The 86061-nt window shown below is 72.4% G+C and carries 75 protein-coding genes and 1 pseudogene; 52 read left to right on the top strand and 24 right to left on the bottom strand.

Features of this window, described 5'->3' with window-relative positions; genetic code table 11:
* The 5 genes and pseudogenes from R7226_RS07705 to thrB all read left to right on the top strand — a co-directional run.
* Positions 1 to 453 (top strand): annotated as a pseudogene (locus tag R7226_RS07705) (hypothetical protein); the annotation flags it as partial.
* Between the two features lie 79 nt (positions 454 to 532).
* Positions 533 to 1804 carry a diaminopimelate decarboxylase gene (gene lysA / locus R7226_RS07700; RefSeq protein ID WP_318596480.1) on the top strand — a complete coding sequence of 424 codons (1272 nt, stop codon included), beginning with the start codon at positions 533 to 535 and terminating at the stop codon, positions 1802 to 1804.
* Positions 1794 to 3029, top strand: a complete 1236-nt coding sequence (locus R7226_RS07695) for a homoserine dehydrogenase (protein WP_318596478.1) — start codon at positions 1794 to 1796, stop codon at positions 3027 to 3029. The genes lysA and R7226_RS07695 overlap by 11 nt, the downstream gene beginning before the upstream one ends.
* Positions 3026 to 4039 carry a threonine synthase gene (thrC, locus tag R7226_RS07690; protein WP_318596476.1) on the top strand — a complete coding sequence of 338 codons (1014 nt, stop codon included), beginning with the start codon at positions 3026 to 3028 and terminating at the stop codon, positions 4037 to 4039. The genes R7226_RS07695 and thrC overlap by 4 nt, the downstream gene beginning before the upstream one ends.
* A 16-nt stretch (positions 4040 to 4055) precedes the next feature.
* Positions 4056 to 4910 (top strand): homoserine kinase, encoded by an 855-nt coding sequence (thrB, locus tag R7226_RS07685; RefSeq protein ID WP_318596474.1) that lies wholly within the window; start codon positions 4056 to 4058, stop codon positions 4908 to 4910.
* Positions 4911 to 4918: 8 nt separating this feature from the next.
* Here the strand turns inward: thrB and R7226_RS07680 are convergent, their stop codons facing one another.
* From R7226_RS07680 to R7226_RS07670, 3 genes are all read right to left on the bottom strand, one after another.
* The gene (locus R7226_RS07680) at positions 4919 to 5869 is read right to left on the bottom strand and encodes a L,D-transpeptidase family protein (RefSeq protein WP_318596472.1); all 951 of its coding nucleotides are present in this window, start codon (positions 5867 to 5869) and stop codon (positions 4919 to 4921) included.
* 70 nt (positions 5870 to 5939) lie between these two features.
* Positions 5940 to 6746, bottom strand: coding sequence for a ParA family protein (locus R7226_RS07675; RefSeq protein ID WP_318596470.1), 807 nt, complete (start codon positions 6744 to 6746; stop codon positions 5940 to 5942).
* A gap of 34 nt (positions 6747 to 6780) precedes the next feature.
* Positions 6781 to 7362: an FHA domain-containing protein gene (locus tag R7226_RS07670; protein WP_318596468.1), complete on the bottom strand. Its 582-nt coding sequence runs from the start codon at positions 7360 to 7362 to the stop codon at positions 6781 to 6783.
* A 245-nt stretch (positions 7363 to 7607) separates the two neighbouring features.
* Between R7226_RS07670 and R7226_RS07665 the strand changes: the two genes are divergently transcribed.
* Genes R7226_RS07665 through R7226_RS07655 form a run of 3 tightly spaced genes read left to right on the top strand, consistent with a single transcriptional unit; the run spans position 7608 to position 9064 of the window.
* The gene (locus R7226_RS07665) at positions 7608 to 7916 is read left to right on the top strand and encodes a hypothetical protein (RefSeq protein WP_318596466.1); all 309 of its coding nucleotides are present in this window, start codon (positions 7608 to 7610) and stop codon (positions 7914 to 7916) included.
* A gap of 57 nt (positions 7917 to 7973) precedes the next feature.
* The gene (locus R7226_RS07660) at positions 7974 to 8456 is read left to right on the top strand and encodes an SRPBCC family protein (protein ID WP_318596464.1); all 483 of its coding nucleotides are present in this window, start codon (positions 7974 to 7976) and stop codon (positions 8454 to 8456) included.
* A 23-nt stretch (positions 8457 to 8479) separates the two neighbouring features.
* Positions 8480 to 9064, top strand: coding sequence for a hypothetical protein (locus R7226_RS07655; RefSeq protein WP_318596463.1), 585 nt, complete (start codon positions 8480 to 8482; stop codon positions 9062 to 9064).
* Positions 9065 to 9215: 151 nt separating this feature from the next.
* On the opposite strand, the gene R7226_RS07650 is transcribed toward R7226_RS07655, so the two are convergent.
* Positions 9216 to 10976, bottom strand: coding sequence for a penicillin-binding transpeptidase domain-containing protein (locus R7226_RS07650; protein WP_318596461.1), 1761 nt, complete (start codon positions 10974 to 10976; stop codon positions 9216 to 9218).
* A gap of 107 nt (positions 10977 to 11083) precedes the next feature.
* Here R7226_RS07650 and R7226_RS07645 point away from each other — a divergent pair, with 107 nt between their 5' ends.
* The 5 genes from R7226_RS07645 to R7226_RS07625 all read left to right on the top strand — a co-directional run bounded on the left by R7226_RS07645 (position 11084) and on the right by R7226_RS07625 (position 21396).
* Positions 11084 to 12235: a MarP family serine protease gene (locus R7226_RS07645; protein WP_318596460.1), complete on the top strand. Its 1152-nt coding sequence runs from the start codon at positions 11084 to 11086 to the stop codon at positions 12233 to 12235.
* Between the two features lie 48 nt (positions 12236 to 12283).
* Positions 12284 to 14548, top strand: coding sequence for a type IA DNA topoisomerase (locus R7226_RS07640; RefSeq protein ID WP_318596458.1), 2265 nt, complete (start codon positions 12284 to 12286; stop codon positions 14546 to 14548).
* Positions 14549 to 14683: 135 nt separating this feature from the next.
* Positions 14684 to 17641, top strand: coding sequence for a PD-(D/E)XK nuclease family protein (locus R7226_RS07635; RefSeq protein ID WP_318596457.1), 2958 nt, complete (start codon positions 14684 to 14686; stop codon positions 17639 to 17641).
* Complete coding sequence (locus R7226_RS07630; RefSeq protein ID WP_318596455.1) at positions 17638 to 21162, top strand: UvrD-helicase domain-containing protein; 3525 nt, start codon at positions 17638 to 17640, stop codon at positions 21160 to 21162. Before R7226_RS07635 ends, R7226_RS07630 begins: the two co-directional genes overlap by 4 nt.
* A gap of 39 nt (positions 21163 to 21201) precedes the next feature.
* Entirely contained in the window at positions 21202 to 21396 is a 195-nt protein-coding gene (locus R7226_RS07625) for a hypothetical protein (RefSeq protein ID WP_318596454.1), read from the top strand.
* 18 nt (positions 21397 to 21414) lie between these two features.
* Here the strand turns inward: R7226_RS07625 and R7226_RS07620 are convergent, their stop codons facing one another.
* On the bottom strand, positions 21415 to 21840 hold the full coding sequence (locus R7226_RS07620; protein WP_318596453.1) for an acyl-CoA thioesterase: 426 nt from the start codon (positions 21838 to 21840) through the stop codon (positions 21415 to 21417).
* A gap of 95 nt (positions 21841 to 21935) precedes the next feature.
* On the opposite strand from R7226_RS07620, the gene R7226_RS07615 reads away from it, so the two are divergent.
* From R7226_RS07615 to R7226_RS07575, 9 genes are all read left to right on the top strand, one after another.
* On the top strand, positions 21936 to 22685 hold the full coding sequence (locus R7226_RS07615; protein ID WP_318596452.1) for a HipA family kinase: 750 nt from the start codon (positions 21936 to 21938) through the stop codon (positions 22683 to 22685).
* Positions 22669 to 23139, top strand: a complete 471-nt coding sequence (locus R7226_RS07610) for a DUF3037 domain-containing protein (protein ID WP_318596451.1) — start codon at positions 22669 to 22671, stop codon at positions 23137 to 23139. Before R7226_RS07615 ends, R7226_RS07610 begins: the two co-directional genes overlap by 17 nt.
* A 153-nt stretch (positions 23140 to 23292) precedes the next feature.
* On the top strand, positions 23293 to 24132 hold the full coding sequence (locus tag R7226_RS07605) for a hypothetical protein (RefSeq protein ID WP_318596450.1): 840 nt from the start codon (positions 23293 to 23295) through the stop codon (positions 24130 to 24132).
* A 1-nt stretch (position 24133) separates the two neighbouring features.
* Entirely contained in the window at positions 24134 to 25192 is a 1059-nt protein-coding gene (locus R7226_RS07600) for a polyprenyl synthetase family protein (RefSeq protein WP_318596449.1), read from the top strand.
* A 17-nt stretch (positions 25193 to 25209) separates the two neighbouring features.
* Positions 25210 to 26646, top strand: a complete 1437-nt coding sequence (locus R7226_RS07595; RefSeq protein WP_318596448.1) for a hypothetical protein — start codon at positions 25210 to 25212, stop codon at positions 26644 to 26646.
* Positions 26647 to 26656: 10 nt separating this feature from the next.
* Positions 26657 to 30472 (top strand): hypothetical protein, encoded by a 3816-nt coding sequence (locus tag R7226_RS07590; RefSeq protein WP_318596447.1) that lies wholly within the window; start codon positions 26657 to 26659, stop codon positions 30470 to 30472.
* Positions 30469 to 31791, top strand: a complete 1323-nt coding sequence (locus R7226_RS07585; protein ID WP_318596446.1) for a hypothetical protein — start codon at positions 30469 to 30471, stop codon at positions 31789 to 31791. The genes R7226_RS07590 and R7226_RS07585 overlap by 4 nt, the downstream gene beginning before the upstream one ends.
* A 3-nt stretch (positions 31792 to 31794) precedes the next feature.
* Complete coding sequence (locus R7226_RS07580; RefSeq protein ID WP_318596445.1) at positions 31795 to 32889, top strand: ComEC/Rec2 family competence protein; 1095 nt, start codon at positions 31795 to 31797, stop codon at positions 32887 to 32889.
* Positions 32890 to 32900: 11 nt separating this feature from the next.
* Positions 32901 to 33188, top strand: coding sequence for a GlsB/YeaQ/YmgE family stress response membrane protein (locus tag R7226_RS07575; protein ID WP_318596444.1), 288 nt, complete (start codon positions 32901 to 32903; stop codon positions 33186 to 33188).
* Here R7226_RS07575 and R7226_RS07570 read toward each other — a convergent pair.
* On the bottom strand, positions 33185 to 34318 hold the full coding sequence (locus tag R7226_RS07570; protein WP_318596443.1) for a MerR family transcriptional regulator: 1134 nt from the start codon (positions 34316 to 34318) through the stop codon (positions 33185 to 33187). The genes R7226_RS07575 and R7226_RS07570 overlap by 4 nt on opposite strands.
* 121 nt (positions 34319 to 34439) lie before the next feature.
* Between R7226_RS07570 and R7226_RS07565 the strand changes: the two genes are divergently transcribed.
* From R7226_RS07565 to R7226_RS07510, 12 genes are all read left to right on the top strand, one after another.
* Positions 34440 to 35216, top strand: a complete 777-nt coding sequence (locus R7226_RS07565; protein ID WP_318596442.1) for a SigB/SigF/SigG family RNA polymerase sigma factor — start codon at positions 34440 to 34442, stop codon at positions 35214 to 35216.
* 70 nt (positions 35217 to 35286) lie between these two features.
* Positions 35287 to 36177, top strand: a complete 891-nt coding sequence (gene ku / locus R7226_RS07560; protein ID WP_318596441.1) for a non-homologous end joining protein Ku — start codon at positions 35287 to 35289, stop codon at positions 36175 to 36177.
* A 124-nt stretch (positions 36178 to 36301) separates the two neighbouring features.
* The gene (locus tag R7226_RS07555) at positions 36302 to 37078 is read left to right on the top strand and encodes a phosphodiester glycosidase family protein (protein ID WP_318596440.1); all 777 of its coding nucleotides are present in this window, start codon (positions 36302 to 36304) and stop codon (positions 37076 to 37078) included.
* 200 nt (positions 37079 to 37278) lie between these two features.
* Complete coding sequence (locus R7226_RS07550; RefSeq protein ID WP_318596439.1) at positions 37279 to 38643, top strand: glycosyltransferase family 4 protein; 1365 nt, start codon at positions 37279 to 37281, stop codon at positions 38641 to 38643.
* Positions 38644 to 38750: 107 nt separating this feature from the next.
* Positions 38751 to 43280 (top strand): glutamate synthase large subunit, encoded by a 4530-nt coding sequence (gene gltB / locus R7226_RS07545; RefSeq protein ID WP_318596438.1) that lies wholly within the window; start codon positions 38751 to 38753, stop codon positions 43278 to 43280.
* Positions 43281 to 43294: 14 nt separating this feature from the next.
* Complete coding sequence (locus R7226_RS07540) at positions 43295 to 44866, top strand: glutamate synthase subunit beta (protein ID WP_318596437.1); 1572 nt, start codon at positions 43295 to 43297, stop codon at positions 44864 to 44866.
* 161 nt (positions 44867 to 45027) lie between these two features.
* Positions 45028 to 46035, top strand: coding sequence for a lysylphosphatidylglycerol synthase transmembrane domain-containing protein (locus tag R7226_RS07535; protein WP_318596436.1), 1008 nt, complete (start codon positions 45028 to 45030; stop codon positions 46033 to 46035).
* A gap of 65 nt (positions 46036 to 46100) precedes the next feature.
* On the top strand, positions 46101 to 47498 hold the full coding sequence (locus R7226_RS07530) for a flavin-containing monooxygenase (protein WP_318596435.1): 1398 nt from the start codon (positions 46101 to 46103) through the stop codon (positions 47496 to 47498).
* Positions 47495 to 48106, top strand: a complete 612-nt coding sequence (locus R7226_RS07525; protein WP_318596434.1) for a TetR/AcrR family transcriptional regulator — start codon at positions 47495 to 47497, stop codon at positions 48104 to 48106. The genes R7226_RS07530 and R7226_RS07525 overlap by 4 nt, the downstream gene beginning before the upstream one ends.
* A gap of 114 nt (positions 48107 to 48220) precedes the next feature.
* On the top strand, positions 48221 to 49228 hold the full coding sequence (locus tag R7226_RS07520; protein WP_318596433.1) for an alpha-glutamyl/putrescinyl thymine pyrophosphorylase clade 3 protein: 1008 nt from the start codon (positions 48221 to 48223) through the stop codon (positions 49226 to 49228).
* A 308-nt stretch (positions 49229 to 49536) separates the two neighbouring features.
* On the top strand, positions 49537 to 51069 hold the full coding sequence (locus R7226_RS07515; protein WP_318596432.1) for a sigma-70 family RNA polymerase sigma factor: 1533 nt from the start codon (positions 49537 to 49539) through the stop codon (positions 51067 to 51069).
* Positions 51070 to 51755: 686 nt separating this feature from the next.
* On the top strand, positions 51756 to 53225 hold the full coding sequence (locus tag R7226_RS07510) for an Ig-like domain-containing protein (protein WP_318596431.1): 1470 nt from the start codon (positions 51756 to 51758) through the stop codon (positions 53223 to 53225).
* 46 nt (positions 53226 to 53271) lie between these two features.
* Here the strand turns inward: R7226_RS07510 and R7226_RS07505 are convergent, their stop codons facing one another.
* Both R7226_RS07505 and R7226_RS07500 read right to left on the bottom strand, forming a co-directional pair.
* Positions 53272 to 53637: a hypothetical protein gene (locus R7226_RS07505; protein WP_318596430.1), complete on the bottom strand. Its 366-nt coding sequence runs from the start codon at positions 53635 to 53637 to the stop codon at positions 53272 to 53274.
* Between the two features lie 224 nt (positions 53638 to 53861).
* Positions 53862 to 54128, bottom strand: coding sequence for a helix-turn-helix domain-containing protein (locus tag R7226_RS07500; RefSeq protein ID WP_318596429.1), 267 nt, complete (start codon positions 54126 to 54128; stop codon positions 53862 to 53864).
* Between the two features lie 250 nt (positions 54129 to 54378).
* Here R7226_RS07500 and R7226_RS07495 point away from each other — a divergent pair, with 250 nt between their 5' ends.
* The gene (locus tag R7226_RS07495) at positions 54379 to 54741 is read left to right on the top strand and encodes a hypothetical protein (protein ID WP_318596428.1); all 363 of its coding nucleotides are present in this window, start codon (positions 54379 to 54381) and stop codon (positions 54739 to 54741) included.
* Between the two features lie 54 nt (positions 54742 to 54795).
* On the opposite strand, the gene R7226_RS07490 is transcribed toward R7226_RS07495, so the two are convergent.
* The 4 genes from R7226_RS07490 to R7226_RS07475 all read right to left on the bottom strand — a co-directional run bounded on the left by R7226_RS07490 (position 54796) and on the right by R7226_RS07475 (position 57389).
* Positions 54796 to 55476 (bottom strand): HAD family hydrolase, encoded by a 681-nt coding sequence (locus R7226_RS07490; protein WP_318596427.1) that lies wholly within the window; start codon positions 55474 to 55476, stop codon positions 54796 to 54798.
* Positions 55473 to 56354, bottom strand: a complete 882-nt coding sequence (locus R7226_RS07485; protein ID WP_318596426.1) for a DUF7065 domain-containing protein — start codon at positions 56352 to 56354, stop codon at positions 55473 to 55475. The genes R7226_RS07490 and R7226_RS07485 overlap by 4 nt, the downstream gene beginning before the upstream one ends.
* Positions 56351 to 56830, bottom strand: a complete 480-nt coding sequence (locus tag R7226_RS07480; protein WP_318596425.1) for an FxsA family protein — start codon at positions 56828 to 56830, stop codon at positions 56351 to 56353. The genes R7226_RS07485 and R7226_RS07480 overlap by 4 nt, the downstream gene beginning before the upstream one ends.
* Before the next feature lie 115 nt (positions 56831 to 56945).
* Positions 56946 to 57389: an STAS domain-containing protein gene (locus tag R7226_RS07475; RefSeq protein ID WP_318596424.1), complete on the bottom strand. Its 444-nt coding sequence runs from the start codon at positions 57387 to 57389 to the stop codon at positions 56946 to 56948.
* A gap of 75 nt (positions 57390 to 57464) precedes the next feature.
* On the opposite strand from R7226_RS07475, the gene R7226_RS07470 reads away from it, so the two are divergent.
* A complete protein-coding gene (locus R7226_RS07470; RefSeq protein WP_318596423.1) occupies positions 57465 to 57764 on the top strand; it encodes a metal-sulfur cluster assembly factor in 300 nt (99 codons plus the stop codon).
* Positions 57739 to 59430: a S8 family peptidase gene (locus R7226_RS07465; RefSeq protein WP_318596422.1), complete on the top strand. Its 1692-nt coding sequence runs from the start codon at positions 57739 to 57741 to the stop codon at positions 59428 to 59430. Before R7226_RS07470 ends, R7226_RS07465 begins: the two co-directional genes overlap by 26 nt.
* Before the next feature lie 48 nt (positions 59431 to 59478).
* On the opposite strand, the gene R7226_RS07460 is transcribed toward R7226_RS07465, so the two are convergent.
* The gene (locus tag R7226_RS07460; protein ID WP_318596421.1) at positions 59479 to 61242 is read right to left on the bottom strand and encodes a WS/DGAT/MGAT family O-acyltransferase; all 1764 of its coding nucleotides are present in this window, start codon (positions 61240 to 61242) and stop codon (positions 59479 to 59481) included.
* A gap of 145 nt (positions 61243 to 61387) precedes the next feature.
* Between R7226_RS07460 and R7226_RS07455 the strand changes: the two genes are divergently transcribed.
* Entirely contained in the window at positions 61388 to 62311 is a 924-nt protein-coding gene (locus R7226_RS07455) for a M28 family metallopeptidase (protein ID WP_318596420.1), read from the top strand.
* Here the strand turns inward: R7226_RS07455 and lepB are convergent.
* Entirely contained in the window at positions 62278 to 62925 is a 648-nt protein-coding gene (lepB, locus tag R7226_RS07450; RefSeq protein WP_318596419.1) for a signal peptidase I, read from the bottom strand. The genes R7226_RS07455 and lepB overlap by 34 nt on opposite strands.
* A 49-nt stretch (positions 62926 to 62974) precedes the next feature.
* Here lepB and R7226_RS07445 point away from each other — a divergent pair, with 49 nt between their 5' ends.
* Together R7226_RS07445 and R7226_RS07440 are read left to right on the top strand one after the other, a co-directional pair.
* Positions 62975 to 63934, top strand: a complete 960-nt coding sequence (locus R7226_RS07445) for a 4-hydroxy-3-methylbut-2-enyl diphosphate reductase (RefSeq protein ID WP_318596417.1) — start codon at positions 62975 to 62977, stop codon at positions 63932 to 63934.
* 10 nt (positions 63935 to 63944) lie between these two features.
* On the top strand, positions 63945 to 65084 hold the full coding sequence (locus tag R7226_RS07440; protein ID WP_318596484.1) for a metallophosphoesterase: 1140 nt from the start codon (positions 63945 to 63947) through the stop codon (positions 65082 to 65084).
* Between the two features lie 15 nt (positions 65085 to 65099).
* On the opposite strand, the gene R7226_RS07435 is transcribed toward R7226_RS07440, so the two are convergent.
* On the bottom strand, positions 65100 to 65867 hold the full coding sequence (locus tag R7226_RS07435; protein WP_318596416.1) for a redoxin domain-containing protein: 768 nt from the start codon (positions 65865 to 65867) through the stop codon (positions 65100 to 65102).
* Positions 65868 to 65935: 68 nt separating this feature from the next.
* Between R7226_RS07435 and R7226_RS07430 the strand changes: the two genes are divergently transcribed.
* The 3 genes from R7226_RS07430 (at position 65936) to R7226_RS07420 (ending at position 68421) form a co-directional block, all read left to right on the top strand.
* Positions 65936 to 67357, top strand: coding sequence for a fenitrothion hydrolase (locus R7226_RS07430; protein WP_318596415.1), 1422 nt, complete (start codon positions 65936 to 65938; stop codon positions 67355 to 67357).
* Positions 67354 to 67509, top strand: a complete 156-nt coding sequence (locus tag R7226_RS07425) for a hypothetical protein (RefSeq protein WP_318596414.1) — start codon at positions 67354 to 67356, stop codon at positions 67507 to 67509. The genes R7226_RS07430 and R7226_RS07425 overlap by 4 nt, the downstream gene beginning before the upstream one ends.
* Before the next feature lie 132 nt (positions 67510 to 67641).
* Positions 67642 to 68421, top strand: a complete 780-nt coding sequence (locus R7226_RS07420) for a hypothetical protein (protein ID WP_318596413.1) — start codon at positions 67642 to 67644, stop codon at positions 68419 to 68421.
* Between the two features lie 85 nt (positions 68422 to 68506).
* Here R7226_RS07420 and R7226_RS07415 read toward each other — a convergent pair whose 3' ends face one another.
* The gene (locus R7226_RS07415) at positions 68507 to 69124 is read right to left on the bottom strand and encodes an SCO family protein (protein ID WP_318596412.1); all 618 of its coding nucleotides are present in this window, start codon (positions 69122 to 69124) and stop codon (positions 68507 to 68509) included.
* A 121-nt stretch (positions 69125 to 69245) separates the two neighbouring features.
* On the opposite strand from R7226_RS07415, the gene moeB reads away from it, so the two are divergent.
* The 8 genes from moeB (at position 69246) to R7226_RS07375 (ending at position 73971) form a co-directional block, all read left to right on the top strand.
* The gene (gene moeB, locus R7226_RS07410; protein WP_318596411.1) at positions 69246 to 70427 is read left to right on the top strand and encodes a molybdopterin-synthase adenylyltransferase MoeB; all 1182 of its coding nucleotides are present in this window, start codon (positions 69246 to 69248) and stop codon (positions 70425 to 70427) included.
* A gap of 13 nt (positions 70428 to 70440) precedes the next feature.
* Positions 70441 to 70716: a ubiquitin-like small modifier protein 1 gene (locus R7226_RS07405; RefSeq protein WP_318596410.1), complete on the top strand. Its 276-nt coding sequence runs from the start codon at positions 70441 to 70443 to the stop codon at positions 70714 to 70716.
* Positions 70717 to 70792: 76 nt separating this feature from the next.
* Positions 70793 to 71764 carry a PLP-dependent cysteine synthase family protein gene (locus tag R7226_RS07400; protein WP_318596409.1) on the top strand — a complete coding sequence of 324 codons (972 nt, stop codon included), beginning with the start codon at positions 70793 to 70795 and terminating at the stop codon, positions 71762 to 71764.
* Positions 71758 to 72363: a ferritin-like domain-containing protein gene (locus tag R7226_RS07395; protein WP_318596408.1), complete on the top strand. Its 606-nt coding sequence runs from the start codon at positions 71758 to 71760 to the stop codon at positions 72361 to 72363. Before R7226_RS07400 ends, R7226_RS07395 begins: the two co-directional genes overlap by 7 nt.
* A complete protein-coding gene (locus tag R7226_RS07390; protein WP_318596407.1) occupies positions 72360 to 72854 on the top strand; it encodes a ferritin-like domain-containing protein in 495 nt (164 codons plus the stop codon). The genes R7226_RS07395 and R7226_RS07390 overlap by 4 nt, the downstream gene beginning before the upstream one ends.
* 120 nt (positions 72855 to 72974) lie before the next feature.
* Positions 72975 to 73184, top strand: coding sequence for a twin-arginine translocase TatA/TatE family subunit (locus R7226_RS07385; protein ID WP_318596406.1), 210 nt, complete (start codon positions 72975 to 72977; stop codon positions 73182 to 73184).
* A 21-nt stretch (positions 73185 to 73205) separates the two neighbouring features.
* The gene (locus R7226_RS07380) at positions 73206 to 73598 is read left to right on the top strand and encodes a M67 family metallopeptidase (RefSeq protein WP_318596405.1); all 393 of its coding nucleotides are present in this window, start codon (positions 73206 to 73208) and stop codon (positions 73596 to 73598) included.
* Between the two features lie 4 nt (positions 73599 to 73602).
* The gene (locus R7226_RS07375; protein ID WP_318596404.1) at positions 73603 to 73971 is read left to right on the top strand and encodes a hypothetical protein; all 369 of its coding nucleotides are present in this window, start codon (positions 73603 to 73605) and stop codon (positions 73969 to 73971) included.
* Between the two features lie 17 nt (positions 73972 to 73988).
* On the opposite strand, the gene R7226_RS07370 is transcribed toward R7226_RS07375, so the two are convergent.
* The 8 genes from R7226_RS07370 to R7226_RS07335 form a co-directional block, all read right to left on the bottom strand.
* Positions 73989 to 74771, bottom strand: coding sequence for a hypothetical protein (locus R7226_RS07370; protein ID WP_318596403.1), 783 nt, complete (start codon positions 74769 to 74771; stop codon positions 73989 to 73991).
* Between the two features lie 15 nt (positions 74772 to 74786).
* Positions 74787 to 77423, bottom strand: coding sequence for a penicillin acylase family protein (locus R7226_RS07365; RefSeq protein ID WP_318596402.1), 2637 nt, complete (start codon positions 77421 to 77423; stop codon positions 74787 to 74789).
* The gene (locus R7226_RS07360; RefSeq protein WP_318596401.1) at positions 77424 to 78389 is read right to left on the bottom strand and encodes a DUF1152 domain-containing protein; all 966 of its coding nucleotides are present in this window, start codon (positions 78387 to 78389) and stop codon (positions 77424 to 77426) included. It lies immediately after the preceding gene.
* A gap of 9 nt (positions 78390 to 78398) precedes the next feature.
* Positions 78399 to 79028, bottom strand: coding sequence for a DUF1802 family protein (locus R7226_RS07355; RefSeq protein WP_318596482.1), 630 nt, complete (start codon positions 79026 to 79028; stop codon positions 78399 to 78401).
* 228 nt (positions 79029 to 79256) lie between these two features.
* Positions 79257 to 80765: a hydantoinase B/oxoprolinase family protein gene (locus R7226_RS07350; RefSeq protein ID WP_318596400.1), complete on the bottom strand. Its 1509-nt coding sequence runs from the start codon at positions 80763 to 80765 to the stop codon at positions 79257 to 79259.
* Positions 80762 to 82768, bottom strand: a complete 2007-nt coding sequence (locus R7226_RS07345) for a hydantoinase/oxoprolinase family protein (protein ID WP_318596399.1) — start codon at positions 82766 to 82768, stop codon at positions 80762 to 80764. The genes R7226_RS07350 and R7226_RS07345 overlap by 4 nt, the downstream gene beginning before the upstream one ends.
* Before the next feature lie 59 nt (positions 82769 to 82827).
* Positions 82828 to 83289, bottom strand: a complete 462-nt coding sequence (locus R7226_RS07340; protein ID WP_318596398.1) for a hypothetical protein — start codon at positions 83287 to 83289, stop codon at positions 82828 to 82830.
* 192 nt (positions 83290 to 83481) lie between these two features.
* A complete protein-coding gene (locus R7226_RS07335; RefSeq protein ID WP_318596397.1) occupies positions 83482 to 84936 on the bottom strand; it encodes an L-aspartate oxidase in 1455 nt (484 codons plus the stop codon).
* A gap of 25 nt (positions 84937 to 84961) precedes the next feature.
* On the opposite strand from R7226_RS07335, the gene R7226_RS07330 reads away from it, so the two are divergent.
* On the top strand, positions 84962 to 85996 hold the full coding sequence (locus R7226_RS07330; RefSeq protein WP_318596396.1) for a histone deacetylase family protein: 1035 nt from the start codon (positions 84962 to 84964) through the stop codon (positions 85994 to 85996).
* Positions 85997 to 86061 lie beyond the last annotated feature (65 nt).

The raw sequence follows: 86061 nt of genomic DNA, 5'->3' as shown, positions 1-86061 counted from the left end.
GCGGGCGGCGACGGCGGTGCGGGCGGCAACGGCGGGCCTGCCGGCGGCACGGCCAGCGACGGCGGCGGCAGCGGCGGATCCGGCGGCGGAAGCGGTGGTGGCACCGGCGGCAGCAACGGCGGATCCGGCGGCAACGGCGCGCCGGGCGCGCCCGGCGCCGACGGCGGCACGACCGCGCCGACCGGCAACCTCGGCGACACCGTCAGCAGCACGACCGGAGCGCTCGACCAGACCGTCACGCAGACCGGCGCGGCGCTCGACGAGACCGTGCAGGGCGTGACCGATCCCGTCGGCGAGGTCGTCAACCAGGTCGCGCCCGGCGTCGGCGACACCGTCGCGCAGACCGGCGGCGCCGTCGGCGGCCTCGTGAGAGGCACGACCGGCGTCGTCGGCGGGGTGCTGAGAGGGACCGGCGACGTCGTCGGCGGCCTGCTCGGCGGCGCGAGAAGATAGCCCCGCGGGCGACCGCGACGACCGCACCTGCGGACCGCGGCGCGAGCGGATGGCGCGAGCCGGCATAATCACGCCGGCCATGGCCGCGACTCAACAGCTCTCCAACGTGCTTCCGCTCGGCAGCAGCATCAACGACCTCGGACATCTCGAGATCGGCGGCTGCGACGCCGTCGAGCTGGCGCGCGAGTTCGGCACGCCGGCCTACTTCGTCGCCGAGGACGACATCCGCACGCGCGCCCGCGCCTTCGTCGAGGCGCTGAGAGCCCGGCACGACGACTTCGACGTCCTCTTCGCCTCCAAGGCGTTCCCGTGCACCGCCGTCTACCGGCTGCTGGCCGAGGAGGGGCTCGTCTGCGACGTCGCCTCGGGCGGCGAGCTGCACCTGGCGCTGCGCGGCGGCTTCGACGCCAGCCGCATCTACCTGCACGGCAACGCGAAGTCGCTGGCGGAGCTGGAGCAGGCGATCGACGCCGGCGTCGGCCACGTCGTGCTCGACTCGTTCATGGACATCGATCGGCTGGAGCGGGTCGCCGCCGACCGCGGCGTCCACCAGGCGGTGCTGATCCGCGTCACGCCCGGCGTCGCCGGCAGAACGCACGCGAAGATCTCGACCGGCCAGGCCGATTCGAAGTTCGGCTTCGGGCTCGACGACGCGAGGCTCGCGATCGAGCGGCTGCGCAGATCGAACAGCCTCAACCTCGTCGGCCTGCACATGCACATCGGCTCGCAGCTGCTGTCGCTGGAGGCATACCGCCCGGCGGTCGAGGCGCTCGCGACGCTCGGGGACTTCCCGACGTACAACTTCGGCGGCGGCCTCGGCGTCGCCTACACCGCCGGCCAGCAGCCGCCGGCGATCGAGGACTACATCGACACGAAGATCAGCGCGCTGCACGAGATCCTCGGCCGCGACAAGCGAATCCTGATCGAGCCGGGCCGCTCGCTGGTCGCCAACTCGACGGTCACGATCTACACCGTCGAGACGATCAAGCGCAACGTCTCGACGTGGGTCGGGGTCGACGGCGGCATGTCCGACAACCTCCGCCCGATGCTCTACGGCTCCGTCTACGAGGCGTTCTTCGCCGACCGCGCCGCGCTCGCCGGCACGGGCGAGAGAGCGCACGTCGCCGGCAAGCACTGCGAGTCGGGCGACGTGATCGTGCGCGACGTGCCGCTGCACGAGCCGAAGGCCGGCGACCTGCTCGTCACGCCCGCGACCGGCGCCTACGGCCACGCGATGGCGAACAACTACAACGGGATCCCCCGACCGCCCGTGATCTTCTGCAAGGACGGCGACGCGCGCGTCGTCGTCCGGCGCGAGACCTACGACGATCTGGCAGCCCGTGACGTCTGAGCCGACGCCGTTCCGCATCGGGCTGCTCGGCTACGGCACCGTCGGTGCCGCCTTCGCCGAGCTGCTGCCGCAGCGCGCCGCGCAGATCGCGCACGTGACCGGGCTCAAGCCGGAGATCGGCGGCGTGCTGACGCGCTCCAGAGGCGACTTCGAGCAGATCCTCGCCGACAGCGACCTGATCGCCGAGCTGATCGGCGGGATCGAGCCGGCGCGCGACTACGTGATCCGCGCGATGCGCGCCGGCAAGCACGTCGTCACCGCCAACAAGCAGCTGCTCGCCCAGCACGGCGAGGAGCTGTGGGCGATCGCCCGCGAGGAGGGCGTGCAGCTGCGCTTCGAGGCGGCCGTCGCCGGCGTCGTGCCGGTCATCCGCGTGCTGCAGGAGTCGCTCGCTGCCGCGCACGTCGAGCGGATCCACGGGATCGTCAACGGCACCTCCAACTTCATCCTCAGCGAGATGGCGCGCACCGGCGCGCCGTACGCCGACGTGCTCGCCGAGGCGCAGCGGCTCGGCTATGCCGAGGCCGACCCCGCCGAGGACGTCAACGGCAAGGACGCCGCCGCCAAGATGGCGATCCTCGCGCGCCTCGCCTTCGACACGCCGGTCCACCTCGATCAGGTCGTCTACGAGGGGATCGAGCGGATCGGCCCCGACGACCTCGAGTACGCGAGGGACCTCGGCCTCGGCCTGAAGCTGATCGGCACGGCCGAGCGCGTCAACGGCGGCATCTCGGTGCGCGTCCACCCGGCCTTCCTCTACGCGCGCCACCCGCTCGCCTCGATCGACGGCCCCTTCAACGCCGTCACGGTCGAGTCCGAGGCGATCACCGAGATCACGATGTCCGGCCCCGGCGCGGGCGGTCCGCAGACGGCCAGCGCCGTGCTCGGCGATGTCGTCAGCGCGATGATCCCGCCGGCCTCGACGCCGGAGACGAGCGCGAGGCTCGAGATCGTCTCCGACGTCGTCTCGTCGTTCTACCTGCACCTCGAGGTCGTCGACGAGCCGGGCGTGCTGTCGCGCATCACCGGCGTCCTCGGCGAGCACGGGATCTCCGTCAAGTCGGTCGTGCAGAAGGGGCTGGGCGACAACGCGCGGCTGGTGATGGTCGTCCACCCGATCCTGGAGTCGCGCTTCTTCGCGGCCATCGAGCAGATCGCGACGCTGGAGACGCTGCGGACCGATCCGCGCGCGATCCGCGTCATCGAGGAGGAGTTCTCAGCATGAGCGTCGGTCTGATCGAGCGCTACCGCGACCGCCTGCCGTTCGCCGCCGACGATCCCGTCGTCACGCTCGGTGAGGGCTCGACGCCGCTGATCCACGCTCCGACGCTCTCCGACCGCGTCGGGGCCGAGGTCTGGATCAAGTTCGAGGGGCTCAACCCGACCGGCTCGTTCAAGGACCGCGGGATGACGTGCGCCGTCTCGGCCGCCGTGCGCGAGGGGGCGGAGGCCGTCATCTGCGCCTCGACCGGCAACACCTCCGCCAGCGCCGCCGCCTACGCCGCGCGCGCCGGTCTGCGCTGCGTCGTGATCGTGCCCGAGGGCCGGATCGCGACCGGCAAGCTGGCGCAGGCGCTGATGCACGGCGCGCGCGTGATCGCGCTCAACGGCAACTTCGACGAGGCGCTCAAGCTCGTGCGCGAGGTCGTCGACCGTCATCCGATCGCGCTCGTCAACTCGGTCAACAGATACCGCCTCGAAGGGCAGAAGACGGCCGCCTTCGAGATCTTCGAGCAGCTCGGCGCGATCGACGCCCTCTGCATCCCCGTCGGCAACGCCGGCAACATCACCGCGTACTGGAAGGGCTTCAACGAAGTCGACCAGAAGCCGGCGATGTTCGGCTTCCAGGCCGCCGGCGCGGCGCCGCTGGTCGAAGGGGCGCCGGTCGCCAACCCGCAGACGGTCGCGACCGCGATCCGGATCGGCAACCCGGCCCGCTGGGAGGAGGCGATGAACGCGATGACCTCCTCGCACGGCGCCGTCAGAGCTGTGACCGACGCGCAGATCCTCGACGCGTACCGCTTCCTCGCGTCGAGAGAGGGCGTCTTCGTCGAGCCGGCCTCGGCCGCCTCGGTCGCCGGGCTGATGGTCCACGGCGCCGGCGGCGCCGAGCGCGTCGTCTGCGTCTGCACCGGCCACGGCCTGAAGGATCCCGACACCGCGCTCGACCAGGTCGGCGGCGTGCTGCCGTGCGAGCCGACGCTGACGGCGGTCGAAAGCGCCGTCCTCGGCTAGCGCGGGGAGCAGCGCGATGGATCGCCGCCGCGTCGTCCGCGTCCCCGCCTCCTCGGCCAACCTCGGGCCGGGCTTCGACGTGCTGGCGGCCGCGCTGTCGCTGCGGCTGGAGGTCGAGGTGGTCGAGACCGGCCGCTTCGCGATCGAGACCGACCTCGACATCGCCAGAGACCGCCGCAACCTCTGCGTGCGCGCCTTCGAGCGGCTGCACCCGTCGACCGACTTCACCTTCCGCATCAGATCGGAGATACCGCTCTCCGGCGGGCTCGGCTCCAGCGCCGCGGCGATCGTCGCCGGCCTGACGGCGGCCGACCACCTCTTCGAGCTCGACGCCGACGTCTTCAAACTCGCCTGCGAGGTCGAGGGTCATCCCGACAACGTCGCCGCCGCGCTCTACGGCGGCGTCGTCATCTGCGCCGACGGCGAGGTCACGCGAATCGACCCGCCGACCGGCCTGGAGGGGCTGCTGGTCGTGCCGCACGAGGCCGTCCGCACGGCCGCCGCGCGCGCCGCGCTGCCGGCGGAGGTGCCGATGGGCGACGCCGTCCACAACGTCGCGCACGTCGCGCTGTTGACGCTCGGGCTGGCGCGCGGCGACTGGGAGCTGGTCGGCCGCGGCCTCGACGACCGTCTCCACCAGCCCCACCGCGCCCACCTCTACCCGAAGTCGGCCGAGCTGGTCCGCGACGCGCGCTCGCTCGGCGCGCTGGGGGCGACGATCTCCGGCGCCGGCCCGACGGTGCTCGTCTGGAGCCACTACGAGCAGACCGCCGCGGTCGCCGAGGCGCTGCGCGCCCGCGCCGCCGGCTGGGCGAGAGTGTTTCGCGTCCCGTTTGAGACGCAGGGCGCGGACGTCGTCGCGCTCGGCTGAGCGCCCGCTCAGGCGCGGATCGTGACGATGGTCCCCAAGGGGACCGTGTTGACCGCTCTGCGGATCGCCTCGGTCGGGGCGCGCAGGCAGCCGAGGCTGGCGCGCGTGCCGATCGTCTCCGGCAGGTTGGTCGCGTGGATCGCGATCCGGTCACCGCCGCCCCAGCCCTGCGGCGTCGCGGTCTGATGGCCGCTGAGCGCGAGGATGCAGCAGCCGTAGGGCGATGAGGAGGACTGCGTCAGCAGCTTGTCCGTGACGGCGAAGCGACCGGTCGGCGTCGGCGTGCCCTCGCTGCCGATCGCGACCGGGAAGCGCTGCACGACGCGGCCGTTGCGGCGCACGACGACCTCGCGGCGGCTCAGCGAGGCGTCGATCCGGTAGCCGCTGCGGTGCGATTCGAGCGTCGCGCGCGCGGAGATCCAGCCGATGCGGCCGTTCGGCAGCTGCGGCGTCAGCACGCCGAGCCAGCCGTCGCGCTGGCGCACGATCGCCAGCACCGTCGGCGAGTCGAACTCGGTTCTCGGCCGCAGCCGCCCGATCACGCGGCCGCCGGGGGCGTCGCGCAGGGCCGTCGATCGCTTCAGGTGGACGGTCTGCTGCGGGGCGGCCGCGGCGGCGGCTGTGCGGGATGGTGGCGACGCCTCGGCGGCCGGTTGCGCGCCGCCGGGCGCGGCGGCCGCGGCGGGCTCGTTGCCGCCCGCCGGGGGCTCGACGGCGGTCGCGGGCGCATCCGTCTCCGCCTCCGCGTCAGCGGCCCCTGCCGCGCCTGATGGCGCGGCCTGCTGCGCCGGCGCCGTGCTGGGGGTGCCGGTCGTCGGCAGTTGGACGGTGACGGTCTGCTGCTGGAGCGCCTCGGCGACGGGGTCGTCGCCGCCGCAGGCGGCGAGCACGGCCGCGAGCGACAGCGCGGTGGCCACGCTGATCGCGCGGACGACGATGGGGCGGGGGAGCGGCGACATCGGCTCCCTCAAGAGTACGGTGCGACGGTGGCGCGCCGGCGCGCTCGGCGCGTGGCCGGTGCCGCCGGCGCTACGCCGCCGGGCCGTGGCCGTTGGAGGCGGCCTCGATCAGCGGCTTCAGTCTGCGGCGGGCGCCTCTGAGGCCGAGCCGTCTCAGCAGCTCGTCGCTGACGTGCAGGTAGTCGAGTCCGAGGTCCGGCCGATAGTCGACGATCGACAGTGCCCGCTCGGCCGACTCCGCGTACGCGATCGAGGAGCGGATCGTCTGCTCCAGCAGCTTCTCGCCGAAGTGCTCTCTGAGCGAGTCGTACGCCTCGCGCGAGTGGCGCGTGCGCATGTCGGCGATGTTGAGCACGACGCCGAGCCACTCCAGCTCGGGGTTGAGGTTGTCGCGCGCCAGCTCGATCACCTCGAGCGCCTGCTCGACGCCCTGCATCGCGAAGTACTGCGCCTCGGCCGACAGCAGTGCCCAGTCGGCGGCGACGAGCGCGTTGACGGTCAGCAGGCCGAGCGCCGGCGGGCAGTCGATCAGGATCACGTCGTAGTCGGACTTGACGTCTCTGAGCGCGCGTCTGAGCGTCAGCTCGCGGCCCATCTTGCCGCCGAGCGTCAGCTCGGCCTCGGCGAGGCCGAGGTTGGCGGGCAGGACGTCGTCGTGGATCGCGTCCGCGGCGGCGGCGCGGCCGCCGAGCACGTCGCCGACGGTCGGCTCGGCGGTCGGGTCGACGTCGAGGTAGTCGGACAGGTTGCCCTGTGGATCGAGGTCGACCGCGAGCGTGGCGAGGCCGACGCGACGGAAGACGTCCGTCAGCGTGCGCACCGTCGTCGTCTTGCCGGTGCCGCCCTTCTGGGAGAGGACCGCAATCGTGACCGCCATCGAGCCGCGCACTATACGCGCGCGGCTCTCAGGTTCAAGCCGGTTGCGGCTGCTGGACCGCGGAGAACTCGCGCGTCCCGCTGACGGCCGGGACGTCGACGAAGTACAGGTGGTGTCTGCCGACGACCAGCTCGTCGCCGTCGCGCAGCGTGTGCCACTCGACCCGCTCGCCGTTGACGAAGACGCCGTTGAGGCTGCGGTCGTCGAGCACGCGGACGCCGTCGGCGCGGCGTACGACGAGCGCGTGGCGTCGCGAGACGGTTGGATCGTCGAAGCGCACGTCCGCGGCGAGGCTGCGGCCGATCCGCGTCCACTCGCGGGTCAGCTCGTGCACGACCGCCTCGCCGTCCTCCTCGTACGCGAGGTACTGGCCGGCCTCGTCGAGGCGGGTGCGGACACCGTCGAGCCAGGCGGTGGCCGTGCGCTCCATGTGCTCGGGGACGGTGTCGGCCGATGGGTTCTGGGATGTGAAGAGCGACGCGCGCACGTACTGCGCTCCGCCGCAGCTGGGGCAGGGGGGAAGGGAGTCGGCAGCGGCGAGCGAGACCACGTAGTCGCACTCGACGCAGCGGAACGTGCCGGTGCCAGCGAGGGTTCCCGACGTGTGAGCCTGCATGTCCTTCGACCTCCATTGCGGTGGCCCGGCGCGGGGGCGCCGAGTCGAACGCGCAAGTAACAGGTGTTACGAGCGAAGTATGGTTGCAGCCATCCCGCAGTGGGGGACGCTGCGTCTTTTCTCCTACCCGGCCAACGGGCAGCGAAACTCTAGCCCCGATGCAGAGTTCCGGTGCGTCAGCATGGCGACCTTGCACGATTCGTGTCAGAAAAGGACGCAGCGGGCGCGAAGCCGAAAACAGGGACATGCTTCGTTCGCTCCAGTCACCTGACCTCGAGCGTCAACTGCTGCGGCGCAGCGTGATGGCGCTCTCCGCCGGCCGCGACACCTGCGACGGCTGCCATCGCACACCGCTGCTCGGCGAGCGCGTCCACCGCTACGAGGGTGGCCGCACGCTCTGCGAGCTGTGCAAGCGGGAGCGGCGCGAGCAGCCGGTCGACTCGCGCGTCGTCCACGGCGGCGAGCACGGCACGACGGTGCGCATCACCGATCAGCGCCCCGAGCGCGAGCGCAACCGCCGCTCCCGCCGTCGCACCGCCGACCGCGCGGCATAGCCGGGGTGTCCACGAGCGGGCGTTCGCGCCCGGTCGTCCTTTAGACTTCGCCGCGCTATGGAGCCCGTCACAGCCACCGTCTTCATCGCCCGTCCGCGCGAGGAGATCATCGCGTACCTGAGCGACGTGGCCAACCACCCGGAGTTCAAGGACCACTTCCTCGTGGACTGGCACCTGACGCGCGAGGACAGCGAAGGCGTCGGCGCCGGCGCTCGCTTCCGCGTGAAGATGCCGTTCAACCGCTTCGGCTGGGGCGACTACACGCTCGTCGAGATCTCGGAGTTCCGCGTCGTCGAGCGCGGGCGCAGCGGGAAGTTCAACCGCAACCGCACGATGGGCACCTGGGTGCTCGCCGACGCGCCGGGCGACACGACCCGCGTCGAGTACACCTACGAGGCCGAGTCGAACATGCCGAGCGACCGCCTGCGCGAGAGTCGCGGCTGGTGGAAGCGCAAGACGGCGAAGTCGCTGCGGCGGCTCGCGTCGATCCTGGAAGAGAACCGCGACCGCGGCGGCCGAGTGACGGTCGCCGGCCGCTAGACGGATAGACTCCGCCACCGCTCATGACGAACAGACTTCTTCGAACCCCACCGCTCGTCGGCGCGCTGCTCGTGTCGCTGACGTTCGCGGCCTGCGGCTACAACCAGACGGAACCGGTCACCCACGGGGAGAACGAGTCCGTCAACGTCCAGGCCGGCAACCTCGTCTACCAGGTCCAGATCAGCCGCGCGCTCAACCCCGACGCCGTCGACGACCGCCAGTACCTCGAGGGCGTCGACCCGGCCGAGGCGTCGCTGTCCGCCGAGGACCAGTGGTTCGGCGTCTGGGTTCGCGCCCAGAACACGACCGACACGCCGCACGAGTCGACCGAGGACATCAAGGTCCTCGACGCCTCGGGCAACGAGTACGAGCCGATCGAGCTCGACGAGAGCAACCCCTTCAAGTACTCGGCGCGCGTGATCGAGGAGGCGGGCGGCAACGGCCAGCCGCTCCTCCCCGACCCGGACAGCGCCTCCGGCTCCGGCCCGATCCAGGGCTCGCTCGTGCTCTTCAAGGTGCCGCACACGATCTACCAGGACTCGCCGGTCGAGCTGGAGATCACGCCCACCGAGGGCGGCGAGGCATCCACGGTCCAGCTGGATATGTAAGAACTGCCGCACACGCGGCAGAAGTCTTCCGAACGCCCCGGGCCTCGCGCCGGGGCGTTCGTCGTTGTGGGGACGTTCCGGCCGGGAGGCCGGGAGGCCGGGAGGCGGGGAGGAGCGAGAGGCGGGGAGGAGCGAGAAGCGGGGAGGCCCGCTATCTCGTCCGCTGCAGCGAGGAGACCATCACCTCGCGCGCGGCCGGAGCGGCGACGTCGCCGCCGGCGCCGGCCTCGGTGAACAGCACCCCGACGGCCACGCGCGGTCTGTCAGACGGCGCGTAGGCGACGAACCAGGCGTCGGTGTCGGGGATGTCGTCGGTCAGGTGGTCGGGCACGTCTTCGCCGTCCTCCGGCGCGACGGTGCTGCGCAGCTCCGCCGTGCCGGTCTTGCCGGCGACCGTGACGCCGTCGATCTGGGCGGCGGTGCCGGTTCCCTCGCTGACGACGGCGTCCATCATCTTCGCGACCTCGCGCGCCACTCTCGGCGAGGTGACGCGCACGAAGCGCGGTCTGGCGCCCAGCTCCAGCGTCGGCACCGGCCGCCTGCCGTCGTTGGCGATCGTCGCCGCCACCAGCGTCATCTGCAACGCCGTCGCCTGCACGAGGCCCTGACCGATCGCGGTCGAGCCGACGTTGAGGTCGTCGCCCATCTCGGCCGCCGGCGGCACCGTCGAGACGGCCGCGCCGGGGACCCCGAGGTCCTCGTTGAAGCCGAACCGCTCGGAGACGTCGAGCAGCTTCTGCGGGCCCAGTCTCGCGCCGAGCGGGGCGAAGACCGAGTTGCAGGAGTGGGCGAAGGAGGCGACCAGCGTGCCGCCGCAGTACTCGCCGTTGGCGTTTTGGATCGGAACGCCTGAGAGCAGCGCCTCGCTGACGACCGGGTACTCGCTCGTCGGCTTCGCGATCCCCTCCTCCAGGGCGCCGACGAGCGTCACGATCTTGAAGGTCGAGCCGGGCGGCTGCAGGCCGGAGAAGGCGACGCCGGAGAGCGCGAGCACCTCGCCGGTCGCCGGGTCCATCGCGGCGATCCCGCCGTAGCGGCCGCCGAGCATCGAGATCGCCGAGCGCTCGATCTCCGGGTCGATCGTCGTCTTCACCTCGCCGCCCGGGCGCGGCTCCGATCTCGCCAGCACGCGTGAGCCGCCGAGCAGCCGGCCGCCCGGCACGCCGGCGAGCTGCTGCTGGAAGATCCGCTCCAGCCCGGAGGCGCCGATCTGGGCGTTGTCGGGGTAGCCGAGCGCGCGGTAGAGCGACCGCTCCGCCTCCGGGATCGCCTCCATCTGGCCGACGATCTGGCCGGCGACGTCGGGGATGTCGCTGGTGCGGTCGGCGCCCTTGGCGAGCACGGCGCCGTCGCGTGCCAGCAGCGTGCCGCGCTCCGGCAGCTCGGTCTCACGCGTCAGCTGCTCGCCTCGCTGCAGGTCCGGGAAGACGAGCGACGGCTGCCAGGCGACCCGCGCCTCGTCGCCCTCCTTGCTGACCGGCACGTCGAGGATCCCGTGGACGGTCCCGAAGACGCGCGTGCGGACCGACAGCGCGATCGGGACGACGCCGCCCTCCTGCGATCTGGCGGTGCCGGCGGTCAGCGAGCGGGTCGTCGCGATCGCCGCCGCCTCGCGGTAGGCGGCCTCGAACTCGGCCTGGGGGACGGCCGCTCTCGATCTCTCGTCGAGCAGCGCGTACATCGCTCTGTAGTCGCCTCTGACCCACAGCGCGGCGAACTTCTGCACGGTGTCGCGCTCGGCGCGACCGGGGTCGCGGCCGGCGATCAGGCCGATCGCGAGGGCGATGATCGCGACGATCGCGACCGTCGGCAGGAGTCGGCGCAGCAGGCGGCGCCGCCGCTCGACATCTGCGGCGTTGTATCGCGACGGTCGATGTTGCCGCGCGCCCCCATACCGGCTGCCTGCCTCCACGTGCAGGCGGAGGGTAGATCATCGGAGCGAAAACCGGAAACCCGGGTGTTGCGGTGTGACGCGGCGGAGGCCGGCCGAGCGGCCGCACCCGTCATGCTGTGGCGCTCGTGACCACGATCGACTGGGTCATCGTCGGGCTCGTCGCCCTCTTCGCGTTCTTCGGCTGGATGCGCGGCTTCATCGTCGGCGCGCTGTCGCTCGCCGGCTTCGGGCTCGGCGCGGTGCTGGGCGCCCGCGTCGGCCCGCTGCTGCTGCCCGACGGCTCGCATTCGCCGTACGCGGCGCTGTTCGCGCTGGCTGGTGCGCTGCTCGTCGGCGGACTGCTGTCGAGCGGGCTGGAGACGCTCGGGATGAAGCTGCGGCGGGTCCTGCGGGTGCCCGGTCTCGGCGTGCTCGACGGCGCCCTCGGGGCCCTGCTGACGGCCGCGGTGGCGCTCGGGCTGGTGTGGATCGCCGGCGCCGTCGTGCTGCAGACGCCGGGGATCCGCGACCTGCGCGCCGAGGTGCAGCGCTCGGCGGTGCTGAGACGGCTCAACGAGGCGCTGCCGCCGTCGGGGCCGATCCTCAACGCGCTCGCCCGCTTCGACCCGCTGCCGACGCTGCAGGGGCCGGGCGCCGACGTCGAGCCGCCATCGCGCGAGGTGCTGGACCGGCCCGGGGTGCGCGCGGCTGCGCCGAGCGTCGTGCGGATCCTCGGCAGCGCCTGCGGTCTCGGTGTCGAGGGATCCGGCTGGGCGGCCGGCGACGGGCTCGTCGTCACGAACGCCCACGTCGTCGCCGGCCAGGAGGACACGATCGTGCAGGAGGGCGGCGACGAGCCGTCGCTCGACGCCTCCGTCGTCCACTTCGACGCCCGCAACGACGTCGCGGTGCTGCGCGTGCCGTCGCTCGACGCGCCGGGGCTGGCGCTCGCCGACACGCCCCGCAGCGGCACCGCCGGGGCGATCCTCGGCTACCCGCTGAACGGGCCGTTCGACGTGCGCGCGGCGCGGATCGGGAGAACGCGCACGGTGCTCTCCGACGACGCCTACGGCAACGGCCCGCTACAGCGCTCGATGACGACGTTGCGCGGGACGGTCCGCAGCGGCAACTCCGGCGGCCCGGTCGTCGACGCCGGCGGACGCGTGCTGACGACCGTCTTCGCGGCGACGACGAGCGGCGAGCCCGGCGGCTACGGCGTGCCGAATGCGATCGTCGCCGACGCGCTCGCGCAGGCGCGCCGCGGCGCCACGGTCTCCAGCGGCCCCTGCGCGCGCTGATCCGACGCTGAGCGCGGGCCGCTGCCGAGGGCGCTACGCTCCCGGCCCATGTCGAAGACGCTCGTCATCGCCGAGAAGCCCTCCGTCGGCAGAGACCTCTCCAGAGTCCTGCCCGGCCCGTTCAGAAGAGGCGAGGGCTACCTCGAAGGCCCCGACCACATCCTCACGTGGGCGGTCGGCCACCTCGTCCAGCTCGCCGAGCCCGACGAGTACGACGACAAGTTCAAGAGATGGCGGATGGCCGATCTGCCGATCGTGCCGGAGAAGTTCAGACTGGTCGTGCGCGACGAGCGCTCCAGAAGACAGATGAACGTCGTCAAGCGCCAGCTCGGCCGCGACGACGTCGAACTGGTCATCAACGCCTGCGACGCCGGCCGCGAGGGCGAGCTGATCTTCGCCTACCTGTACGAGAAGGCCGGCTCGAGACTGCCCGTGCAGCGCCTGTGGCTCTCCTCGATGACGCAGACGGCGATCAGAAACGCCTTCGGTCAGCTGCGCGACGGCAGCGAGATGCGCTCGCTCGAGGACGCGGCGCGCTCGCGCTCGGAAGCCGACTGGATCGTCGGCATGAACTCGACGCGCGCGGCGACGATCCGCCTGCGCTCCTCCTTCGATGGCGCCGTCTCGCTCGGCCGTGTGCAGACGCCGACGCTGGCGATCCTCGCTCGCCGCGAGGAGGAGATCCGCGCCTTCAGACCGGAGCCGTACTGGACCGTCGACGCGACCTTCGCGGCCGACGGGGAGCGCGTCTACGACGGCCGCTTCCACGTCGCCGCCGGCAGCGGCGACGGCAGAGGGCCGCGGATCGGCTCGGCCGAGTTCGCGGCCGCCGTCGTCGAGGCATGCCGTGGCACCGACGGTGTCATCTCCAAGCTGGAGAAGAGAAAGCGCAGAGAGCGCGTCCCGCTGCTGTTCGACCTGACCTCGCTCCAGCGCGAGGCCAACTCGCGCTTCGGCTTCTCCGCCAGACGGACGCTCGGCGCCGCCCAGCGGCTCTACGAGGAGCACAAGGCGCTCACCTATCCGCGTACCGCCTCGCGCTACCTGCCGACCGACATGGTCCCGGAGATCAAGCCGATCGCAGAGATCGTCGGCCAGCGCAGCGAGTACGCCGCCGGGGCCAGATACGTGCTCGGGCTCGACGTGCTGCCGCTGGCGCGCGTCGTCAACGACGCCAGAGTCACCGACCACCACGCGATCATCCCGACGAGAGCGCCCCACCCGGTCGACAGAATGGGCGACGACGACCGCCGCATCTACGACCTCGTCGCACGTCGCTTCCTCGCCGTCTTCCACCCTGACGCCGAGTTCGAGAACACCTCCGTCGAGACCGAGGTCGCCGGCCACGTCTTCCGCACACGCGGCAAGGTGATGCTCGTGCCCGGCTGGCGCGGCGTGTACGGCGAGTCGGCCGACGCCGAGCCGAGAGAGGGCGAGGAGGACGAGGGCCGCGAGCAGCAGCTGCCGAAGCTCGAGCAGGGTGAGGACGTGGCGACGCGCGAGATCCGCTCCGAGCAGAAGGAGACGAGACCGCCGCGGCGCTACTCCGAGGGCTCGCTGCTGGCCGCGATGGAGACCGCCGGCAGACTCGTCGACGACGAGGAGCTGCGCGAGGCGATGAAGGACTCCGGCATCGGCACGCCGGCGACCCGCGCCGCGATCATCGAGCGCCTGCTGCAGGTCGGCTACATCGAGCGCGACGGCCGCGCCCTGGTCGTGACCGAGAAGGGCCTCAACGTCATCAGACTGCTCGACGGCCACCCGCTGACCTCGCCGTCGCTGACCGGCGACTGGGAGCACCGGCTCGCGAAGATCGAGCAGGGGACCGACTCGCGCAGAGCGTTCATGGGCGACATCGTCAAGTTCGCCGAGGGGACGATCGAGGAGCTCGACGCGAAGCTCAGAGACGTGCGGATCCCGCGCGCCAACCTCGGTCCCTGTCCCGTCTGCGGCCACGACATCATGGAGAACCGCAAGGGCTACTCCTGCTGGGCGCGCGAGGATCCCGGCTGCGGCTTCGTGATCTGGAAGGCGAAGGCCGGCAAGACGCTCCCCGGCGCGATCGCGAGAGAGCTGATCCGCACCGGCAGAACCGAGAAGCCCGTCACCGGCTTCAGAAGCCGCGCCGGCAGATCGTTCCGCTCGCGCCTGGCGTTGATGCAGACGCCCGAGGGCAGATGGCGCGTCGAGTTCGATGAGCCGTGGGCGCGCGAGGGCGCCAGACCGCCGGAGGCCGAGGGAGCCGGCGAAGAGGGCGCGACGACCAGAGCCGTCGCGAGAGAGCCCGCCGAAGACAAGGCCGCCGTCGCCTAGGCGCATCACGTCGTCGGGTGCGCCCGCGACGATGTCGTGCTCCGCACTGCGAGTTCCACGGCGTCACGCTGAAGGAGCGAGGCGCTGGCGGGAACTCGCGGTGATGTCGGGCGCGCCCGGCACGATGTCTTTTGAATGCCTCTCAAGCTGATCACAGGGCCGGCGAACGCCGCGAAGGCGGGCGCCGCGCTCGGCGCCTTCCGCGGGCGGCTGCGGCGCGACCCATGGCTGGTCGTGCCGAACGCCGCCGACGTCGCCTACTTCGAGGCCGAGCTGGCCGAGGGGATCGCGGTGCGCCGCGGCGGCCACGTCGTCACCTTCCCCGCGCTCGTGCGCGAGCTGGCGCGCCGCGCCGGCTACGCCGCGCGCGTGGTCACGCCGCTGCAGCGCGAGCGGCTCGTCGCCGACGCGATCGCGCAGGCGCCGCTGGAGGCGCTGGCGCCGATCGCCGGCACGCGCGGCTTCCTGCACGCCGCCGGCGCCTTCACCGCCGAGATGGAGCGCTCGCTGCTGACACCGCAGCGGCTGACCGCCGCCGTGCGGGCGCTGCCGGAGGCGCCCGCGACGCTGCACGAGGTCGCGGCGATCTACGACCGCTTCGCGCGAGGGCTGGAGCGGCTGCAGCGGGTCGACGGCGACCTCTTCGCCTGGCGCGCGCTCGACGCGCTGCGCGCGCGGCCGTCGGCATGGGGGGAGACGCCGGTCGTCTTCTACGGCTTCGATGACTTCACGCGGATCGAGCTGGACGCGATCGAGACGCTCGGCAAGGTCGTCGGCGCCGACGTGCTCGTCTCGCTGACCTTCGAGCCCGGCCGCAACGCCTTCGCCAGCCGCGCCAGATTCGCAGAGGAGCTGGCGCAGATCGCCGACGAGGTCGAGCGGATGCCGCCGCTGGACGACTGGTACGACGACGCCTCGCGTGGCCCGCTGCACGCGCTCGAACGGGGCCTCTTCGAGCCGGCCGCCTTCACCGCCGAGCCCGGCGACGCCGCCGCGCTGCTGGTCGCCGGCGGCGAGCGCGCCGAGGCCGAGCTGGTCGCCGCCGAGGTGCTGAGACTGCTCGGCGCCGGCGTGCCCGGCGACGAGATCGCGGTCGTGCTGCGGACGCCGGCGCGCACCGCCTCGCTGCTGGAGCAGGTCTTCGGCGCCTACGGGATCCCGCATGCGCTCGACTGGAGAGTGCCGCTGTCGCACACCGCGCTTGGCCGTGGCCTGCTGGCGCTGGCGCGCTGCGCGCTGCTGCCGGATGAGGCGCGCCCCGCCGATCTGCTCGCCTACCTGCGCACGCCCGGCCGGCTCAACCGGCTGGAGCTGGCCGACCGCCTGGAGCTGACCGTCCGCCGCCACGCGATCGTGCGGCTCGACGGCGCGCGCGCGGCATGGGAGGAGGCGCCCGGCGGCTGGCCGCTGCGCGAGCTCGACCGCCTGCGCGGCGCGGCCGCCGACGGCCCGGCAGCGCTGCTGGGCGCGCTCGCGCGTGAGGCGCGGGCGCTGTTCGTCGCGCCGCACAGGGGCGCGGCGCACGTGCTCGACCCCTCCGAGGAGGCCGACGCGCGCGCGCTCGCGGCGCTGCTGAGAGCGCTGGAGGAGCTGGGCGAGCTGGCCGCCGCCGAGCCGCGCCGTGCCGCCGAGCTGCTCGGTCCCGAGCCGCTGCTGGCGGCGCTGGGGGAGCTGGAGGTGTCGCTCGGCGAGCCGCCGCGGGCGGGGGCGGTGCTCGTCTCCGATCCGCTCGGGATCCGCGCCCGCCGCTTCGACACCGTGATCGTCTGCGGCCTGCAGGAGGGCGAGTTCCCGCGCCCGGCGCATCCGGAGCCGTTCCTCTCCGACGACGTGCGCCGGGAGCTGAACACCGTCGCGGGGCTGCGGCTGGCGCCGCGTGAGGACGCGCTCGCCGACGAGCGCTACCTCTTCTACGCGACCGTCTCGCGGCCGCGGCGACGGCTGCTGCTGAGCACGCGCGACGCCGACGAGGACGGCAACCCGGCGCTGCCGTCGTTCTTCGTCGACGACGTGCGCGCGGTGCTGCCGGGGCTGCCGGAGCGCCACCGGCCGCTGTCGGCCGTCACCTGGCCGCTGGCGCAGGCGCCGACCGAGGCCGAGCGGCTGCGGGCCGAGGCGCTCGCGGCGCCGCGCGTCGAGCCGCGCCCGATCGCGTCGCTGAGCGCGGCCGCGACCGCGCGACTGCGCCAGCGCGAGGTGCTCTCAGCCGGGGCGCTGGAGAAGTACGCCCGCTGCCCGGTGCGCTGGTTCGTCGAGAGCGAGCTGCAGCCGGCGCGCTTCGAGCCCGATCCGGAGGCGATGACGCGCGGCAGCTGCATCCACGCCGTGCTGGAGCGGTCGCTGGCGCAGCTCGACTGGCCGTTGCCGCTGGACCGCTTCGACGAGGTCGAGGCGGTCGTGCGCGCGGCGGTCGCGATCGAGTCGCCGAGATGGGTGCTGGGCCGCGGCGCGGCGGCGCAGGCGGCCGCTGCGCACGAGATCGTCGCCGACGTGCTGCGGCTGCTGCGCCACGAGGCGGAGGCCGGCGGCGCCTTCAAGCCGGCCGAGCTGGAGCTGCAGTTCGGGATGGGCGCAGAGGACGGCCTGCCGGCGCTGGAGCTGCGGGCGGCGGCGGACGGGCCCGCGGCGCCCGGCGCCCCGGAGGCCGAGCCGCTGCGCCTGCGCGGCGTGATCGACCGCGTCGACCTTGACCTCGCCGGCCGTGCGCTCGTGCGCGACTACAAGAGCGGCCGGCCCGGCAGAGGCTGGGCGGTCGCCAACTGGAGAGCGGAGGACCAGCTTCAGGTCGCGCTCTACATGGTCGTCGTGCGCGAGCTGCTCAGACGCGAGCCGGCCGGCGGCGTCTACCAGCCGCTGCGCGGTGAGGAGCTGCGCCCGCGCGGCCTCGTGCGCGCCGACGTCAACGCCGGCAGCGGCCTCTACAGAACCGACCGCCGCAGCGAGGAGGAGCTGGAGGAGGAGCTGGCGGCCGCCGCCGAGCGCGCCTGCCAGCTCGCCGCGCGGCTGCGCGCCGGTCTCCTCGAGCCCTCGCCGGACACCTGCGGCCGCGACGGCTGCGCCTACCCCGGCATCTGCCGAGTCGTCGATCAATGAGCGCGTCGGTTCCGTTCACCACAGAGCAGCAGGCGGCGATCGACCATCGCGGCGGGCTGCTGCTGACCGCCAACGCTGGCTCCGGCAAGACCTCGGTGATGGCGGAGCGGTTCGTGCGCGCCGTCCGTGAGGACGAGGTCGACGTCGCGCGGATCCTCGCGATCACCTTCACCGAGAAGGCGGCCGCCGAGCTGAAGGCGCGCGTGCGCGGCCGCTTCGAGGCGCTCGGCGATCCCGAGCGCGCCCGTCAGACCGAGGGCGCCTGGGTCTCGACGATCCACGGCTTCTGCGCGCGCCTGCTGCGCACCCACCCGCTCGCCGCCGGGATCGACCCGCGCTTCGCCGTGCTCGACGAGAACGCCTCCAGAGCGCTCGCGGCCGGCGCCTTCGACGCCGCGCTCGACCGCCTCGCTGACGACCACGGCGACGCCGCGCTCGACCTGATCGCCGCCTACCGCCCCGGCGATCTGCGCGAGGCGATCATGTCGCTCTACGGCGAGCTGCGCAGCCGCGGCGAGGAGCGCCCGGCGCTGCCCGAGCCGCGGCCGGCACCGCTGGAGCCGGCGCGCGCGTCGCTTGCGATCGCGCGCATGCAAGCCGACGGCGAGGTCGCGCTCGCCAGAGACGGCAGAACGGTCGACCGCGCACGGCTGGCGCTGGCCGAGTGCGGGCTGCTGCTGGAGCGGCTCGCGGCGGCCGGGGCGCAGGCGCCGCCGCCGATGCCGAACGAGGTGCTGAGGCTGGCGCTGCCGAGAAACGGCAGAGCGCTCGCCGGCCCCGGCTGCGAGGGCTACCGCGACGCGCTCGGCAGCTACGCCGATGCCTGCGCCGACGCGCACGGGCTCGCCGTGCACGCGCTGCTCGACGCGCTGCTGCGCGACTTCGGCGCGCGCTACGAGGCCGCCAAGCAGGCTGCCTCCGGGGTCGACTTCGAGGACCTGGAGCTGCGCGCCAACCGGCTGCTGCGCGAGCACGACGACATGCGCGCCCGCTACGTCGAACGGTTCGTGCACGTGATGGTCGACGAGTTCCAGGACACCAACCCGCTGCAGCTGGAGCTGCTGGAGCGGATCGCCGGCGAGCGGCTCTTCACCGTCGGCGACGAGCTGCAGTCGATCTACGGCTTCCGCCATGCCGACGTCGAGCTGTTCCGGCGCCGTCGCCGCGCCCTGTCCGAGCACGGCGGCACCGCGACGCTGGCGACCAACTTCCGCAGCCACGCGCAGATCCTCGAGACGCTCAACGTCGCCTTCGCGCCGCGCTTCGGCGAGAGCTTCACGCCGCTGGTGCCGGGGCGGACGGAGAAGGAAGATGCGCTGCCGGTCGCCGGGCCGCGCGTCGAGCTGCTGGTCGTCGACCCGAGAGCCGACTGGGCCGGCGCCGGCCTGCTTCCGGAGGGGATGGCGGCGCCGGCGCCGTTGTGGCGGATCGCGGAGGCGCGCGCGCTCGCCGCGCGCGTGCGGACGCTGCTCGACGGCGGCCGCCGCCCCGGCGAGATCGTGCTGCTGCTGCGCGCGACCGGCGACCTCGCCGTCTACGAGCGCGCGCTGACAGACCTCGGCGTGCCGACCTACGTGATCGGCGGTCGCGGCTACTGGGCGCAGCAGCAGGTGCGCGATCTCGTCGCCTATCTCGGCGTGCTCGCCAACCCGCGCGACGGCGTCGCGCTGCAGACGCTGCTCGCCTCGCCGCTGGTCGGGCTCTCCAGCGACGGGCTCGTGCAGGTCGTCGCGACCGCCCGCGCGCTGCGCCGCGACGACGAGGTCGACCCATGGTGGGTCGTCGCCTCCTCCGAGCAGCTGCTGGAGGCGCTGGAGCCGGCCGACCGCTCGCGGATCGAGGCGCTGCGCGCGTGGCTGCCGGCCGAGCGCGCCGCCGCGCCGCGCCACTCGCTGGAGACGCTGCTCGACCGCGTGCTGGAGCGGACGCAGTACGACCTCGAGCTGCTGCGGCTGCCGGGCGGCGAGCGGCGGCTGGCGAACGTGCGCAAGCTGATGCGCCTGGCGCGCGAGCACGAGGCCGACCACGGTCGCGACCTGCGCGGCTTCGTCGACCTCGTGATGCAGCTCGGCGGCGGGCTCGACGGCTCGCGCGAGCAGGACCGCGAGAGCGAGGCGCCGGTCGAGGGCGAGGCGCTCGACGCCGTGCGGCTGATGACGATCCACCGCGCGAAAGGGCTGGAGTTCCCGGTCGTCTGCGTCGCCGACCTCGGGCGCGGGTCGCCGTGGGCCAACGACGTCGTGCGCGTCGGCAGAGACGGCCGCGTCGGCCTGAAGCTGCGCGCGCTCGACGGCGGCAGAGCGCAGCCGGCCTTCGCCTACAGGGCGATCGGGGAGGCGCGGGCGCGGGCGGAGGCCGACGAGGAGGCGCGGCTCTTCTACGTCGCGATGACGCGCGCGCGGGAGCAGCTGATCCTCTCCGGCGCAATCGCGACCGAGCCGTGGCCGGCGTGGAGAGAGGGCTGCCCGCCGCTGACCTGGATCGGCCCGGCGTTCGTGGCGGAGATCGCGAGACTGGCGTTGCCTGAGGCGGAGCCGAGCGGCGTCGTCGAGGTCGGCCCCGGCCTCGACGTCGGCTACGCGATCGTGCGCCCCGCGACCCTCCCGCCCGCGCCCGTCACCGCCGACGCTGGAGCCGATGACCGCGGATCCGAGCATCCCACTGGTGCAGAGATCCGCACTCATGCCGGGGCTGACGCCGCCGACGCCGCCGCTTCGCGCGCCGCTCCGGTCCAGACGCTCTCCTACACGGCGCTGGAGCAGCACGCCAGGTGCGGCTACCGCTTCTACCTCGAACGGGTGCTGAGACTGCCGCCGCTCGAGACGTCGCAGGGGCAGCGCGGCGGCGGCCACCTGCTCGGCACGACGCGCGGCACGATCGTCCACCAGCTGCTGGAGCAGATAGACCTCGTGCGCGCGCAGCCGCCCGACGCCGAAGCGGTCCGGCGCGCCGCCGTCCGCGCCGGCGTCGACCCGAGCGCGCGGGAGCTGGACGAGCTGCGGGCGCTGGTCGTCAGATTCCTCGCCAGCCCGCTGCGCGAGCGGCTGGCGAGAGCGGAGGGGCTGCGTCGCGAGCAGCCGTTCGCGTTCGCCTTCGGCGGCCTGCCGCTCGTCGGCGTCTTCGACGTGATCGCGCGCGAGGGGATACGGACGCTGATCGTCGACTGGAAGTCCGACCGCCTCGGCGGCGCCGACCCGAGCGAGCTGGTCGCGCGCTCCTACGGTCTCCAGCGGGCCGTCTACGCGCTCGCGGCGCTGCGCGACGGCGCCAGCGAGGTCGAGCTGGTCCACTGCTTCCTCGAACGGCCCGACGTGCCGGTCGCGGCGATCTTCCGGCCGCAGGACGCGCCGGCGCTGGAGGGTGAGCTGCGGGCTCGCGCCGACGCCGTGCTGCGCCGCGAGTTCGAGGTCGCGGCCGAGCCGGGGCCGCGTCTCTGCGACGGCTGCCCCGGCCGCGGCACGCTCTGCTCGTGGCCGTTGGAGATGACGCAGGGCGCCGCGCGCGAGGGCCAGCTGTTCTGAGGATCCGAGCCGGCGGTCGCGGCTCGCTACGCTGAAGCGATGCTCCGTCGAGATCAGCCCAACGGCGACAGAACCGAGCTCAGCGAGATGCTGCGCAGACTCAGCAGAACGGGCGGCTCGGTCACCGTGTCGCTCGGCGGCGAGACGATCGCGCGCGTCGATCCGAGACCGGTCAAGCCGAGCGGCGCCGAGCCGGCCGTGCAGCCGCCGCCACCCGGCGACGACGGCGCCTGAGCCACGGCGTCCGGCCGCTCAGCTCGTCGTCGCCGCCGCGCGCTCGGCGAGCGCGGCCAGCGAGCGCTTCTCCTCCTCGCCCAGCGGTCGCGAGCCGCGCGCCTCGCGGTCCCAGCCGACCAGCACCGAGACGCCCTCGGCGGCCAGCTCGCCGTCGGGGCGCAGCACGCGCTGAGCGAGCCGCACGCTGGAGCGGCCGAACGACTCGACGGAGGTCTCGACGATCACCTCGCGGGTCGGCGCGGGCACCTCGCGGCGGTAGTCCAGCTCGACGTGCGCGAGCACATAGCGGTTGGAGTCGGCGGCGAGGGTGGTCAGCAGCGCGATCCGGCCCTGCTCCATCAGCTCGTGGTAGACGGCCTGGTTGAGGTGGCCGAGCACGTCGAAGTCGTTGAGGCGCAGCTGCAGCGTGAGCCGCACGACGCCGTCGTTTCCGTCACTCATGCGGCGGACCCTAGATGACCCACGCGCACGAGGGCAGCGGTCGGCGCGGCGACGCGCACGGAGGCAGCGGTCGGCGCGCGATAGGGTGCGCGGCCGTGCGCACCGTCGACGCCACCCGCTACGTCACCCCGCTGCGCGAGGGCGGCTCGCTGCCGGCGCTGGTCGAGGCCGACGACGACGGGCACTACGTCGTCAAGCTGCGCGGCGCCGGACAGGGGGCCAAGGCGCTCGTCGCGGAGCTGATCGTCGGCGAGCTGGCGCGCGCGCTCGAGCTGCCGATCCCGGAGCTGGTCCTCGTCGAACTGGACCCGCACCTGCCCGACGCGGAGCCCGACCCGGAGATCCAGGAGCTGCTGCAGGCGAGCGCCGGCCTCAACGTCGGGCTCGACTTCCTGCCGCGGGCACTGCCGTACAACCCGGCGCTCGAGGGCTTCCCGGTCGACCCCGAGCTGGCGGCGGCGATCGTCTGGCTCGACGCGTACACCGAGAACGTCGACCGCACCCCGCGCAACCCCAACCTGATGACCTGGCACGGCAGGCTGTGGCTGATCGACCACGGCGCGGCGCTCTACAAGCAGCACGCGGGACTCGACCCGGCCAGAGCGGACGGCTCGTTCGCGGCGATCCGCGACCACGTGCTGCTGCCGGCGGCCGGCTCGATCGCGGCGGCCGACGCGCGGCTGGCGCCGCTCGTCACGCCCGAGCTGCTGCAGCGGCTCGTCGACGGCGTGCCGCGCGCCTGGTTCGGCGACGCCGATCCGGCCGCTCACGTCGAGTACCTGGCCGCGCGGCTGGACGCGCCGCGCGCGTTCGCGCAGGAGGCGGAGCGTGCCCGCACCGCCTGAGCACGAGCCGCGCGAGCCGGCGCCCGCCGTGCCCGGCGACGCCGCGCCCCCCGCCACCCCCGCGCGCGAGGTCTTCCAGTACGCGATCCTGCGCGTCGTGCCGTCGCTGCAGCGCGGCGAGGCGCTCAACGTCGGCGTCGTCGTGCACAGCCGCCGCCACCGCTTCCTGGGCGCGCGCACGCGCGTCGACCGCGCCCGCCTGCGGGCACTCGACCCCGGCCTCGACGTCGACGCGCTGGAGCGTCACCTGCGCGCCGTCGAGCGGATCGCGGCCGGCGACCCGGAGGCCGGCGCGGTGGCGCGGATGGACCGCTCCGACCGCTTCGGCTGGCTGACCGCGCCATCCTCCGCGCTGGTGCAGCCGTCGCCGGTCCACACCGGTCTCTGCGACGACGGACAGCAGACGCTCGACCGGCTCTTCGACGAGCTGGTCGCCCCACCGTCAGAACTCTGACAGCCCACTTCGCCTATGCACCTGCGTCAGGCAGGATGCGCGCCGGAAAGGCGAGCAAAGCGCTCTGAAAAAGCGCAGTGACGGCTGGCTGATCAGCATCACGCGTAGCTTTGCCGCCGACAGGGGACGGGGCCAACGGGGAGGCGGCAAGGGATGCAGGAGACGTTCGTCGGAGCGATGCTCGGCGACCCGCTCGGACCGATCACGCGCACGATTCTGCGCGCGCTGTGGGATCGGCTCTTTCGCGACGAGGCCAGCAACCCGATCTATCTGCCGCGCGTGATCCTCGACGGCTACGAGCCGTGGGGACTGCCGTCGTACGACCCTGCGCGACCGGACGGCGTCAGCGACCGCATACCGGTCGACGGCGTGCCGCAGGACGTGCGCGACTCGGCCTGCAAGGGCGACTTCCCGATCAGACCGATCGCGACCGGCAACCCGACGCTTCAGCTGCTCAACGTCCAGTTCGAGAACCTCCACGTGATGCGGCCGGTGTCGCTCACCTTCTCCGAGAGCGAGCCGGAGTTCCGCGCGATCGTGCTCGTCGGCGAGAAGGCGAGAGAGAAGCAGTTCAGACTCAGCCAGGGCGACAAGGAGAGACCGAACTTCCGCTTTCAGATCGGCTGCTGCGAGCCGCGCCAGGGCGGCTCGCGCGACTGCGGTGACCAGAAGTGGGAGGCCGACGCCGAGGGCGGCTTCGTCGCGACCGCCTACGACGCGCAGATCACGCTCAACGTGCGCGTCAACGCCGAGCGCGGCAGACCGCTGACGATAAGCGTCATCTCGCTGCTGGTCGCGGCCGACCCGGCCACGATCAGAGTCCCGCTCGACATCCCGTCGCTGCCGCTGTGGGCGCAGCAGTCGGCGCAGATCGCGATCAACAGAGGCGTCGCCAGCGGCTCGATCGTCGGCGCGCTGCAGACCTTCCTCAACCAACCCGACGTGAAGGAGAACATCGAGCGACTCGTCAACAAGGCGTTGGCGAACCTCTGAGATGGAGGAGCATCCGTACCTCGCCGCGCGGGCGCTCGTGGCGCCCGACCTGGCGGCCGTCGAGCGCGAGCTGGAGCTGCTGCTCGCCAGCCAGCGCGACTACCTGACCGAGGCCGAGCTGGGCTTCTACCGCGGCGGCAAGCGGTTGCGCCCGCTGCTGCTCGTGCTGTCGGCGCACGTCGCGGCGCGCGAACCGCTGGCAGAGCTGCCGGAGCGGGCGATCGCCGCGGCGGTCTCGATCGAGCTGTCGCACGTCGGCTCGCTGATCCACGACGACATCGTCGACCGCGCGCCGCTGCGCCGCGGCCTGCCGACGATCGCCGCCTCGCGCGGCTACGAGCTGGCGCTGGTGCTCGGCGACCTGCAGTGGATCCAGGCAACGCGCAAGATGTCGGCGCACGTGCGCGGCGAGGCCGACCTCGCGCTGATGCGCGACTTCCTCGCGACCGGCGAGCAGACCTGCCGCGGTCAGCTCGACGAGATGCTCGCGCCGCGCCCGGTCGGCGACGACGGCGGCGGCGAGGCCGAGCGGCTGATCGAGCGCTACTACCGCACGATCGACCGCAAGACCGGCCGCCTGATCTCGTTCGCCTGCGAGGGCGGCGGCCGGCTCGTCGACGGCGGCCCGGCGGTCGTCGGCGGGCTGCGGCGGTTCGGCGCCTGGCTCGGCCGCGCCTTCCAGATCGTCGACGACGTGATGGACGTCATGCGGCCGCTGGAGGTCGCCGGCAAGGAGCCGCTGACCGACCTGCGCCAGGGGCGGTTGTCGCTGCCGCTGCTGTACGAGCTGCGCGAGCTGCCGTCCGAGCACTTCCTCCACGCCGTCGTGCGCGGCGAGGAGCTGAGCGACGAGCGGCTGGAGGAGGGCGTGCGGCTGCTGCGTCGCGGCGACGGCTGGATGCGCGCGATCGGGGACGCGCGCGCGATCGTCGTGCGGGCGCGCAGCGAGCTGGCGCTGCTGCCGCCGGGCGAGCATCGCGAGCGGCTCGACGCACTCGCTGCGCACATCGTCGACCAGGGCTTTCGCGACACCTACGAGACCGCGGCCTGCGCCGCCTGAGAACCAAAGGGGACCGGATGGCATCGAGCGCCGGAGCAGGGGAGAACACCGACTGCGATCTCGTCGGGATGCTGTGGGATCTGCTCAGCAGACCGGGGAGCGAGTACTACCTCGGCTCGATCATCAGAAACGGCCTGAGAGTGCCGTCGCTGGGGATCGACATCGCGCCGTTCCCGAGAATCGACGTCGGCGACATCCCCGAGCAGACGATGTTCCAGTGGGCGCTGGAGTACATGGGGATCTCGATGTCGAGAACGGTCCTCGGCGGGATCGACACCTACCAGAGCGGCACGATGCAGTGCACGCCCGTCTCGCGCGACCAGACCGATGTGCGGCTCGGCCTCACCTTCGGTCTCGTCGACTTCACCGGCGCCTACGACGTCGGCCTCTCCGGCGTCTCCGGCTGCGCGATCAAGACGGCCGAGACGATACTCGGCGGCGGCAGCGTCGCCGCCGGGCCGGGCGAGGACGAGCGGCTGGCGCTGGCGAGCTGGTACGGCGACGTCGCGCTGAACGAGTCCGACAACGGGCAGGTGCTCGACGGCGCCTACTGGCTGCACCAGGACACGCTGCAGGAGATCACGATGGCGGACACGCCCGCCGCGAGACAGTACCGCGAGTCGCTCGCCAAGCAGCGCGAATCGGCCGACGCCGTCACCGCCGCGACGAAGTGGTACAGAGACGAGAGAGACGGCAAGAACCCGCCCGGCCCGCCGCCCGAGATCGGCGACGACGAGCAGTACGCCGGCGGCTTCGCGACGTACATAGACCTGCTGTGGGCGGTCGACCACGCGCGCAGAGCGGCCGGCGCGCCGCTGGAGCCCGGCAACGACCACGCCGAGCTGATGAACGCGATGACGCAGTTCAACGGCCAGGTGCTGAAGTTCCAGGACGACCATCCCAGAGAGGTCCCCGCCGGGACGGTGATGCGGGCGGTCGCCGACGGCGAGCCGCTGGCGCAAGCCGAGCTGGAGCGGCTCGGCGTCAAGGGGATCCCGCAGTTCGGCGAGGACTCCAACGCGGTCACCCACCACGTGCCGACGTGGCCGGTCGACCGCGAGCGGGCGCGGCAGGCGCACCTCGCGCGCGCCGCCGATCGCGCCGGCGCGCCGAACGCCTGGTTCCACGTCAGAGGGACGTTCAAGGACGAGGCGCAGGTGCTGACGCTGACGGCCGCCGCCGCCTTCACGGCGAGAGGCGAGGGCCTCTACGCGAACGTCACCGAGGTCGGCATCAGAATGGCCAACCTGCACATAACGCTCGGCAACAAGGACGGCTGGAACTCGCAGCCGGGCCTGTACGAGAGAGCCGCCTCCTGGATCGCCAACACGCAGGCGTTCCAGGACCTGCTCAAGAGCAAGCTGGAGGCGGCGCTCGACTCGCCGCAGAACCGCCAGAAGCTGACCGACGCGCTCAACGCCGGGCTGCGCAAGCTCGGCCTCCAGCCGGTCTAGGGCGGACACGATGCCCTTCAACGACCTGCAGGCGCTGCGCGACGCGCTGCGCGGCTTCGTCGTCGCCGGCGAGCACGGCAGACGGCTGCGCCTGCCGCCCGACGGCCTCGGCTGGGAGCCGCTGGCGGTCTTCATCCGCGAGCGGCTGCCGTTGATCGGCGGCGACCTCGTGCTCGACCCCGTCAGCGAACCGGAGATCGTCGGCGACGCCGTCGTGCTGAGCGGTCAGTTCGACAGCTGGCTGGGGCAGCCGGGCGCGCTCGTCGCGTGCGCCTTCGACCTCGCCGACGGCGGCCAGCCGAGCCTGCTCGTGCGGCTGGACCCGACCGATCCGAGACAGCCGTTCCCGATCAGAGACTGGAACCTCGGCAACGCCTTCCCGACGTGGGCGCTGCTGGAGTCGCCGCTGACGGAGCTGCGCTTCGGCAGACCCGGCTTCCTCGCCAGCTCGATCGCCCGCACCTCCGCGCCGTCGCGCCCGGCGTTGCAGCGGGGGCTGTCGTTCGCCGCCGAGACGCTGCGGCTCGACGGCGCGCTGGCGCCGCTGGAGGCGATACCGCAGCTGCGCCCGAGCGGACTGGAAGGGGCGATCGACGGCACGATCGAGGCCCCGCACACGCTGATCGCCTCGGAGCCGATCAGAGCGATCCCGTTCGGCTACCTCGACCTGCCGGTGCGCTTCGGCGCGGTCTCCACCGACCCCGACAGAGGGCAGACGATCGACGACCCGCCGCCGGCGGTCGCGACCTGGCTGCAGCTCTCCTCCGAGCTGCACGTCGGCGGCCCCGCGGTGCCGTCGATCCCGCTGCTGCTGCGCTTCGAGCGGCTCGGCGCGCTGCTGCGGCTGGTCGCCGATCTGCGCGCGATCAGCACCTACGGCCTCGACCAGTTCGCGACCGTGCTGCACGACGCGCCGATCGGCTCCTACCTCTCCGGCGTGATCGACCTGCCGCGGCTGATAGAGCTGCGCGACCTGTCGGTCTCGATAGCGACCAGACCGGTCGGGATCGCCGCCGTCGGGCTCTCGCTCGGCACCGCCAGACGGCTCGTCGTCGTCGAGGGATGGGTCGAGCTGCCCGACGTGCAGGTCGACTTCATGGTCGACGATCCGGCCGGCAGCGCCGACATCACCGCGATCCTCAGCGGCCAGTTCGACTTCCTCGACGGCATCGCCGTGACCGTCCGCGGGGTCTACCCGCAGCTGCTGTTCAGCGGCAGCGTCGACACCGATCCGCCGATCCCGTTCGAGCGGATCGTGCGCAGATTCCTGCCGACGCTGGGCTCCTTCCCCGACATCTCGCTCAGCCGCCTGACGGCGCTCGCCGACCTCACCGCGAGACGGTACGCCTTCGAGCTGGGCGTGCGCAGCGGCTGGCAGATCCCGATCGGGATCGCCAGCTTCCAGCTGGAGGAGGCGACGCTGTCGCTCGGCTACGAGGTCGGCGCCTCGCAGGCGTTCAGCGGCGAGCTGACCGCGGACGCGGTGCTGCTCGGCAGAGACGGCAGAGAGGTCGCGCGCTTCGGTGCCGGCTGGGTGATGCCGAGCACCAGCTTCCTGCTGGAGGGCGAGTTCCCGGAGATCTCGCTGACGGGGCTCGCCGAGACGCTGACCGGCGGCTCGATACCGGCGAGCGGGCTGCCGCAGATCTTCCTGCGTGACTCGCGCGTGCGCTTCGAGATGCAGTCGGAGGCGACGCGCCAGCTGCGCCTGACCGGCACCACCACGTACGAGTTCTCGCTCGGCACGACGATCGACGCGGAGAAGATCGGCCAGGCCGACCTCGCGCTCGCGGTGCGGCGCGGCAGTGGCGAGCGCGACGGCGTCGTCGTCGGGCTGGTCGTGCGGCCTGACTGGACGCCCGACGCGATCTGGAGCGGCCTCTCCGACGTCTTCGACGTGCTGACGGTGCGCGACGCCGGCCTGATCCTCTCCTCGATCAGAGACGACGACTTCTCGCTGCCGAACCTCAGAGGGTCGTGGGTGCCCGACAGAGTGCGGCCGGGCGTCACCTTCTTCGCCGCGCTGCTGCTCGACGGCGACGCGTTGTCGATCCTCAGAGGCCTCTTCTCCTCTGAGATCGAGTTCGACCTGCTCGCCTACATCGACACGAGCGACCTGAAGCGGTCGGAGATCGCCGCGCGGCTGCCGGCCGACGACGGCAAGGGCGCGATCAGCTTCACCGGCCTGGAGCTGGCGATCAAGCCGGGCGCCGGCGAGTTCAGCCTCGCGGCCGGCGCGATCTTCACGGTCGCGGGCGAGCGCGTGACGCTCGAAGGCAGCGGCGTGCTGCGGATCGGGACGACGCCGTCGGCCTCGTTCGCGATCGGGGTCGCCAACTGGAGAGAGCCGTTCGGGATCAAGGGCCTGACGCTGGAGACGTTCGGGCTGTCGTTCTCGGTCTCGACCGGGACGGTCGCGATCGGGCTGCTCGGCAGCTTCCTGATCGGCAGCGATCCGCGCGACCGCTTCCGCTTCGCGATCGGCGGCAGCATCGTCAACTTCGAGGCGCCGGGCGGCTTCGTCTTCAAGCTCGAATCGGCCTCGGGGCGGGCGCTGAAGGTCATAGACCTCGTGCGCGACTTCACCTCGGTCGACCTCAGAGACGTGCCGCTGCTGAACGGGCTCGCCTTCACGAGACTGGACCTGTTCGTCGTCGCCGACCCGGGCGGCTGGGACGCGCCCGACCACCACCGCTACGAGCAGGGGATCGGCGTCGACGCCGACCTGACGCTCTACGACGAGTGGCGGCTGAGACTGAAGCTGGAGGCGAACAAGGTCCGCGGTCTGCTCGCCGACGGCTCGATCAGCAACGCGATAGTGATCGGCGACCTGCTGGTGATCTCCGACTTCACGGGCAGAACCGGCCCGTCGGTGCACATCGACACCTCCGGCCTGAAGCCGGCGGCGCTGACGAACACGCAGCGGATCGAGGAGCGTCGCCGCCGCCTGACGCAGCCGCTGCCGGAGGGGATCAGACCGGCCGTGCTCGGCATCAACCCGTACACGGTCATCACCAACGGCGAGCAGTCGACGGCCTACTTCGCCTTCTCGGGCGCGATCAGACTGCTGGGGATCAAGGAGGAGAGCTTCGCCGGCTCGGTCACCGACGGCGGCTTCGAGGTCAACTTCCACACCAAGCTCGCGCACCTCTACGGCGCCGACTTCAGCGCCAGCCTGTCCCGCAGCGACGGCTTCGCCGGTCATGCCGAGGGGCGCTTCGACTTCAGCCTCGACTTCCCCGATGGCGTCTCGATTCGCGGCATCCGGATACTCCCGCCGGTCGTCGTGAGAGGGCCGCGCGCCTTCCTCTCGATCGACCTCGCGCTGTCGCTCGGCGCCGCCTCGGCCGGCTTCGCGCTGTCGTTCGACTGGGGCCCGGTCCACATCGCCGTCGACTTCCACCTGACCGTGACGGCCGAGCTGCTCGCGCGGCTGTGGGACGAGATCGTCGTCTGGATCCGCAGCCACGTCGAGCAGTTCTTCGCCGACATCGTCAGCAGCGCCGAGCGGTTCGTCCAGCTGCTGCGCGACGGCTTCCTGTGGGCCGGGCAGACGGCGCTGGAGATCGTGCGGATCCTCTCCGAGGTGTTCGACGTCGACAGCCTCGTGCGGATGGCGCAGCTGCTCGTCGACGCGGCCCGCTTCGTCTTCACAGAGATGGTCGACGCGCTGATGGAGGGTCTCGGCGCGACCTTCGAGGCGGCCGTCGCGGCGCTGCAGGCGATCGGCGACTTCTGCGCGCTGGCGGCGAACGAGTCGGTCCTCTACGGGAGACCGCCGGAAGCACCGGCAATCACGACGACGACGGGAGGGGCGCCGAGATGAGCGATGCGGATCTGGTGGTCGGGCTCGACGAGAGAACCATGAACGAGGTGCTGGCCCGCGCCTACGGCCAGCTCTACCCGAAGCTGTTCCGCGGCAGCGAGCACGTCGCGCGCAGCGGGCTCGAGTTCGACGTCGGCTGGGACGTGACGGCGGCGCCGACCGTCGTGCTGGCGCAGCCGCCCAACGGCGAGCAGCTGGTGCGCGACCACCTCGCGCAGAACTTCACGCCGCCGCCGGGGATCTCGGCCGAGCAGGTCGCCGACGCCTACGTCGCGACGCTGGACGGGACGACCTTCCAGCTCGTGATGCGCTCGGTCACCTTCTCGATCAGAGGCGACGGGGCGGAGGGCTCGACGAACGGGACGCTGACGATCTTCGTGCAGGTCGACCCCTCGGCCGGGCCGATCGCGTTGCGGCCGCTGAAGGCGGTCGGCACGGTCGAGCACGCCGACGACGAGTGGATCCTCAACGAGGTGATCCTGCCGGAGGCGATGCGGCGCGCCGCGGAGGCGCTGGCCGGCGTCAGACCGCCGGCGCTGGCATTCCCCGGCGTCCCGCTGACGCCGCCGGCGGTGTCGGTCACGCGCAGCCACGTGCTGGCGCTCGCCAACCTCGCCGGCAAGCCGACGCCGGTCCCGCCGTTCGCCGACCAGTGGCCCGCGGCGCCGTTCTTCGCGGTGCTCTCGGAGGAGGCGAAGATGGCCGTCGCGCGCGACGGCACCAGGCAGATCGCCGGCAGAGAGTTCGGCGACCGCGGCAGCGTCAACATCGGGATCGGGACGGCGAAGTACGCCGCGACGGCGCGCGTCGAGCGGATGGACCTCTCGCCCGGGACGCCCGGCTCGACCGAGTTCGGCTTCAACGGCCCGATCACCGGCAACGTCAACGCCGGCATAGAGATCGGCTGCACGACCTTCGGCGTCAACTACACGCTCTACGCCAAGCCCGACCCGAACGGCCGCATCTCGCTGGAGCTGTACGACGGCCGCAAGGTGCGCGCGAGGACGACCCGCGTCGAGACCTTCACGCTGCTGCTGCGGCCGGACGGCAGCCCGCTGGAATGGATTCTCTCGGCGCTGACGACGCCGCTGCTGTTCTCGCTTACGGCGATCTTTACGCCGGCCTTCACGAAGCTGTTCGAGGGGATCTCGTTCGACGTCTGGGAGCTGCCGAGCATCCCGGTCGACTTCGACGACGTGCACCTCGTCGTGCGCCCCTCCGACGTCCGCTTCGGCGCCTTCGCGGGCCGCACGACGATCGAGGGCAGCGTCGAGATCGCCACGCGGGGGCTGGTCGCCGCGGCGGCCGGGGAGGCGTGAGCGATGCCGCCCTCCAAGACCGTCTACTCCAACGGCAACGTCACCGGCGACAAGATGATCGTCGACTTCATCGACGTCGGGCAGGGCAACTGCGTGCTCGTGACGATGCCCAACGGCGAGTTCCTGCTGGCCGACTGCGGCTCGCAGAACGCGAGTCGCAACGGCGTCCCGTACAGCCACGCGCTCCGCTACATCACCGCGGTCACCGGCGGTCAGCGGATCCACACGATCGTGCTCAGCCACGGCGAGAAGGACCACACCGCGCTCGTGCCGTACGTCGCCGAGGCGCAGCAGCCGAAGTTCATCCACTGCGGCGGCAGACGCGGCGACTACTACGGCGCCTGGATCGAGGACTGGCTCAATGGGATGAAGGCGCGCAAGGGGACGACGGTCACCTTCTACAGAAGAGACACGACCAACGCCGAGCCGTCCAACCGCTTCCCCGACACCGGCAACGTCGACGCGACGGTCCTCTGCGCCAACCACGGCGACACCAACAACGGCCGCAGCCTGATGCTGCGGCTGCGCTTCGGCGACGACGTCGTGATTCTGCCCGGCGACGCCGACTTCGAGAGCGAGCTGTTCCTGATCGGCGAGGTGCCGGGGCGGCTGCTGCGTCCCTGCACGGTGCTGATGCCGGGCCACCACGGCGCGCTCTCCTCGACCTCGACGCAGTGGGCGCGGCTGCTCAGACCCGACGTCTCCGTGATCTCCGCCAGCGGCGCCAACCGCGGCTACGCCCATCCGGCCTGTCTCACGAACGAGATACTCGAGGAGTACGCGCTCGGCGGCGTCGACGACCACACGATCACGTGCAGCGCCGGCAAGATAAGCCCGTACACGCGCGAGCAGAGCACCGACGCGCTGTTCGTCACCGCGACCAACGGCGACGTCCGCTACACGACCAACGGCGACAAGTTCAAGATCCAGATCAGCTCGCTGGGCGCGCCGCAGCTGTCGGCGCACGAGGCCCACAACGAGCGGCTGCTGCGTCAGCTGGTGCCGAACGGACCGTGGCGGCGGCGCCGCGTGTCCGACCCGGTCGCGCCGGGAACACTGGGAGAGCGACCCGCGCCGCTCGTGCGGGAGGCGATCTGACAGGAGTTCACATGATCGGCGCGATCATCCTCGGCATCGTTGCCGGGTATCTCGGCAAGTTCCTGATGCCAGGGGACGAGCACGAGCCGCAGGGTTTCATCGCCACGACGCTGCTCGGCCTGGTCGGTGCGCTCGCTGGCTTCTTCGTCTTCACCGAGCTGCTCGGGATCGGCGACACCGAGATCTTCGACCTCGGCGGCCTCGTCGGCGCGGTGATCGGCGTGATGCTGGTGCTGTTCCTCTACCGCATGGTCGCTTCGCGCACCGGCGGGCACGGCCGCGGCCACCACGCCGTCTAGGAAGGGCCTTTGGAGGACTCGACGAGCCGGTCGCGCAGCAGCGTGAAGCCGAGCCCGGCGGAGACGATCGTCAGCAGCTGACGGGCGTCGTCGTCGAGCTCGGTCGGTTCGTCGAAGACCAGCAGCAGGACGCCGAGCGTCTCGGCGACGACGGTGATCGGCACCGCGAGGCTGTGCAGCCCGCCGGGCGCGCCGAAGGCGCCGCCGGCGGCGGGGGAGAGCCAGCCGGGCTGACCGGCCTGCATCAGCGCGGCGAGGTCGGCGTAGCCGGTGACGGTCACCATCCGCGGGCCGAGCAGCCCGCGGCTGGAGCTGCCGAGCGCCAGCTCGCCGGCCATGTAGACGGCGATCCCGGCGTCGACGGCCGACAGCCTGCGCACGAGCGTGTCGGCGGTCGTCGCCAGCACGTCCGCGCCGGCTTCGTGCTGGAAGCGCTCGGCGAGCGCGGCCGCGAGCGCCAGCCAGCGCTCCTGACGCTGCTCGCGGCGGCGCAGCTGCGCCAGCTCGCCGCGCGCGTCGATCAGGTCGCGACGGGTGCGGCGGTCCTGCGCGCGGTCGATCCCGACGAGCGCGACGGCCGGCGGCTCGCCGGCCTGCGCCGGCAGCCGGTAGGCGAGCGAGCGTGCCGTCGTGTCGCCGCCGCTCCAGGCCGGGTGGGCGCATTCGAGTGCTGGCGCGTCGCTGGCGAACAGCGTCAGCAGCGTTCGCTCCAGCTCGCTGCCGGCGAACCACGGCAGCAGGTCGAGCGTGTGCCCGGTCGCGTCCGCGGCGGGGAAGATCGCCAGCTGCGCGTTGGTGTAGAGCACGCGCAGCGGCTCGGGCCCGGCGATCACGAGCGCCGGCGTCGGCGCGGCGGCGACGACCGAGGCGAGCGTCGCGTCGGAGACCGGCGGCGCGGCGGCGAAGTCGGAGGCCTCGATCGCGCGTGTCAGCGGAACGCCCTGCTCGGCCGCGCGCCGCACCGCGACGACACGTGGCGCGTCGCCGATCGCGTAGCGGCGCGGACCGCTGCCGCTGCGCTCAGGACGCGGGAAGCCGAAGCGTCGTTCCCAGGTGCGCAGCCGCTCGCGTGAAACACCGGTGAGGTTCGCGAAGTCGGTTGCGCTGACCGTGTGTCCACCCTTGTCCACCCTAGGGTTGTATCGCACCGGACCGCTGTTCACCACTGACCAGGTCTGCCCACCTTGTCAGTCTCGGTGGGGGCGAGAGCATGCCTCTAGGACTGGGCACCCGACGAAGGAGGCGCAACCCGTGTCCGCAACGGCCGTTCGCCCGAGGGGAGACGTCGCCGCCTTCGATGAGCACGAGCTGCTCCGTCGCTGGCACGAAGAGCGCGACGAAGAGGCGCGCCGCATTCTGATCGAGCGGATGATGCCGCTCGTTCGGTCGCTGGCACGTCGGTACGCCAACCGCGGGGAGCCGCTCGACGACCTCGAGCAGGTCGGCTGCGTCGGGCTCATCAAAGCTGTCGATCGCTTTGATCTTTCCCGCGAGCTGCGATTTTCCACCTTCGCGGTGCCGACGATCCTCGGCGAGATCAAACGCCACTTCCGCGACCGCGCCTGGTCGGTGCGCGTCTCGCGCGGGCTGCAGGAGCTGAGCGCGAGGGTCACGCGCGAGGCGGACCGGCTGTCGACCAAGCTCGGCCGCTCGCCGACGATCGAGGATCTCGCGGAGGCGACCGGCACGACGCCCGAGCAGGTGCTCGAAGCGCTCCAGGGAGCGCAGGCGTACAGCACCGTGCCGCTGGAGGAGCCGCTCGGCGACGACGGCGAGCCGGTCGCGCGGATCGGCGCCGAGGATCCCGAGTTCGAGCTGGCCGAGGAGCGGATCGAGCTGAGCCGCGGCCTGCACGTGCTGAGCGAGCGCGAGCGGCGGATCGTGCTGCTGCGCTTCTTCGCCGGCCTCACCCAGCGGGAGATCGCCGAGCGCGTCGGGATCTCGCAGATGCACGTCTCGCGCTTGCTGCGCCGCTCGCTGGAGCGGATGGGCGAGACGATGAGCCCGCTGCCGCCCGGCGACCGCTGAGCGTCCGCAGATGTTGCAACCCCGCGCCCATCGCTTGATCCGAGGGGCGCGGGGGTAGAGGATCGTTCCCATGCCACGTGCGATCTGGAGTGGCGCGATCAGCTTCGGGCTGGTCAACGTGCCCGTGAAGCTGTACAGCGCGACCTCGCCGAAGACGGTGCGGTTCAACCAGTTGCACGCCGCTGACGGCGGGCGGCTGAAGCAGAAGCGCGTCTGCGCGATCGACGGGGCCGAGGTCCCGTACGAGGAGATCGTCAAGGGCTACGAGGTCGCTCCCGACCGCTACGTGATCATCACGCAGGAGGAGCTGGACGCGCTCGACCCGCGCGCGACCAAGACGATCGACGTCGAGGAGTTCGTCGACCTCGCCGAGATCGACCCGGTCTACTACGACAGCGCCTACCACGTCGCCCCGGCGACCGGCGGCGCGAAGGCGTACCGGCTGCTGTTGAGCGCGATGGAGGAGAGCCGCAAGGTCGCGATCTGCCGCTTCGTCCTGCGCACCCGTCAGCAGCTCTGCGCGCTGCGGCCGGCCGACGGCGTCCTGACGCTGTCGACGATGCTGTTCGGCGACGAGGTCAACTCGCCCGAGCGGCTCGACGAGCTGGAGGCGCTCGGCGACGTCGAGGCGAACGAGCGCGAGGTCGCGATGGCGCGGCAGCTGATCGACTCGCTGTCAGCGTCGTTCGAGCCCGAGAGATTCAGAGACGAGTACCGCGAGCAGGTGCTGCAGCTGATCGAGCGCAAGGCCGCCGGCGAAGAGGTCGCGATCCAGCCGGCCGTCGAGAGACCGTCCGAGGTGCCAGACCTGATGGCGGCGCTGGAGGCGAGCCTCGCGACCGTGCGCGGCGACTCGGCCGGCAACGGCGGCGGCGCGGCGCCGGCCGCCCCGGCCGCCGCCTCCAGAAGACGCGCGCGCAGAGCGCCGGCGAGAGCCAGAGCGAGAGCCAAGGCGAAGTAGGGCGCTCGCGGCCATGCCGCGAGCACGTCGGGGCCGGTCGCAGACCCTCATGTGACTTTCCGAGTCACATGGTGTTTACGCTTTCTCAACCCCGGTCGCAGGGACGGCGACCGATCCTTCGCCCATGAGCCCGCTCATCGCACCCCGTGCCGATCCGGCACCGCCGCAGCATCTGCGCTCGCTCCGCGTCACGCTCGCCGACGGCGCGCAGACCACGGTCCACGTCGCCACGCACGAACTGGCCAGCACGCGGGTGCGGGTCGCGCGGCTGACGCGTCCCGAGCCGCTGGCGTCGTGGTGCGCGCGCACCGGCGTCGAGGAGGCGCTCGTCGGCGGCTTCTTCGTGCGCCCCCACGGCCGCCCGCTGGGCGAGGTGCGCACACACGGGATCGCCCGCGAGAGCACGGCCTTCACGGCGCCGTGGCACAAGGTCCGTGCCTGCCTGCACGTCGATCGCGGCGTCGTCTCGATCGCGCCGCGCGACAGCTTCTGCACGACGCCGCGCGGCGATCTGCTGCAGGCCGGCCCGCTGCTGGTGCGCGACGGCGAGCAGGTCGTCCACGCCGGCAGTGATCCGGAGGGGTTCTCGGCCGGCCAGTCGCAGTTCGACTCCGACATCAGCGACGGCCGCTACCCGCGCGCCGCGATCGCGATCGCCGGCGAGCACCTGCTGGCGGTCGCCGTCGACGGCCGCGCTCATGACGAAACCGGCCTGACGCTCGACGAGCTGGCCGCGACGCTGCTCGACCTCGGCGCCGAGCAGGCGATGAACCTCGACGGCGGCGGCTCGACGTCGCTCGTCTGCGGCGGCCTGCTGCGCAACGTGCCGCGCGGCGAGTTCGACGTCGTGATCCCCGGCGGTCGCGCGGTCTCGACCGCGATCGCCTTCGCGCCGCGCTGAGTCGGCGCCGGGCGCGCCGCGCTGAGTCGCGCCAGCGCCGCCCTCGCCCGCCAGCGCCGCCCTCGCGCGCCAGCGCCCGCCTCACGCGCCAGCGCCCGCCTCACGCGCGCCCGCGTCCCGCCCAGCCCCGCGCGCCCGCGCCCTATCGGCCTGTCAGCCCTCCCGCGAGGCGCGATTCCCGCTGCTAGCGTCGATGGTGTATGCGACGAACGTCACGACCTCGCGCCCTGATGGGCGTCGCCTTCTTCCCTCGCGGCGGCTCGGCGCATGTCATCCGCGGCCTCGCCGGCGCGCTCCCGGCGCACGGATGGGACGTGACGGTCGTCTCCGGCTCCCAGCCAGGCCTCGGCGACGCCGGGCCGTTCTATGCGCCGCTTGACGTCCACGCGGTCGAACTGGGCGTCCATCAAGCCTCCTACGAGGACCGCCCCGACGCCCCCGACCGCGTCTTCGCCGCCCTCGACGAGGCCGCCTACGAGCGCCAGGTCGCCCGCTGGAGCGCCGCGCTGGCGCGCGCCGGCGCCGCCGACGCCGACCTGCTCCACCTCCACCATCTGACGCCGCTGCACGAGGCGGCGGCGCGCGTCGCGCCGGAGGTCCCCGTCATCGGTCACCTGCACGGAACCGAGCTGCTGATGCTCGAGCGGATCGCCGACGGCGCCCCGCCGAGCTGGCGTCACGCGGAGCGCTGGGCTGAGCGGATGCGGCGGTGGGCCGCCGGCTGCGAGCGCACGATCGTGCTGACCGAGCGCCAGCTGCCGCGTGTCGAGCGCCTGCTGGGGGAGGAGGTCGCCGAGCGCTGCGTCGCGATCCCCAACGGCGTCGACGCCGCGCGCTTCGCCCACGCCGACGTCGACCGCCGCGCGCACTGGCGCCGTCACCTGGTGGAGGAGCCGCGCGGCTGGCGTCCCGGCGCGCCCGAGGGCTCGGTCGCCTACACCGAGGCCGATCTGGCCGCCTTCGACGACGGCGGGCCCGTGCTGCTGTACGTCGGCCGCTTCACCGAGGTCAAGCGCGTCGGCCTGCTGATCCGCGCCTTCGCCAAGGCTCAGCGCCGCTTCGCGCGGCGCACGCCGCTCGTGCTCGTCGGCGGTCACCCGGGCGAGTGGGAGGGGGAGCACCCGCTGGAGGCGATCGCCGCCTCCAGCGCGCGCGACGTCTTCCTCGCCGGCTGGCAGGACCACGACAGGCTGCCGCGGTTCCTGGCCGCCGGCGACGCGATCGTGCTGCCGTCCGTGCGCGAGCAGTTCGGCTCGGTGCTGGTCGAGGGGATGGCCTGCGGGCTGCCCGCCGTCGCCGTCGACGCGATGGGCCCGGGGGAGATCGTCAAGCCCGGAGAGAGCGGCTGGCTGCTCCCGCCGGACGACGAAAAGGCGCTCGTGGAGGCGCTCGTGGAGGTCGTCGACAACCCCCGGGAACGCCGACGGCGCGGGGAATTCGCCCGTGCCGACGTGGTCGCCCGCTACGGCCGCGACGCCGCCGCGGCCCAAGTTGCGTCAACATATGAGGCGGCGTGCAGCGCGGACGCGACCCCGAGCGGGGCTCCGGCGGTCGCACCGAGCTGACGCTCATATCACGAAATTCCTGCTGGTGGAGCGCTGCCGGGGGTCGGCCCGCTGGTACCCTGTGGCCTCCTCTCAGTGTTCGCGACGCCCGCCGGGACACAGGATTCATGCCCACGATCAAGCCGCCAAAGGCCGCTGGCCTCTACCACCCCGAACATGAGCACGACGCCTGCGGCGTCGCGTTCGTGGCAAAGATCACGGGGGACGCCGACCACGGCGTCGTCGGTCGTGCGCTCTACGCGCTCGAGAACCTCGAGCACCGCGGTGCCGCCGGCGCTGACCCGACGACCGGCGACGGCGCCGGCATCCTGCTGCAGCTGCCCGAGGAGTTCTTCCGGGCCGTCGTGCCGTTCCCGCTGCCGGATCGCGGCAGGTTCGCCGTCGGCGTCCTCTTCCTGCCGCAGGAGCAGGAGGCGCACGACCGCATCGTGGAGCTGGTCGACCGCACCGTCGCCGACGAGGGCCAGAGAGTCCTCGGCTGGCGCGACGTGCCGGTCGACGAGGCGTTCGTCGGCGTCACCGCCGGCGCGTCCGCTCCGCGCATCCGCCAGGTCTTCGTCGGCGCCAGCGAGGAGCTGCCCGACCAGCTCGCCTTCGAGCGCAAGCTCTACGTCATCCGCCGCCTGATCGAGAAGGGCGCCGGCCCGGAGCTGGCGATCCCGAGCTTCTCCTCGCGCACGATCGTCTACAAGGGCATGCTGACGGCGCCGCAGATGTCGGGCTACTACCCCGACCTCAAGGACGAGCGGATGGTCTCGCGCCTCGCGCTCGTCCACTCGCGCTTCTCGACCAACACCTTCCCCAGCTGGGAGCTCGCGCACCCGTACCGGATGCTCGCCCACAACGGCGAGATCAACACGCTGCGCGGCAACATCAACTGGATGCGGGCGCGCGAGTCGCAGCTGCTGTCCGAGCACTTCGGCGATGACCTCGAGAAGGTCATGCCGGTGGTGCGCGACGGCGGCTCGGACTCGGCGACGTTCGACAACGTGCTCGAGCTGCTCGTGCTCGACGGCCGGCCGATCACGCACGCCGTGATGATGATGGTGCCGGAGGCATACCGCGACAACGCGGACCTGTCGCCGGCCGTGCGCGGCTTCTACGACTACCACTCGTGCGTGATGGAGCCGTGGGACGGCCCCGCCGCGATCTGCTTCACCGACGGCACGCAGGTCGGCGCGACGCTCGACCGCAACGGCCTGCGCCCCGGCCGCTGGGTGCAGACGACCGACGGATACGTCGTGCTCGCCTCCGAGACCGGCGTGATCAAGGCGAAGCCGAACGAGATCGTCCGCAAGGGCCGCCTGCAGCCGGGCAAGATCTTCCTCGTCGACCTCGAGCAGGGCCGCATCGTCGAGGACGAGGAGGTCAAGGCGAGAGTCGCCGGCCAGCGTCCCTACGGCGAGTGGTACGCCGAGCGCGTCGTCCACCTCGACGACCTGCCCGAGCGCGCCCCGCGCGCGCCGCGCGTGGAGCCGCTGCGCTCCAAGCAGCTCGCGTTCGGCTACTCGCAGGAGGACCTGCGCCTGACGATCGCCCCGATGGCGGTCGGCGGCGAGGAGCCGACGGCCTCGATGGGCAACGACGCGGCGCTCGCCGTGCTGTCCGATCGCCAGCCGCCGCTGTTCGCCTACTTCAAGCAGCTGTTCGCGCAGGTCACCAACCCGCCGATCGACCCGATCCGCGAGTCGGTCGTGATGTCGCTGGCGACGTCGGTCGGCGCCGAGGTCAACCTGCTCGACGAGAGCCCGCAGCACGCCCACCAGCTGTTCATGCGCCAGCCGATCCTGCGCAACCACGAGCTGGAGAAGCTGCGGCAGGTCTCGCACGACATATTCCACGCTGCCACGATCGACCTCACCTGGCCGGTCGAGCAGGGCCCGGAGGGCATGGAGCGCCGTCTCAGAGCGATCTGCGACGAGGCCTCCGCGTGGATCGAGCGAGGCGCGAACATCGTGATCCTGTCGGACCGCAACCTCGGCGCCGAGCGCGTCGCGATCCCGTCGCTGCTGGCGGTCGCCGCGGTCCACCACCACCTCGTGCGCGAGGGCACCCGCCTGCGCTGCGGCCTCGTGATCGAGACCGGCGAGCCGCGCGAGATCCACCACATGGCGACGCTGATCGGCTACGGCGCGGCGGCGATCAACCCGTACCTGATGTTCGAGTCGCTCGACGAGCTGGCCGACCACGGCCGCCTGCCGGTCGACCTCGACCGCGAGACGGCCGAGCAGCGGATCGTGAGAGCGATCGGCAAGGGCCTGCTGAAGACCTTCTCGAAGATGGGCATCTCGACGATCCAGTCGTACTGCGGCGCCCAGATCTTCGAGGCCGTCGGGCTCGAGCCCGAGCTGGTCGACAAGTACTTCACCGGCACCTCGTCGCGGATCGGCGGCATCGGCATGGACGTGCTCGCGAGAGAGGCGCTGGAGCGTCACTTCCGCGCGTACCCGCGCACCGGCCGCGAGACGCTGCCCGTCGGCGGCGTGCTGCAGTGGCGCCGCAACGGCGAGCGCCACATCTGGAACCCGGACACGATCGCGCTGCTGCAGCACGCGGTCAGATCCGAGGACGGCAAGGCCGGCCAGACCTACGAGGACTTCGCTCGCGCGGTCAACGACGAGGCGGCCCGCAAGGCGTCGCTGCGCGGCCTGATGAAGCTGCGCACGCTCTCCGAGCCGATCCCGCTCGACGAGGTCGAGTCGGCCGACGAGATCGTCAAGCGCTTCTCGACCGGCGCGATGTCGCTCGGCGCGATCTCGAGAGAGTCGCACGAGGCGCTCGCGATCGCGATGAACCGCATCGGCGGCAGATCGAACACCGGCGAGGGCGGGGAGGACCCGGTCCGCTTCGGCTCGGAGGCCAACGGCGACAGCCGCCGCTCGGCGATCAAGCAGATCGCCTCCGGCCGCTTCGGCGTGACGCCGCACTACCTCGTCAACGCCGATCAGCTGCAGATCAAGATGGCGCAGGGCGCCAAGCCCGGCGAGGGCGGCCAGCTGCCCGGCCACAAGGTCGACGACTACATCGCCGGCCTGCGCCACTCGACGCCCGGCGTCGCCCTGATCTCGCCGCCGCCGCACCACGACATCTACTCGATCGAGGATCTGAAGCAGCTGATCTACGACCTGCGCTGCTCCAACCCGGAGGCGACCGTCTCGGTCAAGCTCGTCTCCGAGGTCGGCGTCGGCACGGTCGCCGCGGGCGTCGCGAAGGCGAACGCGGACCACATCGTCGTCTCCGGCCACGACGGCGGCACCGGCGCCTCGCCGGCCTCATCGATCCAGTTCGCCGGCACGCCGTGGGAGATCGGGCTCGCCGAGACGCAGCAGACGCTGCTGCTCAACGACCTGCGCTCGCGCGTGACCGTCCAGGCCGACGGCCAGATGAAGACCGGTCGCGACGTCGTGATCGCCGCGCTGCTGGGCGCCGACGAGGTCGGCTTCTCGACCGCGCCGCTGATCGCGATGGGCTGCATCATGATGCGCGTCTGCCACCTGAACACCTGTCCGGTCGGCATCGCGACGCAGAACCCGGAGCTGCGCAAGCGCTTCGAGGGCACGCCCGAGCACGTCGTCAAGTACCTCTTCTTCGTCGCCGAGGAGACGCGCGAGCTGATGGCGTCGATCGGCGTGCGCAGCTTCGACGAGATGATCGGCCGCACCGACCTGCTCGAGATGGACGGCGCGATCGACCACTGGAAGGCGCGCGGGGTCGACCTCAGCGCCGTCTTCGCGATGCCGGAGCTGCCCGAGGGCACGCCGCTGCGTCGCACGACCGACCAGGAGCCGGTGCTCGACGACGCGCTCGACTGGCGGCTCGTCAGAGAGGCCGAGCCGGCGCTCGCCAGCGGCCAGAGAGTCGTGCTGGAGGCGACGGTCCGCAACGTCAACCGCACCGTCGGCGGCATCCTCTCCAGCCGCGTCGCCAGGCGCTTCGGCCCCGACGGCCTGCCCGAGGGCACGATCGAGGTCGGCCTGGAGGGCTCGGCCGGCCAGAGCTTCGGCGCCTGGCTGATGCCCGGCGTCAGCTTCACGCTCACGGGCGAGACGAACGACTACACCGGCAAGGGCCTCGCCGGCGGCGTGCTGACCGTGCGCCCGCCCGCCGACGCCGCCTTCGACGTCGAGAGATCGCCGATCGTCGGCAACACCGTGCTCTACGGCGCCACCCGCGGCCGCGCCTTCTTCCGCGGTCTCGCGGGCGAGCGCTTCGCCGTCCGCAACTCGGGCGCCGCGACGGTCGTCGAGGGCGTCGGCGACCACGGCTGCGAGTACATGACCGGCGGCCGCGTCGTCGTGCTCGGCCCGACCGGGCGCAACTTCGCCGCCGGCATGAGCGGTGGCATCGCCTACGTCTACGACGAGCACCACCGCTTCGCGGGCCTCTGCAACCCGGAGCTGGTGGAGCTGGAGCCGCTCGAGGAGCACGACGAGGCCGAGCTGAAGGATCTTGTCGCCGAGCACGCCGCGCGCACCGGTTCGCAGGTCGCGCAGCGCATCCTCGACGACTGGGACGAGGCCGCCCAGCGGTTCGTGAAGGTGATGCCGCGCGACTACAAGCGCGCCATCGCCGAGCGGGCCGCGCGCGAGCAGACCGAGACCGGCGTGGCGCAGGCCGCCGCACCGGCCGAAGCCTGAGAAGGACCTGACACATGGGTGAGCTTGGCGGTTTCCTGAGAATCGAGCGCGTCGGCTTCGACAAGCGCGACCCGACGCAGCGCGTCGGCGACTACGACCAGTACTTCCGGCTGCAGCCGGAGTCGGAGCTGAAGAGACAGGGCGCCCGCTGCATGGACTGCGGCATCCCGTTCTGTCACGAGGGCTGCCCGCTCGGGAATCTGATCCCCGACTGGAACGACCTCGTCTTCCGCGACCGCTGGCAGGACGCGATCGTCCAGCTGCACGCGACCAACAACTTCCCCGAGTTCACGGGCCGGATCTGCCCGGCGCCGTGCGAGTCGGCCTGCGTGCTGGCGGTCAACTCGGACCCGGTCACGATCGAGCAGATCGAGCTGTCGATCGTCGAGCGCGCGTACGAGGAGGGCTGGATCGTCCCCGAGCCGCCCGACCGCCGCACCGGCAAGACGGTCGGCGTCGTCGGCTCCGGTCCCGCCGGCCTGGCGGTCGCCGCCGAGCTGAACAAGTCGGGCCACTTCGTGACGGTCTACGAGCGCGACGAAGGCCCGGGCGGCCTGATGCGCTTCGGCGTGCCGGACGCGAAGCTGCCGAAGTCGGTGATCGACCGCCGCGTCGCGATCCTCAAGGCCGAGGGCGTCAGATTCGAGTACGGCGTCGACGTCGGCAGCGACGTCACCGCCGACGAGCTGCGCGACCGCCACGACGCGGTCGTCGTCGCGATCGGCTCGCGCGTCCCGCGCGACGTCACCTCGCCCGGCCGCGAGCTGTCCGGCATCCACCCGGCGATGGACTACCTCTACCAGCGCAACCGCTGGGTCGCCAGACACGAGGGCCGCCCGTCGCGCGACCCGGAGCCCGGCGAGGAGATCATCGCCGCCGGCAAGAACGTCGTCGTGATCGGCGGCGGCGACACCGGCATGGACTGCATCTCCAACGCCAACCGCGAGGGCGCGACGAGCGCGCGGATCCTCGACGTCTACCAGGAGCTGCAGCCGGGCGGGCGCGACGAGCGCACGCCGTGGCCGCTGCCGCCGAAGCGCACGGAGACGACGTACGCGCTGGAGGAGGGCGGCGAGCGCCGCTGGGGCACGGAGGTCTACGCCTTCTCCGGCGAGGACGGCAAGGTCACCCACGTGCACGCGCGCAAGGTCGTCGGCTCCTCCTCGCGCGACCTGAAGGTCGTCGAGGGCAGCGAGTACACGCTGCCGGCCGACCTCGTGCTGATCGCGATCGGCTTCACGCATCCCGAGCACGAGGGCCTCGTCGACCAGCTCGGCGTCGACAAGGACCCGCGCGGCAACGTCAAGACGATGAAGACCTACCGCACCAACGTCGACGGCGTCTACGCCTGCGGCGACGCGCGCATCGGCCAGTCGCTCGTCGTGACCGCGATCGCGGAGGGGCGCAAGTGCGCGCGCATCGTCAACCGCGATCTCGGCGGCTCGCCGATGGACGCCGACCGTGAGAAGCTCGCGATCGGCGCGTGGGACGGCGAGATCGACCACACCCTGCGCCACGAGGCCGACGTCGCCGGCAACGTGCGCATGGGCGACGACTTCTTCAGCGGGCCCGGCGGACCGATCTGACAAGCGTCAGACCGGGGCGCAACCCGGTCTGACACCGTGTCAATGTAAGCTGCCGCGTGCAGGACGCTTGCGCTCCTGCTGCGCCGGAATCGTCTCCCCCACGATTTCCGGCAGCGGGGGGCCCGGATGTGCTCGGGCCCTTCCGCATACCATGAGCCAGAATGACCGTCACCGCCTCGCTCGGCAGCGACATCAGTCGCTTCTTCGACTCGGTCGGTGAGTTCCTCTCGAACCTCGCCGGGCTCAACTGGTTTGCGCTGCTGCTGGCGCTGATCTTCTACTTCGGCTATCTGACGCTGCGCTCGCGCGCGCTCTTCAACGCCGTCCAGGCGGCCTATCCCTCCGAGCGCGTGCGCTGGCGCGACATCTGGGGCGCCTACGTCTCCGGCGTCGGCATCAACCAGGTCTTCCCGCTCGGTGGCGGCACGATCGTTCAGTACTTCTTGACGCGCATATCGATCCCCAATTCGTCCTATCCGGCGATCATCGCCGCGCTCTGGACGGGTCTGGTCTTCGACTACGCGGTCAACATCGTGATCCTGCTGTTCGCGTTCACGCAGGGCGTCTTCCCGAAGCCGCCGGACTTCTCCAAGCTGCCGGCGTTCGACCTCGCCTTCTTCGCCGCCCACCCGCGTTTCGCCCTCTTCTTCCTGACGGCGCTGGCGATCGGCGTGCTGGTCGCCTTCGCGCTGCTGTCGGCGAGAGTCAAGGCCTTCTGGGCGCGGGTGCGGCAGGGCTTCACGATATTGACCGACCGCCGCCGCTACTTCCGCGAGATGGTCACCTGGCAGATCGGGGCGTGGATCGCGCGCTTCTTCACGTACTGGTTCCTGCTCGACGCCTTCCACATCGGCGGCGGGATCAGAAACGCGCTGCTCGTCCTCGGCGTCCAGGTCGTCGCGATGCTGATGCCGTTCACGCCCGGCGGCGCCGGGGTCCAGCAGGCACTGCTGCTGACGGTCTTCGCTGGTGCGGCGAGCGGGGCGGAGGTGGCTGCCTTCTCGGTCGGCCAGCAGATCGCGCTGGCGGCCGGGGCGGCGGCGATGGCGTTCGGCGCGCTCGCGCTGATCTTCAGATTCCGCAGCTTCAAAGAGGTGATCAGGGCGGGCAAGGAGCATCGCAAGCAAGGCGACGCACCGAGACCGGTGGACGCCACCGCTCCAACTTGACCTTGGCCGCCCAGCCAGTCTAAAGTGACGCCCCCGTCACTTTTGGAGAGGGAGACGTGTTGTCGATGTCCAACCTGCCGTCGGTCTGCATCATCGGTGCCGGCTCGTCCGGGATCGCCGCCTGCAAGGCGCTGTACGAGCGCGGGATCCCGTTCGACTGCATCGAGAAGTCCGACCGCGTCGGCGGCAACTGGGTCTTCGGCAACAGGAACGGGATGTCGGCGGCGTACAGATCGCTGCACATCAACACCTCGCGCGAGCGGATGGAGTACAGCGACTTCCCGATGCCGGAGTGGTATCCGGACTTCCCGCACCACAGCCACATCGCCGCCTACTTCGACCAGTACGTCGACCACTTCGGCTTCCGCGACCAGATCCTCTTCGAGACCGGCGTCGAGCGCGCCGAGCGCGGGGCAGACGGCGTCTGGAGCGTGACGCTCGACAACGGCGAGACGCGCCGCTACGACGCGCTCGTCGTCGCCAACGGCCACCACTGGGATCCGCGCTGGCCCGAACCGGCCTACCCCGGCAGCTTCGACGGCGCGCAGTCGCACGCTCACCACTACATCGACAACAAGCCGTTCGAGGGCAGACGGGTGCTCGTCGTCGGGATCGGCAACAGCGCGATGGACATCGCGGTCGAGACCAGCCACGTGTCGGAGAAGACCATCCTGTCGGCGCGGCGCGGCGCTCACGTGCTGCCGAAGTACATCTTCGGCCGCCCGCTCGACCAGATCCTCGTCAACAGATGGACCGGCGCGGTGCCGTGGGCGATCCGCAAGACGACGCTGAGAACGATGTACCGGATCGGCGTCGGCAAGGTCGAGGACTACGGCCTGCCGAGACCGGACCACGGCGTCGGCGAGGCCCACCCGACGATATCGGCCGACTTCCTCAACCGCCTCGCGCACGGCGAGATGACGTACAAGCCCGCGATCTCGGAGTTGCAGGGCGACCACGTGCTGTTCGCCGACGGCACGCGCGAGGAGGCCGACGCGATCGTCTGGTGCACGGGCTACAGAGTCACCTTCCCGTTCTTCGACGACGACTTCATCGCCGCGCCCGACAACGACCTGCCGCTGTTCCGTCGCGTCTTCCACCCGCAGGTCGACAACGTCTTCTTCGTCGGGCTGCTGCAGCCGCTCGGGGCGATCATGCCGCTGGCGGAGGCGCAGGGGAGATGGATCGCCGCCTACCTGCGCGGCGAGTACGCGCTGCCCGACGCGGCCGCAGTCGCGCAGGACATCGAGCACGAGCGTCGCAAGATGTTCAAGCGCTACGTTGCCTCCAAGCGCCACACGATGCAGGTCGACTTCGACACCTACCTCTACGACCTCGGTCGCGAGCGCAAGGCCGGCGCGCGACGGATGCGCGAGCGCGGCTTCGCGCTGCCGGTGGCGGCGCGGGCGGCTCGGGCGGCTCGGGCGGCTCGGGCGGGCGATCAGGTCGAGGCCCCGACATGACGCCGACGGCCGCGACTGCGGGCAAGCGCGAGCGCACGAAGGCGCACAACCGCCGCGCGATCCTCGACGCGGCCTGCGAGGTCTTCAGCGAGATGGGCTACGACGCGGCGTCGATCCGCGACGTCGTACGTCGCACCGACCTGGCCTCGGGCACCTTCTACAACTACTTCCCGGACAAGGCGTCGGTCTTTCACGCGGTGCTGGAGGAGCGCACCCAGGAGCTGCGCCGGCGGCTGCGGGCGGTGCGCCAGGAGGAGACGACGCTCGATGCCGTCGTCCACCTCGGCTTCCACGTCTACTTCTCCTTCATCGTCGAGGACCGGCCGCTGTTCGAGCTGCTGCGGCGCAACGCCGGGACGGTCCAGACGATGTTCGACACGCCGGCGCTGGAGGCGGGGATCTCCGAGCTGTTCGAGGACCTCAGCACGCTCGCGGAGCGGATCGAGCTGCCGCCGGCGATCGACCTCGACTACCTCGCCGCGGCGATGGGCGGGGTCGCCTTCGAGCTGGGGATCCGGCTGATCGAGCAGCCGGAGCCCGACGTCGAACGGACCGCTCGCTTCGCCGGCGAGCTGTTCCTCGGCGGCATCGCGCGGCTGGCCGGCTGAGCCCGCTCGACGCCCGCTCGACGCCCGCGCGCGGCCGCGCGCGGGCGCCGCCGCCCGGCCGTCCGCGAGACCTGACAGCGGGCCTCGCGCGAGCGCTCTATATTGAGCCCCGCCTTGCCGTCGTTCTGTCGCCACAATCGCTTCGCCGCCAACTGCCCGATCTGCGCTCGTGAGGAGGCGGAGAAGGCCGGGCCGCGCCGCACCGGGCTGAGAAGCACCGGCGGCCACGTCACGCGCAAAGAGCGCACGACGAGCAGAACGGCGCGCAGCCGCGCGACCAACAACGACCTCAGAGTCCGCCGCGTCGCGCGCGCCGGCGCCGACGGCTACGCCTCGACGCTCGTGCCCGGCATCAGAGCGACCGCCGACGCCGAGCGGCTCGCCGAGGAGCTGGCCTTCGCCGTCGGGCGCCTCGCGACGCTGGCCGCCGCGCCGACCGGCCTCTTCGCCGACGTCGCCGGTGAGAGCGACCTCGAGGAGGCGACCTGGCTCGCCTTCCAGATCGCCTACATCGGCCCGCTCGATGGTGACGACCCGTTCGGCGCGATCGACGCCGTCCGCACGACTTGGGCATCGGGCGAGCTGCCCGATCTGAACGGCGTCGAGCTCGGCCCGCGCACCTCGCACACGCCGGCGAGAGGGACGCAGACGATCGAGGCCTATCGCGCCTGGGTCGCGCGCTCGGGCTCTCAGGAGCAGGCGTTCACCGGCGAGAGCGTGTGGACGCCCGCCCGCCGTTTCCAGCGCCTCTTCGAGCGGCTCGCGGTGAAGGGCTTCTCGCGCGATGCGCGCTATGACCTGCTCGTCACGCTCGGCCGCCTCGGCGTCTACGAGCTGAGTGCTCACAACCTCGCGGTCGGCGGGGACGACGAGACGACCGTCGCCGCCAAGCGCGTCTTCGGGATCGGCGACACGCTGCTGCTGGAGAGACGCGCCGCCGACCTTGCCGAGGCGAGCGAGCTGCCGATCGAGGCGCTCGACGTGGGGCTGTGGAATTGGGCCCGTCCGCCTCTCCGCCAGCTCGGCGGGCCGCTGCTGCCCGGCCGTGCGACGCTTGGCGTCCCGGATGCCGAGCCCGACGCCGACGCGTACACGCGCGCGGCGAGCGCGCTGCGGCTGTAGCACCCCGCGGCCTCGCGCCATCAGCGACGCATCGCGTCGTCGCGCGCCTGCGCGCAACCTCGCTCGCCTTGCGCCGGCTCTCGCGCACCGGACCTGCTTCCGGTGCGCATAACTCCGTAATCACGACGAACATTCGTCCGTAAACAGATTCGTCTCATGTTGTAAAAGTCCGCTATTTGCGGCAATTGGTTCTTCCAAGTGGGGAGAACAACAGCCTCTCCTGGCTCTGGCGGCCGATGACAGCGCGTGTACGGAGCTTGGCGCGGTCGCACTCGGCTCCGACGCGAAAAGCCAGGGGAAGGACGACGATGAGAAGGTCGCCGATCCGGCGCGGGGGCGTCGGAGGGGATGAGCTGGTGCTCGCGCTGGTGCGTGAGCACGCGGGGGAGCTGCTGCGCTTCGCGCGCCGCTTCTCGATCTGCGCGGACGACGCGCAGGACGCCTACCAGCGGGCGCTGGAGAAGCTCGTGCTGCGCATGCGCGGCACGCCGCCCGTCAACGTGCTGAGCTGGCTGCGGACCGTTCTGCGGCATGAGGCGCTGGCAGTGCGGGCCGAGCGCGAGCGGATGCTCGGCAAGGGGCCGCTCGACGACGATCGCAACGGCGACGGCGCGGCGGTCGACCCGGCTGAGCGCGTCGAGCGGTTCGAGCGGCTCGCGCACACGGCCGAGGCGCTGCGCGGCCTCAAGCCGCAGGAGCTGACCGCGCTCGCGCTGCGCGCTGAGGGGCTCTCATATCGTGAGATCTGCGAGCGGACCTCGTGGACGTACACGAGATGCAACCGCGCGGTCACCGAGGGCCGGCGCGCGCTGCTGGCGCGGCTGCACGCGATCGAGTCCGGTGCCGAGTGCGCCCGCTGGCTCCCGGTGCTGTCCCGCTTCGCCGACGGCGAGGCCGGCGCGAGCGAGCTGGCCGAGTTGCGCCCGCACCTGCGCGCGTGCACCGGCTGCCGGGCGACGCTGCGCGGCTTCCACGCCGCGCCCGGCCAGGTCGGCGCGCTGCTGCCGGTCGAGCTGCTGCCGGTGGTCGTCGCGGCGGGGACGGGCGCGGGCGGCGGCATCGGCATCGGCCGGCACCTCGACGGTCTGCTGCACACGCTGCTCGATCGGGCCGGGGTGTCGGTGCTGCGGGTCCACGGTGCGATCGACGCCCTGCCCGGCACCAAGCTCGCCGCTGTGGCCGCCTCGACGGTGGCGGTCGCCGGCGGGGGTGCGGCGATCGAGCAGGCCGCGACGGCGGGCGTCGAGAGAGCACGCCCACCGCACGTCGCCGCCTCCACGGCTGCCACGGTCCCCGCCGTTGCCGGACCGATCCCCGCGTCCGCATCGCTGCCCTCGTCAGCGTCGCGGCCGGCGAGCGGTCCTGGGACGGCGGGAGGCGGGTCGTCCTCCGTCCCTGGCGAGGCGGCGTTCGCGTCAGCAGGCTCACTGCCCGGCGAGTTCGCGCTGGAGCAGTTGCAGCTGTCGCCGTCGGCGAGCGTTCGCGGCCCGGCCGAGTACGCCGCCGCGGTGTCCAGAGGGTCGGCGATCGCAACTGCCGGCGCGGCGCAGCTCGCCGCGCGCCCCGCCTTCCGAGCACCCGCGAACGCGAGCAGCGAGGAGCTGCCCGCGAGCGCTGCGAGCGGCGCAACCGAGGCCCAGTCGAGGCGACCCCACGAGTCGACGTCCACCGCCGGAGGCACCGCCGCTCCCGCACCCGCCCGCGAGCCGACCGCCGCCCCGGCCCGCCAGCCCGCGGCCGCGCCCGCGACCCCGCCGGCCTTCGACCCACAGCCCAGCCACGACGCCCAGCAGTCCCCGTCGTCCGTCGCCGCACCCGGCGGCGAGTTCGGCGGCTTCTGACAACCCGACCACGAGGTCACGCCATGCTCACAACCAAGTCCGTCCCGCTTCTCTTGCTGTTGTCGCTCCTGCTCCTCCACCCACCCGCAGCCGACGCGGCGACGTACACCGTCCACAGCTGCAGAACCCCAAGTGGCACCTGGGTGGGAGCGGAGGGGTGGAGAGGAGAAATGCAAGAACCAGAGCAAGGCCGAGATGTCGGGAACGCGGAGCGCTGCGGTTCGCCGTCGGTTCCGTTGGCACTGAGATTCGGTGATCTTCAATTGCCTGTTTCCGTCGGCACGACGATCGGGCTTACGTTCACGTCTGCCTCGAACACACGGATCGAGTCGGCGTCAGTCCTGCGCAGCTTCGCGCTCGACTGGCCCGTGGTCGCAGGTTTGTACGGCCGCCCGTACACATATGACGCCTGGCACGGCGACGACACCGAGAACAACCAGTTGGAACTCCTCATACCTGACTACGGGGTCAGAGCCGAGAGTGGCTCGTCGGACCGTGAACTTCCAGTCGACGCGCTGCCATGGGATTCGGTGAGTTTCCGCCTCCAATGTTGGCTCCACCTTGGTGTCAACCTGTGCGGGCCGTCCCGGCCAACCCTCACAATCGACCGCGCGACATTCCAACTCCGCGACGTCCTTGCACCGACACTCACGAGCAGCTGGGGTGCGGCGAGAGTGCGCGGGGTGGTGGGGATCGGGTTCGACGCCGCCGATGCGGGCGGCGGGGTCTATCGGTCGATACTGGAGGTCGACGGCGCGGAGGTGACGCGGGAGGTCGTCGACGAGAACGGCGGCAGATGCGGGGATGTGGAGCCCGAGACGGCGGATCCGTACGAGTTCGCCGCGCCGCTGCCGTGCCCGTTGATGGTGGCAGGAAGCGTGGAGTTCGACTCGGCGGCGCTCACCGACGGGACGCACACGATCGCGCTCCGGGTGGAGGACGCTGCGGGCAATCAATCCGCGGTGGTGCAGCGCACGGTCACAAGTCACAACGCGCCGATCTCGATCAGCGCGCCGTGGCTTGGCGGGGATCCGCGCATCGGCGGCCTTGTGTCCACCGACGCCGGCGGGTGGGACGGCGCACCGGACGCCTTCGAGTACCGCTGGCTGCGCTGCGATGCGGCCGGCGCGAACTGCGCCGCGATCGTCGGCGCGAGCGGACCGCAGCACTCGCCGATCGCCGCCGACGCGTACCACCGCCTCGTCGCCGAGGTCGTCGCCGGCAACTCCAGCGGCAGCGCCGTCGCGCGCTCCGCCCCGAGCGACCTCGTCGCCGACGCGGAGGGGAGGACCGCGCCCGGCGGCAGTCCCAGACCGGGCGACCCGACCGACAACGGGGACAGAGGCGGAACCGGTGACGGTGGCGCCGCACCGGGTGGCTCAGGCGGACCCGGCGCGGGCGCGAGCGGCGGCGGCAGCGGCAGCGCTGGCGGTGGAGCTGGCGGCGTCGCCGGCATCCCCACCCTTCAGAACCCGCTCGGCGACCAGGCCGGTCGCGCGCCCAACGGCAGAGGGGCATCCGCGCGGGCGCGCGTCACGCTCGCGTTGCGACGCGCCGGCGGCGGCTCCGCCACGCGCGTGCGGTCGGCGATCAACCGGCGCTGGACCGTCGTCGGCCGGCTCACCGACGGCACTGGCAGAGCGATCGAGGGCGCCCGGCTGAACCTGCTGCACCGCGTCGCCGGCCGGCGCTGGGTCGCGCGCGGCCTCGTGCGGACCGGACCCGGTGGCCGCTTCACGCAGACGCTTCCAGGCGGCCCGAGCCGTACGGTCAGAGTGACCTACTTCCCGTTCGGCGACAGCGACGCCTTCCGCGCCTCGAACACCGTCTCGATCGACGTGCTGGCGCCGCTCACGATCAAGACCGACCGGCGGATCCTCGGCGCCCGGCGGACGGTGACGATCAGCGGCCGCGCTGGCGGCGGCTCGATCCCCGCCGGCGGGCTGCTCGTCACGCTGCAGGGCTATCAACAGGGCTGGGGCTGGCGGACCTTCCGCACGATCCGGACCAACCGCGGCGGCGCCTGGCGCACCAGCTACCGCTTCCGCGCGATCAGCGGTCGGTTCGCCTTCCGCGCGCTCGTCCCGCAACAGGGCCGCTACCCGTTCGTCACGACCACCTCGCGATCGGTGCCGGTCATGCTGGCGGCCGAGTGAGGGCCGGCCGCGGGGAGGACGGCGGGGCGCGTGGCGCCCCGCCGGCTCACTCCACCAGCGCTGCGGGCTCGTCGACCAGCGCCGCCCGCTCGCGCTGGCGCGCGACGATCCGCTCGACCATCTCCGGGTCCAGTCGCGTGATGCCGACGATCTGCTCGGTCGAAAGCCCGGCGCGGCGGGCGATCTCGATCCGCCGTTCGAGCGCGCCCATCGCGGCGCGCACGCTCTGGAGCCGTTCGAGGTCGAAGCGCAGCCTCGGACGGTCGAGCCCGCGGTAGTCGATCACCGCCTCGGCGGCACCGTAGAAGTCCAACGCGGACTTGAACAGTCCGCGCTCGACCGCGGACGTGATCGTCGCGTCGGCTTCGCCGGACGCGCCGTCGCTCTCGTGCTGTTCCGTCACGACTCGCATCTGCACCTCCGTCGCGCGCGCCACGGCGCGCGTCCCGAGCCCCGGCGACCCCCGCGATCGCACGACGCTGCTTCGGGGACGTACCGAACCCACGTCATCTGGCTGCTGCCTCCTGCTTCGGTCCCCACCGACTTGTGAACGCCGGCATTCCTCATGGTTGCAGCCGGCGCGTTACGACGCAAACGTCGTAAAACCGGTGCGATTGGAAGCGGGCGCGGCGGCGTTCACTCCTCGTCGGTCGCCGAGGGCGCGGGCAGCGTCGCTATTCGTTCCGCGCGCGCGAACAGCTCGGAGCAGGGGAGGTCGAGCCCCGAGACCAGGCGCAGTAGCGTGCGCGCGGTCGGATTCCCGATCCCCGCTTCAAGCTCCCAGATCCGTCGTTGGGGTACGCCCGTGCGCAGTGAGAGTGCCTCCTGGGTGAGGCTCAGCTCCTCGCGACGCTCTCGCAGCGCTCGCCCGAGCGCGCGGAGGAAAGGGGTGGCATCCGGCACCGCGCCACCCTCTGTTGCGGCCGCTGGTTCTGCAACGACATTTACGTCGTGGGTAGTGATAGTGGCAATTCTCACAGCTTGAAAGTTTTGCCGTCTGCACCGAGCCGTACAGTCCTGCACGATCAGTTCCTCGATCTGTGACGACGCAGGAGCCCCGATGTCCCTCTGCTTCATCGAGCCGCAGAATGCTATTCGCGTGATTGCCAATTCCGTGGGCCGGGAGGCGCGTCGACAGCTGCTCGGAGAAGTTGTGCGGGCCTGGGTCGACGAGATCCCGGAGCCCGATCTCGACTCGCACTACGCGAAGGCCGTCGCCGACCTCGACGAGCACGACCTCTCGATGCTCGCCGCCTGGCACGCGTCGCTGGAGGTCGGTCATCCGATCGCCAACAAGGAGTTCCTCGTCAACGTCTTCCCGTCGCTCGGGGAGAACCGCCGCGAGGCGCTGAAGATCGCCGCTGGCTTCCGCGGCGAGGAGGCGTTCGACGCCGGCGTCGCCGAGGAGCAGTCGCTGGAGATGGTGCTGCCGTTCCTGTCGGAGCAGCGCTGCCGCGAGCTTGCGCAGGAGTGCGTCGAGCTCTACTGCTGGGACCGGCTCGGCTCCGAGAACTAGCCCGGCGCGCCGCAGGGCCGCCGCGCACGGGCGCGTGAACGACGCGCCGTCACGCTAGGAGGAGCCGTCGAGCAGCGCTTCGACGTCGGCGATCGTCTGCTCGGTCGAGAGGAACTGCACCGCGTTCATCCCGAGCGCCCCGGCCGCCTCGCAGTTGACCTGCAGGTCGTCGACGAAGACGGTCGCGCTCGCCGGCAGACCAAGTCTCGAGAGCAGCAGCTCGTAGATCGCCGGGTCGGGCTTGCGCATGCCGACGAACGCTGAGTCGACGACCAGCTCGAAGATCTCGTCGATCGGCAGCATCGCGCGCCACAGCGGCTCCCACTCGCGCACGTTGTTGGTGAGGATCGCCATCCGGTAGCCGCGGCCGTGCAGCTCGCGCAAGTAGGCGAACAGCTCCTCATTGGGATGCAGGGCCGCGAAGAAGGCGTCGCCGAAGCCGTCGAAGTCGACGTCGCGACCGAGCACGTCGCTCATCGCCGCGCTCAGCTGAGCGGTGAACTGCGCCTCGCTGATCGTGCCCTTCTCCAGCTCGAACAGCGGCTGCACGCCGCCGGCCAGCTCGGCCGCGCGCGCCATCCCCTTGCCGAACTGCTCCAGCGGTATGCCCTGCGCCGTCTGCAGCGCCGCGAAGGCGTGCATCAGCGGCGTCGTCAGAACGCCGCCGAAGTCCGAGACGATCGCCTCGATGCGGCCGTCGCCGGCCGCGCTGGAATGCTCCGAAGCGGCGCTCATCTGCGACGCAGCACGTCGTAGCGGCCGACGCCGCGGCTGCCTTCCATCCGCCACGTGAAGAAGGCGCAGTCCAGCCGCAGCTCGCCGAGATCGAACGTCGTTCCGCAGACGGCCTCGCCGGCGCCCCGCAACGGCCCCTGCTCACCCTCCTCGTCGACCCACAGCTCCAGCCCGGCGCGCAGCTGACGGCCGCTGCCGTCGAGCGTCGTCGAGAGGCGGGGGTCGTCGATCGCGGCCGGCTCGGCGTCGAGCACGAAGGCGCTGACGACCTCATCCTCGTGGCCGTCGGCACCACGCGGGCGGACGGCGGCGAGCGCGACCCCGCGCTCGTCGTCGAGCCAGACGCCGAGCGTGCGCGACAGCTCGATCTGCTGCCAGTCGGGCGCACCCCACTGGTGGCCGCGCTGGCCCAGGCAGTCGAGCTTGAACGGGCGCCCGCCGACGTTGACGGTGCCGCGCACGCGGCAGAGCTGCTCGTAGCCGTTGATCGCGGCCGCGCCCTCGGAGATCTCGCCGGCGCCGATCTCGGCCGGCGGGCCGAGCGCGTCGAAGCGCAGCTCGAAGCTGCCGCCGTCGCCGTCGTGGGCGACGGTCCAGGCGCGCAGCGGCTCAACGATCTCGGCGCTGGCGTCACCGGCCTCGACGCGCGTCCAGTCAAGCGCGGCCGCCTCGACCGCGCCGGAGGAGGAGACCTCGACGACCTCGCCGGCGTGGAACAGCAGCGTGATGCTGGTGGCGCGCGGCGGCGTGCCGGGAATGAGGCCGAGCCGGACGCTGCCGTAGAGGCTGGACGCGGGATCGCCGAAGGCGTAGGTGACGGCGTCGCCGAAACCCTCGCCCTCGGCGGGGCGGGGCGACTCGTGCTGGGGGCCGATCATGCGCGCGGCAGCGGCCCGGGGCCAGGGCGGTCGACGTCGTGTGCGGTGGAGTCCACGTCGTAATCCTGCCGTGCGCGGGCGCGCGCTGCTCCGCCGAAGCTCGCGGCTGCCATCAGCATCCGTCCGCGGGCGCCGCTGAGCAGCAGCTTTCGCACCGCGACACGCGTCGGCGGCAGCAGCAGAAAGAGGCCGAAGACGTCGCTGATGAAGCCGGGCACGATCAGCAGCGAGCCGCCGAAGATCACGAGCGCGCCGTCGACGACCTCGCGCGTCGGCGGGCGGCCGGCGGCGACGGCGGCGCGGAAGCGGCGCCAGGCGAGGCGGCCCTGCGACTTCAGCAGGATCGTGCCGAGGATCGACGAGAAGATCAGGAGGGCGATGGTCGGCAGCGCGCCGATCGCCTGGCCGACCTGGATGATCACGTACAGCTCCGCGATCGGCACCAGGATCAGCAACAGCAGGAGCAGGATGAACATCGTGCTCGACAGGCTACCCGTGTACGGCCGGGACAGACAGGGGGCTGGCCGTACCGGCGGCGGGATAGCGCCTCGGGGGCGCGTCGGAGATGGCGGCGTCAGGCCGCGCTGCGCGTCAGGCGTGCGCGACGCGCAGGCGCGCCGCGTTCGCGGCGACGCCGGTCGTGCCCGGCATGCCCGCCGTGCCCGGCAACGCCGCGGTCGCGCGCTCGACGCTGACGCCCTGGAGCCGGTCGAGGCCGACCAGCTCGATCAGCGCGATGATCTGCGGCTGCGCGTTGCGCAGCGCGACGGTGCGGCCCTGCGCCCGCAGGCGACGGGCGAGCATCACGAAGTCGAGCATCAGCGAGGCGTCGGCCCACGTCAGGTCGGTGAGGTCGATCGCGACGTCGGCCGGGGCCTTGATCGCGCGCGCCAGCGCGGGGCGGCGGCGCGCCTGCGTCGCGCGGTCCTCGTCTCCGGAGCAGCGCAGCGTGGGCGGGTGTTCTCCGTAGTCGACGATGCGCGCGAACCTAACGAAACCTTCACGGTCTGCGCAACTACATAAGTGGACTCTCACGTTCGGTCGACAACCCGCGCGAGCTCCCCGCCGATGGTCTCAGAGGCGCGGGAAGGGTGGTCTACACTGACGGTCGTGTCCACCACGATCGAAGAAGTCAACGACGCGCTGTCCAACGTGATCGACCCGGAGCTGGGTCTCGACTTCGTCGAGCTCGGCCTCGTCTACGACGTCGAGATCGACGGGACGACGGTCAACATCACCTTCACGCTCACGACCCCCGCGTGCCCGATCGGCCCGCAGGTGAGCGAGCAGATGGTCGAGTTCGTCGGCGAGCTCGACGACGTCGACGAGGTCAACCCGAAGATGGTCTTCACCCCGCCGTGGTCGCCGGACAAGATGTCCGAGGATGCGAAGTTCGCGCTGGGCTTCTAGCCCGCCGCTCGCTGGACTGATCCTCCTCGCCGGCGCGCTCGCCGCGCCGACCGCTCACGCGACAGACGCACCCGCACAGCGGCCCGCCACCGGCCGGCTGCTCGTGCTTGCCGACCGGCCGTCCGACGACGGCGCCGCGCGCGCCGCTGTCGCCGCTGCCGGCGCCCGCCGCAGCGGCCCCGCCGTTCCGCAGATCGGCCTCGTCACCGTCCGTCCACGACGGGGCGAGACGGTCGCGCAGGCGGCGCGCCGCCTCTCCGCCGCGCCGGGCGTCGCCGCCGCCCAGCCCGAGCGCCGCATGCGCCTGCGCGAGCTCCCGAACGATCCGGCGCTCGCGCTGCCCGACCCGGTTGCCGGCACGCCCGCGTCGCCGCTGCCGGCGGAGACGCCGCTGGCCTGGCCGCTGCTGCAGGCGGGCTTTCCGGGCGCCTGGGACGTGACGCGCGGCGAGCAGGCGCTCGTCGGCGTGATCGACACCGGCGTCGACGCGTCCCATCCCGACCTCGCGCCCAAGATCGCGCACCTCGTCGACCAGCAGACGACGATCTCCTACGGCCCGGCCGGGACCGACGACGACGGCCACGGAACGCACGTCGCCTCGCTCGCATGCGCGGCGACCGGCAACGGGATCGGGATCGCCGGCGCCGGCCACGACTGCAGACTCGTGATCGAGAAGACCGACCTCACCGACGGCTCGATCGCCGCCGCGATCGTCGATGCGACCGACCGCGGCGTGCACGCGATCAACATGAGCTTCGGCGATGACGGCAGCCGCCCGGCAAGCGTCGCGATCCGGCGCGCCCTGCAGTACGCGGCGGAGCGCGACGTCGTGCTCGTCGCGGCCGCCGCCGACGAGCCCGTCAGAGAGCAGGGCGATCCCTCCAACGTGCTGCAGCCGACCGGCAGCGGGCCCGACATCGAGGCCGGGATCGGTCTCAGCGTGACGGCCGCGACCTACGACGGGGAGCGCGCGCCGTTCGCCGGCTACGGCTCGCAGATCTCGCTCGCCGCCTACGGCACGACCGGTGGTCCGGGCTCGGCGCCGCCGGGGATCGTCGGCGCCTTCCCGCTCGCGCCGACCCGCTTCGAGCGCGCGGCGCGGCCGTGCAACTGCCGCACGTCGATCGCCGGCGACAGCCGTTACGGCTACCTCGCCGGGACCTCGATGGCGGCGCCGCAGGTCGCCGCGACGGCGGCGCTGGTGCGGGCGCTCAACCCCGACCTCAGCGGCAGAGCGGTCGTGCGGCTGCTCAAGCGCACCGCCGAGCGCGGCCCCGGGCGCGGCTGGAACAGAGAGCTCGGCTGGGGGGTCCTCGACGCCGAGCGCGCGCTCACGACCGCGCGCGAGACCGACGCTCGACCGCCGGACTCGCGCGCCAGCGCGACGGCGCTCGCCGGCGGTCGCGTCGAGCTGCGCTGGAGCGTCGAGGACACCGCCCCGCCGCAGGTGCGCGCGTCGGGCGCCCGCGCGGTCGAGCTGGTCGTCGTGCGACTGCGTGACAGGCGCGTCGTGGTGCGCGAGCGCGTGCCGCCGAGCGGCCGCGCACGCACCTTCGAAGGGCGGGCAGGGGAACGCTACGGCGTGCTCTCGCGCGCATTCGACCGCGCCGGCAACCGCGAGCCGCGCCCGCGCCGCTTCGACGACGTCGTGCGGGCGCGGAAGTAACAGCGCCGCACGAGACTCCGCCCGGAGGCCGTCCCGCGCGGCGTCAGCTCATCTGGCGTGACCGTTGCCGTTGCCGTTCCCGTTGCGCGACGGGCGGCGGCGGGCGCGCATCGCGGCGCCGGGACCGTCGGCGCGCGAGACCGGACCGCGCGGCAGCAGCTGCGGCTCGTCGCCGTCGCGGCGGCCGGCGACCGGCACCGCTGAGGCCGGCGTCGCGGTGGCGGTGACCGGCGTCGCGGCCGCGACTCTGCGCGGCGCGCGGCTCGCCGGTCGTCTGCGTCTGGCCGTCGCTCTCGCCGGCAGGCCGGCCGCGGGAGCAGGCGTGGGCGCGGAGCCGCCTCTCGCTCTCGCCGGCGCCGGCGGCGCTCTCGTCGCGGCGCCGACGGCGGCGCGCGCACCGGCCGCGCGCGCCTCCTTCGCTCTGGCGGCGCGCTTCAACTCGGCCAGTCCGTCGGCTATGCCGTCGGCGAGCACGTCGATGTCGGGCAGCGCGTCGTAGTCGCCGAGCAGGCCGAAGTTGACTCTGCCGTTGTACGACATGATCGCGATCGCGAGGCTGTGGTTCTTCGGCAGAAAGGCGACGGGGAACAGGTCCTGCAGCTCGCGGCCGAGCACGTAGAGCGGGAACTGCGGCCCCGGCACGTTGGTCGTCAGCAGGTTGAAGAGGCGGGTCGAGAACTGGATCCGCGACGCCTGCGCCAGCACCGTCGGCGGCGCCAGCTGCTGCACGTCCGCGAGCACCTTCGCGCCGACCGCCTGCTTGGACTCCTTCAGCCCGTCCATCGCCTCCTTGACGAAGCGCAGCCGCGCGACCGGATCCTTGATGTAGACGGGCAGCGGCCCGCGCATCAGCACGATCTGGTTGCCGAGCTGGTTTCTCTGCCCTTCGGCGCGGATCGAGACCGGCACCAGCGCGCGCAGCTCCAGCCCCTCGGTGCGCATCCCACGCGAGCGCAGCCATCTGCCGAGCGCGCCGGAGATCAAGGCCAGCACGACGTCGTTGACGGTGCCGCCGAAGACGCCCTTGACGTAACGGAAGTCCTCCAGCTGGTTGCGCACGATCGCGTAGCGGCGGTGCGGGCCGATCGGGACGTTGAGCGGCGTCTCCGGTGCCGGGTTGAGCCCGGCCCAGACGATCTCGCCGATCCCCTCGGCGGCCTCGCGCAGCGCGTCGACGGCACCGCTCGGGTTGGTCGCGGCGCCGACCGCCTTGGAGGCTATGTCGAAGGCCGTCTTCGCGAGTCCGGCGACGCCGGCGGCGACCAGCTCGGCGCTGGTCGGCTCAGGTCGCGGCGCCCACGGGTCGGCTTCGGCGTCGAGTCTCGGCGGGACCGGCTGGAGGTCGAACAGGACCGTCGCCAGGTCGACGCCGGAGACGCCGTCGACGAGCGCGTGATGGGTCTTGAAGATCAGCGCGAAGCGGTTGCCCTCCAGGCCCTCGACGAACCAGCACTCCCACAGCGGCTTGGAGCGGTCGAGCTGCTGCGAGCCGATCCGCGCCGCCAGCCGGTAGAGCTGCTGCTCGCTGCCGGGGTGCGGCAGCGCGCTGTGGCGGACGTGGTACTCGAGGTTGAAGGTCGGGTCGTCGACCCACAGCGGCCGCCCGGAGTCGAGCGGCGGGTACGCGAGCTTCTGGCGGTACCGGGGGACGAACTGGAGCCGGCCGCGGATGTGGTCGAGCACGTCCGCGAACGGCGGCGGCGGGCCCTCGAAGATCGTGACGGCGCCGATGTGCATGTGCGACGCCGCGTCCTCCTGGTGGAGGAACGACGCATCCACGGCGGTCAGTCGATCGAGGTGTTCCTGCGCCACGCGTCAATGCCTCCCCAGCAGCTTGTCAGTGGTCCGGATTTTCAAGCGTATAGCCGGAACTCCTTCCACGCGAACGTGGCGTCAGCCGGCGCGGCGCCATCTCGCGAGCCGGGGCCGTCGCCCCGCACCTGGCAAGCTGTCGGTCATGGCGACGCGCGGACTGGCTTGGGCGCTGCTTCCGGTCTTCCTCTGCGGAGCGATCGGGATCGGCGTGGCGATCATCCTCAAGGGGGGCGGTGACGACGCCGGCGCGCGCTCGACGCCGGCCGCGCGCGTCGACCGCTTCGACGGCGAGCGCGCCTACGACCACGTCGCCGCGCAGGTCGCGCGCGGGCCGCGGCCGGCCGGCTCGCCGGCGTCGCGCAGACTCGCTGAATGGCTGAAGAGCAGGCTGCCGAACGGTCGCCTCGAGACCGTCCCGGGCGGCCTGCGCAACGTCGTCGGCACGCTCCCCGGCAGCAAGCCCGCGATCGTGATCGGCGCCCACTACGACACGAAGGTCGTCGACGGCGCGCCCGGCTTCGTCGGCGCCAACGACGGCGCCGGCGGGACGGCGGTCGTGCTGGAGCTGGCGCGCGCGCTGCGCGCGACCAGACGCCCGGCCGGCGCGCCGGAGCTGCGCTTCGTGCTGTTCGACGGCGAGGAGTCGCCCGACGACGAGGCCGACTTCTACGCGACCGGGCTGCGCGGCAGCAAGGCGTACGCCGCGCGGCACGCCGACGACCTCGCGGCCGCGATCGTGGTCGACTTCGTCGGGCAGCCCGAGCTCGAGCTCAAGCGGGAGGGTGGTTCAGACGAGGCGCTGTGGGAGCGGCTGCGCGCTGCCGCGTCGCGCGCCGGCGTCGAACGCGTCTTCCCCGGCGGCGAGGTCGGCGAGGTCTATGACGATCACACGCCGTTCGCGAGAGCGGGGGTGCCGGCGATCGACCTGATCGACTTCGACTACGGCTGCTTCCACAGAGCGTGCGACAGACTCGACCAGATCGACGTGCGCAGCCTCGACGCGACCGGCGAGGCGCTCGTCGAGCTGCTGCGTCAGAAGATGCCGATGCGGTCCGGCGGCCAGTAGGTCGCGAACGTCGTGCCGATCAGCCAGTCCTTCGGGACCGGCCCCCAGTAGCGGCTGTCGTCGGAGGCGCCGCGGTTGTCGCCCATCATGTAGAAGCTGCCGTCGGGCACGGTGATGGTGCCGGGGAAGGAGCAGCCGAAGCCGTCGCCGCACTCGTTGATGAACGGCTCTCTCGTCGGTCTGCCGTTGCGGATCACGCGTCCGTCGCGGATCGCGATCGTGTCGCCCCCGACGCCGACGACGCGCTTGATGAAGGTCTGGTCGGATTCCTCCGGCGTGGCGACCGAGCACGGTCTGGCGCTGCTGCCGCCCTCGTCGGGCGCGCCGCAGCGGGCGGGCTGCACATCAGCGCCGGCCGGCGGGTGGAAGACGACGATGTCGCCGACCGACGGATCGCCGAAGTTCATCCCGACGCGGTTGACGAGCACGCGCTGGCCGATGTCGAGCGTCGGCTCCATCGAGCCGCTCGGGATCCTGTACGTCTTCACGAGGAAGAGCTGGATCACGAACGCGAGCAGGAGGGCGAAGATGACGATGCCGACCAGCTCCACGAGCTTGCTCGTGGAGGACTTCTCCTGCTTGGGGGAGAGCCCCCCGGATTCGTTTCGGACCATCTCCGGCACGTGAAGACCGTAGAGGGTCGCCTACACTGTGTCGAGTCTGATGCGTTCCGCACCTGAGAAGCTCCTCCTCGCGTCGCCCCGCGGCTACTGCGCCGGCGTCGACCGCGCCGTCCAGACGGTCGAGCGCGCGCTCGACTTCCACGGCGCCCCCGTGTACGTCCGCAAGGAGATCGTGCACAACAAGCACGTCGTCGAGCAGCTGCGCTCGCGCGGCGCGATCTTCGTCGACGACGAGAGCGAGATCCCCGAGGGCTCGACGGTCGTCTTCTCCGCCCACGGCGTCGCCCCGAGCGTGCACGAGAACTCCGCCAGACGCGGTCTCGTCACGATCGACGCGACCTGCCCGCTGGTCACGAAGGTCCATCGCGAGGCGGTCAGATTCGCCGCCGACGACTACACGATCGTGCTGATCGGCCACGCCGGCCACGAGGAGGTCGAGGGCACGATGGGCGAGGCGCCCGACCACATCGTGCTCGTCGAGACCGAGGCCGACGTCGACCAGCTGGAGATCGAGGACACCGAGCGGATCGCCTACATCTCGCAGACGACGCTGTCGGTCGACGAGACGCGCTCGATCATCGCGCGGCTGCGGGAGAAGTTCCCCAGCATCACCGGTCCCCGCACCGACGACATCTGTTACGCGACGACCAACCGTCAGCTCGCGGTCAAGCAGCTCGCGAGAGCGTGCGACCTCGTGCTCGTGATCGGCTCGCAGAACTCCTCCAACTCGCAGCGGCTCGTCGACGTGACGCGCGAGCTGGGAACCGACTCCTACCTGATCGACCACGAGGGCCAAGTCGACGAGGCGTGGTTGAACGATCGCCGCATCGTCGGCATCACCTCCGGCGCGAGCGCGCCCGAGGAGCTGGTGCAGCGGCTGGTCGAGTTCTTCCGCGCCCGCGGCACCGAGACGGTCGAGGAGCTGGAGGTCGTCAAGGAGGACGTCCGCTTCATGCTGCCGAAGCCGATCCGCCAGGCGATGGCGGCGCAGTCCGCCTGACCGACCCTCGCTGACGAGCACGCACGCCCTGGCTGCCACGCTCGTCATCTCAGACCTCCACCTCGGCGCCGCCGCCGGCGATGACCTGCTGCGCCGCGGCGACCCGCGCGAGCCGCTGCTGGCCGCGCTCGACGGCATCCGCAAGGTCGTCCTGCTCGGCGACGCGATCGAGCTGCGCCAGGGGCCGCTGCGGACCGCCTTCGCGCACGCGCGGCCGTTCTTCGAGCAGCTCGGCGCGGCGCTCGGCGGCGACGGCGAGGTCGTGCTGGTGCCCGGCAACCACGACCACGTGCTCGTCAGCCCGTGGCTGGAGCGCCGTCGCCGCGACGCCGCGCCGCCGCCGCTGGGGCTGGAGGAGCGCGCGAGCTGGGAGCCCGGCGACGCCGTCGCGCTGCTGGCGCAGTGGCTGGCGCCGGCGCGCCTCACGCTCGCCTACCCGGGCATCTGGCTGCGCGACGACGTCTACGCGACCCACGGGCATTACCTCGACCGCCACACGACCGTGCCGACCTTCGAGCGGCTGAGCGCCGGCGCGATGGGCCGCATCGTCGGCGCGCCGGCGGCCCGCGGCGCCTCGCCCGACGACTACGAGGCGGCGCTGGCGCCGATCTACGCCTGGTCGTACGCGCTCGCGCAGCAGCAGGGCGCCAACGGCGCCGGCGAGCCTCCGCGCGGCACGCAGGGTGTCTCGGTGAAGGCGTGGAAGACGCTCGCGGGCGGCGACGGCCACCGGCCGCTGCGCCGGCGCGCGCTCGCCGCGCTCTTCCCGCTCGGCGTCGCGGCGATCAATCGCGCCGGGATCGGACCGGTCAGAGCCGACATCTCCGGTGCCGCGCTCGGCGCCGCCGGGACGCGCGCGATGGCTGACGCGATCGCCGCGCTGGCGGTCCCGGCCAAGCACGTGCTGTTCGGCCACACCCACCGCGCCGGGCCGCTGCCGCGCGACGACGCGGCCGTCTGGACGGCGCCCGGCGGCGTGCGCCTGCACAACACCGGCACGTGGGTCTTCGAGCGTCACTTCCTCACGAGGACGCCGTACGAGAGCGCCTACTGGCCCGGTCGCGCGATCCGCGTCGACGACGACCCGGCACGGCCGCCCGAGCTGCTGTCGCTGCTCGGCGAGCGCTCGTGGGCCGACCTGGCCGGCTGAGCGGCCGAGCGGCGGCTACAGCGCGTCGAGCGGAGGCGGCGGGACGATCCCCGGGGTGAAGCAGACGGCCTCGCAGCGGACGCCGTCGGGGACGTCCAGCTCGAGCACACCCGCGGTGTGGTGGGGGTGCTCGATCAGCGGGTAGCAGCCGGGATGCGTGACGGCGATCTCGTGGCCGTTGGCGCGCACCGTCCCGCTCCCGCTCAGCACCGCCCAGACGCCGCCGGCCTCGTACGGGCCGGAGTAGGCGCCCGGCTGGTCGGCCGACTGCGCCGGGAGCAGGATCCCGGGCTCGTCCTCGGGACGGATCGGCGCGACCGGCTCGCGCTCGATCTCCAGCAGCTCCTGGATCGCCAGTTCGGTCTCGGCGTAGGCGCCCTCGCCGAAGTGGACGTCGAACAGTCTGCTGCCCTTGTCCCACAGGTAGCGGCTCGGCCAGCCCTCGATCCCGTATGACTCGGCCGCCTTCAGCTCGGCGTCGATCAGCACCGGGTAGGTGATCCCGAGCCGCTCGACGGCGGCGCGCACCGCGTCGACGTCGTTCGACGCCTCGAAGCCGGAGGCGTGGATGCCGACGACGCGCAGGCCGGCGTCGGCGTAGCGCTCGTGCCACGCCTGCAGGTAGGGGATCGTGCGCAGCGAGTTGACGCGGCAGAAGTCCCAGAACTCGACGAGCACCGGTCGCCCGAGCTGCTTGTCCATTCGCAGCGTCGCGACGTTGACCCATCTGGCCAGGCCGGGGAAGGAGGGGGCGAGGATGTCGGCTTCGGCGGGCGGGCGCATGAGGCCGGAAGGGTATCGCCGCGTAGAATCGGCGGTCTCGCCGGCTGTCCCCGCGGCCGGCGCCGCTCATGACTTCCCTCCGTCGCATCGGGCTGCTCGTCACGCCCCTCCTCGCACTTGCCGCGCTGCCGGCGACCGCCTCCGCGCACGGGCTCGTCGGCAAGGCCGACCTGCCGCTGCCGACGTGGCTGTTCGCGTGGGCGGCCGCGGTCGTGCTGGTGATCTCGTTCGCGGCGTTGGGACTGCTGTGGCCGCAGCCGCGCCTGCAGCGGCCGCGCGAGCGGCGGCTGTTCGCGCTTGGCGCGTGGGCCGACGTGCTCGGCGGCGTCGTCGGGATCGCCTTCTTCGTCCTGCTCGTCTACAGCGGCCTCGCCGGCACGCCGGTCGCGACCGCGAACTTCGCGCCGACGGCCGTCTACGTCGTCTTCTGGGTCGGCCTCGTCGTCGCCTCGGCGCTCTTCGGCGACCTCTTCCGCCTGCTGAGCCCGTGGCGGGCGCTGGCGCGGGCGGTCGCCTGGGTCGCGGGGCGGATGCGGCCGGCCGAGGCGCCGCTGCCGGCGCCGCTGACGTGGCCGCGGCGACTGGGCCAGTGGCCGGCGGTCGTGACGATCGCGGCCTTCGCCTGGCTGGAGCTGGTCTCGGTCGATCGCGACGACCCGCGGCTGCTGGCGCTGCTGGCGCTCGCCTACGCCGCCGTGCAGCTGATCGGCATGAGCGTCTGGGGGATCGAGGCGTGGAGCCGTCGCGGCGACGGCTTCGCCGTCTTCTTCGGCCTCTTCGCGCGCGTCGCGCCGCTGACGCGCAGAGCGGGCGTGCTCTACCTGCGGCGCCCGCTCGACGGCCTGCCGTCGCTGGAGGTGCTGCCGGGGACGGTCGCGCTGCTGTGCGTGATGATCGGCTCGACGACCTTCGACGGCGCCTCCGGCGGTCCGCTCTGGACCGACCTGGCGCCGCACCTCCAGGACCTCTTCCACGATCTCGGGCTGGGGTTGACGAGAGCGGGGGAGGCGGCCTTCACGGTCGGGCTGCTGGCCTGCTTCCTGCTGGTCGCGCTCGTCTACCGGATCGGGATCGCGGGCGTGCGGACGGTCGACCGCGAGCGCAGCGCGCGCGAGCTGGCGGGCGCCTTCGCGCACACGCTCGTGCCGATCGCGCTCGCCTACGCGGTCGCCCACTACGCCTCGCTGCTGATCTACCAAGGGCAGGCGCTCGGGTTCCTGCTGTCGGATCCGCTCGGCGACGGCTCGGACCTGCTCGGCACCGCGAACTGGACGATCGACTACACGGTGATCTCCGCGACGGGGATCTGGTATCTCCAAGTGGTCGTGATCGTGCTCGGACACATCGGCGCGCTCGTGCTGGCGCACGATCGCGCGCTCGCCCTCTACCGTGGCGGGCGTGCCGCGCTCCGCTCACAGCTGTGGATGCTGGCCGTGATGGTCGCCTTCACCGGCCTCGCCCTCTGGCTCATCTCGGCGGCCAACGCATGACGCTCTACGCCCACGTCGGCCACTGGGCCGTGTCGCTGATCTACGCCGCGCCGGCGATCCTGCTGGCCGGCGCGCTGGCGGTCAGCACGATTCGCCAGCGCAGACGCGAGGCGGCCAGAAGAGCCGCCGGCGGCGAACGCCCGGCCGCCTAGTCACGCGCTCAGATTGCGATTACAGTTGTCCGGATACGGACATCTGTCACGAACTCCCGAATCGCTGGCACGGCGCGGGGGTTTATGACTCTCCGCAGTCCCATCCGCACCGCAGCACCAAGAGGAGGATGCATGTCGTTTCCCCGTTGGCGGACCCTTGCAGGGGTCACGCTGGCTGTCATCGGCGTCTCGTCGGCCTCGGCACAGGCCGCCGGCAAGCCGGTCGAGATGGAGCAGAAGCTGAGCGTGAGAATCGCTCCGAGCAAGTCCGGCACGAGCAGAGCGCCGAAGCCCGCCTCGATCGAGGTGACGATCTCCAGCCCCACGCCGGAGCCCGCCACGACCGACACGGTCTCGGTGAAGTTCTCGAAGGGCGTCACGTTCAACAACAGAGCGTTCCCGACCTGTTCGCTGGCGACGATCAACGCGACGAGAAGCCTCTCGCGCTGCCCCAGAGGCTCGATCGTCGGCAGAGGCAAGGCGAGAGCGATCGGCTTCCTCAGCGGCACGCAGGTGCCCGAGGACCTGAGCGTGACCGCGGTCAACAGCCCCGGCAACACGCTGCAGCTGTTCGTGCAGGGCAGCTCGCCGCTCGTGATCGCGGCGCCGATCACCGGCAGACTCGTGAAGGGCTCGGGCAGATACGGCTACAAGCTGAACGTCACGATCCCCGACGAGCTGCAGGAGGTCATCCCCGGCACGGCGTGGGCTCCGCTCGTCTACTTCAACGTCAAGGTCAAGGCGACCACGACGGTCAGAAGAGGCGGCAGATCGACGAAGGTCCCGTACGTCGCCACGACGAGCTGCCCCAGAGGCGGCTGGCCGTTCGAGGCCGACTTCACCTTCGACCAGGCGGCCCCGTTCATCGACGGTCCGCTGACGGCGACCTCGGCGAACTCGAAGTGCAGCTGAGCGGCCCCCGCCGCTGAGCAGACGACGTGACGAGGGCGGCCTGCGGGCCGCCCTCGGTCGTTCCAGGCCCGCGCCCGGCGCTCGCTCAGGCGCCGAGCCGGCGCAGGTCGTGCGCGAGCCCGTCGGAGGTCAGCTGGTCGGTCAGGAAGCCGACGCGCTGCTCGCCCTCGCCGTCGATCAGGACGGTCGAGGCGGAGTGCTCGAAGCCCTCGCCCTGCGGCTGGATCCCGTAGGCGTCCCAGATCGGCTCCAGCGTCGCGCGCGTGCCGGTGAGGAAGCGCATGCGCCCGTTCATTCTCTGCTTGACGAGGTAGTTGTCGACGTGGAACGGCGTGTCGTTTCTGGGGTCGACGCTGACGGCGAGCACCGGCACGTCACGTCCCAGCTCGTCGAGCGCGCCGCGGATCTGCTGCGTCGTCAGCGGGCAGGTGTCCTCGCAGGTCGAGTAGAGGAAGGTCAGCACGAACGGTCTGCCGTCGTACTCGGCGACGGTCGCCGCTCTGCCGTCCTGGTCTCTGAGGCCGGTCAGCTCCGGAACCGGCGCGCCGGGCGGGCGCAGCGCGCCGTGGAAGCCGGTCGGGTCGGCGGTCGCGCGAGCGTCGGCGCCGCCGTCATCGCCGCCGCCGAACAGCACGACGCCGCCGAGCGCGGCGACGACGATGGCGGTGGTGACGAGGAGCGTGAGACGGAGGCGGGCGGGCACGACGGCAGACAGCGTAGCCAGTGGGCTCGCGCCGCCGGCTCGCGGCGCGCGCACCACTGCTCGCCGGCCGCTATCCTTTCTGAAGTAACCGAAAGCCGACCCAGTTTGAGGAGATTCGCCGATGACCCCCTCCGGCGCGGAGCTGCTCCGCACCATCAAGAGCCAGATCCACGAGGTGGATCCTGCGGCCGTGCACGAGCAGCTCGGCAACGGCGCAGTCATCGTGGACGTGCGTGAGACCGAGGAGTTCTCGGTCGGCCACCTGCCGGGCGCCAGACACGTTCCGCGCGCCTACCTCGAGTCGCGGATCGAGGGCGTCGTGCCCGACCGCGACGCGCACGTGGTGCTCTACTGCGCCTCCGGCAACCGCTCGGCCTACGCCGCGCGCACGCTGGCGGAGGATCTCGGCTACACGAACGTCGAGTCGATGACCGGCGGCATCACGCTGTGGAAGGACCGCGGCTACGCCGTCGACGTCCCGCGCACGCTGACCGCTGAGCAGCGCGACCGCTACTCGCGCCACATCCTGATGCCCGAAGTCGGCACCGAGGGCCAGCTCAAGCTGCTCGACGCGAGAGTCCTGCTGCTCGGCGCCGGCGGCCTCGGCGCCCCGACCGCGCTCTACCTCGCGGCGGCCGGCATCGGCACGCTCGGCATCGTCGACAACGACACCGTCGACCTGTCGAACCTGCAGCGCCAGGTGATCCACACGCAGGACCGCGTCGGTGAGCCGAAGGTCGACTCGGCCGAGGCGACGATCGCCAACCTCAACTCGGACGTCAAGGTCGTCAAGTACCCCGTCCGGATCGATGCCTCCAACATCATGGAGATCATCGAGGGCTACGACGTGATCGTCGACGGCCTCGACAACTTCCCGACGCGCTACCTGCTCAACGACGCCTCCGTGCGCCTGCAGATCCCGGTCGTGTCGGCCTCGATCCTCGGCTTCGACGGCCAGCTGTCGGTCTTCAAGCCGTACGACGGCCCCTGCTACCGCTGCCTCTACCCGACGCCGCCGCCGGCCGAGCTCGCGCCCTCGTGCGGCGCCAACGGCGTCCTCGGCGTGCTGCCGGGCACGATGGGCCTGCTGCAGGCGACCGAGGTCGTCAAGCTGATCCTCGAGGAGGGCGAGCCGCTGATCGGCCGCCTGCTGCTCTACGAGGCGCTCGGCGCGACGTTCACGGAGCTGAAGGTGCGCCGCGACCCGGACTGCCCCGTCTGCTCGCGCGACCCCGAGTCGATCACCGACGAGGAGATGGGCGTCTTCCCCGATTACGAGGCGTTCTGCGCCGCGGCCGGCTAGGGTTGGTCGAACTATGGCAACCGTGAAGATCCCACCGGTCCTGCGTCCGTCGGTCGGCGGCGAGAAGACCGTGAGCGCCGACGGCAGCAACGTCGGCGAGGTGCTCAAGTCGCTCGCGAGCGACCACCCGCAGACGCAGTCGCAGCTGTTCGCGGCCGACGGCGAGCTGAACCGTTACGTCAACGTCTACCTCAACGACGAGGACGTGCGGGTGCTCGACGGCCTGCAGACGGCCGTCGGCGAGGGCGACACGCTCGTCATCCTGCCGGCGATGGCCGGCGGCGCCTGACACATCCGCAGTGGCATCCGGGCACTGACAGGTGCCCGGATCCCGCTTGCGCCGCGCCGCTACACTCCGTGAAGTAATGGCCTCTGAACGCCTCGAGAACAAGCCCTGCGGCGGTCGCTACGGCGACATCGTCCAGGCGATCGGCAACACCCCGCTCGTCGAGCTCAAGCGCCTCTCGCCGAAGCCCGGCGTGCGCATCTGGGCCAAGCTCGAGTCGAGCAACCCGACGGGCTCGGTCAAGGACCGCGTCGCGCGCTCGCTGATCGAGGACGCCGAGGCCAGAGGCGCGATCAAGCCCGGTCAGACGATCCTCGAGCCGACCTCCGGCAACACCGGCATCTCGCTCGCGATGATCTGCAAGCGCAAGGGCTACAGACTCAAGGTCGTGATGCCCGACAACGTGACGCCGGAGCGCACCCAGCTGCTGCAGATGTACGGCGCCGAGATCGTCTACTCGGACGGCTCGAAGGGTTCCAACGGCGCCGTCGAGCTCGCGTTGCAGATGGCGGAGGCCGATCCGCAGTACTACATGCCGTACCAGTACGGCAACGAGGCCAACCCCAACGCCCACTACAACGGCACGGCGCTTGAGATCCTCGAAGAGCTGGACGAGATCAGCGCCTTCGTCGCCGGTCTCGGCACCGGCGGCACGCTGATGGGCAACGCCCGCCGCTTCAAGGAGACGCTCGGCGACGCCGTCAAGATCGTCGCCGCGGAGCCGATGCAGGGCGAGCCCGTGCAGGGCCTGCGCTCGCTCGACGACGGCTTCATCCCGCCGATCATCGACCTCTCGCTGCTCGACCGCAAGATCTTCGTCACCAACCGCGACGCGATCATCTGGACGCGCAAGCTGCTCGACGAGGAGGGCATCTTCGCCGGCGTCTCCTCGGGCGCGATCGCCCGGGTGGCGGTGCGGATCGCCAACGAGCTGGACGAGGGCAACGTCGTCTTCATCGTCTGCGACGACGGCTGGAAGTACCTCTCCTCGGGCATCTACACCCTGCCGGTCGACGAGGTGGAGAACCTCGACTCGACCGTCTGGTGGTAGCGAGACCGTCGCGACGGACCTTTCTGCGCGGGGCCGCTGCCGGCCTCGCGACGTTGCCGGCCGTCACGTCGGCAGTCGCCGGCGGCACGCTGCTGGGCGGCTGCGGCGGTGACGAGGTCGAGCCGGTCGAGGACTTCTCCACGACGCCGGGGCGGATCCCGCCCGGCGTCAGCGGCGACGCTGAGCTGCTCGGCGGCGCGCTCGCTGCCGAGTACCGCCAGGTCGCGGCCTACCTCTCCGGGCTGCCGCTGCTCGAAGCGCAGGCGCTCGCCGACGCCGAGTGCTTCCTCGCGCACGAGCGCGCCCACGTGGCGCGGCTGCGCGAGCTGATCGGGGGCCTTGGCGGGCCGGCCGTCGGGCCGCGCCCCAGCTACGACTTCGGCCTGCCCGGCACCTCCGCCGACGTGCTCAGAACGCTCGAGCGCGTCGAGCAGGAGACGATCGCCGTCTATCTCCAGATCGTCCCGCGGCTGACCGACCCGCTGCTGCGGGCGACGGCGGCGTCGATCGCCGTCGTCGAGGCCGAGCACCAGGCGGTCGTCCGGCAGCGGCTGGGGCGCCAGCCGCTGCCGACCGCGTTCGTGACGGGCGGCCGATGAGCGACGCGACGATCGTGGCGGATGCGCTGGCGCTGGAGCAGGTGGTGATCGCCAGCTATGGCGTCGCCCTGCGCGACGGCCCGCTGGAGCCGCGGCTGCGGCGGCTGCTGCGGCGCCTGCGCCAGCAGGAGCGCGACCATGCCGCGGTGCTCGCGAGCGAGCTCGACACGCTCGGGGGCAGAGCGCCCGCGGCACCTGCCGGTGACGCCGCGCTGGGGCGCGCCCGCGCGGCGCTCGGGCTGACGCACCCGCTCGACGAGGTGGTCACGCGCGGCGACGTGGCGCGCTTCGCCGTCGAGCTGGAGAACGCGCAGATGGCGGGCTATCTCGCGGCGGTGCGGGAGCTGAGCGACCCGCGGTTGGTGACGCTGGCGACGCAGATCATGGCCGCCGAGGGTCAGCACGCGACGGTCCTGCGCGGCCTGCTGAGCGAGATCCCGGAGGTCGTCGTCCCGAGCCCGTTCGAAACGGGGGATGCGGCCATTCCGTGATCCGCTCTGGTCCTTCCGCCGCATTAGGGCTAGCATTGAACGAACCCATCCGCACCTCCCGTCCGCGTCGTGCCCCTTCATGGCGGCGGATGGTCCAGCTACGAAGGAGCAGGAACGCCAATGTTCTCTCAGATCGGACCGATGGAGATCATCCTGGTCCTCGTCATCGCTCTCGTCATCCTCGGCCCGAAGAAGCTGCCCGAGGCGGGCAAGTCGATCGGCAAGGGCATGCGCGAGTTCAAGGACTCGCTCGCCGGCATCAACGGCAAGGACGATGACGACGAGCGCGAGCTGACCGCTGTCCGCAGCGAGAAGCGCGACGCCGCGTAGCAGCCCGTAGAATCGCGGGCGATGAAGATCGCCCGCGAGCTCTACGACCAACTGATCGCCCACGCCCGTGCCGAGGCGCCGAACGAATGCTGCGGCATGATCGCTTCGGCCGACGGCACCGCGGTCAGAATCTTCCCGGCGGAGAACACCGCCGCCAGCCCGCTGCGCTATGAGATCGACGGCCGTCAGCAGCTCGAGATCCTCGACGCGATCGAGGACGGCGGCCACGACCTCGGCGCGATCTACCACTCGCACACGCGCACCGCGCCCGAGCCGTCGCAGACGGACATCAACCTCGCCTTCTATCCCGACTCGCTGTACGTGATCGTCGGGATCGCGAACGCCGAGCCCGACGTGCGCGCCTGGCGGATCGTCGACGGCGCCGTCAGCGAAGCGGAGCTGATCGTCGAGTAGCGCGATGACACTCCCGCGTGACGACACGGCGGGCAAGGTCAACCCCGAGTACGCGCAGGGGGAGTTGGTGCGCGTGCTGGGCGTCAGAAATCAGATAGAGGGCGAGTTCATCCAGGGGCTGCTGCTGGAGGAGGGCGTCCCCAGCATCCTGCGGCGCAGCATGGGCTTCGACGTGCCCGATTTCCTCGCCTCCGGCCCGCGCGACGTGATGGTGCCGCGCTCCGGCGTCTCGGCCTCGCGCGACGTGCTGCTGCAGGCGCATCTGCTGCCTGACGAGCGCCCAGTCGGCCCCTCGCCGCTGAAGCTGCTCGCGTTCATCCTCGCGGCGATCGCGGTCGTCGCCGTCTGCGCCTACATCGTCGAGTCGCTCTAGCGGCGAGGCCGGGCGGCCTAGTGGCGCCGGCGCGGCGCGGTCGCGCCGCCGAGGTCGGCCAGCCGCGCCAGGTGGGAGCGCCACGCGCCCTCGGTGTGGACCAGCTCGCGCCCGCCGAAGGCGTCGCGCAGCGCCTTCTCGGGGCCGTCGGGGTCGAGGAAGCAGGCCAGCCGCATCGCCGCCTCCGGGCCCTCCTCACGCGCGAGCAGGTCGAGCACGGTGCCGCCGAGCAGCGCGGCGTCGCGCAGGCTCGGCGGAAAGGCGGGGCGGCCGCCTTCGCGCAGCCGGCGAGAGATCGCCGGACGGGCGTGCTCGACCTGGCCGGCGAAGAAGCGCGCCGCGCCCTCGACCAGCCACGCCCAGCGCAGCCGGTGCAGCACCGCAGGCGGTGTCGACGGCGGCGGCAGGCGGCGGTTGTTGACGCCGACGACGAGACGCGCGTAGAGCACGTCGGGGGCGCGCTGCAGCATCTCGCGTGAGCCGTCGACCTTCGAGGCGCGCTGCGTCAGGACTCTCGGCGCCAACATGTGGATCGTGTTCGCCGTCACCGAGCCGACGACGTAGCGGCGCGCCGCGGCCGCCGTCAGCAGCCGTTCGACCGGCACCAGCGGGTGCGCGAGGTCGAGCAGGATCGGCGATCTGTGGAAGACGACCGTGACGTCGGCGACCGTTCTGGGGAAGAGCACGTCGAGCCGTGCGCGTGTGCGCTCGAGCGAGTCGAGCATGCGGGCCGCGTCGTCGGCGTCCGCCGTCTCGTGGCGGGCGCGGAAGGAGGCCGAGAACGTCTCGTCCCATGCCATGCGCCCGGGATGATGTCAGCGCGGACGGTGGCCGTGCATCTCGACGACCTGCTGGTACGTCGGGCGGTTCTGCCACGCGATCGGCGGCTGCGTGATGCCGCCGAGCGCCTGGAAGCGGATCGCGTCGTAGCAGCTCGGCGAGCCGGCTTGACCGGCTCTGGCGCAGCCCTCGTCGGCGTACAGCTCGCTCGCCGGGACCGCCAGCGCCGCGCGCAGCGACCGCTCCAGCACACCGCGGCACCGTCTCAGGGAGCCGCGACCGCAGTAGACGCGGCCGTAGCGGCCGCGCACCGGCGCGCCGAGCAGCGTCCGCAGGTCCTTCTGCGCGTAGCCGTACCAGCCGGTCTGGAAGGCCGAGCCGCGATGCTCGCCGTCGCGCCCATGCGGCGGGTCGTCCTGCGGGATCGCGGCGACGAGCTGGCGATAGAGCCGGTCGCCGAGCCGCGGCCCGAACTGCGCCCGCATCCAGCGCGGCCACCAGGCGTCGAGGATCTGGATCGCCTCCGCGTGCGGATACGGCGCGCCGACGCTGCGCGCGCGCCGGTGGCCGCCTTCTGCGATCCTCGCCCGCAGCTCCGCGACCGCGCGCCGCAGCCGCGGATCGCGCGGTCTGCCGAGCACGCGCAGCGCCCACGGCAGTACCTGCGTCGCGCGCAGGTCGACGGTCGCCGCCTCCGCCATCGCGCTGACGAGCCCGGCGCGGTCGAGCCGGCGCCCGCCGCGCGTGCGCGCGGCGATCGCGGCGTCGAGCGACTGCGAGCGGTAGACGGGACCGAAGGTCTGCCCGTTGGCGGCCGCGTAGGCGGGCGCCTGCTTGTTGTTCCAGCTCGTCAGCACGTCCTGGTCGCGCGCCTGCGGGTGCTCGGCGAACGGCGTGCCGATCCCGCGCCAGCCGAAGCGTGCGCTCGTCGGCAGGTTGCCGTCGACGCCGCGCGGCCGCCGCGGGTTGGCGCCGGAGTTGAAGTAGGCGGTCTCGCGGTCGTCGAGGTAGAACCAGTTGAACGTGTAGTCGACCTGCGCGGCGGCGCGCTGGAAGTCGCGCGCCGAGCGGATCCGGCCGGGGTCGTTGAAGGCGGCGAAGCCGCGCGCGGAGTCGAGCTCGCGGCCGTAGGTCGAGCGCCGCTCGACGTAGACGACCGGGCGCCCGCCGACCCGCCCGCGCGCGACGACGATCCCGCGCAGCGTGCGCTGAGCGCGCAGCTCGATCGCGCCGGCCGGGGTCGAGTCGGCGATGCTCGGTCTCCACGCGTCGCGTCGCGTCAGCAGCTCCATCGGGCGGCAGCGGCCGCCGAGCAGGTAGTGGGCCGAGCCGATCGACGGGCGGCCGCCGCCGGGCGCGCAGAGCGGCAGCGCGAACGTGTCGATGATGTCCTGGCCGGCCGAGGTCGCGCTCCAGGCGTAGTCCGGTCCGCGGCCGAGCTGGACGTACATGTTGACGCCGGCGAAGGCCGCGCCACGGGCGTCGATGCCCGGTCCGTGCAGCTCCTGCTCGACGAGGATCTGCGGGGAGAAGTAGCCCACCTGCGGCCCGAAGACGGCCAGCGGATGGCCCGACTTCGACAGCCTGCCCGAGACGACGAGCGCGTTGGAGGCGGCGCGGGGCGCGCGCCGCCTCGCGACCTCGGCGCTGCGCAGCGTGCCGCGGTCGGGCAGCGCGAGGCTGCCGCGCGCCGGCGTGCGCGGCGGCAGGTCGTAGGGGAAGCGGCGGCCGCGCACCGTCGTCGGCGCCTCGGGATCGTCGGCGCTGCGCCAGTCGCTCCACAACCGTCTGCCGAGGCGGGCGCCGAAGCGGTCCTGGAAGCTCTCCAGCAGCAGCGCCTGCTCCAGCTCCCCGCCGCCGCCGTTGCCGAAGGTCGCGCCGACCAGCGACGCGATCGCGACGGCGTCCTCGGGCTTCCACGGCTGCGGGCCCGCGACGTTGCCGGTGAAGGCATACTCGCCGGGCAGCTCCAGCGGGTCGACGCGGGCGCGGTCGATGAAGGCGTTGACGCCGGCGGTGTAGGCGTCGAGGTCGGCGCGCAGCTTCCGGCCCTCGGCGCCGTAGCGGCGCGGCAGCGCGTCGAGCTGGGCGGTCAGGTCGGCCTCGCTGTACGGCGCCGCGCGCCACTGCTCGCGGTCCATCGCGACGTTGCCGGGCGAGCCGCCGGCGAAGGCCGCCAGCTGCGCGCGGCCGAGGTGGCGCAGCACGTCGAGGAAGAAGAGGCGGTCCTCGGCGGCGCTGTAGCCGGCGCCGAACATCGTTCCAGCGCGCGTGGCGCCGTAGATCCGCGGCACGCCGTACTGGCGGTCGCGCACGATCGTGACGTCCTCGCGCGGGCTGTAGGCGCGCTCCGCCTCGCCAGCTCTGACGCCGAAGGAGGCGTCCTTGAAGAGGCGGTTCAGATCGGCGGTGCGCAGCGGCAGCGGCGTCGACGTCAGCGCCGCGTACATCGCGAGCTGGTCATCGTTGTGGGTCGGGCGGGCGCCGTTTGAGAGGAACGCGAGCAGCTGGTCGCGGTTGGCGGCGCCATCGGTGCCGGGCGGCAGCACGTCGCGGACGGTGCCGAAGTCGCCGGCGCGGTAGGGGAGCGGCTGGGGCGGTGCGGCGAGTGCGCCGGCGGCGCCGCTCGTCAGCAGGACCACGACGCTCAGCAGCGACGCGATCCGGCGCACTCAGATCAGTCCGGCGGCGGCGTCGCGCTCGTAGTCGAGCTCGGTGCGGATCCCCTGCGCGGCGAGGATCTCCTGCGCGGCCTCCATGTCCTGCGCGCCGAGCACGGCCTTCGCGCAGCGGGCCGCCGAGTCGATCGCCGCGGCGGGGTCGAAGAAGAACGTCAGCGCGCCGGCCGGCGTGCGCTCGACGGTGCGGCGGCCGTTGCGGATCGGCAGCGGGCCGAAGGCGCCGCGGGCGCACTCGACCGCCTGCGCGCTGGCCTCGGTCGGGACGACCTCGACGGCGCGCGCCAGCCGCGCGACGGAGGGCTGCGTCAGTCCCCACACGCCGAGCAGGCCGCCGGCGGCCGAGACCTCGGCGACGCGCTCCAGCACCTCTGCTGGGGTCAGCTCGGCGTCGCAGCCGGCGCCGAACAGCGCGCCGATCGTCTCGATCCCGCGCTCGGCCAGCAGCGGCGCGGCGGCGAGCATGACGGCGTCGCAGAGCGGGCTGGAGAGCCCCGGCTCATGGCCGTGGGCGAGCACGTCGCCGCCGACGTCGACGAGCACGACGAGGTCGCACTCGAGCCGTCTGGCGGCGGCGGCGATGCCGTCGGCGATCGCGGCGGGACCGGGGGTGGGGTCGACCAGCACGACCCAGGCGCCGAGCAGGCCGGCCATGTGCGACTCCGCGAAGCGGAAGCCGCCGGGGCCGGTCGTGTCGGGGCCGGCGAGCGCGACGGCGGGGTGGATCACCTCGGCGTCGCTCAGCTCGGCGATCGTGCGGGCGCCGGGCAGCGGGTCGATCGGACGCCGCTCCCACGTGACCCCGCCGATGACAGCGTCGCCGCCGAGCGCGCGAGCGCACTCCGCGACGGCGAGCGCACCGACGACGTCACCGCCGCCGCCGATGCCGATCGCGAGGGCGCGACGACTGCCGAGAATCTGTTCGATGCCGGCAGCCGGCGCCTCACCGCGATGGTTCACAGGGTGCTTCTAGACGAGCGCGGGGACGCGACCGTTGACGATCGAGCGGATCTCCTCGGAGGCGCGCTCGAACTCGTCGTCGGAGAGCACCGGCGTGCCCTCGAAGGGCAGGTCGCGCGTGATCTCCAGCCAGCTGCGACATCCGCCGTAGTCGTCGCGCACCTTGACGGTGACGGGACGAGGGATGCGGTACGTGCGCAGCAGCACCACATGCAGTGGATGACGGCGCTTCCAGTCGAGCCGCTTCTCCGCGTAGTCGGGCGTCCACACGTAGAACGGCGAGAGGGCGTCGACCGCACGACGATCGGTGATCGTCCAGTGGTCGGCGACCTCGGCCCACGCGCGAATCCTCACGCGGTCGGGCTGCGGGATCTCGCCGTCGCGCGTCAGCGCGTGCGGCGGGGGCTCGCCCTCCGGCCAGACGCCTTCCTCCAGCGCACGAGCCATTTCGGGCTGGTGAGACTCACGAACGAGGTCGCGGCGCTGGTGGTCGAACGTCGGGTAGAGGAAGAACCGCTCGTGCTCGAGCTTGAAGTGCTTCTCTTGTTCGCGGATGCCGCCCTTGCGCAGTGTTACGAGTTGCTCGCCTTCGGCAAGCGCGCGCACAGTCACGGCCCATTCTTTGAAAGCAATCGGCATAGTTCCGGGGGAGGGGAGAGGATGCGTATATGCCCGTTTACGCGAAGATGCAACATTTCGCGGCGGGATGTCCATTCTAGGGAAGACCCTTGAAATTCCCAAATTTCCCTGCAAATTGGCGCTTTTTCACGCCCCGTTCACGGAGTGCGAAAGCGTTTTCGCGCGCGCGTTGCGCGTACGCGTGCGGACAATTTGCGACTTCCTGGAGCGCGCCGACGCGCCTCGTGGTCAGGGTGCGGGCGGGATCTTGCGCGCCGTTCCGTGCCCGCCGCCGCCCGGCGTCTCGATCCGCAGCCGGGCGCCCGGACGCAGCTCGCCGCGCGCCTTCGCCGGCAGCGGCTCGCCGTCGAGCAGGTTGCGGCCGCGAGCGCCAGGCTCCCCGCCGGCCGCGCCCGGCGGCGCGTGGCGCCGCCGCTCGCTGATCAGCGACCACGTCATCGGCGCCAGCGCCTCCAGCTCGCGCACGATCCCGTCGCCGCCGCCGAAGGCGCCGCTGCCGCCCGAGCCGCGCCGCAGCGCGTAGGTCACGACGCGCAGCGGGAACTCCAGCTCCAGCGCCTCCACGGGGGTGTTCAGCGTGTTCGACATCGCCACGTGGACGGCGCTCGGCCCGTCGGCGCCGGGGCAGGCGCCCTGTCCGCCGCCGAGCGTCTCGTAGTAGGTGAAGTCGTCGTTGCCGAGCGTCAGGTTGTTCATCGTCCCCTGGCCGAGCGCCCGCCCGAAGGCGGCCAGCACGAGGTCGGCGACGCGCGAGGAGGTCTCGACGTTGCCGGCGACGACCGCGTGCGGTGACTGCGCGTTCAGCAGCGAGCCCTCCGGTGCGATCACCTCGATCGGGCGGTAGGCGCCGGCGCTCGGCGGGATGTCGGGGTCGGTCAGCACCCGCACGGCGAAGTAGCAGGCCGAGCGCGTGACCGCGAGCGGGCAGTTGAGGTTGCCGTCGTGCTGCGCGGCGCTGCCGCTGAAGTCGAGCACGAGCCGGTCACCGGCGACGGTCGCTCGCAGTCGCAGCGGGATGTCGCCGTCGGCCCCTTCCAGCACGTCCTCGGCATGCAGGACGCCGTCGGGCAGCGCCGCGATGCACGCGCGCGCTCGCCGCTCGGCGTAGTCGAGCACCTCCGCCATCGCCGCCCGCAGCGTCGCGACGCCGGTGCCGCGCGCCAGCTCCGCCAGCCGCAGCGCGCCCGCCCGGTTGGCGGCGAGCTGGGCGCGCAGGTCGGCGCGCCGCTGCGCCGGCTGGCGCATCCGCGCCGCCAGCCGCTCGATCGCCGCCTCGTCGAGCGGCTGCGGCGCGATCACGACGCCCTCCTCGGCGAGCGTTCTGCTGTCGGCCGGCATCGAGCCCGGCGTCGGCCCGCCGACGTCGGCGTGATGAGCGCGGTTGGCGGCGAAGCCGAGCAGCTCGCCGTCGTCGTCGAAGACCGGCGTCACGACGGTGATGTCGGGCAAGTGCGTGCCGCCGCGGTAGGGGTCGTTGAGGACCCACGATCGTCCGGGCGCGTGCTGCTCGCCGAGCACCGCGGCGACCGCCGCCGGCATCGCGCCGAGGTGGACGGGGATGTGCTCGGCCTGCATCACCATGTCGCCGGCCGGGTCGAACAGCGCCGTCGAGGCGTCGCGCCGCTCCTTGATGTTGGCCGAGTGGGCGGAGCGGATCAGCACCGCGCCCATCTCCTCGCAGGTCGCCCGCAGCGCGCCGACGACGACCTGCAGCTGGACAGGGTCGAGCGCGGTCATCCGCGCGGCTCCAACCTCAAGTCGATCGCTCCGCTCTCCATCACGACGCCGCTCCAGCCCTCCGGCACCAGCAGCGTCGACTCCGGCAGCTCGCAGACGGCCGGGCCGGTCAGCTCCAGCCCCGGTGGCAGCGCGCCGCGCCAGACGGCCAGCTCGACCTCGCGCCCGTCGAGCCGTGCCCGCCGAGTGCCCGGCTGTGGCGGCCGCGCCCCGGCGGCCGGCGCCGGCAGCGACGCGTCGGCGCCCGCCGCGCTCTCGACCAGCGCGCGCACGGTCACCGTCACCAGCTCGACCTCCTGCTCGCCGTCGCGATAGCCGTAGCGGCGCTCGTGCGCCGCCTCGAACGCCTCGCGCAGCTGCTCCGGCGCCGGCTCCGCCGGCCCGTCGACGACCAGCTCGAACGCCTGCCCGCGGTAACGCAGCGCATAGGTCGCGGCGATCTCGGCATCCGGCGCCCCGAGCGCCGCGCGCGCCTGCGCGGCCAGCTCCGCCACGTCCCGCGCGACCGCTTCCGCCGTCAGCTCGGCGCCGGCGCGCAGGACGCTGCGCTGCGCGTCGCGGCGGCGCGGCGCGACGACGAGGCCGAAGGCGGCGAGCACGCCGGAGGCGCGTGGCGCGATCACGCGGTCGATTCCCAGCTCCTGCGCGATCGCGACCGCATGCAGCGGGCCGGCGCCGCCGAAGGCCACGAGCGCGTGGTCGCGCGGGTCGATCCCGCGCTCGACGGTGACGACGCGCAGCGCCCGCGTCATCTCGGCGTTGGCGACGCGCACGATCCCCTCCGCGCAGGCGAGCGCGTCGATCCCCAACTCCTGCGCGAGCGTGTCGACGGCGCGCCGCGCCGCCTCCAGGTCGAGCGCGACCGTCTCCGACAGCGGCGCGTCGGGCGGCAGGTAGCCGAGCAGCAGGTTGGCGTCTGTGACGGTCGGCAGCTCGCCGCCGCGGCCATAGCAGGCGGGGCCGGGCACGGCCCCGGCCGAGCGCGGCCCGACGCGCAGCGCCCCGCCGGCGTCGCGCCAGGCGATCGAGCCGCCGCCGGCGCCGACGGTGTGCACGTCGAGCGTCGGCAGCGCGATCGGGCGGCCGGCGATCTCGCCCTTGTCGCTCTCGGCGACGGCGCCGTCGTGCACGACGCAGACGTCGCACGAGGTGCCGCCCATGTCGAAGCAGAGCGCCCGCTCGACGCCAGCGGCGGCAGCGGCGAAGGCCGCTCCCTCGGCGCCGCCGGCCGGGCCGGAGAGGACCGTCCAGGAAGCATGGCCGGCGGCCGCGTCGAGGTCGATCAGGCCGCCGTTGGACTGCATGATCGCCGGCTCGGGCAGGCCGGCCTGCGCGGCCCGCTCGGCGAGCCGTCGCAGGTAGCGGCCGACGAGCGGCGAGAGCGCGGCGTCGATCTCCGTCGTCGCGGCGCGCTCGTACTCGCGGAAGGTGCCGACGACCTCGTGTGAGAGCGAGACGTGCGCCCGCGGCAGCGCGTCCGCGAGCGCGTCGCGCAACGCCTGCTCGTGCGCGGGATGGCGGTAGGCGTGCAGCAGCACGACCGCGACGGCATCAGGCTGCGCGGCGGCGACCCGGGCCGCCAGCGCCGCGGCAGCGTCCTCGGCGAGCGGCCGCAGCGGGCCGTCGGGCGTCATCCGCTCCGGTGCGCCGAAGCGCAGCTCGCGCGGGACGAGCGGCGCGGGGTGGGCGGCGCAGAGGCGGTAGAGGTCGGCGCGCGCCTGGCGGCCCAGCTCGACGACGTCCTCGAAGCCGGCGGTCGCGATCAGCGCGGTGCGCGCCGAGCTGCCCTCCAGCAGCGCGTTGGTCGCGACGGTCATGCCGTGCGCGAATACGGTCACGTCGGCGGCGCCGCGGCCGGCGCGCTCCAGCACGGCGGCGACGGCGGCCATCACGCCGAGCGACTGGTCCTCCGGCGTCGTCGGCGACTTCGCCGTGACGAGCAGGCCGTCCCCGAACAGGACGGCATCCGTGAAGGTCCCTCCGACGTCGACTCCCAGCAGCATCGCGCCGCGCACGCTATCCGGCGCGGCGCCCTGCTGTCGGGTGGTGGTGGGGCCGGGGCCTACGCCGCGGCGAGCGCCGCTTCGCGCTCGGCGATCTCGCGCTCGGCGGCGATCTCGGTCTCGGCGAGATGCTGGTGGGATGGGCAATAGCCGTTGTGCGGCAACGGCATGCGTTGACAGGCGGTGCCCTTGCGGGTCGTGGCGCGGCATTGAAGCGGGTTCCCGGCGAGGTCGTAGCCGGTCATCGGCTGCCGCGAGAGGAACTCGTCGGCGCACGCGATGTAGCGGTCGATCACGTGGTATATCCGCGCCTGGGCCGACATCGGGAAGTACGGGCGGATGTCGTGGAACAGCGAGCGGGCCGGCCTCGCGAAGTAGTGGCGGTCGGTCGCGAGGCGCTCGATCGCGCTCTCGCAAGCTCTCAGCACACGCTCGTGGTTGTTGATGGTGCCCGCGGTGGTCGGGCCCTCGACGATCTCGCTCGCAAGTTCGCGATAGATCGCCCGGCTGAAGCGATACATGACGCCAGTTCTCTCCTTCTCGATCCCCGTGCCGTACTCCTGTTGGCACGGCGGAGCATCCCACCGCGTTGTGAAGCTCAGGCCATGGAACTGTTAACCGCGTATTAAGTCGAAACGTTTGCGTTCGCTTGACAGGGCGTCAGGAACGCGACGCTGAACGTGCGCGTTCTTCTGCTGCTGTGACGGGCGATGTCAGCGCCAGAACATCAACGACGGCGGATCGCCGTCGGTGACGACCGTGTGGTGGCCGTCGAGCGCCGCGTCGATGTTTGGAAAGTCGCGCCGTTGGTGAGCGCCGCGGCTTTCCTCTCGCGCCAGCGCGCTGGCCGCCAGCAGGCGGACGAGCGGGTGCGGGTCGTCGAGCAGCGAGCGCAGCCCCGCGGCGTCGCGCTCGATCCCCGCGTCGCGCCACAGCGCCTCGCGGCTGGCGGCCGTCAATCTCGGCGGCGGGCTCGACGGCGGCGCCTCCGGAATGCCGCTCGGCGCCGGCTCGTCGAGCGCGGCGAGCGCCGCGCGGCGGCCGAAGACGAAGCATTCGCTGAGCGAGTTGGAGGCGAGCCGGTTGGCGCCGTGCAGGCCGGTGCAGGCGCACTCGCCGACGGCGTACAGCGCCGGCAGCGACGAGCGGCCGTCGAGGTCGGTCGCGATCCCGCCCATCATGTAGTGCGCGGCGGGCGCGACCGGGACCAGCTCGCGCGCGGGATCGAGCCCCGCTCTGCGCAGCACCGTGACGACGTTCGGGAAGAGCGCCGGGTCGATCGCGCGCATGTCGAGCGACACCGACGGCGCGCCGCTCTCCAGCATCTTGCGCGCGACCGCGCGCGAGACCTCGTCGCGCGGCTGCAGCTCGTCGACGAACCGCTCGCCGTGGTCGTCGAGCAGCAGCGCTCCCTCGCCGCGCACCGCCTCGGTCACGAGGAAGCTGTCGGCGCCGTCGACGCCCGCGACCGCGGTCGGATGGAACTGGATCATCTCGAGGTCAGCCAACTGCGCGCCGGCCCGCTGCGCCAGCAGCAGCCCGCTGCCGCTGGAGCCGACCGGGTTGGTCGAGCGCGCCCACAGCGCCGCGGCGCCGCCGGTCGCGAGCACGACCGCGCGCGCGATCACGAGACGGCCGTCGCGCAGCCGCACGCCAGCGGCGCGGCCGTCACGCGTGAGCACCGCGGTCGCCGCGCTCTCCTCCAGCACCTCGATGCGGGGATCCTCCGCCGCCAGCGCCGACAGCTGGCGCGAGACGCGCCGGCCGGTCGCCGAGCCGCCCGCGTGAACGATCCGGCGGACGCTGTGGCCGCCCTCCAACCCGAGAGCGAGACGGCCCTTGCGGTCGGCGTCGAAGTGGACGCCGAGACGCGCGAGGTCCTTCACCATCGCCGGCGCCTCGTTGGTCAGCACCTCGGCCGCGCTGCGGCGGACGGTGCCGCGCCCGGTCACGAGCGTGTCCTGCAGATGGCGCTCGGGGCTGTCGTCGATCGCCAACGCGGCGGCGAGCCCGCCCTGTGCCCAGTACGAGGAGGACTCCGCCAGCGGCGTCGCGGAGACGAGCGCGACGCGCGCCCCGGCGGCGGCCGCGGTGAGGGCTGTGTAGAGCCCGGCTCCTCCTGCACCTACGACGGCGAGGTCGGCCTCGATCGTGACGGGACGTTCCATGCGAGGGGGCCAGTACGGTACTCGCATGGCGCCCGCGGTCTACCTCTCGCACCCCTCCTCGCTGCTGCACGACACCGGTCCGCACCCGGAGCGGGCCGACCGCATCACCGCGATCGAGCACGAGCTGGCGCGTCACGATTGGTTCGGGATGGAGCGCGTCGAGGCACCGCGCGTCGCGGAGGAGACGCTTGCCGCGGTGCACCCGGTCCGTTACATCCGCGCGATCGACGAGCTGTGCGCGAGCGGCGGCGGCGCGATCGACGCCGACACCGTCGTCGTCGAGGCCTCCTATGAGGCGGCGCTACGCGCCGCCGGGGGCGCGGTGCGGCTGGTCGACCTGCTGCTGAGCGGAGAGGCGCGCACCGGCTTCAGCGCGCTGCGGCCGCCCGGCCACCATGCCGAGGCGGCGCGGGCGATGGGCTTCTGCCTGTTCGACAACGTCGCCGTCGCCGCGCAGCACGCGCTCGACGCCCATGGGCTGGAGCGCGTGCTCGTGGTGGACTGGGACGTCCACCACGGCAACGGCACCAACGACATCTTCCACGCGACCGACAGAGTCCTGTTCGTCTCGCTGCACCAGGCGCCGCTCTACCCCGGCACCGGGCCGGCCGGCGACGTCGGCAGCGGCGCGGGGACCGGCTACACGGTCAACGTGCCGCTGCAGGCCGGCGGCGGCGACGCGCTCTACGCGTCGTTGCTGGAGCACGCCGTCGCGCCGCTGGCACGCACCTACGCGCCGCAGCTGATCCTCGTCTCGGCCGGCTTCGACGCCCACCGCGACGACCCGCTCGCCGGGATGGCGCTGAGCGAGGCCGGCTTCGCCGCGATGACGGGCACGCTGCGCCGCCTCGGCGCCGAGCTGGGCGTGCCGCTCGGCGGCGTGCTCGAGGGCGGCTACGCGCTCGGCGCGCTCGCCGCCTCGACCGCGGCGACTCTCGCTGCCTTGACGGCGCCTGAACCGCCCGCGGCCGATCCGGGGCTGGCGGTGGCGCCGGCGTCGAACGCGCTGCTGGAGCGGCTGTCGGCGCGCTGGCCGGCGCTCGCGGCGCAGACGCGCTGAGCGGCTATCTCGTGCCGGCGGTGCTGTCCGGCGGCGTCGCGGCGGCCGCGGGCGGCGCGGGTGCG

It is taken from the genome of Conexibacter stalactiti, from assembly GCF_033542075.1.
In the GTDB taxonomy this organism is placed as follows: Bacteria; Actinomycetota; Thermoleophilia; order Solirubrobacterales; family Solirubrobacteraceae; genus Conexibacter; species Conexibacter stalactiti.
Note: the sequence above shows the minus strand (reverse complement) of the source record. Positions and strands in the feature narration are given on the sequence as shown.

Bases quoted from the DNA above. Each gene is read 5' to 3' on its own strand.
- R7226_RS07405 (WP_318596410.1), top strand. From the start codon at position 70,441: ATGGCAACCGTGAAGATCCCACCGGTCCTGCGTCCGTCGGTCGGCGGC.
- R7226_RS07390 (WP_318596407.1), top strand. From the start codon at position 72,360: ATGAGCGACGCGACGATCGTGGCGGATGCGCTGGCGCTGGAGCAGGTG.
- R7226_RS07680 (WP_318596472.1), bottom strand. From the start codon at position 5,869: ATGTCGCCGCTCCCCCGCCCCATCGTCGTCCGCGCGATCAGCGTGGCC.
- R7226_RS07485 (WP_318596426.1), bottom strand. From the start codon at position 56,354: ATGATCGGCCCCCAGCACGAGTCGCCCCGCCCCGCCGAGGGCGAGGGT.
- R7226_RS07430 (WP_318596415.1), top strand. From the start codon at position 65,936: ATGACTTCCCTCCGTCGCATCGGGCTGCTCGTCACGCCCCTCCTCGCA.
- R7226_RS07525 (WP_318596434.1), top strand. From the start codon at position 47,495: ATGACGCCGACGGCCGCGACTGCGGGCAAGCGCGAGCGCACGAAGGCG.
- R7226_RS07515 (WP_318596432.1), top strand. From the start codon at position 49,537: ATGAGAAGGTCGCCGATCCGGCGCGGGGGCGTCGGAGGGGATGAGCTG.
- R7226_RS07550 (WP_318596439.1), top strand. From the start codon at position 37,279: ATGCGACGAACGTCACGACCTCGCGCCCTGATGGGCGTCGCCTTCTTC.
- R7226_RS07530 (WP_318596435.1), top strand. From the start codon at position 46,101: ATGTCCAACCTGCCGTCGGTCTGCATCATCGGTGCCGGCTCGTCCGGG.
- R7226_RS07620 (WP_318596453.1), bottom strand. From the start codon at position 21,840: ATGAGTGACGGAAACGACGGCGTCGTGCGGCTCACGCTGCAGCTGCGC.
- R7226_RS07660 (WP_318596464.1), top strand. From the start codon at position 7,974: ATGGAGCCCGTCACAGCCACCGTCTTCATCGCCCGTCCGCGCGAGGAG.
- R7226_RS07595 (WP_318596448.1), top strand. From the start codon at position 25,210: ATGGCATCGAGCGCCGGAGCAGGGGAGAACACCGACTGCGATCTCGTC.
- R7226_RS07425 (WP_318596414.1), top strand. From the start codon at position 67,354: ATGACGCTCTACGCCCACGTCGGCCACTGGGCCGTGTCGCTGATCTAC.
- R7226_RS07670 (WP_318596468.1), bottom strand. From the start codon at position 7,362: ATGCAGGCTCACACGTCGGGAACCCTCGCTGGCACCGGCACGTTCCGC.
- R7226_RS07625 (WP_318596454.1), top strand. From the start codon at position 21,202: ATGCTCCGTCGAGATCAGCCCAACGGCGACAGAACCGAGCTCAGCGAG.
- R7226_RS07490 (WP_318596427.1), bottom strand. From the start codon at position 55,476: ATGAGCGCCGCTTCGGAGCATTCCAGCGCGGCCGGCGACGGCCGCATC.
- R7226_RS07370 (WP_318596403.1), bottom strand. From the start codon at position 74,771: ATGGCATGGGACGAGACGTTCTCGGCCTCCTTCCGCGCCCGCCACGAG.
- R7226_RS07380 (WP_318596405.1), top strand. From the start codon at position 73,206: ATGAAGATCGCCCGCGAGCTCTACGACCAACTGATCGCCCACGCCCGT.
- R7226_RS07445 (WP_318596417.1), top strand. From the start codon at position 62,975: ATGCGTTCCGCACCTGAGAAGCTCCTCCTCGCGTCGCCCCGCGGCTAC.
- lepB (WP_318596419.1), bottom strand. From the start codon at position 62,925: ATGGTCCGAAACGAATCCGGGGGGCTCTCCCCCAAGCAGGAGAAGTCC.
- R7226_RS07340 (WP_318596398.1), bottom strand. From the start codon at position 83,289: ATGTATCGCTTCAGCCGGGCGATCTATCGCGAACTTGCGAGCGAGATC.
- R7226_RS07605 (WP_318596450.1), top strand. From the start codon at position 23,293: ATGCAGGAGACGTTCGTCGGAGCGATGCTCGGCGACCCGCTCGGACCG.
- R7226_RS07505 (WP_318596430.1), bottom strand. From the start codon at position 53,637: ATGCGAGTCGTGACGGAACAGCACGAGAGCGACGGCGCGTCCGGCGAA.
- R7226_RS07640 (WP_318596458.1), top strand. From the start codon at position 12,284: ATGTCGAAGACGCTCGTCATCGCCGAGAAGCCCTCCGTCGGCAGAGAC.
- R7226_RS07585 (WP_318596446.1), top strand. From the start codon at position 30,469: ATGAGCGATGCGGATCTGGTGGTCGGGCTCGACGAGAGAACCATGAAC.
- R7226_RS07420 (WP_318596413.1), top strand. From the start codon at position 67,642: ATGTCGTTTCCCCGTTGGCGGACCCTTGCAGGGGTCACGCTGGCTGTC.
- R7226_RS07590 (WP_318596447.1), top strand. From the start codon at position 26,657: ATGCCCTTCAACGACCTGCAGGCGCTGCGCGACGCGCTGCGCGGCTTC.
- R7226_RS07350 (WP_318596400.1), bottom strand. From the start codon at position 80,765: ATGACCGCGCTCGACCCTGTCCAGCTGCAGGTCGTCGTCGGCGCGCTG.
- R7226_RS07355 (WP_318596482.1), bottom strand. From the start codon at position 79,028: ATGCCGATTGCTTTCAAAGAATGGGCCGTGACTGTGCGCGCGCTTGCC.
- thrC (WP_318596476.1), top strand. From the start codon at position 3,026: ATGAGCGTCGGTCTGATCGAGCGCTACCGCGACCGCCTGCCGTTCGCC.
- gltB (WP_318596438.1), top strand. From the start codon at position 38,751: ATGCCCACGATCAAGCCGCCAAAGGCCGCTGGCCTCTACCACCCCGAA.
- moeB (WP_318596411.1), top strand. From the start codon at position 69,246: ATGACCCCCTCCGGCGCGGAGCTGCTCCGCACCATCAAGAGCCAGATC.
- R7226_RS07540 (WP_318596437.1), top strand. From the start codon at position 43,295: ATGGGTGAGCTTGGCGGTTTCCTGAGAATCGAGCGCGTCGGCTTCGAC.
- R7226_RS07535 (WP_318596436.1), top strand. From the start codon at position 45,028: ATGACCGTCACCGCCTCGCTCGGCAGCGACATCAGTCGCTTCTTCGAC.
- R7226_RS07335 (WP_318596397.1), bottom strand. From the start codon at position 84,936: ATGGAACGTCCCGTCACGATCGAGGCCGACCTCGCCGTCGTAGGTGCA.
- thrB (WP_318596474.1), top strand. From the start codon at position 4,056: ATGGATCGCCGCCGCGTCGTCCGCGTCCCCGCCTCCTCGGCCAACCTC.
- R7226_RS07480 (WP_318596425.1), bottom strand. From the start codon at position 56,830: ATGTTCATCCTGCTCCTGCTGTTGCTGATCCTGGTGCCGATCGCGGAG.
- ku (WP_318596441.1), top strand. From the start codon at position 35,287: ATGCCACGTGCGATCTGGAGTGGCGCGATCAGCTTCGGGCTGGTCAAC.
- R7226_RS07630 (WP_318596455.1), top strand. From the start codon at position 17,638: ATGAGCGCGTCGGTTCCGTTCACCACAGAGCAGCAGGCGGCGATCGAC.
- R7226_RS07635 (WP_318596457.1), top strand. From the start codon at position 14,684: ATGCCTCTCAAGCTGATCACAGGGCCGGCGAACGCCGCGAAGGCGGGC.
- R7226_RS07345 (WP_318596399.1), bottom strand. From the start codon at position 82,768: ATGCTGCTGGGAGTCGACGTCGGAGGGACCTTCACGGATGCCGTCCTG.
- R7226_RS07435 (WP_318596416.1), bottom strand. From the start codon at position 65,867: ATGCGCCCGCCCGCCGAAGCCGACATCCTCGCCCCCTCCTTCCCCGGC.
- R7226_RS07655 (WP_318596463.1), top strand. From the start codon at position 8,480: ATGACGAACAGACTTCTTCGAACCCCACCGCTCGTCGGCGCGCTGCTC.
- R7226_RS07575 (WP_318596444.1), top strand. From the start codon at position 32,901: ATGATCGGCGCGATCATCCTCGGCATCGTTGCCGGGTATCTCGGCAAG.
- R7226_RS07330 (WP_318596396.1), top strand. From the start codon at position 84,962: ATGGCGCCCGCGGTCTACCTCTCGCACCCCTCCTCGCTGCTGCACGAC.
- R7226_RS07665 (WP_318596466.1), top strand. From the start codon at position 7,608: ATGCTTCGTTCGCTCCAGTCACCTGACCTCGAGCGTCAACTGCTGCGG.
- lysA (WP_318596480.1), top strand. From the start codon at position 533: ATGGCCGCGACTCAACAGCTCTCCAACGTGCTTCCGCTCGGCAGCAGC.
- R7226_RS07555 (WP_318596440.1), top strand. From the start codon at position 36,302: ATGAGCCCGCTCATCGCACCCCGTGCCGATCCGGCACCGCCGCAGCAT.
- R7226_RS07580 (WP_318596445.1), top strand. From the start codon at position 31,795: ATGCCGCCCTCCAAGACCGTCTACTCCAACGGCAACGTCACCGGCGAC.
- R7226_RS07675 (WP_318596470.1), bottom strand. From the start codon at position 6,746: ATGGCGGTCACGATTGCGGTCCTCTCCCAGAAGGGCGGCACCGGCAAG.
- R7226_RS07385 (WP_318596406.1), top strand. From the start codon at position 72,975: ATGTTCTCTCAGATCGGACCGATGGAGATCATCCTGGTCCTCGTCATC.
- R7226_RS07465 (WP_318596422.1), top strand. From the start codon at position 57,739: ATGCGAAGTTCGCGCTGGGCTTCTAGCCCGCCGCTCGCTGGACTGATC.
- R7226_RS07375 (WP_318596404.1), top strand. From the start codon at position 73,603: ATGACACTCCCGCGTGACGACACGGCGGGCAAGGTCAACCCCGAGTAC.
- R7226_RS07400 (WP_318596409.1), top strand. From the start codon at position 70,793: ATGGCCTCTGAACGCCTCGAGAACAAGCCCTGCGGCGGTCGCTACGGC.
- R7226_RS07455 (WP_318596420.1), top strand. From the start codon at position 61,388: ATGGCGACGCGCGGACTGGCTTGGGCGCTGCTTCCGGTCTTCCTCTGC.
- R7226_RS07600 (WP_318596449.1), top strand. From the start codon at position 24,134: ATGGAGGAGCATCCGTACCTCGCCGCGCGGGCGCTCGTGGCGCCCGAC.